The organism is Pseudomonas sp. S2_F03 (genome assembly GCF_054668335.1).
Genome location: NZ_CP162759.1, coordinates 115,343 through 230,685, shown reverse-complemented (window position 1 = coordinate 230,685; position 115,343 = coordinate 115,343). Strand labels below are relative to the sequence as shown.

Below are 115,343 nucleotides of genomic sequence, written 5' to 3'. Positions count from 1 at the left end.
ACCCACGCCGATCACGAACGGACGCAGGTACAGCGCGCCGCCGGTGCCGTAAGGCGGGATGAAACGCTCGTTGGCGCGGACCACTGCTTTACAGGCTTCGATGAACTGCTCGGTTTCCACGAACGGCATCAGCAGACGTGCACAGCTGCGCTGCATGCGCAGGGCATTCTGGTCCGGGCGGAACAGGTTGATCGAACCGTCCTTGCAACGATAGGCCTTCATGCCTTCGAAGCATTGCTGACCATAGTGAAGGGCGGTGGAGCCTTCGCTGATGTGCAGCACGTTGTCTTCGGTCAGGGTGCCTTTGTCCCACTCGCCATTGCGCCAGTACGACAAGAAACGCTTGTCTGTCTTGATGTAGTCAAAACCCAGCTTGTCCCAATTAATGCTTTCGTTACCCATGACACCCTCTATCACTGAACAACCGTCGAAACGGTTCAAGGCTTCTGACGTTTTTTGGATGGGGACAACAATACTTCATTCCGGACCCATTTCGCAGCCTGCAATTCGATCTCTGCGACCATCGATACGTCCCGGTGTAGCAGCTGTCGAGCCCCGCGAGGCAGCGTCCGGCGACGAAGTCGTCGTAATCCGGCTGGCTCGGTGTGCCTGACAGCACTGGGTCGCAGGTCTTGCGACGACTTCGTCGCCGGCCGCTGCCTCGCGGTGCTCGTCAGCTGCTACAAGGTATTGCGTACGGTTTTACAGGTGCAGCGCGTGGCCAAGGGCTCGCAACGCTGCTTCCTGCACGGCCTCGCCCAAGGTCGGATGCGCGTGGATGGTGCCGCCGATGTCTTCCAGGCGCGCGCCCATTTCCAGGCTCTGGGCGAAGGCCGTGGACAGCTCGGAAACCCCGACGCCCACCGCTTGCCAGCCGACAATCACATGATTGTCCCGACGAGCGACCACCCGCACGAAGCCGCTTTTCGATTCCAGCGTCATCGCCCGGCCATTGGCCGCGAACGGGAAGCTCGAAACGATGCAGTCCAGACCCGCCGCCTTGACCTCGTCCGGGGTCTGGCCGACCACCACCAGTTCCGGGTCGGTAAAGCACACGGCGGCAATGGCGGTAGGGTTGAACTCGCGGGTTTTACCGCTGATCAGTTCAGCCACCATCTCGCCCTGAGCCATGGCCCGGTGCGCGAGCATTGGTTCGCCGCTCAGGTCACCGATGGCGTACACGTTGCGCATGCTGGTCTGGCAGCGGTTGTCGATCTTGATCGCCGAGCCGTTCATGTCCAGGTTCAGCGCTTCGAGGTTCCAGCCCTGGGTGTTCGGTTTGCGACCCACGGCGACCAGCACCTGATCGGTTTCCAGGTTCAGGGTGTCGCCGTTTGGATCAAGAACTTGAATAGAATTGTTCGAGGAATTAAAGCCTTGAACGCTATGCTTCAAGTAAAGCTTCACACCGAGTTTTTTCAGTTCGTCGTGTACCGGCTGAGTCAGTTCAGCGTCGTAAGCCGGCAGGATCCGCTCCTGTGCCTCGACTACGCTGACGTCGGCGCCGAGCTTGCGATAGGCAATCCCCAGTTCCAGACCGATGTAGCCGCCACCGACCACGGTCAGTCGCTTGGGCACAGACGTCGGCGCCAGGGCTTCGGTGGAGGAGATGATCGGACCGCCAATCGGCAGCATCGGCAGGTTCACGCTTTTCGAACCGGTGGCCAGCACCAGGTGCTCGCACTGAATGCGCGTGTCGCCAACCTCGACGGTTTTACCATCGATCACCTTGGCCCAGCCTTGAATGACCTGGACCTTGTTCTTTTTCAGCAGCGCCGCGACGCCAGTGGTCAGGCGATCAACGATGCCGTCCTTCCACTCGACGCTCTTGCTGATGTCAAGGGTTGGTGCCGAAACGTTGATGCCCAAGGCTGAATGCTGGCTATGGTGTTGCGTCTGGTGAAACTGCTCAGCGACGTGGATCAGCGCTTTCGACGGGATGCAGCCGATATTCAGGCATGTACCGCCCAGCGATTCACCTTCCACCAGAATGGTCGGGATGCCCAACTGACCGGCTCGGATCGCGGTCACATAACCGCCGGGGCCGCCGCCGATGATCAGCAATGTTGTGTTCAAAGTCTGCATGCCTTACTCCACAAACAGGGTAGCGGGTTGTTCGAGCAGGCCACGAACGGCCTGGATGAATTGCGCCGCGTCCATGCCGTCGACCACACGGTGATCGAAGGAACTGGAGAGGTTCATCATCTTGCGGATCACGATCTGGCCTTTGACGACCATTGGGCGCTCGACGATTTTGTTGACGCCGACAATCGCCACTTCCGGCAGGTTCAACACCGGGGTGCTGACAATGCCGCCCAACGCACCGAGGCTGGTCAGGGTGATGCTCGAACCGGACAGTTCATCACGGCTGGCCTTGCCATTGCGTGCGGCGGTGGCCAAACGGGAGATTTCAGTCGCGCTGTCCCACAGGCTGCGGGCTTCGGCATGACGCACCACCGGCACCATCAAGCCGATGTCGGCCTGGGTGGCGATGCCCACATGCACCGCGCCGAGGCGGGTGATGACTTGGGCTTCGTCGTCATAACGGGCGTTGATCTGCGGGAAATCACGCAGGGCAACGACCAGGGCACGGACCAGGAACGGCAGCAAGGTCAGCTTGCCGCGAGTCGCACCGTGTTTTTCGTTCAGGTGCGCGCGCAATTCTTCGACGGCGGTGACGTCGATTTCTTCAACATAACTGAAGTGTGCTGCACGCTGGGTGGCGTCCTGCATGCGCTGGGCGATCTTGCGGCGCATGCCGATGACCGGGATTTGTTCTTCGTCGTTACGCTGGGCGTAAGCAGAGGGCACGGTCGATGCATTCGACTGACCCTGCGCCAGATAGGCGTCGAGGTCATCGTGCAACACGCGTCCGGCAGGGCCGCTGCCACGCACCAGACGCAATTGAATGCCGAGGTCCAGCGCGTGTTTGCGCACGGCCGGGGAGGCCAGCGGGCGTTCGTCGGACTCGCGTGCCACCATTGGGCCCTGGCAGGCAGCCACTCGCGGCGCTGCGGCAGCGACGGGTTTGCTGGCGATAACGGGTTCAACTTTAGGGGCTGCAACCGGTGCTTCTTTAACAGGGGCCGGCTGGGACGACTCTTTAACGTTGCCCGCGCCTTCCACTTCGATGCTGATCAGGATGCTGCCAACCGCCATGACTTCGCCAGGCACACCGCCCAGCGCAATCACCTTGCCGTGGACCGGGGAAGGGATGTCGACCATCGCCTTGTCGGTCATCACATCGGCCAGCACCTGATCTTCGACGACCATGTCGCCAACCTTGACGTGCCACACCGACAATTCAACTTCTGCAATGCCTTCACCAATGTCCGGCATTTTAATAACGTGCGTGCCCATTCAGACCTCCATAACCCGATGCAAAGCCGCGCCCACACGGGACGGACCAGGGAAATACGCCCACTCTTGTGCGTGCGGGTAGGGGGTGTCCCAACCGGTGACGCGTTCGATAGGCGCTTCCAGGTAGTGGAAGCAATGCTCTTGCACCAGGGCGACCAGTTCGGCGCCGAAGCCGCAGGTGCGGGTCGCTTCGTGAACGACTACGCAGCGTCCGGTTTTCTTCACCGATTTGACGATGGTCTCCAGGTCCAGCGGCCAAAGGCTGCGCAGGTCGATGACTTCAGCGTCGATGCCGGTTTCTTCAGCGGCCACTTGCGAGACGTAAACGGTGGTGCCGTAGGTCAGGATGGTCACGTCCTTGCCCGGACGGGCGATGGCGGCGACGTCCAGCGGCACGGTGTAGTAGCCGTCCGGCACTTGTGCGGCCGGGTGTTTCGACCATGGGGTTACCGGGCGGTCGTGGTGGCCGTCGAACGGGCCGTTGTACAGGCGTTTTGGCTCAAGGAAGATCACCGGGTCATCGTTTTCGATGGAGGCAATCAGCAAGCCCTTGGCGTCGTATGGGTTGGACGGCATGACCGTGCGCAGACCGCACACCTGAGTGAACATCGCCTCGATGCTCTGGCTGTGGGTCTGGCCGCCATAGATGCCGCCGCCGCAAGGCATGCGCAGGGTCATCGGTGCGGTGAACTCACCGGCCGAGCGATAGCGCAGGCGGGCGGCTTCGGAAATGATCTGGTCCGATGCCGGGTACACGTAGTCGGCGAACTGAATCTCGGCCACCGGGCGCAGGCCATAGGCACCCATGCCCACGGCGACACCGACGATGCCGCTTTCGGAGATCGGCGCGTCGAACACTCGGGAGGTGCCGTACTTGGTCTGCAGGCCTTCGGTGCAACGGAACACGCCGCCGAAGTAACCGACGTCCTGGCCGAAGACCACGACGTTGTCGTCACGCTCAAGCATCACATCCATGGCCGAGCGCAGGGCCTGGATCATGGTCATGGTGGTCGTGGTCATGGCAGTTTCCGGCTTGATATTGTTGTTGTGGTCGTTCATGTCAGATCCCCAACTCTTGACGCTGGCGCTTCAAGTGCTCCGGCATCTCTTTGTAGACGTCTTCGAACATGGTCGCGGCGCTTGGAATCTGGCCACCGGCGAGGGTGCCGTACTGCTCGGCTTCTTTCTGCGCGGCGATGACCTGGGCTTCCAGTTCGGCGCTGACGGCGGTGTGTTCCTCTTCGGACCAGTGACCGATCTTGATCAGGTGCTGCTTGAGTCGGGCAATCGGGTCGCCCAGCGGGAAGTAGCTCCAGTCGTCGGCAGGACGGTACTTGGACGGATCATCGGAAGTGGAGTGGGGACCGGCGCGGTAGGTGACCCATTCGATCATGGTCGGGCCGAGGTTGCGGCGGGCGCGTTCGGCGGCCCAGGCAGACGCTGCGTAGACCGCGACGAAATCGTTGCCATCAACCCGCAGGGAGGCAATGCCACAGCCGACGCCACGACCGGCGAACGTGGTGGCTTCACCACCGGCAATCGCCTGGAAGGTGGAGATCGCCCACTGGTTGTTGACCACGTTGAGGATCACCGGCGCACGGTACACGTGGGCGAAGGTGAGGGCGGTGTGGAAGTCCGATTCGGCGGTAGCGCCGTCGCCGATCCAGGCCGAAGCGATTTTGGTGTCGCCCTTGATCGCCGAGGCCATGCCCCAGCCCACACCCTGTACGAATTGGGTGGCGAGGTTGCCGGAAATGGTGAAGAAACCGAAGTCTTTGACCGAATACATGATCGGCAGCTGACGGCCCTTGAGCGGATCGCGCTCGTTGGACAGCAGTTGGCAGATCAGGTCCACCAGCGGCACGTCTCGTGCCATCAGGATGCTTTGTTGGCGGTACGTCGGGAAGCACATGTCATCAACGTTCAGCGCCAGGGCCTGGCCGCTGCCGATGGCTTCTTCGCCGAGGCTCTGCATGTAGAACGACATTTTTTTCTGACGCTGGGCGACCACCATGCGGTTGTCATAGATCCGCGTCTTGAGCATGGCACGCATGCCCTTGCGCAGGATCTCGACCGGTACGCCTTCAGCCCACGGACCGAGGGCATTGCCCTGGTCGTCGAGCACGCGAATCAGCCCTTTGGCCAGGTCGGCGGTGTCGGCGGGTTCGACGTCGATGGAAGGTTTGCGCACCGTGCCGGCGTCGGTCAGACGCAGGTAGGAGAAGTCGGTTTTGCAGCCAGGACGGCCCGATGGTTCGGGAACGTGCAGTTGCAGCGGTTCGTACGCTTGGTTCATGGCTTCTACGCTCGATCTTGTGAATTTCTTGTAGTGAGCTGACCGTCATTCTTCTGTGGAAGAAATCTTGTCCTACAACAATCATAGGCCCGGCGAAGAAGAATATTTATCTCTGTTTCGTTGCACTGGAGATCATTTGGGGATAAAAAATCTGCATATACAAAAAAAACAGGTGGTTTTGTCTCATGCGCAAATTGGACCGTACCGATATCGGCATTCTCAACAGCCTTCAGGAGAATGCGCGCATCACCAACGCCGACCTCGCACGCTCGGTCAACCTGTCGCCGACTCCGTGCTTCAACCGGGTCAAGGCGATGGAAGAATTGGGCTTGATTCGTGAGCAAGTGACGCTACTGGATGCCGATCTGCTTGGGCTGCACGTCAATGTGTTCATTCACGTGAGCCTGGAGAAGCAGGTGGAAGAAGCGTTGCAGCATTTTGAGGAGGCGATCTCGGATCGCCCGGAAGTGATGGAGTGCTATTTGATGGCTGGCGACCCGGACTATTTGATCCGGGTGCTGGTGCCGACCATTCAGTCGCTGGAGCGCTTCATGATGGATTTCCTGACCAAAGTCCCTGGCGTTGCGAACATCCGTTCAAGCTTCGCCCTCAAGCAAGTGCGCTACAAAACCGCACTGCCATTGCCGGCCAACGGCCTGACCCTTTCGAGCTGACCCCGTCCCCGTAGCAGCTGACGAGCCACGCGAGGCAGCGTCCAGCGGCGCAGCCGTCGCAAACCTGGCCATCGAGTTTTGTCAGGTAAACCGCAGACGCAGCCTCGCGTTGCTCGACAGCTGCTACGAAGGGTGGGGAGTCAGCGTGGAAGTAATCGAACGTCAGAGTTTATTGATGGGGATTTTCAGGTACGTCACGCCATTGTCCTCAGGCGGCGGCAGATTCCCGGCCCGCACATTCACCTGAATCGCCGGCAGCAGAAGGTTCGGCATGCCCAACCCGGCGTCGCGGCGCGTGCGCATTTCAACGAAGGCGGTCTCATCAATGCCGTCATGCACGTGAATGTTGCTTTTACGCTGTTCGCCGACCGTGGTCATGCACTGGGATTCGCGGCCTTCGGGCGGGTAATCGTGACAGATGTAAAGGCGCACGCTGGCCGGAAACGCCAGCAATTTCTGGATCGAGGTAAACAACTGATTCGCGTTGCCGCCGGGAAAGTCGCAACGCGCGGTGCCCACATCCGGCATGAACAGGGTGTCGCCCACCAGAATCACATCGCCGTCGACCAGGTAAGCCATGTCCGCCGGCGTGTGGCCGGGTACGTGCAGGGCGGTGGCCTTGAGGTTGCCGATCATGAACGACTCATCCGGTGCGAACAGATGATCGAACTGCGAGCCGTCAATGCGAAATTCCGGCTCCAGGTTGAACAGGTTTTTGAACACGCCCTGAACCAGGCTGATCGACTGGCCAATCGCAATGTTGCCGCCCAGCTCGCGGCGCAGGTAAGGCGCGGCAGACAAGTGATCGGCATGGGCGTGGGTTTCCAGCAGCCATTGCACCTGCAAATGATGTTCACGAACAAAGGCGATGATCTTGTCGGGTTGGGTGGTCGCGGTCCGCCCGGCCGCCGGGTCGTAATCGAGCACCGGGTCGACGATGGCGCAGTGGCCGCCATCGGTTTCATAAATCACGTAGCTATAGGTCGACGAGGCGGGGTCGAGGAAGGCTTTGATCAGGGCAGGCATGGTGAGCGTTTCTTACTGGGCGAGTGCTGAGGGTAGATTCATTTTCCCCGCATTGGCCAGCCCGGATTAATTCATATGATGAAAAAATCTGCGCGGGCTCTATCCTGTCAGTCATCGATACCGGGCGGTCCCGGCTTTTTTCGCAGATCACGAGTGGTTTATGTTGCTGGCGAGTTTTTTTGGGGTGGTCATGGGCCTGGTCCTCGGGTTGACCGGGGCCGGTGGCGGCATTCTTGCGGTGCCGGCCCTGGTATTGGGGCTGGGCTTGACCATGACCCAAGCGGCACCCGTCGCCTTGTTTGCCGTGGGCAGTGCGGCGGCGGTCGGGGCGATTGACGGATTGCGGCATGGCCTGGTGCGTTATCGCGCGGCGTTGCTGATCGCGTTACTCGGCGCGGTGTTTTCACCGGTCGGCATTTACTTCGCCCATCAGTTGCCGGAAAAAATCCTGATGGTCCTGTTCAGTATGCTGATGGTCATGGTTGCCTGGCGGATGCTGCGACGTGAACGCAAGGACGAAGGGCCAAGCGATCACGGCCACGCCAACTGGGGCCAGAAAAACTGCATGCTCGATCAGCAGACCGGGCGTTTTTCCTGGACTGCCAAATGTACGGCGACCTTGGCCGCGCTCGGCGCGGTTACCGGTGTGGTGTCGGGGCTGCTTGGGGTGGGCGGCGGTTTTCTGATTGTCCCGGCGTTCAAGCAGCTCACTGATGTGCAGATGCGCGGCATCGTTGCCACTTCCTTGATGGTGATCAGCCTGATTTCCGCCATCGGCGTGATCGGTGCGTTTCATGCCGGCGTGCGAATCGACAGTCTCGGCGCAATCTTCATCGTCGCCAGCATCGTCGGCATGATCGTTGGCCGCAAGCTTTGTGCGCATGTGCCGGCCCGGGCGCTGCAGGTGGGCTTTGCCAGCATCTGCATGGTGATTGCGGTTTATATGCTGTTCAGAGTAGGCGTTTAGCCAGTACTGAGGTCTATGACTTCCAAGTGGGTCAACAGACCTACACCTTGAGTTCCGGGCCGTGCCGACGGTCGGTCTTACACCGTAGTTGTCATGCGTTCCCGGCCCTGCCAAAGCACTTGAGCACCGCTCCCAAGGCAGCGTATGGCGCCGCCGGTCACCTTTCGATAATCGCTTCCGACACCTCGTCCCCTGTCGCGGAGCGCGCCATGTACAACAATAAGAACGTCAAACATCGCTTTTTACCCCTCTTCATCGCCAGCCTGTCCGGCCTTGGCCTGAGCTCAATGGCCGAGGCCGAGATCATGCTGTATGACAAGGACCAGACCACATTCTCGACCGACGGCTACATCAACGCATTTTATGTGAACAGCGATGTCGACCGTGCCGGTGATCAGTTCGACCGCCGACAGGCACGCGTCAAGATGGGGTTCCTGCCCAACTACCTGGGCTTCAACATGGGCAAGCAGGTCGATGACCTGAAGCTCGGTGCCCGGGCCTCGTTTTGGGTGACCATCAACGACAGCCAAACCAACGGCACCGACACCGCCATCGATGTGCGGCAGTTCTACGGTACGGTGGCAAACGCTGAGTGGGGTGAAGTGCTGATCGGCAAGGACTTCGGCCTGTTTGCCCGCTCCAACATCCTGCTCGATGAAATGCTCGCCGGTTACGGTCAGGTCAGCGATACCTTGGGGTTGGTGGATGGCGGCGGCGTCTCGTTCGGCAACATCGGCACCGGGTATCCGTATCCGTTCCCGACATCGCAGATCACCTACCGCACGCCGGTCATGGACGGTTTGCGCGTAGCGGTCGGGATCATGGACCCGGTTGATACCAACGACAGCAGCCCGACGGGCAAGGCTTATCAGGAAAACCCGCGCACCGAGAGCGAGATCACGTACCAGTTCGACGTCGCCGGGGCGAAGATCTACAGCTGGGTCAATGGCAGTTACCAGACTTCGGACAATACCGACTCCACCGTCAACACAGTCACCTCTAAAGGGGTTGGCTATGGCGTGCAGGCGAAGATGGGCGGGTTGTCACTCACCGGGTCCGGGTTCCAGGCCAAAGGCATCAATCCGTTCTTCACCAACAACGCCGGCGAGCCAACCTTGCGCAACGTCGACAGCGACGGATACCTGCTGCAAGGTTCCTACAAGCTGGGCAAAAACCGCCTGGCCCTGTCCTACGGCAAGACCAACGACGACGGCAATGGCGTGGTCGGCAGTGGCGCGGACTACGAAACGCGCGGTATTGCGCTGTTCCATGACGTGAATGACAACCTCAAACTTGTCGCCGAGTACAACCAGTTCGAAATCAACGGTCATGACACCAGCGCCCAGAACGAAAACACCGATACCGTTGCGGTGGGGGCCGTGTTGACCTGGTAACCCTTGGTCGTGACCCTGGCTGTGCGCATCGCAGCCGGGGTCTCGACCCTTCTCATCCCATCGAAGTGGTTACCCGCTACCCAAGTAGCATTCGTTACGACCCACAGGCTTCGTACACTCATGCCTCATATCTACGCACCTGCGGGGGGCGATCATGGAGCAGGCCCAAGGCGCAGGCATTGTCAGCGCAATGTCCCAAGCCACCGATGCCCGGCAGGTGGCGCAAGAACTGGCGCGGCAATTGTTGCACCCGCATCTGGGCTTCGTGCTGTTTTTCTGTTCCGCCGAGTATGACTTGCAGGCGCTAGGGCAGGCCTTGCAACACAGCTTCGGCGGTATTCGTCTGGTGGGTTGCACCAGCGCGGGGGAAATCACCCCGCTGGGCTATGGGCGTAATTGCGTGACGGCGGTGGGTTTTGATCATCGGCATTTCTCCATTGCTGTCGAGCTGATCGACGAAATGGAGCACTTCAGCCTGATCGATGCCCAGCAAATGGTCGAGCGTCTGGTCAGTGGCTGTCGCAGTAACACCCTGGCCCCGATCAAGGGCAACAGCTTTGCCCTGACGTTGCTCGATGGTTTGTCCAGCCGTGAAGAAATGGTCCTCGCGGCGCTCAGTGCCGCGTTGGGCGACATTCCGCATTTTGGCGGTTCGGCCGGTGACGACAATTACCTGACCCATACCCACGTTTACTTCGACGGCGAATTCCACAGCGGCGCGGCAGTGGTGGTGCTGGTCAATACCTGGCTGGATTTTGAAGTGTTCACCACCCACCACATTCTGCCCAGGGCCGAAAAACTGGTGGTCACCGGGGCCGACAGCGCCTCGCGCCGAGTCTATGAACTCAACGCCGAACCGGCCGCCGCCGAGTACGCCCGGCACATTGGCGTTCCGGTTGATGAGCTGGATCACCGGATCTTCGCTGCACACCCCTTGGCCGTGCGCATCAACGAACAGTATTACGTGCGCGCCATTCAGCAGGTGCACCCGGACTTGAGCCTGAGTTTTTACTGCGCCGTGGAGAACGGCATCGTGCTCACCGCCATGACCCCAGGCCCGATGTTGCCGAACCTGCAAAACCTGTTCGAGGGGTTACAGGAGCGCTTGGGCGACTTGTTGCTGACCATCGGTTGTGACTGCTTTCTCAGGCGTCTGGAGCTGGAAGACGACGGCAGTCTCGACGCAATCGGAACGTTTTTGCGCGAGCAGCGGGTGATGGGTTTCAACACCTACGGAGAACAGTTCAATGGCATGCACATCAACCAGACCTTCACCGGCGTTGCCATTGCCCGAGGCCGGTCCCCGGGGCACCGCTGAACTCCAGGCAGAAGTCGCCAGCCTGCTGCACGATAACCACAAACTTCAACGCATCAACGCGGCGCTGATCGAGCGCATCGAGTCCGGCATCACGCGTGGCAACGATCCATATGCGGCGTTCCAGCACTCAGTGGTGCTGGCCGAGCAGGTGCGTGAGCGCACCGATGCCTTGAACCAGGCCATGGCCGAACTCAAGGCCGGCAATCATTTGCTCAGTGAGGCACGCTTGCGCGCCGAAACGGCGCATCGACATCTGATCGATGCCATCGAGAGCATTTCCGATGCCTTTGTATTGTTCGACGCCGACCAGCGAATTGTCTTGTTCAACAGCCGCTTCAAGGCGTTCTGGAGCAACAGCCGGGTGCGGATCAACGCGGGCATGCGCCTGACCGAGGTCAAGCGCCTGATGATGAACAACGGGTTGTTCACCGAAGAACCGCGCGGCAATGCTGACGAGAGCCTGCTCTATCGCCTGCTGAACGGACGTTGGCTGCAGGTCAGCGAGCGGCCGACTCAGGAAGGCGGGCGGGTCATCCTGTTCACCGACATTACTGACGTCAAACTCAGCGAAACCGTGCGCCGCGAGCAGGCCGTGGCGCAGAAATCGCATTTGTTGCAGCGGGCGGTCGATAACCTGTCCCAAGGGGTCGCTATGGTCAACGCCGACGGCATCCTGGAGTTGTGGAACCGGCGTTTCCTCGAATTGAGCGGCCTGGCACCGGTTGCTGCCCATCGACCGTTTGCCGAAGTGATCGCCGACACGGAGTTGAATTTGCTCACCCCGGCCAGTCGCGATGGCAACGGTCGGCCCGTACAGGAATGCGAGCAACGCCTCTATGACGGCCGGGTCCTGGAAATCCGCACGCATCCGCTGCCCACTGGCGGATTCGTCAACACCTTCACCGACATCACCGAGCGCTACCAGCACGCCGAGGCACTGAGTGAAAGCGAGCGCTGGATTCGCCTGATCACTGACCACGTCCCGGCGCTGATCGCCTACCTCAATGCCGATCTGGTTTACGAGTTCACCAACAAAGTTTACGAAGAGTGGTACTGCTGGCCCCGTGGCGTGATGCTCGGTCAGAGCCTGCGTGAAGTGCACAGCGAACAGCATTACCAGCGCCTGGAGTCTTACGTGGCCCGGGCGTTGGCCGGTGAGAGCGTCACGTTCGAGTTCGCCGAGACCAACGTCAATAATCAGGAACGCTACATGCTGCGCTCCTATGTGCCCAATCGACTGGCTACAGGGGAGGTGGTGGGGATTTTCGTGTTGATTCGCGACATCACCGAACGCCGCCGCACCGCTGAGGCGTTGCACCAGGCGTACCAGAATCTTGAGCTGCGGGTGTGTGAGCGCACCGCAGAACTGACCACCCTCAATGACCAGTTGTTGCGTGAAATCGAAGAGCGTCGTCGGGTGGAATCCCGTTTGCGTGAGGCCAAACTCGAAGCCGAACAGGCCAACCTGTCGAAGACCAAGTTTCTGGCGGCGGTCAGCCATGACCTGCTGCAACCGCTGAACGCCGCACGATTGTTCACCAGTGCATTGATGGAGCGACGCGAGCCCATCTCCAACGAAATTCTGGTGCGCAATGTCAGCAACTCCCTGGAAGACGTGGAAAACCTGTTGGGCACGCTGGTGGATATTTCCAAGCTCGATGCCGGGGTGATCAAGGCCGATATTGCGCCGTTCGCCCTGAGCGAACTGTTGGAAAACCTGGCGGCTGAATACACCCAAGTGGCGCGAAGCGAGGGCCTTGAACTGCGCTTCGTTACCTGTTCGGCCTTGGTGCGCAGTGACATCCAGCTATTGGCGCGCATCCTGCGCAATTTGTTGAGCAATGCGATTCGTTACACCTACAGCGGTCGTGTGGTTTTGGGCTGCAGACGCCATCACCAGCGGTTATTGATTCAGGTCTGGGACACGGGCATGGGCATCGCCGAACATCGCCTGGAAGAGATTTTTCAGGAGTTCAAACGCGGTGACGTGCAGCGTCCGGATCAGGATCGCGGCCTGGGACTGGGCCTGGCAATTGTCGAGAAAATTGCCGGCATTCTCGGGCATCGCATTCAGGTGCGCTCCTGGCCGGGCAAGGGTTCGATGTTCTCGGTCGAAGTGCCGTTGAGTGCAACCGCCCCCAAGCCTCAGCCGACGTTGCAGATGAGCGAGCCGATGCTTGAGCGCTTGCGCGGCGCGCGGGTATGGGTGCTGGACAACGACGCGACCATTTGCGCCGGTATGCGCACGTTGCTGGAAGGGTGGGGTTGTCGGGTGGTCACGGCGCTGTCGGAAGAGGATCTGGCCCGGCAAGTGGACAACTACCACGCCGAGGCCGACCTGCTGATCGCGGACTACCATCTGGACAACGATCAGAACGGTGTCGACGCCGTCGCCCGGATCAATGCCCGTCGGGCTTCACCGATCCCGGCAATGATGATCACGGCCAACTACAGCAATGAACTCAAACTGCAAATCCGTGAGTTGGGCCATACCCTGATGCACAAACCGGTGCGGCCAATGAAGCTCAAGACCGCGATGAGCCATCTACTCGGCAGGCCTTGAAGGCTTGCTCCCATAAGGGTCGCGTTGTACCTGTGGGAGCGAGCTTGCTCGCGATGGGGGCGACGCGGTCCATCGGTTGCCCCTAATTTCAACGCCGCAAATAAGACCCGAAATCAATATCCCCGGCACTCAAGATCGCCTGCACCCGGTTGTGCACGTTGAGTTTGCGCAGGATCGCCGAGACGTGGGCCTTGACCGTGGTTTCGGCAATTTCCAGGGTGTAGGCGATCTGCTTGTTCGACTCACCTTTGGTCATGCGTTCGAGCACCTGCAATTGCTTGCGGGTCAGGGCCTGGAGCAGTTCGGGCGGGAAGCTCGGAGTGTCGTTCATCCGCCGGTGAGTGCTGCTTTTGGTCGTGCGAATGATGTCCGGGGGCAGGTAGACATTGCCATTGAGGATTTGCTGGATGGCGTCGGTCATCTGCGTGCGCGGCGAAGACTTGGTGATGAAGCCCACGGCGCCGTAAGTGATGGCTTGCAGGACGATCTGTTTGTCCTGCTCGGCGGAGACAATCACCACCGGAATGGTGGGCGCCTCGTTGCGCAGGTTGATCAGGCCATTGAGACCATGCATGCCGGGCATGTTCAGGTCGAGCAGGATCAGGTCCAGGTCGTCGTGTTCCTGGGTGAGCGCCAGAGCACTGTCGAGGTCGGCCGTTTCCATGACTTCGCTGTTCGGGAAACCATCGCTGATGACGTTATGAATTGCTTCGCGGAACAGCGGGTGATCGTCGGCAATCAGAATTTTGTACATAGCCTTTCACCTCATTATTTTGATTATGGTGTGGCAACAACGCGCCAGCGTAAAGGTCAGGGGAAAGGTTCGGGCCGGGCGGGCGTCACGGGCAGGTTTGCCGCTTGCCAGGCGTCCAGGCCGTCGCGATACCAATACAACGTCTTATAGCCCATGGTGGCGGCACGTTTAACCGCGTTCCAGCTCAACCAGCAGTCGGAGCGGCAATAGAAGACCAGCGGTTGCGCCGGATCGCCGGCGGTCAATGCCTTCAGGTTTCGCGCAAAGTAAGCCTGCCAGTCGGGCGTCAGGTTGCCGTCGCCGGTATTGGCCAGCCAATGACTGCCGGGCAGGTTTTCATGGGGCTGGTCTTCGATAAAACGCCCTTGCAGCCATTGGCGGCGATAGACGTCGATCAGAATCGGGGCAGGGGTTTGACTGAGCAGGTCTTGCAGGGCAGGGGTGTCAATCAGCGTCGCGCCTTGCAGGCTGTTGGGCGTCGGGCTGCGGTACAGGTCTATGCGGTAGCCATCGGGCGAAAACAGCGCTGGCTCCGCCTGCGCGGTGCCCAGCAACAGGCTCAGCGACAGCGCAGCGAGAGTAGGGCGCAACAGACAACGTCGGGCACGCGGCATGGGTTCAATCCTTATAGTTATGAACCTATTACATGCCAGTCGGGGTGCGTTGGGAATGAGACGATAGACAGGTAAACCCGTACTAAAGTAGTAATTTTGCCGTGTTCAATGAAGATCAACGGTGCGGCGCTGTGTCATTAGCCGGCTTTGCGCAAGGCCGCATGCTGCGGGTTGAAGGTGAGCACGGCGAGTAACGCGAATAAGATCGTCAGCCCCCCACACACCGCCAGGGCGAGCGGATTGAAGCGTTCATAAAGGGCAAACCGCACCAGCTCCACCGCATGAGTGAACGGGTTCACCGCGCACAGCCAGTACAACCACTCGTTGGCCTCACGCATTTTCCACAGCGGATACAGCGCCGATGAGAGGAAAAATAGCGGGAAGATCACGAAATTCATCACCCCGGCAAAGTTCTCCAATTGGCGAATGGCGTTCGACAGCAACAGGCCGAGTGCGCTGAGCATCAACGCCACCAGCAACAGCGCTGGCAGGGCAATCAACAAACCCATGGCCGGTGGCTGCACGCCGTAAACCCAGGCAATCGCCAAAAAGGCATAGACCTGCAGCAGTGAAATCAGTGAAGTGGCCAACAGCTTGCTGCACAGCAGAAAGGTTCGCGGCAGCGGGCTGGTCAGCAGCACGCGCATGCTGCCCATTTCGCGGTCGTAAACCATCGACAGCGAGCCTTGCATGCCGTTGAACAGCAGAATCATGCAGGCAAGGCCAGGGATGATGTAGACCTCGTACGGAATGTAGGTGTCGTAGGGCTCGATGATCGCGATGCCCAGGGCCGCCCGGAAACCGGCGGCGAACACGAGTAGCCACAACAGCGGCCGTACCAGCGCACTGAGAAATCGCGTGCGCTGCAACACAAAGCGCAGCCATTCGCGCAACACGATGCCGCTAAAACATTGCCAGTAAGCATTCATCGAGCAACTCCTGTGGTCGCCAACGTGGTCAGGCGGGTAAAGACTGAGCCGAGGTCTGCGCCGTATTCCAGGCTCAATTCACTGGCCTGTCCGCTGGCCACCAACCGGCCCAGATGGAGAATCAGCAAATCGTCGCCGGCCTGCACTTCGTCCAGTAAATGAGTGGCCCAGAGCACGCTGATGTGGTGCTCGCGGCACAGGTTGCGAATGTGCTGGTTGAGCGCCAGGCGACTGGCGGGATCGAGCCCTGCACTGGCTTCGTCAAGCAGCAACAGGCGCGGCTCATGCAATAGGGCGCGGGCGATTTCTACCCGACGGCGATGACCGCCATTGAGTTCGCGCACCCGTTCGTGGCGGCGTTCAGTCAGGGCTTGACGGGTCAACTCGGCGTCGACACGGAGGCTGGTCTGGCGCCGCGACAAGCCGTGCAACGCCGCGTGATAACGCAGGTTCTGCTCAACGCTGAGGTCCAGGTCCAGCGTGCTTTGCTGAAACACCACACCTAACTGCTTGAGCGCCGGGCGTGGTGCCTGGCGCAATGAATTTCCACCGACCCGGATGTCACCGTGTTGCAGGTCATAGAGCCGGGTCAGCAGGGCGATCAGGGTCGATTTGCCGGCGCCGTTGGGGCCCAGTAAAGCGGCGAAACGCCCCGGTTCCAGGCTGAAATTCAAATGGCGCAAGGCTTCCCGGGGGCCGTAGGCGAAGCTCAGGTCGCTGACTTCCAGGGCGTTCATGGCGTCACCACCACGCCCCACGGGTAGCGTCCGACTTTCACCGATTTGCTCACCTTCAGGCTTTCGACATCGATGATCGACACATCACCGCTGACACCATTGGTGGCCAGCAGTTGTTTTTGGTCCGGTGTGAATGCCAACTGCCAGACACGCCGGCCCACCAGCAGGTAGTCGAGGATGTCGAATGTCTTGGCATCGATGACCGCCACATGATTGGCCGGGCCGAGTGCGACGAAAGCGTACTTGCCATCGGCGCTGAGCTTGATCCCCACCGGCTGGACCTTGTCCGGGTGCACGCCTTTGATCTGGAAGTTCAGGGTCTTGAGGATCTTGCGGCTGGCCACATCGAGAATCGTCACCGTGCCGCCAATTTCCGCTGAAGCCCAAAGCTGTGAACCGTCCTGATTGAACTCGACAAAGCGCGGTCGCTGGTCCACCAGGGTGCTGTCGGCCAGGGTCTGGGTGCTGGTGTCGATCCAGTGCAGCATGTTGGTGGTTTCGCTGGTGTTCACCGCCCACTTGCCGTCGGGGCTGACGGCCATGCCTTCGGGCTCGACGCCGACGTTGATCTGGCCGAGCACTTTGGAGGTTTCGGTGTCGATCACGGTGACCAACGCATCGTCTTCGTTGGAGACGTACAACCAGCGGTTGTTGGGGTGCAGGGCGAATTGTTCGGGGTCTTTGCCTGAAGGCAGTTCCTTGATGATCTTGCGCGTGGCCACGTCCATCACCTGGACCCGGTCCGAGTCGCTGGCGCAGATGTACAGCAGCTTGTTGTCATGGGACAGCAGCAGGCCGCGCGGGCGCTGGCCGACGGGCAAGGTGTCGGTGACTTGCTGAGTCTGCATGTCGATCAGGCTCAGGGTGTTGTCCTTTTCGTTGGAGACCCAGGCGGTACTGGCAGCGGCATGGCCGGCGGCGAGCAGCAGGGCGCATGAAAGCAGGGTGCGGCGCATGGCGGATTCCTTGTTGTTGTAATTATCGAGTCAGGGAAAGCGGCAGCTGACCTCGGGCTTGTCGTAGCCCAGGCTGTCCATTTCGTTGAAGGGGTGCAGAAAGCCGTCCTGCGGTGAGGTGCTGACCAGTGCCCGGGGCTGGACGATGGGGATCGGCTGGCGCAACTGGCCGTTCCATGGGCGATAACTGAGCTTGCGTCCCTTGAAACCGTCCAGCGGCAGTTGATCGCTGATTTCAAGCGTCCGGATCGCCATCGGCTCGGTCTGCCCCAGTTTGCTCACGGCGCTGGCGATGCTGCGCACGGCGATCCACGCAGCGAAATCGCGGTCGTTCATCCAGCGTCCGGCCAGGGCTTCAAAACGCTTTTGCAGCTGCGCAGCGCCGTAGGTTTCCACGGTCTTGTGCCAGCCCACCGGGGTCAGGCCCTGAGTGCCGGCGACCGGGCGCGGGAACCAGGTCTGGTAGGGCACGTATTCACCGAAGTCGCCGCGTTCATCGGCCACCAGCACCACGTCATATTCGGCGGTCTGGGTGAACAGCGGCATGTCGGCTTGGGCGCTGCGGCGTTGATCGTTATCGAAGCTCCAGGGTTTTTCCGCGACCAGTTGCAGACCGAAGCGCTTGGCGGCGCGGCGCAGGGCGGCGGCATAGGCTTGATCGTCAGGAGTCGGGCCGACAATCAGCAGCGCCCGCTGCCATTTGCGCACCACCAGAAATTGCGCCAGGGCATCGGCGAGCATCGCCCGACTCGGCAAGGTGTGCAGCACGTTCGGCAAGCAATCGGTGGTGCGCAAGCGGTCGTCGGGACTGCCGGCGTTGAACAGCAGGCTGTCGGGCAGGGCAGCGCTGAGTTGGCGCAAGGTGTCGACCGGAGCGTTCACCACAAACAGACGCAGGCCCTGTGCGTGCTGGTTTTTGGCCGCTTCAAGCAAGGCTTGCGGATTGTCGACGCTGGCGCTGAGCAGGCTGTAACCATGGTTGAGAAAACGCCCGGTGCTGTTGCTGTCGGTGATCGCCAGTTCGGCGCCGCGCAGCCCGGCATCAGCCGGCTCGGGAATGACGTTCGACAACAGTGGCCCCGGATCGGGGCGATACCCCAGGTAGCCGATTCGCACCTGCAATGGCGCGTCTGCCGCCTGGCTGTGGGTGGCCACGCCAGCAGCGCAGGCAATCGCCAGCAGGTAGAGCAAGGCGTAAGGGGCAAGCTGGCGCATAGGGCACTCCTTTACAGGTAGCGCCAGCATAGGAAGCCCGTGGAGCCGAGGAAATATGCAGAAAGTACCGGTCGGCCAGTACCAAGGTAGTAACTCGCCCCGTGCGGCGCGGCTCTAGCATGGGCTGCAACGGTCATCGCCAGGGAGGAGAACGTCCATGCGAATTATCAAAGCGCTGCTCCTGCCTTTTTTGCTGATTTTGACCCTGATCGGCGTCGACCGGCTTCACGGCCCGCATCCACTGCCGTTACCCGTGTTGCCCGCCACCCCGGGTCGCTAGGCTTGCTCCCGGTGTCGATCCATCGCCTTACTACCAAGGGACTAGGCGGCGAACACCAAAGCAGCATGGGGTGAATGCGAAGCCGTTTCTAAGATGGGTGCCATAGCCTCTGCCAAGAGGTTTTGCGTGCAATCCAGAGGGCATAACAATGACAACAAAACGCAACGCCTTACTTGTCGCCGGGCTGCTGGCCGGTGTTATCAGTGCGGGTTCCGTATGGGCTCACGGCAACGTGGTGCCTCAAGCCGTGGAAACAAAAGGCCTGACGCCCATCAAGGACGCCGGTGTTCAGGTCGATGGCGATGGCTGGGCGGCAGTGAACCCCTACCGCACCTCCCCGGAGCACGACAAAGCGCTGGAAATCGGCTCGTCGGCCTACAACCAGAACTGTGCGGCGTGCCATGGCCTGGAAGCCAAGTCCGGCGGGATTGCCCCTGACTTGCGCATGCTGGATGTCGCTGAGTCGGGAGATGAGTGGTTTGTCGAACGCGTCCGTCATGGCGCAGTGCGTGACGGCCGGGTCTACATGCCGAAAATGGCTGACTACTTGAGCCAGGAAGCGTTGTGGGCGGTGCGCACTTATCTGGACAGCGTTCACGTCGAGGAGTAACCCCATGCGTCTGCTCGCGGTATTGATCAGCGCTGTGTGGCTGTGCTGCCAGGCGGTGCAGGCGCAGGTTCGCAATTACGACGAAATGATCGCCGCCGGGGAACTGAAAGTGGCGGTCTACAAAGACTTCGCCCCTTACAGTTTTGAGCAAGCCGGCCAGCCCCGAGGCGTTGATGTAGAACTCGCCGAGGCGTTGGCCAAGGCACTCGGTGTGCGCTTGACGCTGATGTGGGCGCCTGCCGGTGAAAAGCTCGACGACGATCTGCGCGACTACATATGGCGCGCCAGTGCACTGCACAACCAGCAACTGGCCGACCTGATGATGCGGGTGCCCTACGACCGTGACTACGCGCAGAGGCGCAACGAATTGGGCGAACTGGAAAACGGCCATGTGGTGATGTTCGGCCCTTACCAGAACGAACAATGGCAAGTGGCTTACGATCGTCGCCGACTGGACAAGGTCGCCAGCGTTGCAGTGTTCGAGCACCACCCGATTGGCGTCGAGGTCGACAGCGTGCCGTCGTTCTACCTGACCTCGGTGTTCAACGGCATGCTCGCCGGCAAAACCCACCACTACCCAGGCGTACCCCAGGCATTTGCGGCCATGAAGGCCGGAGAGGTCGACGCGGTGATGGCCATGCGTGGCGAAATTGACTGGCAGGTGCATGAAGCGGCCGACCCGCAAGTGGCACTGGCGGAGAACGCCTATCCGAACATGGGCAAACAGCTTTGGGAAATCGGCATGGCGGTGCACGAAAGCAATCGGCAATTGGCCTATGCCGTGGAAGAGGCACTGGAAGGCCTCATCCGCGACGGCTCGGTGAAAACGATCTACAGCCATTACGGCCTGCGGTATGACGTGCCCGAGATGTATCAATAGGAGCAGTTGATGAGCTGGCGAGTGACATGTCTGTTGGCCTGCTGGTTTCCCTGGATCGTTCAGGCCGCGAATATCGATCCGGGCAAGGACCCGGTGCCGTCGGTGATGTGGGGCTTCTATCACAAGCAGATGCTTGGTGACGCCCCCTTTGTTTTTGATGAGCGAGTGAAGCTGCTGGCGCCGCCGTTTGCCGAAGATGCCCGGCAAGTGCCACTGGAAATCGATGCCCGCTCGTTCAAGGGCGAGGTGGTGAAAATCCTCGCCTGGGCCGAGCTCAACCCGCTGCCGAAAATTGTCGACTTCCAGCCGCTGGACCGTGTGCTGCCGTGGCTGTCGGTGCGGATTCGCATCGAACAGGCCACGCCGTTGCGCGCGGCGGTATTGACCCGTGATGGGCTATGGCACGTCGGTTCGACCCTGATCGACGCGGCGGGCGGTGGCTGCACCGCGCCGAGCGTCGTGCGCACCCAGCCAGGCTGGGAGGAACACATTGGCGAAGTGCTGGGTGGCCGCTATCCACGCAGTGAGTTCAGCCGATTACGTGTGCAGGTGGCGCATCCGATGGACAACGGCATGGTCAGCGGTATCCCGGAGTTTTTCATCAACCATGCCGAATTGAAGGACCAGGACGGTCAGGTGTTGGCCCGGCTTGAGTTGTTTCCCGCCGTCAGTGAAAACCCCAACCTGACCTTCGACATCGAAGGGGCAGGGCAGACACGCCTGTTCGTGCGGGACACCAGCGGCAACGAATTTGATGCGGCCATTCCCTGACCCAAAGGAGCGTTTCATGCGCTGGATACTGCTGATTGTGTTTAGCGTCAGTCTGTCGGCATTGGCCGACCTTGAATATTCACTCAAGCCCCGACAGATCGCCCAGGACACCTGGTTGCTGGAGGGCAGCACCGATAATTTTGCCAAGGATAACGGCGGCAACATCGTCAACACCGCCTTCATCGTCACCGAGCGCGGCGTGGTGGTCATCGACACCGGGCCGTCGAAACGTTACGGCGAAGCGATGCGCAAGGCGATTGCCGCCACCACCGATAAGCCGGTGATCCAGGTGTTATTGACTCACCATCACCCGGACCATGTGCTGGGCAATCAGGCCTTCACCGACGTGCCGATCGGTGCCTTGGCCGGCACCACCGAGCTGTTGCATCAACAAGGTGATGCGATGGCCGAGAACCTGTATCGAATGGTGGGGGACTGGATGCGCGGCACCGAAGTGGTGTTGCCTCGCCAAGAATTGACGCCGGGTCTCTACAGTTTTGGGAATCACGATTTGCGCTTGCTGAGCCTGGGTGGGCACTCAGGGGCGGATCTGGCTATTCTCGACCAGCAAACCGGCGTGCTGTTTGCCGGGGACCTGGTGTTTTATCAACGGGCCCTGACCACCCCCAACAGCCCCGGGTTGTCGGTGTGGCTGGCGGACATCGCCACGCTGCAAGGCTTGCCATGGACACTGATCGTGCCCGGCCACGGCCCGGTGGCCAGCGACTCAGGCCCCTTTGAGCAAATGCGTGACTACCTGACCTGGCTCGATCAACTGCTGCGCGACGGCGCGGCTAACGGCAGCGACATGGCCGAGATCATCCGCAGCCCCATCCCTGAACGTTTTGCCGGGATCAATCTGAGCCGTTATGAATTGATCCGCAGCGTTAGTCATTTGTACCCGCGTTACGAGCGTGGGCAAATGACCCGGGTCGATTCCGGCGCAAGCCGGTAAGGCCTGTACGAATTCGACCCGCTACTAAGGGATTAGGAATCTCCTTATTGCGGGTAATTGTTGTCGCGGCAGTGGCGCCCAAGAATCTGCACTACACCGGGAAACTTTCCCGCTAATAACAAAAACCGCAGAGGTAGCCGTCATGACTCAACCCGTACGTCGCCAGCCCTTCGTCTTGAGCCTGCTGCTCAGTGCCATGCTGTTGTCCGGCCAGGCATTGGCCGCCGTCTCCGACCAGGACATTCTCCAGGACCCGAAAAACCCGGAGCAAGTCGTCACCAACGGCCTGGGTGTCCAAGGGCAGCGCTACAGCCCGCTGGACATTCTCAACGTCGATAACGTGAAGGAATTGCGGCCGGCCTGGGCGTTTTCCTTCGGTGGTGAAAAACAGCGTGGCCAGCAAGCGCAGCCGATGGTCAAGGACGGCGTGATGTACATGACCGGCTCGTACTCCCGGGTGTTCGCCGTGGATGCACGCACTGGCAAAAAGCTTTGGCAATACGATGCACGTCTGCCGGATGACATCCGCCCGTGCTGCGACGTCATCAACCGGGGTGTTGCGTTGTATGGCGACCTGGTGATTTTCGGCACCCTCGACGCCAAGCTCGTGGCGCTGAACAAGGACACCGGCAAGGTGGTCTGGAGCAAGAAAGTTGCTGACCACAAGGAAGGCTATTCGATCAGTGCCGCGCCGCTGGTGATCAACGGCAAACTGATTACCGGCGTGGCTGGTGGCGAGTTCGGCGTGGTCGGCAAGATTGAAGCCTATGACCCGAAAAATGGTGATCTGCTGTGGACCCGTCCCACCGTCGAAGGCCACATGGGTTATGTCTACAAGGACGGCAAAGCCGTGGAAAACGGCATCTCTGGCGGCGAGGCGGGCAAGACCTGGCCGGGCGACCTCTGGAAAACCGGTGGCGCCGCCCCTTGGCTGGGTGGCTACTACGACCCGGAAACCAATTTGCTGCTGTTCGGCACTGGCAACCCCGCGCCATGGAACTCGCACCTGCGCCCTGGCGACAACCTCTATTCGTCGTCGCGACTGGCGCTCAATCCAGACGACGGCACCATCAAATGGCACTTCCAGAGCACGCCCCATGATGGTTGGGACTACGACGGCGTGAACGAACTGGTGTCGTTCAACTACACCGAGGGTGGCAAAGAAATCAAAGCGGCGGCCACCGCTGACCGCAACGGTTTCTTCTATGTACTGGATCGCACCAACGGCAAATTCATCCGTGGTTTTCCGTTCGTGGACAAGATCACCTGGGCCACCGGGCTCGATAAAAACGGCCGGCCCATCTACAACGAAGCCAGCCGTCCGGGTGCCCCGGGTTCTGAGGCCAAGGGCAGTTCGGTCTTCGTAGCGCCAGCGTTCCTCGGCGCGAAAAACTGGATGCCGATGGCTTACAACAGGGACACCGGGCTGTTTTACGTGCCGTCCAACGAGTGGGGCATGGACATCTGGAACGAAGGCATCGCCTACAAAAAAGGCGCGGCATTCCTCGGTGCCGGCTTCACCATCAAGCCATTGAACGAAGACTACATCGGCGTGCTGCGCGCCATTGACCCGAAAACCGGCAAGGAAGTCTGGCGCCACAAGAACTACGCGCCGCTGTGGGGCGGGGTGCTGACCACCAAGGGCAACCTGGTGTTCACCGGCACGCCGGAAGGTTTCCTGCAGGCATTCAATGCCAAGACGGGCGAGAAAGTCTGGGAGTTCCAGACGGGCTCCGGCGTACTCGGCTCACCCGTGACCTGGGAAATGGACGGCGAACAATACGTGTCGGTCCTCTCCGGCTGGGGCGGCGCCGTGCCGTTGTGGGGCGGTGAAGTAGCCAAGCGGGTGAAGGACTTTAACCAGGGCGGCATGCTCTGGACCTTCAAGCTGCCAAAAGACCTCGTCGCCAAGCACTGATCGACGTCACCTACTACCAAATAACGAGAGTCCCTCCTGCCAACGATGCATTCGTTCGGTACGCGGGGCTCTCTAGTATCGGTTCATCGCCTGTTGGTACGACAGGCATCGACCCAGACAGAGGCCCACCATGATCTACGCACAACCCGGAACCCCAGGCGCCGTCATTACCTTCAAACCACGCTACGGCAACTTTATCGGTGGCGAGTTTGTCGCACCGATCAATGGCGAGTATTTCACCAACACCTCGCCCGTCACCGGTGAGGTGATTGCCGAGTTCCCGCGCTCCAGCGCCGCTGACATCGACAAGGCGCTCGACGCCGCCCATGCCGCGGCCGATGCCTGGGGCAAGACCTCGGCTCAGGACCGCTCACGGGTGCTGCTGAAAATTGCCGATCGCATCGAACAAAACCTGGAAATCCTTGCCGTCACCGAAACCTGGGACAACGGCAAGGCCGTGCGCGAAACCCTGAACGCCGACGTGCCGCTGGCCGCCGACCACTTCCGTTACTTCGCTGGCTGCATTCGTGCCCAGGAAGGCGGGGCTGCCGAGATCAACGAGCTGACCACGGCCTATCACTTCCACGAGCCTCTGGGTGTGGTCGGGCAAATCATTCCGTGGAATTTCCCGCTGCTGATGGCGGCCTGGAAACTCGCCCCGGCCCTGGCCGCCGGCAACTGCATCGTGCTCAAGCCTGCCGAGCAAACGCCGCTGTCGATCATGGTCTTTGCCGAGCTCATCGCCGACCTGCTGCCGGCAGGGGTGTTGAACATCGTTCAAGGCTTCGGTCGCGAGGCCGGCGAAGCACTCGCCACCAGCAAGCGCATCGCCAAGATCGCCTTCACCGGCTCCACCCCGGTGGGCGCGCACATCATGCATTGCGCCGCCGAGAACATCATCCCGAGCACTGTCGAGCTGGGCGGCAAGTCGCCGAACATTTTCTTTGAAGACATCATGAACGCCGAGCCACAGTTCATTGAAAAAGCGGCCGAAGGTCTGGTGCTGGCGTTCTTCAACCAGGGCGAAGTGTGCACCTGCCCATCGCGAGCGCTGGTGCAGGAATCGATCTACGAGCCGTTCATGGCCGAGGTGATGAAAAAGATCGTCAAGATCAAGCGCGGCAACCCGCTGGACACCGACACCATGGTCGGCGCCCAGGCGTCGGAGCAGCAATACGACAAGATTCTCTCGTACCTGAAAATTGCTCAAGAGGAGGGCGCCGAGCTCCTCACCGGTGGTGCCGCCGAGCGCCTTGAAGGTGACCTGTCCAGCGGCTATTACATCCAGCCGACCCTGCTCAAGGGCCACAACAAAATGCGCGTGTTCCAGGAAGAAATCTTCGGCCCGGTGGTGGGTATCACCACCTTCAAGGACGAAGCCGAAGCCCTGGCGATTGCCAATGACAGCGAGTTCGGCCTCGGTGCCGGCCTCTGGACCCGCGACATCAACCGCGCCTACCGCATGGGCCGGGCGATCAAGGCCGGGCGCGTCTGGACCAACTGCTATCACCTGTACCCGGCGCACGCGGCGTTCGGGGGCTACAAGAAGTCCGGCGTCGGTCGGGAAAACCACAAGATGATGCTCGATCACTACCAGCAGACCAAAAACCTGTTGGTGAGTTACGACATCAATCCGCTGGGGTTCTTCTGATTCCGCAAGAACACTGAAAAACCTGTGGGAGCGGGCTTGCCCGCGATGAGGCCAGCACATTCAACATTGATGTTGAACGTCAGGCCGCCATCGCGGGCAAGCCCGCTCCCACATTGGTTTTCTGTATCCCGATCCATGTGCAACACCCCCTACCAAATCACCCCCAAAGCTCCTTCGAAAGTAGCATTCGGGCACTCAACGCCCCGTGCATTAATGGCTCTACCGGAATCGCCCGGCACAAGAAGAGGATTGACCCATGTGGACTAAACCCGCGTTTACCGATCTGCGTATTGGCTTCGAAGTGACGATGTATTTCGCCAACCGTTGATTGATCACCCGGCCAGCCGTCGGGTTGGCCGGGCCTGCCTTAAGGAGCCTCCACCATGCACATCCGCGTTCTCGGTTCCGCCGCTGGTGGTGGGTTTCCACAGTGGAACTGTAACTGCCGCCAGTGCTCCGGTGTGCGCAATGGCAGCCTGCGAGCACAGCGTCGTACGCAGTCGTCGATTGCCCTGAGCGACAACGGGGTGGACTGGGTGCTGTGCAACGCATCGCCGGACATTCGTGCGCAACTCGAGAGTTTCCCGCTGTTGCAACCGGCCCGTCAGTTGCGCGATAGCGCCATCGCGGGCGTCGTGCTGCTGGACAGCCAGATCGATCACTGCACCGGCCTGCTGAGCCTGCGCGAAGGCTGTCCGCATGCCGTTTGGTGCACCGAGCGGGTGCATCAGGACCTGAGCAGCGGCTTCCCGTTGTTCAACATGCTGCGGCACTGGAATGGCGGGTTGCAGTGGCAGCCGATTGGTCTGGATCGCCAGCCGTTCAGTCTGCCGGCCTGCGAGCACCTGCAATGGCGGGCGATTCCCTTGGTCAGCAATGCACCGCCGTACTCGCCCAATCGCGGCAATCCGCAACCGGGCGACACCATTGGCTTGTTCATTGAAGACCTGCGCAGCGGTGCCTCGCTGTTCTATGCGCCGGGCCTTGGGCAAGTCGACGATGAAGTGTTGGGCTGGATGCAACGTGCCGATTGTCTGCTGCTGGACGGCACCCTGTGGCGTGATGACGAAATGCGCATCTGCGAAGTCGGCCAGAGCCTGGGCAGCGAAATGGGGCATCTGTCGCAAAGTGGCCCCGGCGGCATGCTGGACGTGCTGGAGGGTTTTACCCGCCAGCGCAAGGTGCTGATCCACATTAACAACACCAATCCGATCCTTGATGAAGACTCGGCCGAGCGCGCCTTGCTGGAGCGACGCGGGATCGAAGTGGCTTATGACGGCATGAGTATTGAGCTGTAGCGAAGGACGCCTTCGCGGGCAAGCCCGCTCCCACAATGGATTTCTGCTGTACATGAAATGTGTGTTCACACCGAACACCTGTGGGAGCGGGCTTGCTCGCGATGGGGCTGAACCAGACGCCGCAGAACCTCCCGGAGAACCGCAATGACTGACAACGCAATGACCCCCAGCGAATTCGAAGCCGCCCTGCGTGCCAAGGGCGCCTACTACCATATTCACCATCCCTTCCATCAAGCCATGTATGCCGGGCGTGCCAGCCGCGAGCAGATCCAGGGCTGGGTCGCCAATCGTTTCTACTATCAGATCAACATTCCACTGAAGGACGCCGCGATTCTCGCCAACTGCCCGGACCGTGACGTGCGCCGGGAATGGCTGCAACGGATTCTCGACCACGACGGCGTCCCCGGCAGCGAGGGCGGTATCGAAGCCTGGCTGCGCCTGGGTGAAGCGGTGGGGCTGGATCGTGAGCAGATTCTGTCCCAGGAATTGGTGCTGCCCGGGGTGCGCTTTGCGGTGGATGCCTACGTCAATTTCGCCCGTCGCGCCTGCTGGCAGGAAGCGGCCAGCAGTTCGCTGACCGAACTCTTTGCCCCACAGATCCATCAGTCGCGACTCGACGCCTGGCCGACCCATTACCCCTGGATCGAAGCCGCCGGCTACGACTATTTCCGCACGCGCCTGAGTCAGGCCAGACGCGATGTCGAGCACGGCTTGCGCATCACCCTGGCGCACTACGTGACGGCAGAGGGGCAGCAACGCATGCTGCAGATTCTGCAATTCAAACTCGACGTGCTGTGGAGCATGCTTGATGCCATGAGCATGGCCTACGAGCTGGAACGCCCGCCGTATCACACGGTCACTGCCGAGAACGTCTGGCACCGGGGGATTGCCCTGTGAGCCTGATCAACCGCCAACAGTCACCGGCCTTGCGTCGTGGTTTTCGCCTGCAATGGGAGCCTTGCCAGGATTGCCATGTGCTGCTGTACCCCGAAGGCATGATCAAACTCAATGGCAGTGCCGGTCAGATCCTCGGTCTGGTGAACGGTCAGCGCAGTGTCGCAACGATCATCGATCTACTGGCCGCGAATTTTCCCGGTGTGCCGGGAATTGACGAGGATGTGCTGGCGTTTCTGGAGGTGGCCCATGCGCAATTCTGGATCGAGTGAGACCCCGCCGGGACCGCCGTTGTGGCTGCTCGCCGAGCTGACCTACCGTTGTCCGCTGCAATGCCCCTATTGCTCCAATCCATTGGATTTTGCCCGGCATGGCGAGGAACTGAGCACGGAAGAATGGATTCGCGTATTCCGCGAAGCGCGGGACATGGGCGCCGCTCAATTCGGGCTTTTCCGGTGGCGAGCCGCTGGTACGTCAGGACCTCGCCGAGCTGATCAAGGCTGCCCGGGACATGGGTTACTACACCAACCTGATCACCTCGGGCATCGGCCTGACCGAGCAGAAAGTGCGCGACTTCAAGGTGGCCGGGCTGGACCATATCCAGATCAGCTTCCAGGCCGCTGACGAAGCGGTCAATAACATGCTCGCCGGTTCGCGCAAGGCCTTCGCCCAGAAACTCGCCATGGCCAGGGCGGTGAAGGCCCAGGGCTACCCGATGGTCCTGAACTTCGTCACCCATCGGCACAACATTGACCGGATCGCGCAGATCATCGAGTTGTGCCTGGAACTGGAAGCGGACTTCGTCGAATTGGCCACCTGCCAGTTCTACGGCTGGGCGGAACTCAATCGCGTAGGCCTGTTGCCCACCCGCGAGCAATTGCAGCGTGCCGAGCGCGTCACCAACGAATATCGCCAACGTCTGGAAGCCCAGGGCCACCCGTGCAAGTTGATCTTCGTCACCCCGGACTACTACGAAGAGCGTCCCAAAACCTGCATGAACGGCTGGGCCAATCTTTTTCTCGACATCACCCCCGACGGTACTGCCTTGCCTTGCCACAGCGCCCGGCAGTTGCCTGTGCAGTTTCCCAACGTGCGTGAACACAGCCTCTCGCACATCTGGAATGACTCGTTCGGCTTCAATCGTTTTCGCGGCGATGACTGGATGAAGGAGCCGTGCCGCTCCTGCGACGAAAAACACAAGGACCTGGGCGGCTGCCGCTGCCAGGCCTTCATGCTGACCGGCGATGCCAGCAATGCCGACCCGGTGTGCAGCAAGTCCGCGCACCACGGTGTGATCCTCAAGGCTCGCGAGGACGCCGAGGCGCCGGGGCTGGGGGTGGAGCACCTGACGATGCGCAACGAGAAGGCTTCACGAGTTGATCTATCGCGGCTAGTCTGGCGACACAAATCCCCTATGTGCGGGCTTGCCCGCGATGAGGGTGGCACATTCAACATCGATGTCGACTGTCAGGCAGCTATCGCGGGCAAGCCCGCTCCCACAGGGGAGTACACCGCAGGTAGGGCTACCCATTGGTCTGATTGCATTCGCAGCTGGATGGTTTAGTGTGGTTTCTACCTTCCAAAACAATAAAAACAGGCTTTCCAATGAGCCAGAGTCTCAACCAGCTGCGTAAATTCGTTTCGCCTGAAATCATCTTCGGTGCCGGTAGCCGGCACAGTGTCGGTAATTACGCCAAGACTTTTGGCGCGCGCAAGGTGCTGGTGGTCAGTGATCCCGGTGTGATTGCCGCCGGCTGGGTCGCGGATGTCGAAGCCAGCCTGCAAGCGCTGGGCATCGAATACTGCCTTTACAGCGATGTCTCACCCAACCCACGGGTCGAAGAAGTGATGCTCGGTGCCGAGATGTACCGGGAAAACCACTGCGACGTGATCGTCGCCGTCGGTGGCGGCAGCCCGATGGACTGCGGCAAAGGCATCGGCATCGTCGTCGCCCATGGCCGCAGCATCCTGGAATTCGAGGGGGTGGACACCATCCGCGTACCCAGCCCGCCGCTGATTCTGATTCCGACCACCGCCGGCACCTCGGCCGACGTCTCGCAATTCGTGATTATTTCCAACCAGCAGGAGCGCATGAAGTTCTCCATCGTCAGCAAGGCCGTAGTGCCGGATGTTTCGCTGATCGATCCGGAAACCACCCTGAGCATGGACCCGTTCCTGTCGGCCTGTACTGGCATCGACGCGTTGGTGCATGCCATCGAAGCCTTCGTGTCCACGGGCCACGGGCCGCTGACCGACCCCCACGCGCTGGAGGCGATGCGCCTGATCAATGGCAACCTCGTGCAGATGATCGCCAACCCGAGCGACATCGCCCTGCGCGAGAAAATCATGCTGGGCAGCATGCAGGCCGGGTTGGCGTTTTCCAACGCCATCCTGGGCGCGGTGCACGCCATGTCCCATAGCCTCGGCGGCTTTCTCGATCTGCCCCATGGCTTGTGCAATGCGGTGCTGGTGGAGCATGTCGTTGCCTTCAATTACAACTCGGCACCGGACCGCTTCAAGGTGATTGCCGAGACCTTCGGCATCGACTGCCGAGGCCTGAATCACCGCCAGATCTGCGGGCTTCTGGTCGAACACCTGATCGCCCTCAAGCACGCCATCGGCTTTCACGAAACCCTCGGTTTGCATGGCGTCAGGACCTCGGACATTCCGTTCCTGTCGCAGCATGCCATGCACGATCCGTGCATCCTGACCAACCCGCGCGAATCCAGTCAGCGTGATGTCGAGGTCGTCTATGGCGAAGCCCTCTGACGAGCAGCAACGGGCTCTGGCGGGGCTACTCGGGTTAGGCAGCCATTCGGCGCGCAAGAGTCATTACCCGGAATTGGCCGCGCGGCTCGACGAACTGGAAGCCGAGCGCAATCGCTACAAATGGCTGTTCGAAAACGCGGTGCAGGGAATTTTTCAGGCCAGCCTGCAAGAAGGCATGCGGGCCGCCAACCCCGCGCTGGCGCATATGCTTGGTTATCAGGACCCGCAGGAGGTGCTGTTCTCCCTGACCGACCTGGCCAGTAACCTGTTCGTCGACGGCGCGCAGGAGTTGGAAAACATCGGCGAAATCCTCAGGCACCAGTGCAGCCTCCATGGCTATGAGACCCGTCTGCGCCGCAAGGACGGCAGCCACCTCGATGTGTTGATGAACCTGCTGCTCAAGCCCGGTCAGGAGGGACTGGTGGAAGGCTTCGTCGCCGATATCACCGAGCGAAAACTGGCGCAGCAACGCCTGCAGCAACTCAACGACGAACTGGAGCAACGCGTCACCGCGCGCACCGATGAATTGTTGGAAGCCAACCGCAACCTGCAACAGCAGATTACTCAGCGTAAACAGATTGCCCGCGCCCTGCGCGATGCCCGCGACGCCGCCGAGGCGGCCAACCGCAGCAAGGACAAGTACCTCGCTGCCGCCAGTCACGACCTGCTGCAACCACTTAACGCCGCGCGCTTGCTGATATCGACGTTGCGTGAACGCAAACTGCCCGACGTCGAGCAGGTACTGGTCGAGCGCACCCATCAGGCGCTGGAAGGCGCTGAAGATCTGCTCACTGATTTGCTGGATATTTCCCGGCTCGATCAAGCGGCGGTCAAACCAGACATCGGTCTGTATCGTCTGGACGAATTGCTCGGGCCGCTGGTTTCCGAGTTTCAGTCGGTCGCCGAAGCGGCCGGTCTGAATCTGCGGGTGCATGTGGGCGATTACGCCATCAGCACCGATTTGCGCCTGATGACCCGCATCCTGCGTAATTTTCTCAGTAACGCCTGCCGCTACACCGATGAGGGTAGCGTTCTGCTTGCGGCCCGCCGACGGGGAGCCATGCTGCGCCTGGAAGTCTGGGACACCGGGCGCGGTATCGCTGCGGACCGACTGGATTCGATTTTCCTGGAGTTCAACCAACTCGACGTCGGACGTGCTGCCGACCGCAAAGGCGTGGGGTTAGGACTGGCCATCGTTGAACGCATCGCCAAGATTCTGGGTTATCAGGTTCGGGTTAAATCGTTGCCAGGGCGTGGTTCGCTGTTCAGCATCGACGTACCGATTGCCCATGAGGTGCCGCTACCGATCAGTCAGGCCACACCTCAGTTGAGCACGGGCAATCCCTTGCCTGGCCGACGTTTGCTGGTGCTGGACAACGAAGTGAGCATTCTCGAGAGCATGAGCGCGCTGCTTGGGCAGTGGGGGTGCGAGGTGGTCACGGCCACCGACGAATCCTCCGCGCTGGCGGCCCTGCGCGGGCAACCACCGGAGCTTATTCTGGCGGACTATCACCTCGATCACGGCATTGTCGGGTGCGATGTGGTCAGGCATTTGCGCGAGCATTTCAGCCAGGCTATTCCGGCGGTGATCATCACGGCGGACCGTACGGACCAGTGTCGACGCTCATTGCAGAGACTCGGCGCACCGCTGCTGAACAAACCGGTGAAACCCGGCAAGCTGCGCGCGGCGCTGAGTCAAATGCTCGGATAGTGGCGTGGTCAGAGCGCACGATACTGCAGGCTGAAGCCGAGCTCAGCCGACTGGCCTTGTTCCAGCAAGCGCAGACCTGGCCGGCCCGGCAGGTGATGGGCGTTGACCGGGTGGCTCACCGGTTCGATGCAGAAAAACCCCAGGTCGACCGGGCAGTACAGCAGGTAGTAGTCGCTGCCGGTGGCCTGGCATTCAAGCGCATAACCGAGGTCGGGTTGCCGAATCAGGCAATGGCCGTCCCAGTGACAGAAACCGTTGTCGACCAGCATCGCGGGTAATGCGCCCGGTTGCTGAAAGTCCCAGGCGGCGGGCAGCTCAATCAACTCGGTCGGCAGTTTCGAGCTATCGCACAACCAGACTTGCTCGGCCTTGGCCTGTAGCTGCGTGTTGGCGGTGCGTGGAAAGTAGGGGTGCAGACCGAGCCCATGCCAGGCAGCGCGGTCGGCCAAATGAGTGACCTGCAATTCGACGCTTAATCGACCCTTGTTCAGATGGAAGCGTTGGCGGGCGCGATAGGCGAACGGCGTGGTGCTGTCGAGTTGCAGGATGACTTCGTCGACGGCGTGCGACACCACCTGCCACGGTTGCTGCCAGGCACTGCCGTGAATGGGCAGCGGATCGGTGAGGCTGTTGGGCGTCAGGGCCAGCCAGCCATCGGGGCAGTCGAAGCCGCCTTCGGCGATTCGGTTGGACCATGGCACCAGGGGATAGCAGCCGAGTTTGCCCGGCAAACCGGTGTTCAGCGCCTGGGCATCGTTGTGACGCAACAGCGGTTGCCCCGTGCTGCGAACCGTCCAGTTGACGATGCTGCCACCAAGCTCGGGGGCGAGGGTGAGGCGGGTGAATTCGTCTTCGAGTTCGAGAATCTTTGGCGTCATCTAAATGGGTTCCAAATATGAGAACACTAACCCTGTAGCAGCTGGCGAAGCCTGCGTTCGGCTGCGCAGCAGTCGTCAATCCGGTGAATGCGGTCTTTCTGATGCACCGTGCAATATGGTTTTACGACTGCTGCGCAGCCGAACGCAGGCTTCGCCAGCTGCTACAGGTGATCGGCGGTGGTTCATGCGTTGAACTGAGGTTCGGGCAACCCGGTAACGCCTGGATTGAGGGCAAACACACCACCGGCCAGAGACTGCTCATCTTGGTCGTCACCGGGGCGGATCGAGGTCACGAACAGCGTGTCCAGTCGACTGCCACCGAAGGCGCACATGGTAGGCTTTTTTCACCGGGACGGCGAGCGAGCGATCCAGGCGGCCGTCCGGGGTAAAGCGGTGAATCAGCCCGGCGTCATTGCCGCAGATCCAGTAGCAGCCATCGGCATCGACAGCGGCACCGTCGGGGCGGCCGGGGAACTGCTGCATGTCGACGAACAGCCGCCGATTGGACGGTATGCCGCTGCCGATGTCGTAGTCAAAGGCCCAGATCTGCTGGACCGAAGGATGAGAGTCAGAGAGGTACATCGTGCGACCATCCGGGCTGAAACCCAGGCCGTTGGGGACGATAAACCCGCCGAGTTGCGCCGCAAGTGGCCCGCGTTCACCGGCGCTGTAGCGATAAAGCGCGCCATCGGCCGCGTTGGCACCCATGTTCAGCACCATGCTGCTCGCCCAGAAACGGCCCTGGCGATCGCAGCGCCCATCATTCAAACGCATGTCGGTCCGGGCATGGTCGACATGCGCCAACAAGCGACTGTCGAGGCTGCCGTCGTTGTGCGTGTGCAAATGGAAAAAACCGCTTTCCATCCCGGCCACCCAGCCACCGTCGCGGTGGCGGGTGATGCACGCGAGCATCTCCGGTGCTGTCCACGTATGGACATCGCCGCTAGCGGCACTCCAGCGTTGCAGGCTCCCGGCAGGAATATCCACCCAGTACAGGGCGTTTTCCTCGTGGACCCACACCGGGCATTCACCGACGGCGTTACGGGCATCGACAATCAATTCGGCTTGCATGGCGCCTCATTCCCTTGGTTTTTGTAGTGGGGTTCAACCGGGGAGCAGGGCGTCAGTCACCAAACGGGCCAGCCGCGCAAAAGGCGCCGCCCTGGTAGACACGGGCCGGATCATCGGCGGCTGGCATCGGCTGGGTTTCGACTTTTTCGCGGAACACTTCGGAAGTGTCGTTCGGGGCATAGCCCAGGTGCGCAGCGTAGCGGTTGTCCCACCAGATGTCCTTGTTGTCGGACATGCCGTAGACCACGGTGTGGCCGACATTCGGGGTGTACAAGGCTTGTTCGAGCAATTGGGTCAGGTCGCCGAAGCTCAGCCAGGTGCTCATCATCCGGCGGTTGTGCGGTTCCGGGAACGAAGAGCCGATCCGCACGCTGACGGTTTCGATGCCATAGCGATCGAAGTAGAAGGTGGCCATGTCTTCGCCGTAGGATTTGGACAAACCGTAATAGCTGTCCGGACGGTGAGGCGAGCGGGCGTCGATGACTTCGTCCTGCTTGTAGAAGCCGATGACGTGGTTGGAGCTGGCGAAGATCACTCGCTTGACGCCATGACGGCGTGCCGCTTCATAGATGTGGAATACGCCGCAGATGTTGGCGCCGAGGATCTGCTCGAACGAGTGCTCGGTCGACACGCCACCGAAGTGCAGGATCGCGTCCACGCCTTCGACCAGTTGATGCACCGCTTGCTTGTCGGCGAGGTCGCACGGCACGACTTCTTCACGGTCATCAATAGCCGGGGCGATGTCGGCGATGTCCGACAGGCGAATGACATTGGCGTAAGGGCGCAAGGTTTCGCGCAAGACTTTACCCAGGCCACCGGCGGCGCCGGTCAGCGGCAGGCGATTGAAAGGGGAGCGGGCGGTTGAAGTGGTCGTCATGGGGAATCCTGGGCAATCAGATTGTTGTTATTGATTCGTTGTAGGTTGTCATACGACTGTGCAGAAGTATCGTAAGGCTTTCCGGGTGTTGTCAACGTGACGTTGGTTGAAATGGACGGAGGGTTGTTTCCTCCTGCACAAACGCTAAACCTCCCGACTGGAAAGCCACCCCTGTAGGAGCAAAGCTTGCTCGCGATTGCGGTAGTTCAGTCAACTCATTTGCTGACTGAAAGATAGCCATCGAGAGCAAGCTCGGCTCCCACAGGGGTGGGGTAATTACTGAAAACGTCGGTGTTACAACAACGAAATCGGGTAGTTGATGAAGATACGGTTTTCATCAAATTCGTTGGTGCTGAAGCTCTTGCGGATGGAAGCGTTGCGCCACTTGATGTTGAGGTTTTTCAGCGGGCCGCTTTGCACGGTGTAGGCCAGTTCCGATTCGCGACCCCATTCTTCACCGTCGGTGATCTTTCCGGTGTGCACGTTATCGCCGCTGATGTAGCGGTTCATCATCGTCAGGCCGGGAACGCCCAGGGCGACGAAGTTGTAGTCGTGGCGCACTTGCCAGGATTTTTCCCTGGCGTTGTCGTAGCTGGAGTTGTAGCTGTCGTTCGCCAGAGTGCCGCCGCTGGTGCCGTTGACGCGCATCCATTGATCGTCACCGGTCAGTTTTTGCAGTCCGACGTAGAAGGTGTTGCCGCCGTATTTGGCAGAGAGCAAGGCGAATGCGGTTTTGTTGTCGAGGTCGCCGGCCAGGGCGCTGCAGTTTTCTTTGCCGATGAAATAGCCCAGGTTGGCGCCGAGGGTCCAGTCGCCGATTGGCTGGCTGTGGCTCAGGTTGAAATACTGTTGCTGGTAGATATCGCTGAGTTCCGCGTACCAGACGCCGACCTGGGTGCGCTTGTCGTTGAACGCGTATTCACCGCCACCGAAGTTGAAGCGGTCCGAGGTGATCGCCGCCGATTTGCCGTTCATGAACATGTCTTCCATGCTCGCATCGTTACGCGGGCTGTTTTGCTGGAACTGGCCGCCGTACAGCGTCAGGCCGCTGATCTCGGTGGACGTCAACTGGCCACCGCGGAAGGTTTGCGGCAGCGAACGACCGTCGTCCGAACGCAGGATCGGCAGCACCGGCATCCACTCGCCGACCTTCACTTCGGTTTTACTCACTTTCATCTTCCCGGCCACCGCCAGACGACCAAAGTCATCAACTGGGCGGCCGTCGCTGCCAATCGGCAGCAATTGGGTGCCGCCCGTGCCTTTGCCGCCATCGAGCTTGATCGACAACAGGCCCAGCGCATCGACGCCAAAACCCACCGGGCCCTGTGTGAACCCGGACTTGGTGTCGAGAATAAAGTTTTGCGTCCACTCTTCAGCCTTGCCCTGCGGGTACGCCGGGTTGGTGTAGTTGCGGTTGAAGTAGGCGTTGCGCAAATTGAGCGTTGCCTTGGCGTCATCGGCAAAACCTTCGGCATGGCTGGTCATCGGCAAGGCGAAGGCCAGTCCGCTGCAACCAATGAGGCCCAGGGTATGACGGCGACTGAAGGATGGACGTGGGGTGCGTGCGGACGAATTGCGGACGAGCTTGCTCACTGTGACGCTCCATTGCAGCTTGTTGTTTTTATTTTTTGTTATACGTCGTCGTACAACATTGGCGGCGATTATTTGCGAGGCTTCGACGGGTTGTCAATTAGAAGTTGTACGATGACATGGCCGGTCGTCGCGGATGTCAACGAAACCGCTGGAAGGGGTCAGCTGGAAATCATGGGGGGCAGGGTGCCCAAGAGGGAGACGGTGGCGACAGCGCCAATCCCCAGCAGCCATTCGAGGATTACGCTGGTTTTCAGGGTTGCCAGGCGCTGCTCGCAATCGTCTATGCGCAGGCGATTGAACAGTGCCAGGCCCAGCATTACGGCAATCAGCACCACCTTGATCAACAGAATCAACGCGAAACCGGTGAACAGGGGTGTGGGCCAAATGACGCCGGTAAGGACTCGAACATTGATCAATCCGGTGATCAGCAACCCCGCCACCAAGGCGTAACCGACACCACTGAAACGCAGCAGAATCGCTTTGATGGGCTGTGCTGCCGGTTGGCGCAAGATCATCACCAACAGCAACAACCCGCCGAGCCAGGCGCCCACGCAGCTCAGGTGCACGACTTGGTTGAGGATCAGCAATTGGCCGTTGAGGCCGTCCAGCATGCCTCCGTGACCGACCGGGGCGAGGGTTGCCAGCAACAGGCTGGCGAGGCCGATTTGCAGAGGGTGTGCGCCCGCCACGGCGACATCAGCAGCGCTACCAACAAAGCGTTGAGCAGCAAATGCCAGCGCCAGACTTGACCGAAAAACGTATTGCCCAGCACCAGGTGCAGGGTCGACGGATCAACCGCCGCTTCCCAGGCACCGGCCATGCTTGCGGTACTCAGCAGCAACCAGGCAACGCCGCTGACCAACGCCACTGCTGCCAGCCAGCGAGTTGTCATCGTCAGCCGTCGATCAAGGTGTTCAGCGCTGCCATTGAGCAGCAGTGGCCTGAACACCCACGTCCCGAACAGCATCAGCACCACGGTGAAATGCACAAAGCGACACAGCACCATCGCGCTGATCATGAATTACTGGCCGACCTTGAAGGCGTAGGCGCCTTCGCTTTTGTGGGTGTCGACCGAGACCGCGTGCCATTCGACTTTATAGGTGCCCGCCGTCAGCGGTTCGGCAGGCGTGACGATCAGGGTCTTCTTGTCGCTGCCTTCGCTGGTGAGGCTCTTCACGGGCACGGCGGCACCGTCCTTGCTGAGCATGACCTTGGTGAAGCTCGCCTCGACACCTTCGGAAAACTCCAGGCGCAGCTCCGATGGCGTGCTCACGGTGCTGTCGGCCGCCGGGGTCTGGCTTTTCAGATGAGCATGGGCAAACACCGACGAAGCACCAAGCAGCGAGGAGAGCAGGGCGGTGGTGACCAGGGCTTTCTTGAGCATCGTGAATTCCTATGAGTCAAGTTCGGAGTCAAGTTCGGAGGCAGGTTTGAAGTGGCGTCAGTTTAGCCGTCGAAAGCCTGGTGTACAGAGTTTCGTTTTAGCCTGTCGCCGCGACGTAGAGCGGATGCTAGTCTTGGACAACGCAGGTGTCGGGGAGCCCATATGGGCAATCACAAGATCGGGATTCGTCGCAGTAATGTAGAGAAAATTCTGCTGGGGGCGGAAAAGGTCTTCGCCGAAAAAGGTTTTGGCGGCACTGCCATGGCTGATATCGCCGCGCAGGTGCAATTGCCGCGATCCAACCTGCATTACTACTTCAGCACCAAGACCGAACTGTACAGCGCAGTGCTGTTCGACCTGCTGGAAGTCTGGAAACAGGATGCGCTGTGCTTCGAGATGTTCGACGATCCCCGCGTGGTGCTCAGCAGCTACATCCGCGCCAAGATGAACCACTCGCGCAGCCGGCCTTACGGTTCGAAAGTGTGGGCCAACGAAATCATCCACGGCGCACCGACATTGGGTGAGGCCCTGGACGCCAGCCTCTACGACTGGGCCAAGATGAAAGAAGCGAAAATTCGCCAGTGGGTGGACGATAAACGCATCTTGCCGGTGGAGCCTTCGAGCCTGCTGTACATGATCTGGGCTTCGACCCAGCATTACGCGGACTTTGATCATCAGGTGAACATTCTCAATGACCATCAGCCGTTATCGGACATGCAATTCGAGCGGGCGGTGCAGACGGTGACCAGTGTAATTTTGCGCGGGATCGGGCTGGAGCCTTGAGATTTTCTGTGAGGCTGCTGGCCTCATCGCGGGCAAGCCCGGCTCCCACAGGGGCGGTGTCGAACACAATATTTGTGAACACCACTGATCCTGTGGGAGCCGGGCTTGCCCGCGATGGCGTCAGTTCAACCACCGCCTGCTTCAAGGTGAGACATGGTACGGATTCCTCGGATCATGATTCCAATCCAGAAACGGCTTGCCCGTGTCCATCGCCACCATCTCGATGCAGTCCTGTACCGGGCAGGTGATCTGGCACAAATTGCAGCCCACACACTCCTCATCGATCACGGCATATTGATGCGTCCCGTCTGCCTGCTTCAGGCTGGCGATCGCCTGATGCGACGTGTCCTCGCACGCGATGTGGCAGCGCCCGCAACCGATACACGCCTCCTGATCGATTTTCGCGATCACCTGATAATTGATATCGAGGTACTTCCAGTCCGTGGTATTGCCCACCGCACGCCCCGTAAATTGCGAAACACTGGTGTAACCCTGACTGTCCATCCAGCGTGACAAGCCGTCCTTCATCTCCTCGACAATCCGGAAACCGTGCAGCATCGCCGCCGTGCACACCTGCACCGAGCCACTGCCCAGCGCAATGAATTCCGCCGCGTCGCGCCAACTGCCAATGCCGCCAATGCCGGAGATCGGCAGGCCTTGAGTCTGCGGATCGCGGGCGATTTCGGCGACCATGTTCAGCGCAATCGGCTTCACCGCCGAGCCGCAGTAACCGCCATGAGTGCTCTGGCTGCCCACGATCGGGTTGGCGACCATGCGCTCCAGATTGACACTGGTAATCGAGTTGATCGTATTGATCAGCGACACCGCATCGGCGCCACCGCGATGGGCCGCGCGGGCGGCGACGCGGATGTCGGTAATGTTTGGCGTGAGCTTGACGATCACCGGCAGTGAGCAATACGTCTTGCACCAGCGAGTGACCTGTTCGACGTACTCCGGCACCTGGCCGACCGCCGCACCCATGCCACGTTCCGGCATACCGTGGGGGCAACCGAAATTCAGTTCGATGCCATCGGCGCCGGTGGCCTCCACCAGCGGCAGAATGTGTTTCCAGGACTCTTCGACACAGGGCACCATCAGCGACACGATCAGCGCGCGGTCGGGCCAGTCCTTTTTGACTTGGGTGATTTCCCGCAGGTTGATCTCCAGCGAACGGTCGGTGATCAACTCAATGTTGTTGAAACCCACCACCTCACGGTTGGCGCCGAAGTGCGCCGAATAGCGCGACGATACGTTGACCGCCGCCGGGTCTTCACCCAGGGTCTTCCAGACCACGCCACCCCAGCCAGCTTCGAAGGCGCGGACCACGTTGTAGGCCTTGTCGGTGGGTGGCGCGGAGGCCAGCCAGAACGGATTGGGGGCTTTGATGCCGGCAAAGACAATCGAGAGATCGGCCATTTACGCAGCCTCCACATTGAGCTTGAGTTGAGCGTTGATCGCCTCGGCGGCACGCTTGCCGTGCTGCACGGCTTGCACGGTGAGGTCCTGATCGAGGCTGGTGCAGTCGCCACCGGCATACACGCTGGGGATGCTGGTGCGCAGGTGTTCGTCCACTTCGATGCGCTCACCCTGACGCTTGAGTTCGCGGGCCAGCGGGTCGGCCAGGGCGCTGCCGTCAAAGGCCTGGCCGATGGCTTTGAAGATGGCGTCGGCGGCCAGTTCGAAGGTTTGTCCGGTGGTGTGCAGGCGACCGTCTACCAAATGGGTGCGGGCGAAGCGCATGCCGCGCACGTTGCCTTGATCATCGAGCAACACTTCTTCCGGTTGGGCCCACGTCAGCAAGCGCACCTGATTGGCTTTGGCGATGTCCTGTTCGTGACCGGTAGCGCCCATGTCTTCAACGCCACGGCGGTACACCAGGTTCACATCGTGAGCGCCCAGACGCGCCATTTGCACGGCCATGTCGATGGCGGTGTTGCCGGCGCCGAGGACGATGCAATGATCCGCCAGCGGCAGTTGAGTCAGGTCATCGGCCTGGCGCAGTTCACGAATGTAATCGGTGGCAGCGAGCAGACCGGGCGCCTCTTCGTGGGGCAGGCCAAGTTGTTTGCTGGCGTTCAGGCCAAGGCCGAGAAACACTGCATCGAATTGCTGATGCAGTTCGCTCAAGGTCAGGTTATCGCCGAGTTTTTGCCCGTGGCGAATCTCGATTCCGCCGATCTGCAACAGAAAATCCAGCTCCTTCTGTGCATAATCGTCCACCAGTTTGTACTTGGCGATTCCGTACTCGTTGAGGCCACCGGCCTTTTCCCGGGCTTCGAAGATCACCACGTCATGGCCATGCATCGCGCTGCGGTGGGCGCAGGACAAACCGGCCGGGCCGGCACCGACCACGGCAATGCGTTTGCCGGTGGCGGCAGCGCGCTGGAAGGGATGTTCGCTGAAGTGCGCGTTGTCGACCGCGTAGCGTTGCAGCAGGCCGATCAGCACTGGAGCGCATTCATGGTCGTTGTTGCGCACGCAGGCTTGCTGACAGAGGATTTCGGTGGGGCATACCCGGGCGCAACTGCCACCGAGGATGTTCGCCGAGAGGATTTTTTGCGCCGCGCCCTGAACGTTTTCCTGATGGATGTTGCGGATGAACGACGGAATATCGATTTCGCTCGGGCAGGCGTTCACGCACGGCGCGTCGTAGCAATACAGGCAACGCGAGGCTTCCAGATGCGCCTGGCGATCGTTGAGTGGCGGCGCCAGGTCGGTGAAATGACCGGCGAGGGCGGCCGCATTCTCATAGGGATGCGGGAGGTGGTTCAGGGTCTTGATCACGGTATTGGCCTCACGGTGATGGAGGTGCTGCCTCTGGTGGGCATTGTTTTTGTGTTGTCAGGGCTGACGCCATCGCGGGCAAGCCCGCTCCCACAGTTGAAATGCGTTCCCTTGTAGGAGTCGGGCTTGCCCGCGATAGGCCGAAGGCCGCTCTCAGCGTTTCACAGCAGCTGGCTTATTCAACTCAGCCCGCTTGCTCAGCAATTCAAACACCGCCGGATACGCCGGCCGTTCGACATACCGCCCCGCACCGCGCTCGGCGCGCAAATCGCCATCGGCCCAGACCACACGGCCCTGGCTGACGGTGTGGCTCGGCACACCGCGCACGGTCTTGCCTTCGAAGATGTTGAAGTCGACCTGCTGGTGGTGCGTCTTGGCTGAAATCGTCCGCGTACCTTGCGGGTCCCACAGCACCAGGTCCGCATCCGCGCCGACCCGAATCGCGCCTTTGCGTGGGTAGAGGTTGAAGATCTTCGCGGTATTGGTGGAGGTCAGCGCGACGAAATGCTGCATCGACAGACGTCCGGTGTTCACCCCTTCATCCCAGAGCACGGCCATGCGGTCTTCGATGCCGGCGGTGCCGTTGGGGATTTTGCTGAAATCGTCGCGCCCGGCGGCTTTTTGCTCGGCGCAGAAGCAGCAGTGGTCGGTCGCGGTGGTGTGCAGGTTGCCCGATTGCAGGCCGTGCCACAAAGCCTCTTGATGACCGCGAGGACGGAAGGGGGACTCATCACGTAACCGGCGGCGGTTTGCCAATCCGGGTGTTGATAGACGCTGTCGTCCAGCAACAGATGCCCGGCGAGCACTTCGCCGTAGACTGGCTGGCCTTTGCTGCGGGCGTAGGTGATTTCGTCGAGGGCTTCTTTGGTCGAGACATGCACCAGGTACAGCGGCGTGCCCAGGGTCTCGGCGATACGGATCGCCCGGCTGGCCGCTTCACCTTCAACCTGCGAAGGCCGTGACAGGGGGTGCGCTTCAGGGCCGGTGATGCCCTGGGCCATCAACTTGCGTTGCAGGTGATAAACCAGCTCGCCGTTTTCGGCATGCACGGTGGGCACCGCGCCGAGTTCCAGGCAACGTTCGAAACTCGCCACCAGCGTATCGTCGGCGGCCATGATCGCATTCTTGTACGCCATGAAATGCTTGAAGCTGTTGACGCCATGATGGTTAACCAGCTCAGCCATGTCCTCGCGCACCTGTTCGCTCCACCAGGTGATCGCCACATGGAAACCGTAATCCGACGCTGACTTTTCAGCCCAGCCGCGCCACTGGTGAAACGCCTCCATCAGCGATTGCTGCGGATTGGGAATCACGAAGTCAATGATCGACGTGGTGCCACCGGCCAGTCCTGCCGCCGTGCCGCTGAAAAAGTCTTCACTGGCCACGGTACCCATGAAGGGCAGTTGCATGTGCGTGTGCGGATCGATGCCGCCGGGCATCAAGTACTGGCCGCTGCCGTCGAGCACTTCGGCACCCGCCGGAACGTCAAGATTGTCGCCGATGGCTTTAATCACGCCGTCGGCGCAATAGACGTCGGCGCGATAACTTTCATCATGGGTAATAACGGTGGCGCCACGGATCAACAGAGACATTCCGAGTTCCTCGCAGGCAATGACCGGCTTGGGCCGGTTCTAACTGTTTTATATAAATCAGCGTCAACAGGTGTATTCCTGTCAACGCTGTCAAGAATTGAAGCTAGTCTGAGTTTATGAATTCAGCAAGAATATTTTTTATAAGCTTATAGCTATTTCAAGTCATTGATTAATAAAGATTAAATGTGCAAATCACCAAAATGGTGAGGCTGCTCACCAATTTGACGCACTTGACAGGATGGGAAAATGGTCAAGATTTTCTATGTGAAATCAACTGTTTGAACAGGGTCTATGATTGATGCGCCTCGGTTGAAAAAAAGCGGTGCACCCGTTTGAGGCCTGACGCTTCGGACAACTTGCCTGGCATTCGGCCTGAGTGAACTGGCAAGTCACCGAGGATTCAACGGGTATATAAATAAAACTGATAAATATCAGTTGGTTGCAAGGTTTTATGGAACTGCCCGATGCGCAATCGGGGACGTTCGGCATGCTTATTGATGCCATCCGCCCTTGATGAGCAAAAAAATAATTCAAAGAACAGTGGAGCGGCCATGCAACAGATCAGATCGCAAGTGACCGAGCGCGACGGCTTGTACGAGCTCGAAGCCGGCAGTGACGTCCTCGACAGTCTCCGTTATAACCACGACATCGCCCCGACCAAGGTGGCCGAACGAACCTGGAACAAATGGCACATCACCGCGTTGTGGGTCGGCATGGCGATTTGTGTGCCCACTTACACCCTTGGCGGTGTGCTGACTGCCTACTTCGGCCTGAGCGTCGGTGAAGCGCTGTTGGCGATTCTGTTTGCCAACATCATCGTGTTGATTCCCCTGACCCTGAACGCCTTTGCCGGCACCAAGTACGGCATTCCGTTTCCGGTGCTGCTGCGTTCGTCCTTTGGCGTCCTCGGTTCCAACATTCCCTGTCTGATCCGTGCCGTGGTGGCGTGCGGCTGGTTTGGTATCCAGACGATGTTCGGCGGCCTGGCGATTCACCTGTTCCTCGGTTCGGTGTTCGAGGGCTGGAAGTCGTTGGGTGGCACCGGCGAGGTCATCGGCTTCATGGTGTTCTGGGCGTTGAACCTGTGGGTGGTGATCCGTGGCGCCGAGTCGATCAAGTGGCTGGAAACACTGTCTGCGCCGCTGCTGGTCGCGGTGGGCGTGGGGTTGCTGGTGTGGGCGATGCCGAATGTCTCAATGACCGAATTGCTGGCGATTCCGGCCAAGCGTCCTGAAGGCGCTGGCGTGGCCAGTTACTTCGCCGCCGGGCTGACCGCCATGGTCGGATTCTGGGCCACGCTGTCGCTGAACATTCCTGACTTCAGCCGCTATGCGAAAAGCCAGAAGGACCAGATTGTCGGGCAGATCATCGGCCTGCCGCTGACCATGTTCCTGTTCGCCTCCCTCGGCGTGGTCATGACCGCGGCGTCGGTGAAACTGGTCGGTGTGACGGTTTCCGACCCGGTCACGTTGATCGGCCATATCCAGAGCCCGTTCTGGGTGGCGATTGCCATGGCGCTGATCATCATCGCCACGCTGTCCACCAACACCGCCGCCAACATCGTTTCGCCCACCAATGACTTCCAGAACATCGCGCCCAAACTGATCAATCGCACCACGGCGGTGCTGCTGACCGGCCTGGTGGGGCTGGCGCTGATGGCCCATGAACTGCTGAAAAAACTCGGCTTGATCGTCTCGGACCTCAGCCTGGAAACCGTTTACTCCAACTGGTTGCTCGGTTATTCCAGCCTGCTCGGGCCGATCGCCGGGATCATGGTGGTGGACTATTTCCTGATCAAGAAACAGCAACTGGACCTGGCCGGGCTCTATCGCGATGACGTGTATCCGGCCTGGAACTGGTTCGGGTTTATCGCCTTCGGTGTGCCGGTGGCGTTGACGCTGCTGTCGTTGGGCAGCGATGCGTTCAGCTGGTTTTACAGCTACGGCTGGTTCACCGGGTCGGCGCTGGGCGGGTTGATTTATTACGGGTTGTGCTCGTTGCGGCCTGACCCGTCCGTAGCGAAATCTGCGGTGTGACGGATGGCCTCTTCGCGGGCAAGCCCGCTCCCACAGGGGAATGCATTCCAAATGTGGGAGCGGGCTTGCCCGCGAGACGGCCTCACCGACACCAATGAAACGTCTGAAGAAACCTATAACAACTGCCTGAGGAGATCACCATGAACGCTGCCGTAGACGTTCTGCAATCCACCCATCAGCACATCAACCGCGACCGCTTGTGGGCCTCACTCATGGAGCTCGCCAAACTCGGCGCCACGGTCAAGGGCGGCGTCTGTCGCCTGGCCCTGACTGACCTCGACCGTCAGGCCCGGGACATCTTCGTCAACTGGTGTGAAGACGCCGGCTGCACCGTCAGCATCGATGCCGTGGGTAACATCTTCGCCCGCCGTCCGGGGCGCAATCCGAACCTGCCACCGGTCATGACCGGCAGCCATATCGACACCCAGCCTACCGGCGGCAAGTTCGATGGCTGCTTCGGCGTCCTGGCCGGCGTCGAAGTGCTGCGCACCCTCAATGACCTGAAGATTGAAACCGAAGCGCCGCTGGAAGTGGTGGTCTGGACCAACGAAGAAGGTTCGCGCTTCGCGCCCTGCATGATGGGTTCTGGCGTCTTCGCCGAAAAATTCACCCTCGAAGAAACCCTGGCCAAAGTCGACGCCGAAGGCATCACCGTCGGCGAAGCGCTGAACGCTATCGGTTACGCAGGCCCGCGCAAGGTCAGTGGCCACGCGGTGGGCGCCTATTTTGAAGCCCACATCGAGCAAGGCCCGATCCTTGAAGACGAACACAAAACCATCGGTGTGGTGATGGGCGCGCTCGGCCAGAAATGGTTCGACCTCAAACTGCGTGGCGTCGAAGCCCACGCCGGCCCGACGCCGATGCACTTGCGCAAGGACGCCCTGGTCGGCGCCGCGGTGATCGTCGGCGCACTCAACCGCGCCGCCCTCAGCCATCAACCTCACGCCTGCGGCACCGTCGGCTGCCTGCAAGCCTATCCCGGCTCACGCAACGTCATCCCCGGCGAAGTGCGCATGACCCTCGACTTCCGCCATCTGGAACCGGCACGCCTGGACTCGATGATCGCCGAAGTTCGCGAGGTGATCGAAAGCACTTGCAAGGCACACGGCCTGACCTTCGAACTCACCCCGACCGCCGACTTCCCGCCGCTGTACTTCGACAAGGGCTGCGTCGAAGCGGTACGCGGCGCGGCGCAAGGGTTGGGCTTGTCGCACATGGACATCGTCAGCGGGGCAGGGCACGACGCGATCTTCCTCGCCGAACTGGGCCCGGCCGGCATGATCTTCGTGCCTTGCGAAGGCGGCATCAGCCACAACGAAATCGAAAACGCCGCGCCGGACGATCTGGCGGCCGGGTGTGCGGTGTTGCTGCGGGCGATGCTGGCGGCCTCGGCGGCGATTGCCAAGGGGGGAATTGGCGGCCTGAAACGCCTGACGTGCGCTGAGAAAACACAGCGCACGCCGCTTGATCGTCTGGCGTCATGTCTGTGATTTCAGTGCTGCAAAGTGCGCCGCGCTGGCCTGGACCGAAGCTATGGCCGTACACAGGTTCTTCGCACGATCCCAGCCCTGTGCGGTCGTAATCTTCACAAAGCGCCGCTGAACGTGTGGAGATCCGATGAGCCAGGACGTCCTGAGTACCGAGACCAATCGTCGCCAGTTGCAGCAAATCATCGCCGGATTGACCGATGGCGTCATTCTGCTGGAACTCGACCAGAGCCTTCTCTGGGCCAATGACGCTGCGCTGGCCATGCACGGTATCGGGCAGATCAGCGAACTGGGTGCCAATGCCCGTGAGTACGCCAAACGCTTCATCTTGCGCTATCGCAACAATCACCCGGTGCCGAAGGAAAACTACCCGATCAACCGTGTCGCCCGGGGTGAAACCTTCAGCGATGTGCTGGTGGAAGTAACGCCGTCCGACGATGAAGAACGCACTTGGGTGCACAACGTGCGCAGCATGGTGCTGGCCGACAGCGCCGGTGAACCGCAATCGCTGGTGTTGATCATCAACGACGTCACCGAGTGGGCCGGCGCCGAGCGGCGTTTCGAAAAAACGTTCAATGCCAACCCGGCTCCGGCCGTGATCTGTCGCCTCAGCGATTTGCGTTACATCAAGGTCAACAGCGGCTTTTTGGATATGACCGGTTTTGCCCGCGATCAGGTCATCGGCGCGTCGGCCTATGAATTGGATGTGCTGGAGGGCGCGGAAAACCGAAACCTGGCGATTGAGCGTTTGCGTGACCAAGCCACGATTCCGCAAATGCAGGCCCAGTTGCGATTGCCTGACGGCGGCAGCAAGCAGGTGATCGTCGCCGGGCAGCCGCTGGAGTTGAACGAAGAAGCCTGCATGCTGTTTTCGTTCGTCGACATGGAGCCTCGGCACAAGGCCGAAACTGCCTTGCGCCAGAGCGAAGAACGTTTCGCCAAGGCTTTTCGCCTGACGCCCGTGCCGACGTTGGTGTGCAGCGCCGAGGATCAGCGAGTGCTCGACGCCAACGAAGCGTTTTATGTGACCTTCGCCTATCCCCGCGAAGAAGTGCTCGGCAAGACCGTGGAGCAACTTGAGTTCTTCGACGACTCGGGCATTGGCACACGCTTGTTTTCGACGCTTGAGAACGCAGGGAGTCTGGACCGGGTCGACGTGAAAATCCGCAAGAAAGATGCGGGGCTGATTGATTGCGCGGTCTCGGCCGACACCGTGAACATTCAGGGCAGCCCTTGCTACCTGCTGGTATTGATGAACATCACTGAGCGTAAACGCACGGAACTCGAACTGGTCACGGCGATCGAGGAGGTGATGAAAGACGCCTCCTGGTTCAGCCGCACGCTGATTGAAAAACTGGCAAACGTGAAAAACGTCAACTCACCCCAGGTCCCTGGCGCGTCTTTCACCGATCTGACGGCCCGGGAGCGCGATGTACTTGGCCTGATCTGCGAAGGGCTGGCTGACAAGGAAATCGCTGCACGGTTGAAGCTGGCACCCAACACGGTGCGCAATCACGTCGCGACGGTGTATTCCAAGCTGAATGTTCACAGTCGCAGCGAGGCGATTGTCTGGGCACGCCAGCGCGGTTTGTTTTCCATTGAGTGGCGGCCCAAGGGCCAGCGCTAGAGTGCAAATGCACTAGTGGAGACAGTGCAAATTCATGTATTGGCGCATGCCTCTCTTTCTTAGGCTGTCAGGGTGCGAAACGGATTTTCAGCCGTTGTCGCATCCACTGCGTAACCGCTTAAGGAACCGTCCCATGTTTCGCCCTTTCAACAGCGTTTCAGTCGATAAACGTGCCCGTCAGCCAGCAGGTGAATCTTGATGATTTATCTGACGCAATTGCGCGATCAACTGGAGCGGCACTTTTCTCCCCGAGCCTGCGAATGCAGTGTGTCAGGCGACAACTCGGTGACGGTCAAGCTGTATCACCCAGCGTCGGGGCAGGTCGATCTGGTGGTCAGCGGGTTGAAGGTCACGAACCTCAGTTCGCCGCAAGCGGTGGCGTCATTGATTGAAGAGCTGCGTTATGAGTTGGAGAGCAATGGTTTGCATCAACCCGGCGAGAATGCTTAGAAACTGTCGTTTTTGCGGTGAAAATGAGGCTAAGTGCCTTAATTACTGGCATTGGCCGGTGACTGGACTATAAGAAATGCGAGGGGTAAAATTTTCTGTGACCGGTCCGCGGCTTCGCGGTGTTTTTGTCGTGTCGCGGAAAACGTCGATTACTTACCGCAGGTCAGCCTATGAACAGTCTTGGAAAACGTGCTTTTTCGCCGCTGTCGCTCGCTTTCTGCGTAGCGATCCTCAGTGGTTGCTCCAGTCCGCCACCTCCACCACCTCCGCTACCCCCGGTAGAACGCCACTGCGAAACCATCGACAAGACCGAAGTGTTGGGTGATGCGAGAGCGGATGGGGAAGTGAAGCGGATGACCACGACCACGCGTTGCATTACCCAATAACCCGCGTTAACTGCCCATTGTCAGTCAAGACACAAAACCTGTGGGAGCGAGCTTGCTCGCGATGAGGAAGTCACATTCAGCATTGATGCTGACTGATCCACCGTCATCGCGAGCAAGCTCGGCTCTCACAGGGTTGGTGGTGTGCCAGCCCTTAACAGGTTGCTGACGAATCGAATCAGGACAGGAACCCGCCGTCCACATTCAGCGAAACCCCAGTGGTGTAGCTCGACGCATCGCTCGCCAGGTACAACACGGCACCGGCCATCTCGCCTGGGTCCGCCACACGCTTGAGTGGAATTTGTGCCAGTGCGGTTTTCAGGATCGCATCGTTCTTGACCAGTGCCGAAGCGAACTTGGTGTCGGTCAGGCCTGGCAGCAGGGCATTGCAGCGGATGCCGAATTGCGCGCATTCCTTGGCGAACACTTTGGTCATGTTGATCACGGCCGCCTTGGTCACCGAGTAGATGCCCTGGAAGATGCCGGGCGAAACGCCGTTGATCGAGGCGACGTTGATGATGCTGCCGCCACCGTTTTCGCGCATCAGCTTGCCGGCTTCCACCGACATGAAGAAGTAGCCGCGGATGTTGACGTCGACGGTTTTCTGGAAGGCGCTGAGGTCGGTGTCCAGGACGTTGCAGAACTGTGGGTTGGTTGCCGCATTGTTGACCAGAATGTCGAGGCGGCCGAACTGTTCCTTGATGCCGGCGAAGACCTGGCTGATCTGTTCCATCTCACCAATATGGCAAGCCACGGCGGTGGCTTTGCCGCCGGCGGCGATGATCGCGTCGGCGACGTGCTGGCAACCGTCGAGCTTGCGGCTCGAGACGATGACGTGGGCGCCTTGCTGGGCCAGGAGCTTGGCGATGGCTTCACCGATACCGCGGCTGGCGCCGGAGACGAAAGCGATCTTGCCGTCGAGGTCGAACAACTGAGTCTTGGACATGGGATTCTCTTATGAAAAGTCTTGTTATTGGGCCAGGAGCGTAATCAAAGGCTGGATTTCTGGATGACTTGCAGGCTCATTTGCTCCAGCAGTTTGTTCATGTGAATGAACTGCGAGAAGCGTTGTCCTGGGTCTGACCATGGAAGAAACGGTAGTAGATCTGCTGCACGATGCCGGCCAGGCGGAACAGGCCGTAGGTGTAGTAGAAGTCGAAATTATCAATCTGAATGCCTGCGCGCTCAGCGTAGTAGTCGACGAATTCACGGCGGGTCAGCATGCCCGGTGCGTGACTCGGTTGGCGGCGCATCAGTTGCACCGGTGCCGGGTCGTCAGCCTGAATCCAGTAGGCGAGGGTGTTGCCCAGATCCATCAGCGGGTCGCCCAGGGTTGTGAGTTCCCAGTCGAGCACACCGATGATTTGCATCGGGTTTTGCGGGTCGAGGATCACGTTGTCGAAGCGATAGTCGTTGTGGACGATGCTTGAAGTCGGGTGATCGGCCGGCATCTTGTCGTTGAGCCAGGCTTTGACCGTTTCCCACTGTGGAGCATCTGGCGTCAGGGCTTTCTCGTAGCGGTCGCTCCAGCCTTTGATTTGGCGTGCGACATACCCTTCGGGTTTGCCAAGGTCACCCAGGCCGTAGGCGTTGTAGTCAACGCGGTGCAGTTCAACGAACTTGTCGATGAAGCTTTTGCACAAGGCTTCGGTTTTCGCCGAATCCAGGCCCAGTTCCGGCGGCAGTTCGGAGCGCAGGATGATCCCGTTGACCCGTTCCATCACATAGAACTCGGCGCCGATCACCGATTCGTCGGTGCAGTGCACGTAAGCCTTGGGGCAGTACGGGAAGCCATCGCGCAGTTGATTGAGGATGCGAAATTCGCGGCCCATGTCGTGAGCGGATTTGGCTTTGTGGCCAAACGGCGGCCGGCGCAGGACGAATTCCTGTTCCGGGTATTCCAGCAAGTAAGTGAGGTTCGACGCGCCGCCCGGAAACTGGCTGATCTGTGGCAAACCACTGAGGCCCGGAATGTGCGCCTTGAGATATGGATCGATCAGGCTGGCATCGAGTTCTTCGCCCAGAGCGGATACGGGTGGACTGGTCAGTAAGCGCCATGCTTATCCCTTCTGCTTATTTTGGAGGCCAGACATCATTGGCTAATCTAATGGTGCGCCGGGGGGAGCCACAAGTGCGGCACGGTCTTATAGGTTAGCGTGTTGCAGGATAATCAGCGTTCCTGATGTGCGGGAACAGGGACGGCGGGCTATGGTTCAGGGGGTACGGTGCTTCCAGGAAGGAGCGTTGAAATGGGCTGTCCGCAAGTCTGTGCCACCGCAACCCTGCAATGCAGTTTCGGCGCGGCACCTGCCGTGCTCAATGTGTTGCCGGTAAATCGCACCCTGACCGCTGGCCTGCCAGCGGCGAACATCATGGACCACATCCCGTTGGTGAATGTCATGCCGTTTGGCATGTGCACGAGCCTGGCCAACCCGATGGTCGCGGCGGCCACTGCGGCGGCACTTGGGGTGCTGACGCCAATGCCCTGCATCCCGGCCACCGCCAGCCCATGGATCCCCGGCGGTGCGCCAACCGTCCTGCTGGGCAATATGCCGGCGCTCGACGCCAACAGCACCTTGATGTGCAACTGGGCCGGTGTGATCAAAATCGTCATGCCGGGGCAGATGCAGATGCTCATTCCCTGAGTCAGCTACGCCTGCTCCGGATCCGTCCAACGCCGAAACCACCAGCGCACCCGCGAAATCGGTTTGCCCTCGGCATCCAGCGGTCGCCCGTCACTGGCAAAACCCTGCTCCGGTTCAACCAGTTGCCCATTGAGGTAACGCGCATCAACCGCTGGTTTACCATTGGGATGAAAGCGCTGATAGCGCCCCTCGCGTACACCTTCGCGGTAAAACTCTGACTCGGCGATCTGCCCGTCGGGGAAGTAATTAGTCGCCTCACCCTGCAACAAACCCCGGCGGTAGCTGGCCTTGCGCTGCAGCCAGCCTTCAGGCGCATAAAAACTGGCAATGCCCTGCAATTTATCCTGAACATAAGGCAACTGCGCCGATACCTTGCCGTTGGGGTGATACAGCACGCTGAGGCCTTGGAGTTCACCCTGGCTGTAATTCAGATCAGCCTGTGGCCGACCGTTTTCCTTGATGTGCAGCGGGCCCTCCAGTCGATCATCGATCAGGCGCCCGTCCATGTGGCTGTCACCACGCTGCAAGTTCACTTTGCTGGATGTCATCGTCATCTGTCTCCTCAGTTGACTTTCACCAGCCCGCCCTTGAGGGTCAGCATGCCACCGCCGTCCACAGTCTGCTCGGCCCCGCCCTTGTTCATCAGACTGACCCCCGCATCGTTGGTCAGCGTGGTGCCGGCTTTGTTGGTCAGCGACGTCCCTGCCTGATTGGTCAGGGCGGTGCCGGCTTTGTGCGTGACGGATGTACTGGCTTCAGCCGCCAAGTCCGCGCCACTCTTCATCGAAAAAGTGCCGCCACTTTCCAGGGTCAGGGTGCCGGTCACTTTGATGGTCAGATTGCCGTCGACCGTCAGGCTGTAATTGCCCGTGACCTGGTGCTCGTAGTTGCCGCCGGTGCTGTGAGTCTGGTCGGCGCCGACCTTCACCGTGCGGCTGTCCTTCACGTCGAGCGTGTCGCTGCCGGTCTGGATCGTCACGCTGCGTTTGCCTTTCTCCAACGTCACGGTTTCGTCACCGTCCTTTACCGTGCGCGTGCGAGCGTTCTGCACCGTCAGGGTTTCGTCATGGCCGACGGTGGCGGTGGTGTCATTGAGCACATTGATCTTGAAATCCTTTTGCGCCTGCAAGAACACCTCTTCGGCGTCTTTCTTGTCCTCAAAGCGCAATTCGTTGAAACCGCCGCCGCCCTTGGATGATTGAGTCTTGATCCCGGACTGGGTCTGATTCGCCGGCAAGGCATAGGGTAGGGCGTTGTCACCGTTGTAGACGCAACCGGTCACCAGCGGCCGATCCGGATCGCCATCGATAAACGTCACGATCACTTCCTGGCCGATACGCGGGACGAACTGCATGCCGAAACCCTTGCCACTCCAGGGCAGCACGACCCGAACCCAGCACGAACTGGTTTCATCGTTCTTGCCGTCGCGATCCCAGGGGAATTGCAACTTGATGCGGCCATATTGATCGGTCCAGATTTCTTCACCGGCCTTGCCGACGACGAGGGCGGTCTGAGGGTGCATGCGGGGTTTGGGTGTCGTGCGTTGCGGGCGGAACGGTGTGGCCTTGGGGATCGCTTCGAAGCGATTCTGGTAGTTTTCGTGACTGGCTTCATGAGTGACTGCCGTCACCACCCAATCGATATTCAGCGTCGAGTCATCATGACCGGCGAGGGTGAACCAGTGCCCTGGCACCAGCCAGCGACAGTCACTCTCGCCGACAAAACGTTTCTCCTGACTGCGCAGCCCGTCGACTCGCTGCTTGGTCAACGTATCGCCCCGAGCCTTGGCGTTGTAGCCACCGGGATGCTCGTACACCGAGCGCGGCCCCGCGATGGCTTCAGCCTGGCTGTAGAGCGACGTGGTCGGCGTCGTGAACTCGTAATCTGTTGCACGATAAACGCCGGCTACGGCTTGCATGCACACCTGGCCGGAGCGAATGCCGTGCAGTTCGCGCTCGCCCATTTGCTGGCCGAGGTAGTTGATCTTCGGTCCGTTGGGGATCGGCGGGAATGCGTCGTTGCTGTCACCCAGCACCAGCGTGTGCTTGCCGTCTTCGTGGGTGAAAAACCAGAAGATCCCTTCTTCTTCCAGCAACCGCGAAACGAAGGCGAAATCCGTTTCGCCGTACTGCACGCAGTACTCGCGAGGGGTGTAACTGCCGGTGAGTTTCAGCGCGAAGTCGGTGAAACCGTGAGCCTTGAAAATCGAGGTGACGATGTCTGAGGTGCTGAGGTTCTGGAACACGCGGTTGTTGCTGGCCAGCGTAAGCCACCAGAGCCATGGCCGCAGTACAAGCTGATAACGCTCCGCGGTGGCGTCGGCGGGGAGTTGCCGAATTTCGGCGACCAGTGCGTCGAACGCGCGACTTTGTGCGTCGTTGTGCAGGGTGGTGGTGACATGTGTGGCGACCGCAGAAGCCAGGGGCAGGGCGGAACCGTCGTTGAGGCCGTTGAGGGTTTGCGAGCCGAGCGAGTTGAGCGCTTCTTTGCCTGACAGCGACTCAGGATAAAGCGCCGACAGCGAGGTGGCGGTGAGGGAGAGAGTGGTGTTGCTGTCGGTGGTGCGTGGCATTGAACGCCTCAGCAGTGATCAATTACTTGGATAACCGGCACCGCCAGCAAAGTGTCTTCGATATTAATTATCTAGAGGCCTGTGACGTCGTATCCCTTTGAGATCAGGATGGTTTTTAAGTGGCCGGGGAACTCCTGGATTGCGGTCACTGCTACTTTGTAATAACTGTCATCGCCTTTTCCCGTTCGACTCCAATCGACCTTGTGGGTGACCTGGTTATTAAAAAAAATAATACTGATGGCCCTGAATTTATCTTTGGTGCCATGGCTTCCCATCTCGTTAATGTTTTTACCTACTTCAAACAGGAAGTTTTTAGTGTGTGCAACGCCGGGCTGGTCGGCAATTTTGGTTGTGGTGGCCGTTCTTGAGCAGGCACCTCCTTCGTCGTAGTAGGGGTTTTTTTGTCGCTGGCTTCTCTCGGTACTACGTCAACATCCCAGTCGAGTGCGTCAGGTTTGAAATAGCCTTCGATGTCGGTGACATAGTTATCTACTTGAGGGCCTTCCAGCCATTTCATGGTTCTGGACTTGAATTGAATCATCTTGCCGTTGGGGGACTTGATGGTGAATACAATTCCGTTGGTCAACGCCTGACTAAAACTTTGACCTATCGCCGATATATCCTCGTCAACGTCGACTCTCAATTGGGCATCGTCAAATTTCATAGGCATACGTTTGACCTCCATGAATTAATTGCTGTCCATGCCGCGGAGTTTTTCACTGGCGACACTCGGCGGCGAGTGCAGTCGTATCCGGGTTGGATCGGGTTGATTAAATGGGTGACTCGTTATAGCCACCTGGACTGGTCTGGGGATTGGAGCGTTGTTGCCACTCAATGAATGATTCGCCATACACGTCGAGTGACTCAAACAGGTGGCCAACGCCAAATGCTCCTGGCGGGTTCGCCACGCCTGACAAGATGGCGGTTATTGTTGGCTTCAATGCTCCGCCCAGCAGATTGACCCTGGCAGCGAATATTGTGACCCGACGAGGGAGGAAGGACATGGAGGCATAAAACCGCTGATATTCACGTTCGACCCAACGCAGCGCCCTGCATGTCATGAAGTAGATTCTTTCGGGATTCAACATGCTTAAAGCATCTATCAAATCTTGTGAATGCACGCATTGGGCGGGAGGAGTCGTCATGGGGTGGCCAGCTCTCAGAGGAACTTTTATTCCCGCATTTCCATGCCCCATCCAGAACACCAGGTTGGGACCAGGGTAGGTCATGGTCACGGTGCGTATGTGATGGAGTGTGGCTGGTGATATCCGGCTACCAACGAACAGAACATTGATCAGAACGGCCCCGGTACCCGCAAACAGCGCCGGAGCACGGCCGCCTTGATCATCCGAATTGTGCAACACGATAACTGCCATGATCCTGAAACTCCTTTGAGGTGCCTGACGGCACCTGAATAATCATTTACTCAAGCACCCACTCCGCCAACTTCCCCGTCACCTGCGTCATCAACACATTTTCAACATCCCTCGCACCCGCCGCACTGCACTTGGCCAACACTGCCTGGACAATCCCGGCATCAAATTCGAACTGTTTTCCAGTCGCGGCTTTGTATCGGCCACGCAGTTTCTCCAGCTTCGCCAACACAATCCCTTCCAGTGTTGCCTCATCCAGTGGCCGATACGCCACCACCGTCATCCGCGCCAGAAACGCCGGGCGAAATGCTTGCAGCAGCACTTTGTGCAACGCTTCGTTGAAGGCGTCGGTGCCCAGTTGCGCCACGGGTGTGTCGAGCAACAATTCAGCACCGACGTTACTGGTGGCGAGCATCACGGTGTTTTTGAAGTCCACCACCAACCCGGTGCCGTCCTCCATGACGCCTTTGTCGAAGACGTTGTAGAAGGCTTCGAGCACATCCGGGTGGGCCTTTTCAATTTCGTCGAGCAGCACCACCGAATAAGGTTTACGCCGCACCGCTTCGGTGAGCACGCCGCCGCTGCCATAACCCACATAGCCGGGCGGGGCACCTTTGAGTTGGCTGACGGTGTGGGCTTCCTGGTATTCCGAAAGGTTGATGCTGATCAGGTTACGTTCGCCGCCATACAGCGCATCGGCTAGCGCGTAAGCGGTTTCGGTTTTGCCGACACCGGTGGGGCCGACCAGCAGGAACACGCCGACCGGTTTTTGCGGGTCGGTAAGGCCGGCACGGTAGGCCTGCAGACGCTGGGCGATGGTGCCCAGCGCAATGCTCTGGCCCATGACGCGCAAACCCATGCGCTGGCCGAGGGTGCGTACGGCGTGGGCTTCGTCAGCGAGCATTTTTCCGACCGGGATGCCGGTCCAGCCGGCGATGACGGCGGCGACGGTTTTGGTATCGACCTGTTCCGGCACCAGCGGGTCGTCCTGGCGAATGGCATCGAGTCCTGCTTCCAGTCGTACCAGTTCTGCAGCCAGGTGATCGATACGGCTGTCGATGGCTTCGTCCGGTTTGTCGCTGTCAGCGCGCTCGCTCAAGGCGAGCAACTCGCTGCGGGTTTCCAGCAACTCGCGCACGGCGACTCGCTCTTCGTTCCAGCGGGTTTCCAGTTCGCGAATGGCCTGCACATTGCCGGTCGATTCGCTTTCCAGCAAGGTGATGCGCTCGCGATGATCGAGTCCGGTCGCCTGTTCGCGGCGCAGGCGTTCGACTTCATCTTTGAGGCTGTTCTGGCGGTGGCGCAGGCTTTCCAGTGGCGGTGGCACGTCGTGCTGGCCGAGGGCTACACGGGCGCACGCGGTGTCGAGCACGCTGATTGCCTTGTCCGGTAACTGGCGTCCGGAGATGTAGCGGTGGGACAGTTTCACCGCTTCGTGAATCGCAGCGTCCAGCACCTGCACACCGTGGTGTTGTTCGAGTTTGGCAGCGACACCACGGAGCATTTCCACGGCGGTGGTTTCGTCCGGTTCTTCGACTTGTACCAGTTGAAAACGCCGGGCAAGGGCCGGGTCCTTCTCGAAGTATTTTTTATACTCAAGCCAGGTGGTCGCGGCGAGGGTGCGCAGTTCGCCTCGGGCGAGCGCCGGTTTGAGAAGGTTGGCGGCGTCGCTGCCGCCTTCGGCACCGCCAGCGCCAATCAGTGTGTGGGCTTCGTCGATGAACAAAATAATCGGTTTCTCGGCGCTGCGCACCGCGTCGATCACGCCTTTGAGGCGTTGCTCGAACTCACCTTTGACCCCGGCGCCGGCCTGCAACAGACCAAGGTCAAGCACCCGCAAACTGACTTCCTGCAACGACGGCGGCACGTCCCCGGCGGCAATGCGCAGGGCCAGGCCTTCGACCACCGCAGTTTTGCCCACGCCCGGTGCACCGACCAGAATCGGGTTGTTCTGCCGGCGGCGCAGGAGGATGTCGATGCATTGGCGGATCTCGCCATCGCGGCCGACGATGGGGTCTATTCGCCCGGCATGAGCGTCGGCGGTAAGGTCCTGGGTGTACTGGTCCAGTACGCCATCGTATTTTGGCCCCGGATTGCCAGCCCCTGGAGAACGTACCGCCCCCACGTGTTCCCGAGAGCTTTCGGTCCATTCCAGCAGATTGTTGCGCAGTGCCTCGCGAGGATTTTCAACAGTGAGGAAGCACTGTTGAGCAGCAGGCTGCGGCGCTCGTCGCGGTCGATCAATGCCAGTAGCAGTAAGCCTGAGCGAATGCTGTCCAGCCCTAGCACGCTGGCTTGCACTACCGCATCTTCGAGCAGACCGGTGGTGTGCGACGACAATGCCGGGGTGCGTGTGCTGCCGGATTTGAACAGGTCCAGCGCCTTGTTGATTTCCGCCGTCAAGGCATCGCGCTCGAGGCCGAAACGCGGCAGCAGATAAGCGAAGTCACCGCCCTCGATGTCCAGCAGTTCCAGCAGCAAGTGCTCAATTTCGACGTAGTGATGGCCCCGTTGCAGACAGCGTTGCGCGGCTCGTTCGAGGGCGCGGCGGTTGTCCGGGTTGAGGCGTCCGATCAGGCTGGCCAGTTCCATGTTCAGGTGATCTCCGGCTGACGAAGGCCGATGGTGATCCGTTGTACGGCAAGGCTGGCCTGACGTTGCAGACCGCCATTCCAACTGAGCACTGGAGGCGCTTGACGTCCAAGTTTCATTGGGCCGGCGCCACGTACCAGCAGCACCAGCGTGCAATCCAGATCCGGACCGAAATACAGGGCGCTGAGGCTGGCGAGCGCAGCATGAGATTCGCCATCGGGCAGAAACCGCGCGGCCTGGGCAGACGTCAGCGGGCCGAGGGTCAGGCGATAACCTGCGTGTTCATCCCAGACCCGAGTGCCGGCCACTGCGCTGACGCCCAATTGCAGATTGCGCCCACCCGGTTGCAAGCGGCTGCGACTGGCGGGCGGGATCTCGCGCCAGGCACCTTGAAAGGCACTGAGTTCTACGGGTAGTTCGAACTGCTCACGTATGATCGCGGCAAATCCGGCAAGGGAGCGGCGTCCATCAGTAAACAGGGCGGTGCACGCCAGCACGGCGCAATCGGGGATGGCCTGTCGTTCCTGCAACGCTTTGGGCAGCAGTCCGGTCAGTGCCCGCAATTGCACCTGCACCGGGGAGACTCCGGGTGCGGTGAAACCTGCGGCGATCCGGTGTTTGCGCATCACTTTGTACAGCAGGCTCAGCAGTCGATGCTGGAACAGGTCAAGGAATTCGGCGGGTGCATGATCCTTGGCCCGTGCCCGTTGCTGCAGCCATTCCTGATAGGCGTAGGGCAGGGGGCCGTCGGGGCCGCCAAGGCCAAATACCGGTGTGCTCAGGACCGGCTGCTGGCCGGGTTCCTGGGTGAGGCTTTCGATTTCACTGGCCGAGAATAGTGGCGTCAACGGCCCCCGCAAACGCAGTGCTTCCGCTTGCGGGGGCGGTGCCGCTGCCCAGCGATTCGGCCTGTGGGTGTTCGCGTTCCAGCAGCAACAACGCCTGCAACAATTCGAACGCCTGGGGTTCCTGACGCAGTCGTTGGCTCAGGCTCAGAGGGACAGCGGCATGCCGGCTTGGGGTTGCCATGCTTTGACCTCCTTGTCTGATTGAACCAGTACCGTGCGCACAAAGCGGTTGGCGGTGGCATAGAGCGAAAAGAATTGCGCCAGCACCGCTGAAAACAACACCGCGCTGCTGCCGACGAAATGCTGCGGATCAAGCTGTAACCGCACTTCAAGTCCATTGCGCCAGCCGCGCCAGGCGTCTTCGCCGACATGGGCGATGACCCGTTCGCAACCGAGGCCAAGCAAGCCTTCGATCTGTCGCCAGGCGCTGGCCTCGTCACGCAGGTTGTGCAATTGCAGAATTTCCCTGAGTGCATCCAGAGCCTGTGGCCCTTCGACCAGCGACAAATGATTGAGGCTTAGTTGCGACACCAGCCGCCAGCGCGATTCTCCGTCCAGGCGCGGCAAACTCTGTGGGCTTGGAGGATTGCGCAGGCGCGCCCAGGCTACCGGGCCCGGACGCTCAAAGCCTAACGGCGTGCCGGCGGGAAGGCTCTGCGCCAAGTGTCGGTTTGTGCAGAGTAGTTCGGCGGTGAGGCTGTATTCGATGGCGTCCGTCAGCGGGTCGAGTCGGGTATCCACCAGGCTCAGCAACAGGTCAGTGCCGAGGCGATTCGGGGTCATGCCGCTAACGCGCCGGGCGTGCCAGTAACACTGTTTATCGTTTCCGCTGTGCTGGCTGCCGTAATAGGCGGGTACTCGCTGTACGCCCTGGCGGGTGCTGGCCCGCATCGCCCGGATGCTATGGATCTCGACGCTGTTTTCCCGATGACTGTCGGCCACCAGGCGGTATTCGCTGCGGGTGCCGTCCGGACGCAGTGGCTCTGAGGTTCGCGGAAACAGGTTGATCACCGGCGTGCAGCCCAGTGCAAAATCGCTGGCCTGAAGGTGCATTCGATTGCTCGGCGCACGGTCAAAGACGATGTACACATACAGGGCCTGGTGATCGCTGGTGACACCGGCCAGAGGCAAATCAAAGAAATTGAATTTGTCCGGGAAGGCAAAGTATTCGGCTAACAAGCGCATGCCAGGGTGCACGCCATCCTCGTCTGGTAGCAACACTTCATCGCTGGCAAAACCGACGATGTGTGGCAGCCCCTCAAGCCCCTTCGGCACGCTGCCGATGGGGCCGGCCAGCACCTTCACGGCATGAGCACCGAGCAGGTCATAGAGACAAGCGTTGATCACCGGCGAGGCGCTCAGATGGATACGCAATTGTTCGATGCCCAGCGTCGACCATTGACTGTCGCCCAGGCAACGCAGGCCCAGACGCAGCGCCGAACGAGCCTGAGCGACGCCCGTCAGGGCCTGGGCTTCTTCGCTGCCCAACATCAATGCTTCATTGATTTCCAATGGCCACAAACGAACCGCCGCAGTGGTGCGAAAATGGATGCTTTCGCCTTTGCTGGTGGTGACGAACAATGGCGTATCGCGGGGCAACGGGTAACCGTCGTCCAGATTGCCTTTGCTGGGGTCCGGTTCGAATTGCACGATGGCGCAAGATGGCAGGGGGCGCATCGCCAATGGATACAGTTGTTCCAGAAGCGCATCGCTGAATTCGGCGTAGTCGTCATCCAGCCGCCGTTGCAGGCGCGCCGCCAGAAGCGCAAAACCCTCCAGCAGCCGTTCGACGTGCGGGTCGGGGCATTCCCCGGGAGACAGCTCCAGGCGCCTGGCAACCTTGGGGTAACGTTCGGCGAAAATACTTCCCGCATGGCGCAACCAGGTCAGTTCCTTCTGGTAATAGTCGAGCAGTTGCGGGTCAATCGAGTCGCTCATGACGCACCTCAAGGCCATCGCTGACCCGCTCGATAAAAAAGGCCACCGGCCAGTGCTGACGGCCACTGCGTAGCTCCCCGACCAACCGAATCCTCAGTTGCTGCGGTTGACCGGGCACTGGCTCGACCTGAACTTCGCCCAGTCGCAGGCGCGGTTCAAAATGAGTAATGGCCTCGCGCACGTCCCGCGCCAACTGACGACGGTCATCGCTGCGTTGCTGTTGCAGGGCGGTCCAGTCAGCGATGCCGTAGTCGAGAATGCTCGGCGGTGAGGTGAGCGCGTGTGGACCGCGTCGGGTGTTGAACAGGCGCAGCAGTTCCGTGCGGACCGAGTCGAGCAGGCCTTGAAGGTCGAACACGCGCAGCGTGTCGACCTCGCTTGAGGCGAGTCGCTCGAACAGCGGCGGGAGGAAGCGGCTGCCAGCCATGGCCGACGCGTGCGCTTACTTGACGAGCTTGTTGGCGGCCAGGTCCCAGGTCGAGGCGGCCGTGCCTTCCTTGGTTCCGTCGTCCTTTTGCGCAGTCAGCTCCCATTTGATCTTGGTGAAGTTCAGGGACAGGGTTTCCACCGGTTTGCCACCCGTACCGCCGCTGACGCTTACGTTGGACAGCACCACGTTGGTCAGGGTGTAGATGATGAACGGCATCAGTTGGCCGCTGCCTTCAGCCGCGTTGCGACCGATGATGACCTTTGCTTCCGGAATCGGTTTGCCGGCGCAGCAATATTCGTTCAGAGACGGAGTCGAGCTGTCGACGAACTTCGTCAACGTGAACTCACCTATGTGTGGCTTGCCGGAAGTCCGTTCCGAGTTGCTGACATCGTTGGTCACCTGCATGGCCACGTTGTGGCTGTAGGACATGACTTCGATCTTGTCCTTATAGCCCTCAAGCAGGCTGTCGCCTTTGATGTCGCCGCCGAGGTCGAGAATGATTGCATCCATCGCATGAAACTCCTGAAGGTTATCGCAATTAAGTGGGGTGAACGCCCATGCCGATCAGTCGAGCCACCGATTGAGCCCCGTGGCGAGGAAGCAAGCCCCCTCGCCACGGGTCAGTGGTCAGGCGGCTACCGGTGGCGGCAGGGTGGCGACCAGGCGGATCGAGGCGGTCAGTTCTTCCAGCTGGAAGTGTGGCCGCAGGAACACCGTGGCCTTGTAGGCGCCCGGCTTGCCGGCGACTTCAGTCACATCCACACGGGCTTCACGCAACGGGTACTGCGCCTTGATTTCTTGCGGCGCGTTATCGTTGATCAGCACGTAATCGGCGATCCAGTTGTTGAGGTAGGTCTGCACGTTGTCACGGGTCATGAAGCTGCCGACCTTGTCGCGCATGATCACCTTCAGGTAGTGCGCGAAACGCGAGGCGGCGAGCACGTAAGGCAACATCGCCGAAATCCGCGCGTTGGCGTTGGCCTCGTTGGTGTTGTACAGCTTGGATTTGTTGGTGGTCTGGCCGCCGAAAAACACCGCCACGTCGCTGTTTTTTTTGTGGCACAAGGCGATGAAACCGAGGTCGTTGAGCTCTTTTTCCCGGCGATCGGTGATTGCCACTTCAGTCGGGCACTTGAGTGACAAGTCGCCGGAGGTGGTGCGGAACGTGTGGGCTGGCAAACCTTCGACTGCGCCACCGCCTTCGGCCCCGCGAATTGCCGCGCACCAGCCGTACTTGGCGAAGGCTTCGGTGATGCGTTGCGACAAGGCCCAGGCGGCGTTGCCCCACAAGTATTTACCGTGGTCGCTGCCGTTGACGTCCTCAACGTAATTGATGCCTTCGACCGGCGAGGTGTCCGGGCCGTACGGCAGGCGCAGCAGGAAATGCGGCAACACCAGCGACACGTAGCGCGAATCTTCGCTTTCACGGAACGAGCGCCATTTGATCAGTTCCTGGCTCTCGAACACTTTCGACAGGTCACGTGGCACGGCCAGTTCGGTGAAGCTGTTCATGTCGAACAGCCGTGGGCTGGCGGCGGCAATGAACGGGGCGTGCGCCGCTGCGGCGACGTTCGACAGTTTCTCCAGCAGGCCGATGTCCTGCGGGTGACGGCCAAAGGTGTAGTCACCCACCAGCAGGCTGAATGGGTGGCCACCGAAGGTGCCGTATTCTTCTTCGTAGATCTTCTTGAACAGCGCGCTCTGGTCAAACTCGACAGCTTTTTCCAGGTCGTTCTGCAGCTCTTTCTGAGTCACATTCAGCAAGCGCAATTTGAGCCTGGAGCTGGTTTCGGTGTTTTGCACCAACAGATGCAAGCCGCGCCAGGAGGCTTCGAGTTTCTGTAAGTCGGGGTGGTGCAAGACTTCATTGAGTTGCGCGCTGATCAATTCATCGATCTGGCTGATGCGGTCGTTGATCATCGCCACGGTGTCCTTGTCGATGGCCATGCCTTCGTCGAGAACCTGGGTGGCGAACTCCGCGAGCATGTCGCGGGCATAGTCCTGCTGGCTATCGTCATGGGCCATGCGGCCTTCGGCGATGATGCGGTCGAGCAAGGACAGGCTTTGAGTGGTGCTTTCACTGGTGTTGGCGCTGGCTGAAGCGGGCATGGCGACGTCTCCTTAAGTGAATAAGTGATCAGGCCTGCGGTTGATCGGGGGCATCGCTCGGTGCTTCGCTGTCACCTGCGGGGGGAGCGGTTTCCGGGCGCGCAGACTTGATCTCTTGCAGGCCTTCGGTGTTGGCAATGACGTCGCGCAACAGCTTGTCCAGGTCATCGTTGCCGTCGAGTTTGGTCAGCAGGTCACGCAAACGCTGACGGGCTTCGAACAGACGCCGCAACGGGGTCACTTGCTCGACCACCTTGACCGGGTCGAAGTCGTCGATGTGTTTGAAGTTGAGTTCGATGTTGAGCTTGCTCTCGTCACCGCTGAGCGTGTTGGTGACCTGCAAGGTGGCGCGCGGGGCAATAGAAGCGAGCACTTCGTTGAAGTTGTCGCGGTCGATCTCGGTGAAGCGCCGTTCGTTCAACTTGGGAAGTGGCTCGAGTGGTTTGCCGGAAAGGTCGGCCAGGATTCCGACGACCAACGGCAATTCTTTTTTCTCGATGGCGTTGCCGATTTCGACGTCGTAGGTGATTTGCACCCTTGGCGGGCGGACCCTGTCGAGCTTGTGCTGAGTACTTTCTGCCATGTTGGCTGACTCCGATGCATGAGCGGGCGCAATGCATCGGGAGGCCCGTTCATCGCTTTCCCTTGCTGGACCGTAGGTTAGAAAGGGTGGCAGATGGACCTGTCGTTCCTTTGACAAACCTTCCACATTCGGCATAGGGGGGCCGAACTACCCAAGACGCTAGAACAGGTCTATAAAAAAGCAAGCGAAAAACAATCTTGGACCGCCTCGAGAAAAGGACAATTCACTTTGTTTGCACGTTTTTTTGCTTTCGCCCTGTTCCTGACCCTATCCGGGTGCTCGTTTTTCGGGCCTCGGGTGGACCTCGACAACCTGACCCTGGACGTCGCGCCCAAGGCCAACGACGACACTCCGATCGCTGTGGATTTCATCGCCGTGAACGACCCGGACTTGCTCAAACAGTTGTCCGGCATCACGGCGCGGCAGTGGTTTGCCGAGCGTGATCAGTATCAACGCGACTATCGGCAGTTGATAACGGTGTGGGGGCTGGAGCTGGTCCCCGGCCAGTTCATCGACAAACAACCCTTCCCGCTGGGGGGCAAGCGGGCGACTGGACTTTTGGTCTTCGCCAGCTATAACACTCCCGGAGCACACCGATTACGGCTCGATGATCAGAGCGATGCCTGGCTCAAGTTCGACAGCCGCGAGATGACGCTGGTCAACAACACTGCGCAGTGAACCCATTGTCAGTGCGCCGTTTTGCGCGGTGATGTAGACGTCGAAGGGAGTCGTATGAGCCTGTTACCTGACGCGGTTTGTTGGCACGAAGGCATGCAGTTGCTGCCCCAGCATTTCCAGTTGCAAGGGTTGCGCGCCGAAGCGTTGGTGGCGCACTTTGCCCAGGCCTGCAATCCGTGGTTCTGGGGGGTGAGCCGGGTGGAATTCGACCCCGGTGCACTGAGTGCCGGGTTGGTGCGCCTGGTCAGTCTGCAAGCGACGATGCCGGACGGCCTGCCGGTCAATGTGCAGGTGGGTGTCGGGCCGACACTGGAGCTCGATATAGCGAAGCGGTCAACGCCTCGCAGAACGCCACGGTGACGGTGTATCTCGCCGTCAGCCCATTGTGGCGTGCCGGGCAGTTGTTGCCGCTCAAAGGGCGACTGCAATCGGTGGTCGGCGATGCGTTGCCGGATTTGACCAGCGGCGAGTACCCCGAGTCGATCACGGTGTGGCGGCCGAACCCGCGTTTGTGCACGCAGTTGAACAAGGCCGATTCCGTTTGCTTGCCTCTGCTGAAAATTCGCAAGGAGGGCGGTGGTTTTCTGTCCTTGCCCTACACGCCGCCCACGCCATGCCTGTCGCCGGAATCGGTGTTGGGTCGCCGGGTAGCCGGGCTGTGCGCCAGGACGCGAGAGAAATGCATGTTCCTCGCCGGCCGTTTGCGCCAGGCGCAACAGGCCGGAAATCAGGACGATGCGATGGAAATTCGTCGCCAGTTGACGGCGCTTTGGGCGCGTCTGCCGGAGGTCGAAGGAACGTTGAACAGCCGACTGGCATCGCCACAGGCGTTATACGGGGTGTTGCTCGGGCTGGCGGGAGCCTGGTCGGCCCTGGACCCGCTGGCGGGCGTGCCGCCCTTTGCCCCGCTGGACTTTCTGGAGCTGCAACAAGGCTATGAGCCGGTCCTCGACTGGCTCGACAGAACCCTGGAACTGATTCGCGCCGGCTATCGCAGTGTGCCGTTTGAACGCAGCGAACAGAGCTTCTCGATTCAACTGCCCGACGATCAGCCGAGCCAGCGTCTGGTCATCGGTTTGCGCATGCCCAACGGTGCCAGCGAGCAGGCGGCCAGCGAATGGCTGAGTGGGGCGATCATTGCCTCGGCGCCGCATATTACGTTGTTGAGCCGGCAACGCATGAGCGGTTTGCCCCACCAGGCCATGAGCCGCAACGAGCAAGTGGCCTACAGCGTCGGCGAGGACACGCGATTGTTTGTGGTGACGGCCGATGGCCAATGGTTCGACGGGCAATTGCCGTTACTGATTGCCGCGCCGGCCTCAAAACCGGCGAGCAGTCCATGGCAAGTGGTGTTGTTTGTGGCCCAGGCGAGTGAAGGTGCTTGATCCAGGAAGGGGCGTCGAATGTCTGAGGGAAATGCCGGGACGGGTACACGGAGCCTTCGTGAGGCGCCACTGAGCAGCGCCTTTCGCGAGGCCTGGCTGCAATGGTCCCAGGAATGGAATCAGTTGCCCAAGGACAGCGATGATGAGGCGCTGGTGGAAGCGGTGGTCGATCTGTCGACGCAAATCTCCCAGCGCCTGTGGCGAACGGCATACGCCCGGGTCGGTGATGCGGCGACCGACCAGGTCAAGGCGCTGGTCTATGCCTTTGTCGCGTTGATCGACGAAACGCTGCTGTTTACACCCTGGCCGGGCCAGTCCGTGTGGCAGGAGAAGCCGCTGGAATCGCGGATGTACGCCAGCCGTCAGGCCGGTGAAAAATTGCCGCTGGCGATCAAGGCTCTGCTGGACGAACAGATTCCCGCTACCCGCGATCTGGCCAATGTCTATTTGCAGTGCCTGGTGTTGGGATTTGAGGGGCGCATGCGTGGTGAGCTGGGGCAATCGCGGCATGAAAAACTGCGTCTGGCGCTGTTTACCTTTGCCTGGCAGCACGAACCTGATTATGCCGATGTCAGTGCCCGGCTTCAGCAGCCCTCTGCGGTGCCACCGGTGCAGTTGCCGGTACGTCAATCGTTACCGGATGGTTTTCGGCTTGGCGTGGGGATTCTCGCCATGGTCCTGATACTGACAGGGCTGGGGCAGTTTTTCTGGCGTGACATTCGCCAGGAGCTTGATCCGGTGTTGCAGATGACCGACTCGGTCAGCACCTCGGAGCAAGACTCATGAGCGCGTTGGGGTGGGTGAGTCTGATCATTGGGTTGTTGTTGCTGCTGATTATCATCGGGGGCGTGGTCTGGTGGTTGCGCACCCAGAGCGGGGCGGCGGTCCGCAGTTTTTATACCTCGGTCCGCCATATGGAGCAGGAGCAGGGCGCTCAGGACCGGTATCAGATCCCGTGGTTACTGATGCTCGGCGACGAAACCCAGGGCACTCAATTGTGCAGCCAGTGGCGTCTGCAACCAACCGACAAACCCGCCTGGTTCGGGCGCTGGTGGTCGGACCCCGAAGGTGCGGTATTGGTGGTGCCACAGGCGCTGTTTTTGCCGGAAGAAGGCATGAACCTGCAACGAGGCGGCTGGTGGCGTTTGCTGGGATTGATTTTGCGCTTGCGCAGCAAACGACCACTGGACGGGGTGATCTGGACGGTCCCGGTCAGTCGATTGGGCAATGTCGAGCTGGCCGCGAGCCTCGGTCTGGCGGCCCGCCGGCGCTTCATCGACATGCTGCAACGATTCGGCCTGAGCTTGCCGGTGTATGTCGTGATCACCGGTATGGAAGAGCTGCCCGGGTTTCAGGAACTGATCACGGCACTGCCCGTTGATGCCCGCGAACGCACGCTGGGCTGGTCGACACCGTTTGGCCCCGAGTCAGCCTGGCAGGCGCAATGGAGCGATCAGGCGCTGGATCAGGTTAACCGTGCCTTGGCTGAATCGATCATCGAAATCGGCACGTTGTCGGGCCATTTGAAGGGCGAGCTGTTCGGGTTGCCGGAACGTATCGAGGCGCTGAGGCGCAATCTGCAAACGGTGCTGGAGCCGGTGTTCCAAGGCAATGCCCAAGGTGAGGCGCCGCGTTTTCGTGGCGTTTATTTCACCGCTAACCAACCGACGCAAGACACGCCGGACGGATTTTCAGCCTACGACACCGGGTTGCAACAAAGTGCATTCGCCCGCCAATTGTGGCAGCGCCGGGTAGTCGCCGAGCGGGGATTGGCGCAAGTGGTACCGCGCCTGTTGCGCTTGCGTCAGCGTTGGCAGCGATTGACGGGGGTGGTGGCGCTGGTGGTCGGTGTGGTGTGGGCCGCGAGCATGCTCTGGGTCTGGCAGGACTCAGTCAAAGATGCGCATGAGCTGTCGCGTCTGTTGCAAGGTGCGCAGAAAAACTACCTGACGGTTACCGACGAGTCGCATCGGCTGGAGTCGACACGACGCAACGTCCAGGGATTCTGGCGGGTGTTGGAAAAGGCCCCGCGCTGGACCTTTACTTCCGTAGCGTTTCCCACGTCCTGGTTTTCTTCACTGGATGTGCAGCTGGAAAACCAACTGCGCCTGACCGCCCAGAGCCACTTATTGGAGCCCTTGCACGACTTGCTGAATGCGGAGCTGGTGAAACTCAAGGGCATCCGCAACACCGAGCGCCGTGGCAACGTCGAAAGTGAGGACCCGGCCCAATGGCAAAATTACGTCAAAGCCAAAGACCTGGTGGAGCGCGCGGTGCGCCTTGAGCAGCAGAATCAATGGTTCAATCAGGCGCTGAACAACCCCAAGGCCCCACTCGAAGACCTGGCGTTGCTGAGCAACAACGCCTTGTCCCTGAACCTCAATGTCGGCAGCTTGCCCCGTGCCGGTTTTTACAACCGGATGTTGCTCGATGCCAATGCTGGCGACTTGAAACCGCTGGACCTGGCCATGGAGCGGCAAGTCATCGAGGAAAATTTTTCCGGGCTGATGGAGCGTTGGCTTGACCAGTATTTTCTCGCTGACAATTTTGTCCGCCAGGCCGGCTACCTCAAGTTGCATCTGGAACGGTTGGAGGCGGGCAGCGGCAACTCCCTGACTGAGCTTGAGGATTTGCGCGCATTGATCGATGACCTGCAAGCGCTGGTCGGCCTGACCAACTCCGCCTGGAGCCGCGGTAAGGGGCAGGACCTGGTGCCGGGTTATCGCGAGATGATGGATAAAGTGCGCCAGAGCAGCTTGCTCGGCCCGCAGGTTGAACAACAGCTGGATCAGCAAGCGTCCAAGTTGCAGCAAAGCTTTCGTGACCAATGGATCGCGCAGGCAGGGGCCAGAGGCAACTTGCTGGTCCAGCAAGGCAGTGGGCAGCTGGCGTTGCAAGTGCATGTCAGCCAGTTGAACAACGCGGTGCAGGCGCTGTTCAAGCGCGATTTCGTGGCCATCGCCTTGCGCGCAGACAAGACCGCCGATGCCATTGAGGGGCAAAGCGTTGATGGCGATGACCTCAGCACGGCGCTGAACTATTTTGCCAGCTACAAGAGTTATGCCGCCGAAGAGCTGCCGCGTATCCCGCCGGCGTATCGCGATGCATTGGTTCAGGCGGCAGAAGCGGCGGCAGCCAAGGCCATGTGGTTGAGTCTCAAGGATCAAAACGACCGCCCCCGTGGCGACGGTGTTTTCAATGTGCTTGCACCGCAAGCAGTGGCCCTGCAAAAAGCCTTCGCCGAAGTGCACCGCAATGATTTGGCGATGCGAGTGCAAAACGCATTGAACCGCCGCGCTATCGCTCAGGTTGTCGACGGTCTTGCGGAGATCACCGCGCAGCCATTGTTCGGCGGGCGCAGTGAAATCAGTCAGTGGGATGGCTCGAAAAACCTCGGCTTGCAATTGTACGGCGCCAGCGATGTGCAGGATTTGAAGCTGAGCCTCAAGCAGCAATTCAACACCATGCTCGGGATTACCGAGCGGCGCACCTCAGCACTGGAATGGTTGAAGACTCAGCAACAGAATCTCTCGGCGCTGGACTACGAGCGCGTTACCCAATTCAGTGCGCTCAACGAAGAGCTGCTCAAGTACAAGGACCAGAATCCTGCCAGCTCGCCGGCCCAGATCGAGCAGCTGGTGAGCCGCGATTTCATCGAAATGGACGCCACGTCCTGCGGTCAGATTTTGCAAACTGCCAACCTGTCCGGTGGGCGTGGGACCTTGGCGTTACGTGCGCTGGACCTGCAACAAAGCGCCATGCAACGCTGTCAGCTCCTGCAGCAACAGCAAGCGGCAGCGGCATGGAACGACCTGGCCAATTATTTCAATCAGTACCTGGCCGAGCGCTTCCCGTTTGCCAATGGCGTGCAAGCCACCGACGCCGACCCGGCCCGGGTCCAGCATTTTCTCGAGTTGATCGACAAGCGTCTGCCCGTGGCTCAAGCCGGATTGCAGCTCAGCCAGACGCCGGAGCGGGTGGCCGCCGAAGATTTTCTCAACCGTCTGAAGCAGGCCAGTACATGGTTAAACCCGCTGTTTGTGCGAGACAAGAGCGGCATCATTGGCGTTGAAATGGACGTGCGCTGGCGAACCGATCGCGAGGAGGAACGGGGCGCCGATCAAGTGATTGCCTGGGGTTTGAATGCTGGCAATCAACAGATCAATTACCCGGGCGAAACCCAGCCGAACCTGCGCTGGATGGTCGGGCAACCGGTCCGGCTGACCTTGCGCTGGGCCAGAAACGGCTCGCAACGTCCGGCCAACGATCCCTTGCAGCCCAATCTGATGGTGCGTGACTTTGAGGCCGATTGGGAATATGGCGGACCGTGGTCATTGCTGCGCTTGATCCGTGCGCACCAGTCCGTGCAGCGCCAGCCCAATATGGATTTCACCGATTTTCCACTGGCTTTGCGCCTGCCGGTGACCGCGCAGACCAGCACGGCGCAACAGACGCTGATGTTTATGCGCCTGTCATTAATGAGCCAGGGTGCGAAGCTGCCGTTGTCTATTCCACCGCTGCCCACCCGGGCCCCGCGTTCTCCATTCATGCAAACCAGGTCGACCGCGTCCGCGACGGTCATGACTGAGGAGGAGGGGTTTTGAATCAGATTTCACCACCGTTGCCGGAACTGATTGTCCGACTGCTGGAACCCATTAGCGAGCAAGCACCTTGCGGCGAGGACTTGCGCTACGAGCGCGAGTTCGACCAGGCGCGTGAACTGCGTCGCGAGGACGACACCAGTCTGCCTACGGGCGTCTGGCAGTCGTCGATCAAGCGGGCGCAGTGGCCGGAACTGGAAAAACTGACGTCCACGTTGCTGTTGGAGCGCAGCAAGGACTTGATGCTGTGTGCCTGGCTCGGTGAGGCCTGGTTACATCAGGAGGGTCTGGACGGATTACCGGGCAGCCTCGCGCTGGTCGCCGGTTTATGTGAACGCTATCCCGAGCACCTTCATCCTCTGGCCGAAGACGGTGATCAGTCGTGGCGGGTGATTCCGCTTGAATGGCTGGCGCGACGCTACAGTGAGGTGTTGCTGACGCGCACGCCGTTGCTCGAACCGCGAAGTGGTGAATTCGACGGTTACTGCCTGGATGCCTGGCGGCGATTGCAGTTGCAACAGGTACTGGCCAATGACAGCAAGGCGGCCAAAACATCAGCGGAAACAGCACGCAGCGAACAGAAAAAACTCACTGAACTGATTCGTGCCACGCCACTGTCCCACTGGTTGCGCCGTGAGGACAGTCTGTTGTCGAGCTTGCGACATCTGCAACGGCTCGACACATGGTGCAATGCCTATCTGGGAAACCAGGCGCCGGGCTTCAAGGTCTTGCAAGACATGATCGAGGCGTTGTTGACACTGGTTCAGGAGTTCATTGCCATGCAGCCACGCCCGTTAACCGATGCGCCGCTGGAGGTACAGCCCGTGGCGGCGTCCGGACATGACGACGCGCCGCAAGCGGCATCGGCGCCCCAGGTGTTTCGTGAACCGGTGAGTCGCGACGAGGCCTACCGTCAGTTGCTGTTGATTGCCGAGTACCTGGCACGTACCGAACCCCACAGTCCCGTCCCTTATTTGATCCGGCGCGGTGTGGAATGGGGCAACAAGCCATTGAGCGAGTTGCTGGGCGAGTTGATCTCGGCGGATGCCGAGTCTCGTCGCCTCTGGACGCTGTTGGGCGTCCTTTAGTCAACGACTCAGCAGGTGGCGACAGGCAGTGGCAGGGCAATCGGTGTCAGCACCGGCTGGTTGCTGAAGAAAGCCACCAGATTTTTCCCGACCAGTTCAACGGTGCCCTGGGTGGCCTCCGGTGCAAGCCCGGCCACGTGCGGGGTCAGGATCACGTTGGTCAACGATTTGAGCGTATGGGGCACGTGCGGCTCTGCGTCGAACACGTCCAGGGCGGCGCCGGCAATGCGTCGTTGCTCAAGCGCGCTGACCAGGTCGGTGGTGACAATCACGCTGGCGCGGGCGATGTTGACGAGGAACCCGTTGGGTCCCAAGGCGTCGAGGACGGATTTGTTGACCAGGTGTTTGGTGCCCAGTCCTCCAGGTGCCGCGATAACCAGAAAGTCCGAGTTGCGCGCCAGTTCAGTAGGGGTGGAGCAAGGTGTACGGCACATCGCTGCGATGCTGGCGGTTGTGGTAACTCACCGTCATGTCGAAGCCATTGGCAGCGCGTTTGGCGATGGCCATGCCGACGGCGCCAAGGCCGAGAATGCCCAGGCGCTTGCCGGCCAGGGAGGGGCGCATGATCTTCGGCCACTCACCACGGCGCACGGCTGCATCGCAACGGGGAATGTCGCGCACCAGTGCCAGCAGCATCGCCATGGCGTGGTCGGCGACAGATGACGCATTGACGCCGGCACCATTAGTGACCGTGATGCCACGGTCGGCGGCGGCTTGCAAATCGACGTGTTCATAACCGGCGCCGATGACGCAGATGATCTTGAGGTTGGGCAGGGCGCTGATTTCATCGGCGTACAGGCCCAATGGCCCACGGGTCAGCACCGCATCGATCTGACCTCCATGCCGGCCAATGGCAGCAGCGCGCTCGGCTGGAGTCGGGGCAAGAATCAGATGAAAACCCTGATTTTCGAGAATCGGCAAGTAATCATTGATGGTTTCAACCAGTACCAGAACGGTTGCGGGCATGCTGCGCTCCTTTGGGCATCGGAATGTCGGGGTTCGAATGTCGCTTCAGATTGCTGATTCCCTGACAGTTTAGCAATGGCCGAGGATCGCCATGGGGTTGTTCAGTTTGATGCACGCTTTGCGGTCAGAAACGTGCTGGCGGCGTCGAGAATTTCATCCGACACCGTATCGCCCCGACTGGCGCGAGCGAGGGTCAGGGCGCCGAGCATCAGCGAATACTCCACCAGCGCCTGTTGCCGATCGGCTTGGGCATCGCCTGAATCCAACAGTGTGCCGTAGGCGTTCAACAACCGGTTGAGCCCCTCCATGAAGGTCTGACGCAAACCACTGTCGGCCGCTTCGTGGCACATGTCCCCGGCGAAGGCGGCCACCGGGCAACTGTCACCCGGATTGTCGCGGCTGTCCTGCGACAGGTAAGGCTCGATCAGCGCACGGCGTGCGGCGTCCTTGTCGTCTTTGTGATCGCTGATTCGCTCCCGCCAGCGCTCCGCCGATTGTTCAAACGCTCGGCCACTGGCCTCCTGCGCCAGCGCTTCCTTGGACTCGAAATGCCCGTAGAAGCCGCCGTGGGTGAGGCCTGCCGCCCCCATGACATCGACGACACTGATGCCATGCAGTCCTCGTTCGCGAAACAGCCGCGTGGCTGCCTCGACGATGATTTCGCGGTTGAGGTCGGCTTGCTTGCGGGAAACTCGGGGCATCAGTGGCTCACAGGTATAAAAGGTTTAATCAAAGGGCGTACTGGGCAATCCCGTTACCGAACGACCAGTTCTCTTTTTTCACTTCCACCAGATTAATGAAAACATCTTCCAGGCGCACGGCCAGTTCGCGATTCAGACTCTCGGCGATGGTTTTGTAGAGCAGTTTTTTCTTCTCGTCCGAACGGCCTTCGCTCAGCGTGATCTGGATGATGATCAGATTGTCGGTGCGTTGGATGCCCAGGTATTGGGGGTCGAAGATGAAATGGTGCTCATCGTGCTCCGCCAGAATCTGGAAATTATCGTTCTCCGGTACGGCAATGGCGCTGTGCATGGCAGCGTAAATCAGTTGTCCAACACGTTTGGCGAATGTGGGGTCTTGGTGCTTTTTGATGTCGACGCGAACCAGTGGCATGGGGTGTCTCCAGATAGACGGCCGGTCAATTGAAAATACATGACAGGTGTCCTTTATCAAGGGAAAGCTGCTATTTGGCGATGAAACACCCATGTAGCTTTCAGGAAGTAACACAGAGTGTCTTTAAGCACGGAAGTTAAACAGGTGAGCGCTTCTAAATAATCGAGGAAAACTCCGACAATTTTTGGAGGGTGAAATGGCCTCCCGCGTCCACGGATTCGGATGTTTTCAGTTGCCTGTTTCAGATTAAGGCCACAGTGGCCGACGGATATTGCCGCAGATTCATGAGTCTGCACACTCGACGGGTCCGCAAGGAAGGTGGGGGTGGTGGGTAAATCAGGTACTTCCACGACGGACTCCATGGCGAAGATCAGGACGAAGCCAAGAGTATTCCAGAAACCCCGGTTTTCCTCCCGTGTCCGCTGCGAGGTTTGCGCCTGTGAAAGCGTCGGCCATTGCTTTAGCGTCGGCCCATGAATTTTCTGGAGCAGGCGTGCATGACATTACCGATTGAAAACCGCTCTCTGGCTGAAGCCCGGCCTTACCCTGTCTGGCAGGAAACCCGGACGGATGCACCCGCCGCGCCAAGACTGACCGGCGAGTTATCGTGTGATATTGCCATTGTGGGCGGCGGGTTTGTCGGGTTATGGACTGCATTGATTGCCCGTCAGCGCTGGCCCGACGCGACGATCGTGGTGCTGGAAGCCGGGCAGTGTGGCGGTGAAGCCAGTGGTCGTAGTGGCGGGTTCTGCGCGCCGAGCATCTCCCATGGCGTATCCAATGCACTGAAACGCTGGCCCAAGGAAGCAGAGCAACTGGTTCGGCTGGGTCGGGAAAACCTTGTGGCATTCGAGGAGGATTTGCAGTGTTATGGCATGGACGCAAGCTTCGAGCGATCGGGAAAATTGAACGTGGCGAGTCAGCCTTGGCAGGTCGATGGGCTGAAATCGATGCAACGCAACTATGCGCGTTTTGGTATCGCCTGCGAGTATCTGGAAGGCAGTGGTTCCTGCCTGCTGATCCGAGAGCGACTATTTCAGGTACCAGCCCCACTTCTGATCACTGATGTACTCAGTGACTTGCTTCACCTCCAGGTAATTGTGCAGTCCCCACTGGCCCAACTCGCGGCCAATCCCGCTGTGCTTCATCCCGCCCCACGGGGCTTCGACGAAGGTCGGCTGCGAGCAGTTGACCCAGATGATTCCCGCGCGTAACTGGTTGGCGACGCGGGCAGTGCGTTGCAAATCAGCGCTCATTACCGCGGCGGCGAGGCCGAAGCGGCTGGCGTTGGCCATTTGCACCGCTTGCTCTTCGGTCTTGAAACGCTTGATGCACAGTACCGGGCCGAACACCTCTTCGCGCCAGAGAATGCTGCTGTGCCCGGGCTCGTCGAAGATCGCCGGTTCAATAAAGTAACCTTTAGGGAGATGCGCCGGCCGCCGACCACCGATGAGCAGACGGGCACCGCTGGCGAGGCCTTGATCAATGAAACCAAGGACCTTGTCATGCTGGCTTTGACTGACCAGTGGGCCGAGCAGGACACCGGGTTCCATGCCCGGGCCGATACTGATCTTGCGGGTTTCCTCCACCAGACGTTCGATCAATCGCGGGGCAATGTTTTCCTGCACCAGCAGGCGTGACGTGGCGCTGCACACCTGGCCCTGGTTCCAGAAAATCCCGAACAGAATCCATTCCACCGCCGCCTCGACATCGGCGTCGTCGAATACGATGAATGCAGATTTTCCGCCCAGTTCGAGGCTGATGTTCTTGATGTCGCGGGCGGCCGCCGACATGATTTTCGCTCCGGTGGGCACGCTGCCGGTGAAGGCCAGTTTGTCCACGCCGGGATGTTCGGTGAGCGGGCTGCCGGCGTCGGCACCGAGGCCGGTGACCACGTTCAATACCCCGGCGGGCAAACCGATACGGTTGGCGGCAGCGGCCAGCTCCAGTGCTGTGAGAGGCGTCAGCTCGGACGGTTTCAACACCACCGTGGCACCTGCAGCCAAGGCCGGCGCGACTTTCCACGCCGCCATCAACAATGGGTAGTTCCAGGGAATGATCTGCCCGGCGACGCCAATCGGCTCATGACGGATACGGCAGCGAAAGCGTGCGTCCGGCAACGCCAGCGGTTGATCCTGCTGCTGATCCAGTTCGCGGGCCAGGCCGGCGTAATAACGGAAACAACCAATGGCATCGCCGACGTCCCACTGCGCTTCGGGCAATGGTTTACCGTTGTCACGCACTTCCAGTTCGGCCAAGGCCGGTTGGCTGTTTTCCAGTTCATCAGCCAATGCCTCCAGCCATTGCGCGCGTTCGGCGCCGGTGGTCTGGCTCCAGCCGTTATCAAAGGCTCTGCGTGCGGCGCGCACCGCGTGATCGACGTCTTCTTCGGTGCCCGCGGCTACCCGATGGAAAACGGCTTCGGTGGCCGGGTCGATGACGTCCAGATAACCGCCCAGGTCCGGGCTGACCCACTCGCCGTTGATATAAAGCTGATCACGCATGGTTTGACTCCTGGACGCCGGTACGGCGGTTTTGCAGAGAGCGGGAAGTGAATAGCAGGGCCAGCGAGGCGCAGATAATGACGGTCGAGACTGCGTTGATTTCTGGCGTCACGCCGCGGCGGATCGATGAAAAGATGTAGATCGGCAACGTCGTTTCGGAACCGGCAACGAAGAACGCGATAATGAAGTCGTCGAAGCTGAAGGTGAACGCCAGCAGGAATCCGGCCATGATTGCCGGGCTGATCTGCGGCAGGGTGACCCGCCAGAACGTTTGCATGGGTGGGGCATAGAGGTCCGCTGAAGCTTCGAGCAAGGCCTTGTCCAGCGAGTCGACGCGGCTGCGCACGATCACCATGACCAGCGCCATGGTAAACAGCGAATGCGCAGCAATCACCGTGGAAAACCCATGTTCAGACGCGGCACATTGGGTATCCAGCTTGCCAGCAGCGGATTGATCAGGTCGAACAGGGTAATGAACGCAATCAGCGTCGAGATGCCGATGACGATGCCCGGCACGATGATCGCGCAATAGGTCAGTGCATCGAACAACAGGCGTACTTTTTTACCCGCACGTTGCAGGCCGAACACTGCCAGGGTGCCGAATAATGTGGCGATCACTGCCGAAGTAAAGGCGATGAATGCACTGTGCCCCAGCGCTTCCATGATGAACGGGTTGCCGAAGGCGCGACCAAACCATTGCATCGAACAGCATTCGAAGGCCAGGCCACTGCGCCCGGCGTTGAAACTGAACAGCACGATCAACGCGATCGGCGCGTAGAGAAACAGGTACAGCGAGGTCGAATAGCTGCGCAGCCACATGTCACAACCCTCCATCGGCAGGGCGGCCGCCGTAGCGCGCCACCAGTTTCAAATACACGCCGATGATCAGCAGCATCATCGCCACCAGCGTCATTGCCAAGGCACTGCCGAACGGCCAGTTGCGCGACTGCAAGAACAAGTCGACCAGCGCGTTGCCGACGAAGAACACTTTGCCGCCGCCGAGAATCGCCGGGATCAGGAACTCGCCCATCAACAGGATGAACACCAGCATCACGCCGGTGATGATTCCCGGTGCAGACAGCGGCAAGGTGATCCGCCGGAAGCTCTCGAACGCGCTGGCACCGAGATCGGCAGAGGCTTCGAGCAGGCGTTTGTCGAGTTTTTCGAGGCTGACGTAAATCGGAAACACCATCAGTGGCAGGTAGCCGTAGACGATACCGATCAGCACCGCCCACGGCGTGTTGATCAGTCGCACGTCTTCCAGGCCAAGACTGGCGAGCAGGGCGGGGATGCCCTTGCCGCTGAGGATGAAGATCCAGGCGTAGGTGCGGATGAGGAAACTGGTCCAGAACGGTACGATCACCAGCGTCAGCAACAGCGAGCGGTTACGGGTGACCTTGACCGCCAGAAAGTACGCCAGCGGGTAGGCCGCGACCAGGCACACCAGGGTGCCCAGTGGCGCCAGCATCAGCGTGTTACTGAATGCCGCGCCACGCGAGCCCAGGTTCAGGTAGTTGGCCAGGGTGAAGCCACCGGCGTAGCCGCCCACGGCACTGCGCTCGCCGAAACTGAAGACCAGTATGATGACCAGCGGCATCAATAACAGCAGCAGGAACCACAAGGTCGAAGGCAAGAGCATCAGCAGGGTGATCCGCCGACCGAGGCTGCGCCGTTGACGTACCTCGATTGACAGGGCATTGCCTGGCTGCACCGCTTGCGGGTGGGCGGCAGCATTCATGGGTGACTCCTCATTGGCCATGGTCAGGCGATCAGGCGGACTTGAAACGCGCCATCAGTTCGGCGCGCGCCGGGCTGGTGAGCGTTGCGGCGGCTCCGAACTCCAGTGGGCTGAGTGCTTCGGCGGCCGGGTACATGATCGGATCGTTGAGCATCGCGGTGGGAAGCAACGCATCGACCCGTTTGTCGCCGCTCGGATAGCCGTGACTCAACACTTCGAGCTTGTTGTGCTGCGGCTCGAGCAGGTAATTGATGAAGGCGTAGGCCGCGTCCTTGTGCTCCGAGCTTTTCGGGATGGCAAAAAAATCACTCCACAGTTCGCCACCTTCCTTGCCCAGTTCGAACTGCATCTGCGCGTTGTCGCGGTGCAACTGCGAGGCGTCGCCGGTCCACGACATCGCGAGCCAGGCATCGCCGCTGCGCATTGACGGCTGAATGTCGGAGTTGATGGCGAACAGGTGCGGCTTGACCTCGATCAACAGTTTTTCCGCGTCGGCCAGTTCTTTTGGGTCGAGGGAGTTAAAGCTGTAGCCGAAGCTTTTGAGGGCATTGCCGATGGCGGTCAACTGGTAATCGTGAACCATCGTCCGGCCGCTGGCAGGGCCTTGGGCGGCGGCCCAGAACTCTTTCCAGCTGCTCGGCCCGTTCTTCAGCTTTCCGGCGTCGAAGAGCATGCCGGTGGTGCCCCAGTTTTTCGGCACGGCGTACACCTTGCCGTCCACGGTGCCTTGGGCCATGAATTTTTGCTGGAATGCCGAGGCATCGAAGTTGGGAATGCGCGACAGGTCCAGCGGCTCGATCAAGCCCAGACCGACGTAGGTGCTGATGGTGTAGTTGGTCGGTACCAGTACGTCCCAGCCACTGCCACCGGCTTGCAACTTGGCGAGCATTTCTTCGTTGGAGCCGAACACGCTCATCGAGACGCGGGCGCCGGTGGTTTTGCCGAAGGTGTCGAGGTTTTCCTGGCTGTGGTAGTTCGGCCACGTCGCCAGTGACAGGCGATCCCCCAGCTTGGCCTGTTCGGCCGCTTCTGCGCTGGACGTCAGCAGGCCGGGCATATTGGTGGCGACCACGGCGGCGGCAATCCCCAGGCCGGTGCGGCCAAGAAATTCGCGACGACTGATCGAGCCGTTCTGCCAACTGCGCAGGGTTTTGATAAACGTCTTCTGGTCCATAGCACGCTCCACATCCGGTTGATGAATCGAGTCGATGATTTACAACGCCATGGCCAGGCCATTGGCGTGATCCCAGCCGACGCTCACTGCAGCGCCGTGTTCGAATGCATTGGCGCCGTGATCCTGCTGGCGGGAACCCGCACACAGACCACGCCAAAGGCCTGGGTGCGCACGCGGTATTCGGTGGAATTACCGAGGTAGATGCGGTCTTCCACGCAGCCTTGCAGTTTCACTTCACGGGCCAGATCGGCGTGCGCGCCGGCAATGCTGATCAACTCGGGGCGCACCGCGATGCAACCGGCGGCGTCGGCGCTCAGGGCCTTGCCGGTTGGCGTCAGCGGGCTGGTCAGCTCCAGGCCTTGCTCGGTACGCAGCACCACCGAATTGCCGTGCAGGTGGCGTACGGTGCCGTTGAACAGATTGGATTCGCCGATGAAGTCCGCGACGTAACGGCTGGCCGGAGCTTCATACAGTTGTTCCGGGGTGGCCGTCTGGATGATTGAACCGTTGTGCATCACGCTGATGCTGTCACTCATCGACAAGGCTTCTTCCTGGTCGTGGGTGACCAGCACGAAGGTGATGCCGACCTCACGCTGCAGGCGCAGCAGTTCGGATTGCATTTCCTTGCGCAACTTGCGGTCGAGCGCCGCCAGTGGCTCGTCGAGCAATAGCACGGTCGGTTTGTTGACCAGCGCCCGGGCGAGGGCGACGCGTTGCTGTTGGCCGCCGGAGAGTTCGCTCGGTTTACGCTGGCCGAAGCCGCTGAGGCGAACCATTTCCAGGGCCTCATCGGCCATGCGCAATTGGGTTTTCTTGTCCGGGCGCGGCGTGCGATAACGTAAGCCATAGGCAACGTTCTGCGCCACCGTCAGGTGCGGGAACAGGGCGTAATGCTGGAACACCATGTTCACCGGCCGTTCGAACGCCGGTACGCCGGCGACGTTTTTGCCGGCCAGGCGTACTTCGCCGCTGGTCGGTTGTTCGAAGCCTGCAATCATGCGCAGGGTCGTGGTTTTGCCGCAGCCCGAGCCACCGAGAAAGAATGGAATGAGCCACGACGCACGGCGAAATTCAGGCCATTGACGCGCCACCTCACCATAGCGTTTGACCACATTGCAGAATTCGATATCGCTTGGCTGGTTGTCATTCACGGTGCGGCTCCCCTTGCAGTGATCAATCATTGCGTCGGGAGCCAAACTAGCAATCGCGGTTTTGCGCTGTATATATCCCTTGGGGATAGAGTCGTTTTCAGGTGTCAGGCTTCGGCGAGCAGTTCCTGGCCGGTGAGATCGCGGATAAACAGCCCGAGCAACTCGGACTGGCTGCCGATGCCGAGCTTGGCGTAGATGTTCTTGCGGTGAATCTTCACCGTGCCGGGACTGATGCTCAGTTGCTCGGCCACCGAGGCACTGGAGTGACCGCGCAGCAGCAACTGCACCACTTCCTGTTCGCGGCAAGTAAGGATGTGCGCACCGAACTGATCGAACGCTTCGCGGATCTTGAAGTCGAGGTCTTGTACCGGGCGCGGCTGTTGCGCCTGACGCAAGCGCCAGGCTTCGTTGACGACTTGTTCGACGACGGCCTGTGCGCATTCGATCAACTGCATTTCGTCACGACTGAACGCGCAACTGGCCGAGGAGCGCATCAGCGATAGAACGGCCATGGCGCCGTCGCCGAGCTCGACAAAAAAAGCCATTTCTTCGGCCAGGCCGGTCTGCTGGTAATAAGTCAGGTAGTACTCGCCGAGGTAGAAGTGGTCGGGCGCGAACTGGCGCAAGCGCCACAGTCCCGCCGCTTGTCCGCGGGTGCAGGCGAGGTAGAACGGATCGAGCAGATACGGACCGCACTGGTAGTCATCGACATACACCGCACGCTTGTCGGCGGCAAAGGTGTCGAACAGCGCCAAGGGTCGGTGATTGCCTTCGTAGACGAACAGGACGAAATGATCGACCGGACACACCTGGCGCAACCAATGGCTTAACGCCGATAACCGCGCATGCCCTGCAGGCAGGTCAAGCAGGTGGGCGACACCGGTGGTCCAGAGTTTCAGTTCCTTGGGGCGCATGGCGGTTTCAGACAGGAGTGGAATGCGATTGGATGCACAAACTACGCCATGGTGGGTTGCGCCTTGCAGCGTGGGGCGCAGGCCCGTACGTCAGGGAAAAGACGCACCGCAACAGGGCTGGATGTTACCGAGTGCTACACGGTTGGTAGCAGAAACGATCGTATCGGCCCACAGCCCTGTTTGCTCCTGTATAGCCTCCTGAACACTGATCCGCACAACCATTCCTCAGCTAAGTCTTTGCTTCTGTTGATTAATCCCGGACAATCGCGCCCCTGTTTCGGCCAGGGCGCTGCCTGTCGGATTTTTCCGACTCGTCCTGACCGGGTAGCAACTGACCGGAATGCGGAGATCCCACCGGATGAATGATCAGGCCAATAGCGTCGACAAACGCTATGTAGCGGCGACACCAGCAACGCTTTCGAGCTGGAATCGCCATGACACCACCTGGATGCTCGGCCTGTTTGGCACGGCCATCGGGGCGGGCACGTTGTTTCTGCCGATCAACGCAGGGCTGGGCGGCTTTTGGCCGTTGCTGGTTCTGGCGGTACTGGCGTTCCCCATGACCTTCTACGCACACCGCGGCCTGACCCGCTTCGTGCTGTCCGGACGCGAAGGCGCCGACATCACCGAAGTGGTGGAAGAGCACTTCGGTATCAAGGCCGGTGCGCTGATCACTTTGCTGTACTTCTTTGCGATCTTCCCGATCTTGCTGATCTACAGCGTGGCGCTGACCAACACTGTGGGCAGTTTCCTCTGAGCATCAACTTCACATCATGCCGCCACCGCGCGCGGTGCTGTCGCTGGTGCTGATCCTCGGCCTGCTGGCGGTGGTGCGTTGCGGTGAGCAACTGATCGTCAAGGCCATGAGCCTGATGGTCTACCCGTTCATCGTCGCACTGCTGTTTTTGGGGGTGTACCTGATTCCACACTGGAACGGCGGCATTCTGTCCACCGCCAGCACGTTGCCTGAACCGTCGGCGCTGCTGCACACCTTGTGGCTGGCGATTCCGGTGATGGTGTTCTCGTTCAACCACTCGCCGATCATCTCGGCGTTTGCGGTCGATCAGAAGCGCCGTTACGGCGAACACGCCGAAGAGCGCAGCTCGCAGATCCTGTCCCGCGCCCACCTGCTGATGGTGGTGATGGTGCTGTTCTTCGTCTTCAGTTGCGTGCTGACCTTGTCGCCGGCGCAACTGGCTGAAGCCAAAGCGCAGAACCTGTCGATCTTGTCGTACCTGGCCAACCACTTCAGCAACCCGACCATCGCCTTCGCGGCGCCGTTGATTGCCTTCGTGGCCATTTCCAAGTCGTTCCTGGGTCATTACATCGGTGCCAGCGAAGGCCTCAAAGGCCTGATCGTCAAAAGCGGCAAGCGTCCGGGCGCCAAGACCCTGGACCGCATGACCGCGGCGTTCATGCTGGTGGTGTGCTGGATCGTTGCCACGCTGAACCCGAGTATTCTGGGCATGATCGAAACCCTGGGTGGCCCGGTCATCGCGGCGATTCTGTTCCTGATGCCGATGTACGCGATCCGCAAGGTGCCGGCGATGGCGCGTTATCGCGGGCAGGCGTCCAACGTCTTCGTCACTGCGGTGGGCCTGGTGGCCATTACGGCGCTGATTTACTCGCTGACCGCGTGATCGTTCGGGCTGCTCGCGCAGCGCCGAGATTGACAGCTACAGTGGCCGCTGCGCGTGATGCGCGCAGCGGTTTTTTTCGCCTGGAGACATTGGATTGTCGAGCGCCTCTCCCCGAAATCCCACCGGACAACCCAACCGCTGGCAAGACTTGCTGGCCGGGTTGTCTATTGCTGGCCTGTTGTTGCCCGAAGCGGTCGCCTATTCAAGTATTGCGGCCGTGGCGCCTCAGGCCGGGGTGATCGCCTTGTTTGCCGGTTTGCTGTGCTATGGACTGTTAGGCACCAGCCGCTTCGCCATTGTCTCTGCGACGTCTTCGTCGGCAGCGGTGCTGGCCGCTGCGACCGCGACGCTGGCCAACGGCGATCCGCATTTGCGCTCGACTCTGGCCATTGGACTGGTGCTGATGACCGGCGTGTTCTTCCTGCTGGCCGGGCTGTTCAAACTCGGCAGCGTGACGTCGTTCATTGCCAAACCGGTGCTGCGCGGCTTTGCCTTTGGTCTGGCGTTGACCATCATCCTCAAACAAGTGGCCAGTGTGGTCGGTGTGCATTTGAGCGACGCCAACCTGGTCCGGTTTCTACCGCAATTGCTGGAACAACTACCGCAGTGGAACTGGGCGGCGGCGGGTGTCGCGGCGGTGGCATTGGCCTTGTTGACGCTGTTCGGGCGGCTGCGTCGTTTGCCGGGCGGCTTACTGGTCGTGGTGATTGGTATTGTGGCCGGTCAATGGCTGAACCTGCCGGCGTATGGCGTGAAGTTGATTGGCGTGATCGATCTGAGCCTGGAAGTGCCCCAATTACCGATATTGCCCTTCAGTGACTGGTTGCGCCTGGGGGAGCTGGCCGTTGCCATGGTGATGATCCTGTACGCGGAGTCATACGGCTCGATCAGTGCCTACGCGCTCAAGCACGGCGACCGTATTTCATCGAACCGCGATCTGCTCGCGTTGGGTGCGTCCAATCTGTTGTCCGGGTTGTTTCATGGCATGCCGGCGGGGGCAGGGTATTCGGCGACGTCGGCCAATGAAGCGGCGGGCGCCACGTCGCGACTCGCCGGTGGCGTGGCGGCGCTGGTGGTGTTGCTGATCGTTTTGACGGTGTTGCCTTACATTGCCCTGACGCCGGAGCCGATTTTAGCCGCCATCGTCATCCATGCCCTGGCCCGAGGCTTGAGCCTGCAACCGTTGGGGCGGTACTTCATTTGGCGACGTGACCGTGTGCTGGTGATCTGCGCGGTGGCCGCCGTGCTGGTGTTGGGTGTGCTGGACGGTTTACTGCTGGCGGTGGCGATCAGTGTGGTGCTGATGCTCAAGCAACTGTCGGCGGCCGACATTCAGGTCCTGGGGCGGATTGACGGCGGTCACGACTTTGTCGACCTGCAACGCCATCCGACGGCGCAAACGGTGCCAGGGGTGTTGATTGTTCGACCGGGTGAAGCGTTGTTCTTTGCCAACGTCGAGCGTGTTTTGGGGAGTACGTTGCGGTTGATCCGCCATTCTGAGGCGCCGATTCACTCGGTCATTCTCAGCCTTGAGGAATCGCCCGATCTGGATGGCACCAGCATTGAGGCGTTGCAGGAATTTTTTGTGCGGGTGCATCACGAAGGCAAGCAGCTGGTGCTGGCACGGCTCAAGGACTCTGCTCAGGTAGCGTTGGCGGCATTGCCCGAAGTGCAGGCTAACGGAGTCATCCTCAGCGGCTTGAGCGTAGATGGCGCGGTACAACAAGCCCTCAAGACCAACACATAACCTGTGGGAGCGGGCTTGCTCGCGAAAGCGGTGGATCATTCAACAATGTTGCCGGCTGACACACCGCCTTCGCGAGCAAGCCCGCTCCCACAGGGTTTGTGGTTGTGCATGCCTATTCAGCAGGCATAAAAAACGCCGCCCCTCTCACGAAGGGCGGCGTTTTCTATGGCGTTGTAACGTTACGCTTGAACGACCGGGATCTTGGCGTTCGCAGCGACTTCACGGAACTCGGCGATCTGGTCGAAGGACAGGTAGCGGTAGACATCGGCCGCCATGCTGTCGATCTTGCCCGCGTATTCCATGTACTCCTCGACGGTCGGCAGGCGACCCAGGATGGAAGCAACAGACGCCAGCTCAGCCGAAGCCAGGTAGACGTTCGCGCCGTCACCCAGACGGTTCGGGAAGTTACGGGTCGAGGTCGACACTACAGTGGAGTTCGGCTCAACGCGGGCCTGGTTACCCATGCACAGCGAGCAACCTGGCATTTCCATGCGTGCGCCGGCCTTGCCGTAGATGCCGTAGTAGCCTTCCTCGGTCAGCTGGTGAGCGTCCATTTTGGTCGGCGGCGACAGCCACAGACGGGTTGGCAGCTGACCCTTGACCTGATCCAGCAACTTGCCGGCAGCGCGGAAGTGACCAATGTTGGTCATGCACGAACCGATGAACACTTCGTCGATCTTCTCGCCAGCAACGCTGGACAGCAGACGGGCGTCGTCCGGATCGTTTGGCGCGCAGAGCACAGGCTCTTTGATGTCGGCCAGATCGATTTCGATGATTTCAGCGTATTCGGCGTCAGCATCGGCAACCATCAACTCAGGGTTGGCGATCCAGGCTTCCATCGCTTGAGCACGACGCTCCAGGGTACGCACGTCACCGTAGCCTTCGCCGATCATCCAGCGCAGCAGGGTGATGTTGGAGCTCAGGTATTCGGTGATCGACTCTTTCGACAGCTTGATGGTGCAACCGGCAGCCGAACGTTCGGCCGAGGCGTCGGACAGTTCGAAAGCCTGTTCGATGCTCAGGTTGTCCAGGCCTTCGATTTCCAGGATGCGACCGGAGAAAGCGTTCTTCTTGCCTTTCTTCTCGACGGTCAGCAGGCCAGCCTGGATCGCGAAGTAAGGAATGGCGTGAACCAGGTCACGCAGGGTGACGCCCGGTTGCATCTTGCCTTTGAAGCGCACCAGGATCGATTCCGGCATGTCCAGCGGCATGACGCCGGTGGCAGCGGCGAACGCGACCAGACCGGAACCGGCCGGGAACGAGATGCCCATCGGGAAACGGGTGTGCGAGTCACCACCGGTACCGACGGTGTCTGGCAGCAGCATGCGGTTCAGCCACGAGTGGATGATGCCGTCGCCCGGACGCAGCGAAACGCCGCCACGGGTCATGATGAAGTCAGGCAGGGTGTGGTGGGTGGTCACGTCGATCGGCTTTGGATACGCCGCGGTGTGGCAGAACGACTGCATCACCAGATCAGCCGAGAAGCCCAGGCACGCCAGGTCTTTCAGTTCGTCACGGGTCATTGGACCGGTGGTGTCCTGAGAACCTACGGTGGTCATCTTCGGTTCGCAGTAGGTGCCAGGGACGCACACCGGCTACGCCGCAGGCCTTGCCGACCATTTTCTGCGCCAGGGTGTAACCCTTGGTGCTTTCAGCCGGGGCTTCCGGCAGTTTGAACAGGTCGAACGCTGGCAGACCCAGTTCGGCGCGAGCCTTGTCGGTCAGGCCACGGCCGATGATCAGCGGAATACGGCCGCCAGCACGAACTTCGTCCAACAGCACCGGGGTCTTCATTTCGAAGGTGGTCAGGACTTCGTCGGTGCCGTGCTTGCAGACTTTGCCCGCATGCGGGTACAGGTCGATCACGTCGCCCATGTGCATGTTCGACACGTCGAATTCGATTGGCAGTGCGCCGGCGTCTTCCATGGTGTTGTAGAAGATCGGAGCGATTTTGCTGCCGAAGCAGAAACCGCCAGCACGCTTGTTCGGCACGTAAGGAACGTCGTCGCCGAAGAACCACAGTACGGAGTTGGTCGCCGATTTACGCGAGGAACCGGTACCGACCACGTCACCGACGTAGGCGATCGGGAAGCCTTGACCGCGCATTTCTTCGATCTGCTTCATCGGGCCGGTAACGCCTTGGGCGTCAGGGACGATGCCGTCGCGGGCCATTTTCAGCATGGCCAGGGCGTGCAGCGGGATGTCTGGACGGGACCAGGCATCCGGAGCTGGGGACAGGTCGTCGGTGTTGGTTTCGCCGGTGACCTTGAACACGCGCAGGCTGATCTTGTCGGCCAGGGTCGGGCGGTTCTTGAACCACTCGCCGTCAGCCCAGGACTGCAGCACGCCTTTAGCGTGAACGTTACCGTTCTTGGCGCGCTCAGCGACGTCGTGGAAGGCATCGAACATCAGCAGGGTGTGCTTGAGTTCTTCGGCGGCTACTGGTGCCAGTTCGGCGTCGTCCAGCAGGTTGACCAGGGTCACGATGTTGTAGCCGCCCTGCATGGTGCCGAGCAGTTCAACAGCGCGCTTCTTGTCGATCAGGGGGGATTTGGCTTCGCCTTTGGCGAGGGCGGACAGGAAGCCGGCCTTGACATAGGCTGCTTCGTCCACGCCAGGTGGAACGCGATTGGTGATCAGGTCAACGAGGAAAGCTTCTTCGCCAGCCGGAGGATTCTTCAGCAGCTCGATCAGGCCTGCAGTTTGTTCGGCGTTAAGCGGCTGGGGAACGATACCCAGTGCTGCACGCTCTTCGATATGTTTGCGGTAGGCTTCAGGCACAGTTATTACCCTCATCAGTGGTCCCAAATGGGTGTCCGGGACGCTCATCCCGAAATTGCCGTACTCATGCGCTGCGTGGCGTTGTGGGCCACTTAGCCAGAATTACCGACAATTCCTTACAGAAGCTGCTTTCAAAGTTTTACGCCTGCAGAACGGAGCTGATGAGGGTTGGCGTTGGACTTTTCCCCGCTGGAAAACCCTTCGCCAACACCGCTCTGAAGGAACGACTGTGCTCGTGACGCTTTGAAAACAGCTTCAAACGGACATTGGCGCCTTAAAAGGCTGGCTGATTCTACGGCAAAAAAAATTAAAGGTAAGTTAGCCCTCGAATTTTGAGGGGTGATGAATGTTAGACAAAGGGCCAACATGCGGACCTGTCAGTTTTCCCGTGTTTTGCCTACCTCTATGCCCAATCAGACTATCAAGACGCCATGCGTCGGCCTTTGCTCCACTGTTTACGGTGATTTGGTGTGCCGTGGCTGTAAGCGTTTCCACCATGAAGTGATCAACTGGAATGGCTACAACGAGGAGGAGAAGCGCGCCGTATGGCTTCGACTTGAACAATTGCTGTCCCAAGTGATGGCCAGCAAGCTGGAGGTGTTCGACCTCAGCGCCTGCGTTTGCAGCTGGAGCAACGCAAGATCTCGTTTTGTGCCGCATCAGTCAGAGTATTGCTGGGCGTATCAATTGATTGCCCGAGGGGCGCGGGTGATCAACAACCTGGAGGCTTACGGGATGGTGTTGATGCCGGAATTCCGCGACTGGAACCTGCCGGAATTGCGCGATGCCATTGATCGGGAATTCTTTTTGCTGTCCGAGGCGCATTACCAGCGGTACATCGCGCCGGGTTTCCTGAAAGACGCCTTCGGCGCCTGAGCATCGCGGGCAAGCCCGCTCCCACAGGGGATCTGAGTCGTTCGCAAGACCAATGTGGGAGCGGGCTTGCCCGCGATGGCGTCCGACAAGACGCCACAGATTTCAATGCTTGTCCGCAATTTCGTCCAGATGATCCTCAAGTTCCTGTGGCTTGAGCACCAGCACGTCACTCTCCACCGAATCCAGCACCACTTCAGCCGTATTGCCGATCAATGCCCCTGACAGTCCGCTGCGCGCCACGGTGCCAATCACGGTCACAGCCGCCTGCAGCTTGTGCGCCATGAACGGTATCAAAACGTCTGCCGGGCCTTCTTCGATGTGCAGGTGCGAGTCGTCGATGTCGAACTCTGCCTGGAACGCCCGGCACTGCTCGCGATAGCGCGCCTCGATGGTTTCGCTGAGCTGCAACGTGGGATCGGCGGCGGACAACATCGGCGACGGATGAGCGCTGACGACGTGTAGGTGCGCCTTGGCCAGGCCGGCGATGTCATAGCCATGATCGATGATGGTGTTGTGCAGGTGGCGGTGTTCAGGGTCGGTATTGCCGACATCGACGGCCGCCAGAATCACTTTGTCTTTCCAGGAACCGGCGGTTTTTACCAGCAGCACGGGGGTAGGGCACGCGCGAAGCAACTTCCAGTCATCCGGGGTCAGCAGTGCCTTTTTCAGCTGGCTGTCCGGGAAGTGCTGCTTGACCACCAGCCCGCAGCCTTCAGCTTGCTGCACCTCGACGATGGTTTCGTGCAGGCTCTTATGCCAGGCCTGTTCGGTGGTGACGCTGTAACCGTCCGCCAGCAAGGCCGCCTTGAGCACGCCCAGCATGCCGCTGTGATCATGCTTGGGGTCGCCGACCAGCAGGTGCAAGTGCGCCTGAGTCACACCGGCAATCAATTTGGCCCGTTTGAGCGCCAGGCTCTCCGAGTGTTCGGGTTCTATGACCACCAGAATGCTGCGAATGGCTTGCATGATCGGGATCTCCTGAAGAAAAAAGCACGGCGTTGCACAACTATAGTTGCTGCCCGGCATCCGGCGACTTGATGCATATCAATGGTTGGCCGCTGGTGGTCTGCGGGCAGGCCGGTATAATCGGCGCCCTTCGATTTGAACCACTTATCCGTGAGCCTCATGATCCTTCCCGAAATTCACGAGTTCCTTGGCTGCCGTACCCCGACGGCTGGGTTCAGGCCGCACTGGCCGATCAGGAAACCCTGCTGATCGACCACAAGAACTGCGAATTCAAGCGCCGCCAGCACCGCGCTGAGCCTGATTGCCAAGTATCACTCCCACGTCGACCTGATCAACCTGATGTCGCGCCTGGCCTGGGAAGAACTGGTGCACCACGAGCAGGTCATGCGCCTGATGAAAAAGCGCAAGATCGAGCTGCGCCAACTGTCTGCCGGGCGATACGCCTCGGGTTTGCGCAAAGTGGTGCGTAGCCACGAACCGGTCAAACTGGTGGACACCCTGGTGGTCGGCGCGTTTATCGAGGCCCGTAGCTGCGAGCGTTTCGAGGCACTGGTGCCGCACCTGGACGAAGAACTGGGCAAGTTCTACTTCGGGCTGCTGAAAGCGAGGCCCGGCATTTTCAGGGTTACCTGAAACTGGCCTATCAGTACGGCGATGCCAAGGATATCGCCCAGGTGATCGACAAGGTCCGCGCCGCCGAGCAGGAACTGATCGAGTCGCCAGACGTGGAATTCCGTTTCCACAGCGGTGTGCCCGCAGCGGCCTGACACAGACCGTTAAACGTCCTCGCGAGTCAACCCAAGGCGCTCGTGCCAGTCGGCGATGGATTCTTCGGGATAAACGTCGAATTGCTGATCGCCAGGGTGCGCCTCGACCTCCACCCACGGTGCTTTCGAGCCGAGCATCAGGTGCGTGTGCTCCGGTGGCACCGGCAACGGAGTGTCGATGGCGGACGCGAACGGGTGGATCAGCTCCGGCCACTCAGGGCTGAACAGCCACAAACCACTCCCGCACAGTGAGCAGAAATGCCGCTCGGCGCTGCTGCTGTGGGCGCGTTTGTCGCCGTCATTCTTGAGCCGCGCATGGTAAATCGCGATGTGCTTTCGCCCGTGTAAACTTGCGGCTTGCGGCATCGCCGCCGAGGTTGATCGCATACCCGCCACCGCCCTGTGTCTTGCGGCAGATCGAGCAGTAGCAACGCTGATAAGGGTAGGGGTGGGCGCTGTCCAAACTGAACGACACCGCGCCGCAATGACAGGAGCCTTCGAGCTGCATGGCAACCTCCGACCGGTCTGGGGTTTATCCAGACAGCCTAGACCGGCACCAGAATCGCATCGCCGGTCGCTACCAGTTTCAGTTGATCGCCGGTTTGTGCAAACAGCTCGGCGCGGGCGAACACCTGTTTCTTGCCAGCCTTTACCACCCGACCCCGAACGACGAACGCTTCACCGATTGCAGGCGCCAGGCAGTTGACCGAAAAGTGCGACGCCAGCACGTTGCCGGCGACCGTGCCGGCAGCAAAGCCGCACGCCGTGTCGAGCAGCGCGCCAATCAGGCCAGCGTGCAGGAAGCCTGCATATTGCGCCATATCGGTGTCGCGAAAAGCCATGGTCAGTTCGGCTTCGCCGCTGGCGGCATGGGTCACTTCGAAATCGGCCCAGCGGTTGAAGGCTGAGGTTGAGTTGATCTGTTTCAGTGCTTCGAGCATGGCGAATCCCTCCGGTTGAGACACCAACATGCGCCTGGGATGGAGGGAAGTCATGATGGATAAGGGAGGGTGATGGGGCGGTGGATTTGTGGTGAATGGGCCGCCGCTATCGCGAGCAGCTCGGCTCCCTACAGGGTGTTGTGAACGCCTGTAGGAGCCGGGCTTGCCCGCGATGAACGATAACGCGGTCCTGCTGGACGCCCACTCACGGCCAAGGCAGCATGGGCGCCTCCATCACCGGGGCTGACTCATGCGACGACTACCTTCTCTGGCAGCACTGCGAACCTTCGAATGTGCTGCCCGTCACGCGCATTTTGGCCGGGCGGCGGCGGAGTTGTGTGTCACCGACAGCGCTGTCAGTCACCAGATTCGCCAGTTGGAAGAACAGCTGGGCGTGTCGCTGTTTGTGCGTGAAGGTCGCCAGATTCGCCCGACGATGGCCGCCGGGCGCTTGATGCAGAGCTGGCAGCAGGCCTTCGAATTGATCGGCGATGCCTGCGACGAACTGCGCGATCCGTCATCACTGGCGGTGTTGCGATTGGCGGTGACCGCCGAGCTGGCACAAAAATGGTTGATGAGCCGCCTCACGGATTTTTACGCGCGCTATCCGCACATCACCTTGCACCTCTATGAACAACCCATTGATGCGACGGCACCCGGGGAAGACATCGACCTGGCGATCACCTATGGCACGGGCCCGGTGGACAGCAGCGCGTACTTCGTCCGGCCATTGCCGGCATTGCAGTTCTTTCCGGTGTGCAGCCCCGGCCTGTTCAATCAGGGCACATTGAAAACGCCCAAGGATCTGGCGCGCCATTGCCTGTTGCACGACGATCAGGACGGCAAGACCTGGACCGCCTGGCTGACCAGCCATGCCGGGGATCAACGCCCCGAACGGCAGTTGTATTTCGCCCACGCGGGCCTGGCACTGGAAGCAGCGGCCCAAGGGCAGGGCGTGGCCATGGGCGACAACCTGACGGCTCAGGAGGACTTGCTCAGCGGGCGTCTGGTGCGGCCGTTCACGTCCAGCATGACGGCGCTCGGCCAATACGCGCTGGTGTGCGAGCGGGTGCGGTTGGAGCGCCCCGCAGTGGCGCAGATGCTGGAATGGTTCAACGATCAACTGATCGATTGATGAGTTGTATTCAAGTGTTCCGAAATAATCATCGTTGGCGAGCAAGGCGCCAGCGACCTTAGCCTGTGGTCATTCCAATCCCCGTTGATGAGGTTTGAACATGGCACGTTTGCTCGACTCCACCCCCAAACAAGACGGCTTCCGCCTGCCAGGCGAATTCGAAGCCAAGTCCGGCTGCTGGCTCGGCTGGCCGGAGCGCACCGACGTCTGGCGCAACGGCGCCAAGCCTGCGCAGAAAGTCTGGGTGCAAATCGTCACCGCCATCTCGCACAGCGAACCGGTGACCGTGTGTGCCCTCCGCCGCCCAATTCGCCACCGCCCGCCGCCAGCTTCCCCCCTCAAGTGCGGGTGGTGGAAATGACCTGCAACGACACCTGGTTCCGCGACAGTGGCCCGTGCTTTGTGGTCAACGACCACAGCGGTGAAGTGCGCGGCGTCGACTTTGAGTTCAACGCTTATGGTGGCCTTGACGGAGGTTTGTACTACCCGTGGGACAAGGACGATCAGATCGCCAGCAAGATTCTCGAAATCGAACGTTTCGACCGCTACCGCGCACCGTTGATTGCCGAGTTGGGTGGCATTCAAAGCGACGGCCAAGGCAGCATCCTCACCACCGAGCAATGCCTGCTAAACCGCAACCGCAATCAGCATTTGGGCAAGGAAGAGGTCACGCGCCGACTGACCGATTACCTCGGCGCCGAGCAAGTCATTTGGCTGCCGCGCGGTTGCAAGTTCGACGAAACCGACGGCCACGTCGACGATCTCGCCTGCTTCCGTGCGACCCGGTGAAGTGGTGCTGCAATGGACCGACAACCGCGATGACCCCCAGTGGGAAATCTATCAGGAGGCCTACGACATCCTGCGCAGCACCCGTGACAGCCGTGGTCGCGAGCTGATCGTGCATAAACTGCCGCAACCGGATGTACTGCAATGGACCGCTGAAGAAGCCGAAGGGCTGGATCAGCAAGACAGCACGCATACGCGTCAGGCCGGGACGCAGATATGCGCGTCGTATATCAACTACTACGCCGGCAATACGTCGATCGTGGTGCCGTTGTTCGGTGACCGTCACGATCAGGCGGCGCTGGCAACGCTGGCCGAACTGTTCCCGACTCACACAATTGTCGGTATCGAAAACTCCCGGGAAATCCTCCTCGGCGGCGGCAATGTCGCGTGCATCACCATGCCGCAATACGCGGCGCCTGCCCGCAACAAAAAGGACGTTTGAACATGGGCCTGCACAAACTGACTCAAGCGTTAACGCTGGTGCTTGCACCCTGTGTGCAGGCCGCCGACACCACCAGACCGGTGGTCAACCTGTATATCTGGGGCGAGTACCTGGCCCCGGATACGTTAAAGAATTTCGAGGCGAAAACCGGTATCCATGTGGTCGCTGATCACTTTGATTCACTGGAAACCGTCGAAACCAAACTGCTGACCGGACGCAGCGGTTATGACCTGGTGCTAACGGCGGGGCAGCACTTATCGCGGGCGATCCAGAGTGGCGCGATCCAGACGCTGGACCACCAGCAAATACCGCATTTTCAAGGTGTCGGCGACGAATTCCGCGAACACATGGCGGTGTTTGATCCCGGCAATCGCTACGCCGGTATCTATGCGTGGGGCACCACCGGCGTCGGCTATCAGGAACAGGCCGTAGAACAGCGTTTACCGCACGCACCAACGGACAGTTGGGCGATGCTGTTCGACCCGGCGGTGGTGTCGAAATTTGCCGATTGCGGGGTCAGCCTGCTCAACGATCCCAACGAAGTGTTTGCGGCGGTCATGAAGTACATGGGCCTGGACATCAACCGTCAGAACCTGGATGACCTGAAGCTCGCCGAGCAGCAATTGGCGAAGATCCGGCCGTACATTCGCTACTTCGACAATGACCTGAACATCAGCGATCTGGCCAATGGCAACACCTGCGTGGCGATGTCGTGGAACGGCAACGTGGCCATCGCTGCCGGGCAGGCAACGGCTGCGAACAAGCCATTCAAGTTGAGTTACCGGATCCCCAAGGAAGGCGCGTTGATCTGGTTTGACGCGATGGTCATTCCCAAAAAAGATGCACCGCATCCTGAGGCCGGGCTGGCATTGATGGATTACTTGATGACGCCGGAGGTGATTGCGCCGATTACCGACACCATTCATTACGCCAATGCGATTACGGCGGCGGATGGCCTGATTGATCCGGCGATTCGCAATGATCCGGGGACGTATCCGACGGCGCAGGTGAAGGCCTCGTTGTACAGCAAGAATGATAATGGGAAGGCGTTTAATCGGGCGTTGATTCGGGCGTTCAGCCGGTTGAAATCCGGGTTGTGATTGGCCCTGACTGATGGGGTGAGTTTGCCGGCCCCTTCGCGAGCAAGCCCGCTCCCACACTGGATCTTTGAGGTTCACAAATCCCCTGTGGGAGCGGGCTTGCCCGCGATGAACGATAACGCGGTTTATTTGTTGGGCACCCGCCACAAATACCAAGCCGCCACCGTCCGGTATGGGCTCCACGCCAGCCCGATCTCGACCATCTGCTTGCGTGTTGGTTGTACTTCCAGCCCCTTCAGCCGCCGATACCCCTCACGCACGCCAAAGTCATCGGCCGGCAAAATGTCCGGCCGTTCGAGGCTGTAGATCAACAACATCTCAACCGTCCAGCGCCCGACGCCGCGCAAGGTCACCAGTCGCGAGATCAGGTCCTCATCTTCCATCGCCAATGCCGTGGCGTAATCCGGCACCACGCCGTCCAGGGTCGCTTGGGCAATCCCTTGAATGGTCGCGATTTTGCCTGCCGAGAACCCGCAACTGCGCAATTGATCGAACCCTGTCGCCAGAATCTGCTCGGGCCGTGGAAAGCTCACCGATGGAAACAGCGCCAGCAACCGGCCGACAATCGCATCACCGGCCTTGGCGTGCAGTTGCTGGTAGGCAATCGCCTGCACCAGCGACTCATACGGATCGCGAGCCGCATGAGGCTGATGCAGGCACGGGCCGATGGCGGCGATGTGGCGCGCCCAGTCGTCGTCCAGGGCCGCCAGGAAAGCGCTCTCGGCTTGATAGGGATCGGGCATGGCGATCAAGCAGTCCCGGCAGGTTTGAGCAAGGCGTTGATCTCGCCGTAGGTGAACGCCTTGAGGTGACTGCTGTCGAGTTTGCCGGTTTCCAGAAAGCTTTTTGAAAGGCCGGCCATCGCACCGTAAAGAAACTCGGCGATGCCCGAACCGGCACTCAAGCGTCGCACGCCCAAGGCTTGCAGCGCGTCGGGCGAGGGCAGGCTCGCCAGTCCCAGCACGTTTACCGGCAGCGCGGTGCCTTGGCACAACGCCGCGATTTCATACTCCGCCGAGACGCCCGCCGCAAACAACCCGTCGGCACCCGCCGCCTGGTATAACGCGGCGCGCCTGAGTGTCTCGGCGACGCGATCCTCGGCCGGCACCAATCCGCGGAGGTACACATCGGTGCGTGCATTGATAAACAGTTTCACATTGCGCTGATCGGCGACCTTGCGCGCCACTTCGATTTTGCGCACCAGCAGCTCGGGCGGAGACGCACCGTCCTCGATATTGATCCCGACCGCCCCGGCGGCGATCACCGCCTCAACCACTTGCGCAACGTGCACAAGGTCATCGGAATAGCCCGCTTCGATGTCCACCGTCAACGGCACGGAAATCACCCGGGCGATGGATTCGACGGTCGATACCAGGCGTTCGACGGGCAGGGCATTACCGTCCGCATAACCATGAGCCCACGCCACCGCTGCACTGCTGGTGGCGACCGCTTTACAGCCCAGTTGCTCGACGATCCGCGCCCCGGTGGCATCGGCGACGTTGGTGAGGATCAACAAGCCTTGCTGGTGCAACTGGTGGAATTGGTTGTCCATCGAATGTCCTTCCTTATGACGGTTGAGAAATTCAGAACGCGAGTGGTTGGGTGAGCTGCACCGCCGCGTTTTCCAGCCGTAGCAGAAACGCCTTGCGCGGTTGTCCTCCACCATAGCCGGTCAACGAGCCGTCCGCACCGATCACCCGGTGGCAGGGCACCACGATGGCCAGTCGATTGCGCCCGTTGGCCAGGCCCACGGCGCGGCTGGCACCGGGCTTGCCCAGTCGTGCGGCAATGGCGCCATAGGTGCTGGTCTGGCCATAGGGGATAGTAGCCAGTTGCGCCCACACCTGGCGGGCGAAGTCACTGCCCGGCAAATGCAAGGGCACGCTGAAGTGCGTGAGCTTGCCGGCGAAGTACTGCGCCAGTTCGGCCTCGATGTGTTGCAGATGGGCGTGATGTCCCGGCGCGACAGCGTAGTCATGCCGGTGCTGCAGTTCTTCGATTTCCCGGGTCAATGCCGGGCGATCGAGGAACTCCAGCAGCACCAGGCCACGGCGCTCGGCCATGGCGATCATCGGCCCCAGTGGCGTGGTCAGCCGGGTAAAGAGCAGCGGTTCACTTTGAGCGGCCCGGCCCGGCGTAATGTGGAACGACTTCTGAAAAGCGTCACGAAAGCCGCTGAGCGATTCATAACCTGAGTCGAATGCCGCGCTGTCGATGGAGTCGCCCTGTTTGATCCCGCCCAGCGCCATACCGAGGCGGCGGGTGCGCAGCCAGGCGTGAAAGGTCATGCCGAAGTGCTGTTTGAACCAGCGCCGCAGCTTCAGCGGCTCGATGCCTTGGGCCAACAACTGGGCGTCGGTCCAGCGCTGCTCGGGGTCGGCGTCCACCGATTTGAGCAGCGCCTGCACCCAGTCGGGTGCGATCGCCGCAGCGTCCAACGGCTTGCAGCGCAGGCAGGCGCGGTAGCCCGCCGACAGGCATTCATCGGCATGGGCAAAAAATTCGACATTCTCCGGTTTTGGCTTGCGCGCCGTGCAGCCGGGGCGGCAGAAGATCCCGGTGGTTTTCACGGCCGTGAAGAACACGCCTTCGTAGGCAGTGTCGCGTTCGAGCATGGCGCGAACCATTTCGGCGTGGGGCGGCAGCAAAGCGGTTTGTATGTTCATGGACTGAGCATAAAACCCTGTGGGCGGGGACTCCACCGGAAAATCGACAGGGAATTTTTGAGACCCTGGGCTACAGTGTTCGGGTTACCGGTCATGCAACCCTTCAGGAACTGATTTCATGCATCCGTTCACGATTCAACACATTGATCACATCGTGCTGCGCGTCCAGGACCTGGAGCAGAGCATCACGTTTTACGCCCAAGTGTTCGGCGCTGAACTGGTCAAGCGCCGCGACGATCTGGGGCTGGTGCACCTGCGCGCCGGGACCTCGATGATCGACCTCGTCAGCCTGGACGGTGAGCTCGGGCGCAAGGGCGGCGCTGCCGCGGGTCAGGAGGGGCGTAACCTCGACCATGTCTGCCTGCGTATCGAACCCTTTGATGAGGCGGCGCTTGTCAGCCACTTGCAGTCGTTTGGTCTGACAGTGGAGAAAGCCGCCACGCGCTTTGGTGCTGAAGGTTATGGCTTGTCGCTTTATTGTTTCGACCCGGATGGTAACCAGGTCGAGCTCAAAGGGCCGTCCACTGATCAGCCTTAGGCATCCCCAAGCCGCTATCGTAAAAACTCGATTCGGGGCAAGCGAACTTCAAGGCATCAAACCGGCCACTCGATAGGATTCGATCATTTGGTCGTACACCGAAATGTCGTTGCGCCCTCGGGACACCAGTTGCGCACCTTGAATGGCGGCAAATATCGACAGTGCTTGCCGTTCAAGTGCTTCTGGCTGAACGTCTGGCTGTTTCCAGCGCCAGCACCTTGGCCAACCATCGAACGTTCGTATCCGTGAACCCGTCCACTTCGACGCGTACTTCGGCCGGGAGATCGTGGTGCTCGGCCGCCAGGATTCCGCACAGGCACATCCGATTGTCGTTTTCCAGGGCTGCGCGGAAGGCGGCCGTGTAGTCCTTCATCATCGACTTCGGGTCTTGTGATTCCACCAGTAACTGATCCAGATACGCGGCGGTGTCTTCGGTGTAGCGTCGAGCCAGAGCAGCACCCAAATCACCCTTGGTTGGGAAGTGGTAGTGGATGCTGGCGCTTTTGATCCCCACTTCTTTCGCCAACTCGCGAAAACTCAATGCGTTGTAGCCGCGGGCCTGCACGACTCTACGGGCTGCTTGCAGGATGGTTTGCTTGGTATCGATTGTTGTCATGCTGTTTTTGCCTACCTATCGATAGATATCGGTTGACCTGAACGATCGCTGGCCGCATTGTCTACCTCCCGATAGATAGATGGCAATGGAGTTAACGTGAAGATCTACGATATCCCCGGTTTTCCTAGCCCGTTACGTATTCGAGTGGTCATCGCCGAGAAGGCGTTGGCGTCCAGCATCGAGTTCATCAAGATCGATTTGCCGGCAGCCGAACACAAACAAAGCGCTTTTTTAGCGATCAACCCCACCGGCACCGTGCCGGTTCTGGAACTGGATGACGGCACTTATCTGTCTGAATGCACGGCCATTACCGAGTATCTCGACAACCTTGATGGCAATCCCACGCTCACCGGCACAACGCCGAAAGAGAAGGGGATGATCCACATGATGCAGAAACGCGCCGACGACCAGCTCATCGATGCCATCGGCATCTATTTTCACCACGCGACCGACGGGCTCGGGCCTCAATTGAAAGCCTATAAAAGCCCCGAGTGGAGCGACCGGGTCGTATGGGGCGAGATGCACCGAGAGAAAGCTATCAACGGCATGAAGTATTTCGACCAGGTCTTGAGATCGCAGCCTTACGTGGCCGGCGATCAATTCTCGATGGCGGACATCACCGTTTGGGCGGGCTTGATCTTCGCCGGTTTCGCTCAAATTGCGATTCCGGATGAGTGCACTGCGCTCCTCGCATGGAACGCAAAAACAGGTGAGCGGCCAAGCGTGAAAAACCCGGCCTGATCCTGTGTGAAGGCTTACTGCGCCCCGGCCGTCAATCGGTACGGGGCGTTTGCGTTTTCGTTCAGCGTATTAAGCCGGAGATCGGGCTATGCCGGGCTTTGTTGAACGAAGCGCTCAAGCAGCCACCTACGCTAAAAAATGTCGGACGTTTCTTTGATTTTTTTGGAAGCTTTCATGCGTTTAACGAAGCGTGTTTAAAAACACTTGGTGTTACGTCCTCAAGGCTACAAAACCTTGCGCCGTTACCTACGGTTCAGAGAGAATCCGCCGGCTTGTGCGCCTGGACCCCGGCCTCTATTGTTTCCCTGCCACTGCCTATCAGTGGTCGGGTTTAGTAGCCCGGATTAAGTGACAACGGAAGCACAAGTATCATTCAGACAGGCTCGCCTGTTCTCATGGTGGCTGTGCGCTTGGCGCCTTAGGGGCGCGCCGGTTTTTTGTTGCTTATCCGGTCTACTAACTCGCGCACAGCCGCCACCCCTTCGTTTAGTAGCGAAATGGTTGCGGCCTCACTATGAGAGAAAAGCAACTATGTTCAAAGTAACGCCTAATCCGCCGGACACCGATTCACCCGATACCGATCCGCCAACCGCCGATTCAGTGTCCCCGTACGAAACCCTCGACCCAAAAAAACTCCACGACGCCGCCGAGCGCGCGCTCAACTTCTATCTCAATCCGGCGGCGCTCATGAACAACACCCCACGCAAACCCAGCACCATTTACATGATTGCCCCAGACGTCGACCATGAAACCTTGCTGGTTCAAACGTGCGAGAACATGGCGTCGGCCAGTGTCATGGCCAGCAACGTGGCGGCATCGCTAGAGGGGACTCATCGCAGTAACGTCCTGGCGCTGCAGCAGGTCATCATGCTGGGGGAGCTGGCGGTGAATCGAATGCTGGATAACTTCGTTCCGCCCAAGTAATCGCTGCATCACGTTGGCGGGGGAGCTTGCTTCCTCGCCCAACCCGCTATCGATACACCTCCGGCGCATCCGCCGCATTCAGCTTCTGGATCACCCACGCAATGAACGCCGACACGGCGAGCGGCAGCTGTCGACGGCTCGGATACAGCACGTTAAAACCGTAGCCGTGGGGCTGGTATTGCGGCAGCACCGGGACGAGCACTCCCGCCTGAACGTCGAGCCTGGCCATCATCGGCGGGAGCAGCGCGATGCCGAGCCCGGCCACGGCGGCCTTGCGCAGTGCTTGCGCGGTATTGCCACTCGAAGCGCCCGGCAACTTGCACCTCTTCCTCACCGTTGGGCCCGACCAGGCGCCACGTAGCATGACCACCGGGTTGCGCGGAGATCACGCAATCGTGGTTCAACAGGTCCTGCAGTGTGCTCGGTGAGCCGCGTGCCGCGATGTAGGACGGGCTGGCCACCATCCCGACGCTGCGAGGGTCGAGAATCTGACGACCGACATAGCCGGAGTCGCGCAAGGAGCCGCCACGAAAAGCGACGTCAATCTGCTCGGCAATCAAGTCAGCCTTCACATCGCTGAGCACGAAGTCGAGCCGCACGCGCGGATGCATCGCCAAAAAATCGGTCACCCATTCCATCTGAAAGAAGTCGAAAAAGTCGGCCGGAGCCGCCACGCGCACCCAGCCGCTCGGTTCGTTGCTGCCTGTTAACAACGCCTGACCCGCGTCGAGCAGGCCGTCGACCGCGCCCGCGCAACGCTCATTAAAGTCCTGGCCGGCACTGGTCAGCGTGAGCTTGCGGGTGGAGCGTTGCAGCAGGCGCGTACCCAGATGCGCTTCGAGCTGCTGGATGCGCCGACTCACGGTATTGGGCGGTATGCCGAGGCGTCGCGCCGCCTCTGCAAAGCTGCCGCTGCGTACCACCTGCACAAACATGGCGATGTCATTGAGGTCGATCATAGAGGGTCATTCCTGTCGCGGGTGGACGAGTGCAATCCAATTGTATCGACTTATCAAGTAATCGCCTTGGCCCTATTGTTTCAGGCATCGGGTCGCAAGGCTCCCAACACCGCATTGCAGGCAATCAACATGACCGTTCAGCAACAGCCTCCCATTGGCATCGCACCAGACGCCAAGCATCGCGCCATCAGCTACCGCACCACCGGCAGCGGGCATGGCTCGATTGTCCGACTGATGAGTCCGTCCGATCTCGGCCACCTGATCAAGCCATTCGTGTTCCTTGACCTGTTCGAAGGTGAGAGCTCATTCATCGGGGGGATGCCCATGCACCCACACTCGGGGATCGCCACCGTCACCGTCATTACCGAAGGCAATTTGCGCTTCGAGGATGCCGAATCGGGCACGGGGATGATTGATTACGGTGGAGTTGAATGGATGCGCGCGGGGGGCGGGGTCTGGCACGGGAAAGAGATGTCGGTCGGGACATCGAAGCGCATTCAAGGCTTCCAACTGTGGGTTGCACTGCCGCCAGCGTTGGAAAACGCCAGTGTCGACAGTCAATACCTGGAATCAAGCGTGATGCCTGAAGTCGGGCCGGCGCGGGTGATTCTTGGCGCGTACCATAGGTGTTCAAAGCCCGGTCCGCGCTCCGGCGGGCATGAACTACTTGCTGGTCACGCTTCCGGCCGGGCAGTCCTGGACCTATGTGCCACCGGATGGGCACGAATCTTTGTGGTTAAGTGTCAGCCGGGGATCGCTCGGCGCACCAGGCCTGGTCACGGCGGGTGAAATGGTTATCTTCGAACCCGGTAGCGGGGCAGTGACGCTGAAGGCCATGCATCAGGATACGGTCTTCGTGATCGGGTCCGCGGAACCTCATCCCCATGATCTTGCGCTGGGCAGCTACTCGGTTCACACCAACCCGCAGGCCTTGCGTGCGGGGGGAGGCAAAAATTGCGGAGATTGGCGTTCGGTTGCGTGAGTACCTGCGAACGCCAAACCCGTCGGCGAGCGTGCCGGTTTTCAAGTAACCCCAGCGCCGGCGAACGCGTCGATCCGAGCCGTTATCCACTCACGGCCATACGCAAGCACGCTATCTGCCAGGGCGGTCGGAAAATGAATAAACCCGTGGGGACATGACGGCAACACATGCACCTCGACCGGTGCCGATTTGGTCCATCGTGCGGCTAATTCGATTGTGTCGTCTCTCAAGGGGTCCAGCTCGCCGGCAAACATCAGCGCCGGCGGGAAACCCGTAAAGTCGCCGTACAGCGGTGACAAGGGTGGCTGCCGGCGTTGCTGGTCATTGAGGTCCGGCGTCAGCCTGCGCAACGCTTCAACCATGCCGGGGCCGTCCAACACCAGCGTTTCAGGGGGCGCCGCACGCACGCTCGCTGTTCCCGTCAAATCGTAGACGCCGTAATACAACAGCGCACCGCTCACCCGTTGAAGCAAGTCGGGTGATAGCGCCAGCAACGTTGCCGCAGCAAGATGCGCCCCGGCCGATTCACCGACGACGATCACGGGCAGTCCCGCAGACTCTTCACAACTGTCATTCAGTAACCAGCGTGCTGCACACAGGCAATCCTCCATGACACCTTCAATCGGCGTCGATAGAGCAAGCCGGTAATCGACCGAGACGACCGTGACGCTGCAGGTATTCACCATCGCAACGTTGAAGTTGTCATCCATCTGCGCGTTGCCGATCACCCAACCGCCACCATGGAAATCCAGCACAACGCCCTTTGCTTTACCTCTGGGCCGGATGATCCGAACGGGCACTGAAACGCCGCCCACACTCACCACTTTTCTTTCAGCCTTGAGCCCATGCTTTCGCAATTTACCCGCGCCGCCGATTTGACTGGCGCGCAGCAAGGCCTGGATCACTCGAGGCATGAGGCGATTGCGGATTCGAAAGCGCGGCAACCAGGCGAGCTTCTTGTTGAAGTCGCGCACTTGCGCCAATGCCCGCTCGTCAGCAGGCCAAGGCGATTTGATCCCCTCGTTGGCATTCATCATCAGCGGTTGTTGCGCAAGATGGAAAAATTCAACGCAGCGGCGACGCAAAGCCACCCAAGGTAAGGCAGCAGAATCAACCCAGTGATCACATCAAGCTGCAACGCCATCACCACCATCACCGCGACCACCAGCCAGAGCAGCGTCAGGATCAACATTCCGGTGAACATGCGCTGCGCGCCGAAGAACACCGGTGTCCACAGCGTATTCAGCGCAATCTGCGCCGCCCATAACGCCAACACCTCCTGACTGCCAGGTATCAGGGTCAACCGGTACCCGGCCCAGGCGAGTAAAAGGTAGATCGTCGACCAAGCGACTGGAAACACCCAGTTGGGTGGGGTGAAGGCGGGTTTGACCAGCGATTCGTACCACTGGCCCGGTTTGAAAAAGAAGCCTGTGCTTGCGGCGGCACCGCAGGCTAGAAGAAAAACAAGAAAGGTCATCGGCGATCCTTGGCTGAGGGTAGCTCTTTAAGGCTGCAAGCCATGCCGGCAGCATTAAAGAGAGGACGCCCGGCGAAGGAAAAAGTTTGGATTGATCGACGACATTTCTCCGGTATCAAACAAACATCCGCAAAAGAATAGTTGCCAGGATCACCGTCGACGCACCGCCGATACGCGTGGAGATCTGTGCGAATGGCATCAGTGACATACGATTGGCCGCTGACAGAATCGCTACATCACCGGTGCCTCCAAGGCCGCTGTGGCAGCAGGTCACGATGGCTGATTCGATGGGGTACATTTTCATCAGGTTGCCGATGAAAAAACCTGCGACGGTCATTGAGACCACTACCGAAACGCAGACTAGAACGTAGCCGATAGAAAAGACTTTTACGACGCTATCGAGCGGAACATACAACATGCCCAGACCGATCATGACGGGCCAGATGAAGGCGGCGGAAACCAGTTTGTAGAAACTGTTCGCACCTTTTTCCAGTTTTTCCGGCAAGACACGCACGTACTTAAAGAGCACGGCGGCGAGGATCATCATGACAGGACCTGGAATTCCCACGACTTTTTCAAGCAGACCGCCCAGGACGAAGAAGGCGCAGATGATCAAGACGCCTGCACCCATCAGTCTGAAATCGAATACCGAGTTGCTCTCTTCCTTGACCTGGAATTTGTCATTCTCGTCCTTGGCCCGGATCAGTGATCCTTCGCCATTGAGGTGCGGGCGTTTGAGCGCCAGACGGGCCAGATAACCCGCGCAGATAATCGCCGCGATGTTGCCGACCACAGCGGCCGGCGCCAATTGGGCAACGTAGATGTCTGGCGTGCCACCGAGGATCGCAGAGTAGGCCAGCGACAGCGGCAATATCCCTTCACCAATCCCTCCGCCAATGATCGGAACAATGATGAAAAAGAAGGTGTGGTAGAAACTGTAGCCGACCAGTTTCCCTACAAGGAGCCCACTGCCCACGGCAGCCACGGTTCCGACAAGCAGCGGTATGAACATCCTGATCATGCCTTGAACCAGAATAAAGCGACTCATCCCCAGAATGCTGCCGACGACCAGGCTGGCAATGACGAAGTACAAAAAGTTGGCTTCCTTCATCAACATTTTTGTCGCGTCAATGGTGGCGGGTCCGAAGAAGCCATAGAACACAAGAATGGAGGGCAGCATCAAGCACAGAATGGCGCCGCCACCGATTTCCTTCAGGATCGGCAGACGTGAGCCCAGTTGGCCAAAAAACACGCCCATTGTCATGATGATGGCGAGGCCGCCGATCATGTTCTTAGGCAATAAACCCAAGTGGGCTGACAGATAAACGATCACCGCGATGCCGAGAAAAACCGGTAGCGGGATAACACCAATTTCATAGGCACACAGACTGCGCAAGCGCTGACGAAACCCGGTATCGCGGGTGTCCTCGATTTTTAGAGACGGCTCATAAGACTTGTTCATGGTGCTATTTCCTCATGTTGTTTTTATCGAGGATTCAGAAACTCACGGTTAACCAGGTGCTTGTTTCCACTCGGTAGTTCGATGCTATCCTTCGCAAATAACGAGATAAATAGCGGAACTATGAGGCGTATGAACACGAATCGTGATCAATTTCCCTTGCCGGAAGATCTCAAGGTCTTTCTCACCGTCATTCGAAAAAATGGCTTTGCCAGTGCCGCAGAAGAGCTCGGTTATTCACCGGCTTACATCAGCAAGCGTATTTCAGTATTGGAGTCGACGCTGTCTACAAAGCTGTTGCACCGCACGACAAGACGTATCGCGTTGACCGACGATGGCGAACGAACCCGACTATGGGCAGAAAAGCTGCTGGGTGACCTTGACGATTTTGTGGGCGAAATATCTGAAGCGCGGCATGAACCCACGGGTTCCTTGCACATTTGCAGCAGCTTCGGTTTTGGACGCAACCACGTAGCGCCCGCCCTCTGCAAACTGTCGCAGACCTTCCCGAAACTCGACATCCGCCTGGACGTGTTTGACCGCGTCGTCGATATCGTCGGGGAGGGGTTCGACCTGGAGATCCGTGTGGGGGATGACCTGCCGGGTCAGCACTTGGGGCGAAAGCTTGTGAGCAACCGACGAGTGCTGTGTGCGACACCGGAGTACCTGGCGCGCAGAGGCATGCCTCGCTCACTGGATGACTTGAAAAACCATGATTGTCTGGTCCTGAAAGAGCGCGATAACGCATTTGGCGTCTGGAACCTGACAAAGGACGGACAGGAAGAGTCGGTGCGAGTCAGCGGCCCGTTGTCTTCCAACAATGGCGAGATCGTACTGGAATGGGCGTTGAGCGGAGGAGGGATCCTGTTGCGGTCGATGTGGGACGTAAAGCCGATGCTGGAACAGGGGCGTTTGGTGCAGGTACTTCACGAATACACCCAGAGTGCGAACGTTTGGGCGGTGTACCCCACAAGGCTCAGCCAGTCAGCGAAGTTGAGGGTTTGTGTCGAGTTTCTCGAAGAGTATTTTCGCAAGCTGTCACTTGATTGAGGTGTCGGCGGAGGACCAATTGGCAGTCCACCGCCAGCCCCTGATTGCGATTACAGCCAGGGATTTTCCGACAGGTGCCGGAATTCAAAACTTCTGATTTGCTCTGCACGCTGCAGGGTGGTGCCGATGGCATCAAGCCCCAGCAGCAACGATTGCTTGCGCAGCTGATCGATCTCGAAAGCAACGACCGATCCGTCAGCCAGTCGGATTTCCTGCTCGGGCAAATTCACGCTGATCTTCGCGGTTTCCGCGACGCTGATGACCCCCGCAATGTGTTTCAGTTGGGCCTCAGACACTTGAATGGCGAGTACGCCATTGCGTTGGCAATTATCGTAAAAAATACCGGCAAAGCTGGTGCCGATAAGCGCGCGGATACCCACCTGCTTCAGGCCCCAAACAGCGTGCTCGCGGCTTGAACCACAACCAAAGTTAGGCCCGACCACTAAAAACGCCGCATCGCTCCACGCCGGTTGGTTGAGGATGAAATCGGGGTTCGGCGCCCCTGACTCAAGGAACCGCAGATCGAAAAACAGGCCTCGGTCCAACCCTTTGCGATCAATGCCTTTGAGGAACTGCTTGGGCATGATCACGTCGGTGTCGATGTTGGAAGCCAGAAACGGCGCGGCGCTGCCACTCACGGTATCGAAAGGTTGCATGTTTCAAGCCTCCAGGGCGAATGAACGAACGTCGGTCAAGTGCCCGGTGATCGCCGCAGCGGCCACCATGGCAGGGCTCATCAAGTGAGTACGAGCCCCCGCGCCCTGACGTCCTTCAAAATTGCGATTGGTACTGGATGCGCAGCGATCACCGGGTGCAAGCACGTCGTCATTCATGGCCAGGCACATCGAGCAGCCCGATTGACGCCACTCAAAACCGGCGTCAAGGAAAATTTGTGCAAGCCCTTCCTCTTCAGCCTGGTTGCGGACCAAGGTTGAGCCGGGAACGATCATCGCGCGTACATGAGTCGCAACACGCTTGCCGCGCACAACGCGAGCGACATCCCGCAAGTCTTCAATTCGAGCGTTGGTGCACGAGCCAATGAATGCGTGGCTGATCACCACATCGCTCAGCGGCATTCCCGGGGTTAGCCCCATGTAGTCCAGCGCTCGTTGCATGCCTTGGCGAAGAATGAAGTCTGGCTGTGCGGCGGGGTCCGGCACATGACCGCCCACGGGCGCGGCCTGGTCCGGACTCGTTCCCCACGTGACCATCGGCTCCAGTGCATTGACGTCGAGTGTCACTTCGCGATCGAAGTGCGCCCCTTCGTCACTGTGCAGCGCTCGCCATTTGGCGACTGCCTTTTCCCACAACTCACCTTGAGGCGCGCGTGGCTTGAGTTGCAGGTAGGCAAATACCTTGTCATCTGGTGCCATGAAGGCGCCCCTCGCGCCGGCTTCAACGGCCATGTTGCAGATGGTCATTCTGGCTTCGACGCTGAGGTCTGTGATGGCCGGGCCGGCAAACTCGATCGCGTAGCCGGTGGCACCTGATGCACCGATGTTTTCAATCAGCGCCATGATGATGTCTTTGGATGTCACGCCGGGCCCAAGTATCCCGTTCACCGTGACGCGCAGAGTCTTCAGGCGCTTGTAGACAAGCGTCTGCGATGCCAGCAAGTGCTCGATTTCAGAAGTGCCAATGCCGAAACCGAATGCCCCCAATGCACCATAGGTGGTGGTGTGGCTGTCACCCGCGGCGACCACCATTCCGGGCAATATAAAGCCTTGCTCGGGCGCGACAACGTGTTCGATACCCTGGCGCTTGTCGAGCACGTCAAACAGTTCGATACCGAAGTCACGGCAGTTTTCTTCGAAGTACGACACCTGCTGTGCGCCACCTGAGTCCGGCATGGTCGCAATGCGAACGGGGGTTGTCGGGTTAACGTGGTCGACAACCGCCAGCGTTGCACCTCGGGCGCCAGACGCTGCGGCCCGCTTCACGCATGCCGCTGAATGCCTGCGGACTGGTGTATTCGTTGGCGACTTGTCGGTCTATGTACAGGAGCACATGACCTTCATCATCAAGAGGGCAAACGGTGTGGCTGTCGATGTGCTTCTGATAGAGGGTTCTGGGGCTGTTCATGGGGACGGGCTCTTTCTCTGTCTTATGCGAGATCACGGATTCAACCTGTGAACAGCATATTCATCGCAGATATTGCATCAAGAGCACTAAAGTGAAGGCGTTACACACGTAATGTGAATAATCAACGCCCCCATCCGACTGGCTACACCCGCTTCGCCATCAACAACACCGAAGCCGCCGCCGACAGCAACCCCGCGCAGCACCGGTTAAACATCCGCTTGCCGGAAGGCTCGGCGAACCAGCGACGCATGTGCAAACCCATGTAGGCGTAAGCGCTGATGGCGATCCATTCCAGTACCAAAAACAACGCACCGAGCAACGCAAACTGCGGCGTCACGGCGCGGGTCGGATCGACGAACTGGGGCAGGAACGCGGTAAAGATCAGGATGGCCTTGGGATTGCCGGCCGCCACCAGGAACTCCTGCCGCGCCAGGGCCAGTACACCGACGGGCGCGCGGGTGTCGACACGCTCGGCGCCAGGGTCGGCTCGCCACAATTGCCAGGCGAGGTAAAACAGATAGGCCGCGCCGAGAATCTTGATCCCGTAGAACAGCAGCTCGGAGGTTTGCAGCACCACCGCCAACCCGGCGGAGGCGAGGGCGATCATCCCGGCAAACGCCAGCAATCGCCCGATCCCGGCCACGCAGGAGGCGCGATAGCCGTAACGCGTCGAGTTGCTGACCGACAGCAGGTTATTCGGGCCGGGCGCCATGTTCAGGGCAAAGCAGGCGGGCAAAAAAAAGCGTGAGGGTGGCGAGGTCCATGGCGTGTCTCCGGGAGCGAGAGCGCTATTTTTATCATGGAGGCTGTACGGTTTTCCCCATACAGCCATGGACGCAAGCCGCAGTACACTTTCGTTACTTGGCAAATTTTCTCGCGCCTGCCACGCAAAGGATCACTGCCACGGTGACCCCGAGCATGCCGATGCTGACCTGTTCGTGCAGTAATGTCGCCGCCAGCGCCAAGCCAAAAAACGGCTGCAGCAGTTGAAGTTGTCCCACCGCCGCAATTCCGCCCTGCGCCAGTCCGCGATACCAGAATACAAAACCGATCAACATGCTGAACAGCGACACATACGCCAGGCTGAACCAGGCCGGTGTGCTGATGTGGGTGAACGAGGCGGGCAGGCGCCACCACGTCAATGCCGCCATGACCGGCAGCGCCAGCACCAGCGCCCAGCTAATCACCTGCCAGCCGCCGAGCGTCCGGGACAGCTTCGCGCCTTCGGCATACCCCAGGCCGCAGGCGAGGATCGCCAACAGCATCAGGATGTCGCCTTGCGGCGAGGCGGTCAGGCCCTGTGACACGGCGAAGCCGACCACCAACAGACTGCCCAACACCGAGAACAGCCAGAATACCGGTCGCGGCCGCTCGCCACCGCGCAAGACCCCGAACACCGCAGTCGCCAGTGGCAGCAGGCCAACAAACACGATGGAATGCGCCGACGTCACGTATTGCAGGGCCAGCGCGGTCAACAGCGGAAACCCGACCACCACGCCCAGTGCCACGATGATCAAGGGCAGTAATTGGCTTCGTGCCGGGCGCTTTTCTTTGAACATCAGCAGCAGGCAGAGCGCCAGAAGGGCGGCGATGGTGGCACGGGCGACCGTGAGGAAAACGGGATCGAATTCCAGTACCGCTACCCGTGTCGCGGGTAGCGAGCCGCTGAAGATCACGACTCCGATCAGGCCATTGATCCAGCCGCTGGCCTGATTTTCCTGGGGGCGGTTTTCCAGCGTCCGGTTTTGCAGCTCAGAAGTGCGTTCCATTTCATTCACGCTCAAGGTCGGGTTGCATGAAACCCATCGTATGACCGAGTATCGATACAATCAAAAAATTGTCATGGATACACCCCGACATGCCGCGCTCCCGATACAAGTCGCTGGTCGACACCTTTGCCGCTGATATTCGCGCTGGCCGTCTACCTCCCGGTACGCGCTTGCCCACGCACCGGCAACTGGCTGCCACCGAAGGGTTGGCATTGGTTACGGCCAGCCGGGTCTATGCAGAGCTCGAAGCCATGGGGCTGGTCAGTGGTGAAACGGGGCGGGGCACGTTCGTCCGGGAAACCTCGCTGTTGCCCGGCCAGGGCATCGAACAACCCGACGTGGCGGCGGGGATGATCGATCTCAATTTCAACTATCCCTCGGTGCCGGGGCAGGCTGACCTGTTGCGCCAGGCATTGCGCCAACTCGCGCTGTCCGGTGACCTGGAGGCGCATTTGCGTTACCAGCCACATGCGGGCCGCCTGCATGAGCGGGCCTCGATTGCGCGGCACTTGTTGACGCGAGGACTGACGGTCGAGGCCGAGCAGATTCTGATTGTCAGTGGGGCTCAGCATGGATTGGCGGTGACCCTGATGGCGTTGCTCAAACCCGGTGACGTGATCGCGGCTGACGCGTTGACCTACCCCGGGTTCAAGCTGCTGGCCGAGGCGTTGCATCTTGAAGTGGTGCCCATTCCCGTCTCCGATCAGGGGCCTGATCTCGATGCCTTCGCCGGGCTCTGCCGCAGCCGCTCGGTGCGCGCGGTCTACACCATGCCGACGCTGCACAATCCGCTGGGATGGGTGATGCCGGCGGATCAGCGCGCCCGGTTGGTGGCAATTGCGCGTCAGCATGACCTGCTGATCATTGAAGACGCTGCGTACGCGTTTCTCGCAGAAGAGGCGCCACTGCCCATCGTCGAGTTGGCACCGGAAAGAACGGTCTACGTTTCAGGGTTTTCCAAGAACATCGCCACCGGGTTGCGCGTCGGTTTCGTCGCCGCGCCTGCGCACTGGGTGGAGGCATTGAAGCGCACGATCAAGGCCACCACCTGGAACACCCCTGGCGTGATGACCGCCATCGCCTGCGCATGGCTCGACGATGGAACCGTCAGTACGCTGGAAGCGCAAAAACGCGCGGATGCCCAGGCCCGGCAGATTTTGGCTGGTGAGGTATTGGCGGGTCTGCGCGTGGTCAGCCATCCCTCGTCCTATTTTCTTTGGCTGCCGCTGGCGGAGGATGCAAGGGCGGACCAGATCGCCATGGCCTTGATGCGCGAGCACGTGTCGGTGTCCACCGCCGAGCCGTTTGCCACCTCTGTTCATGTGCCCCATGCGATCCGCCTCGCGCTCGGCTCGGTGGGCATGGACACGCTGCGGGAGGCGCTGATGGCGGTGAAGCGAGTGGTGGGGGCTTATACCTGACGAAACTGGCCGAACGGCGTTAGTTTTGCAATTGAGAATGATCTAGACTTCGTTTTCATTTGCCGGAGGTCCGTCGCGCGTGGAAGTTCTGATGTTTTTTTATGATTATTTATCCCGATGGGTGATTGAGCCGGTCGCCGACCAGTTTTTCGGCATTTTCGATTTGAACGGCCGCTTCGGCCTGCTGTTTCTCATGACTTCCTACAGCGTCGCCTATGGGCTGTTCTGCTACCGCAAATCCCGTGGTTTGACCGACGCCTCTACGTTCTGGCAATTCATCGGCGGCCGCCGGGTTCACCTGCATCGCTCGGCGTTGCTGGATTACCGCTACTACTTCGTCCGCGCCATTTTGAAAGTCATGCTGGTGTTGCCCATCTTCGGCCTGGTGGACGCCTATATCCTGCGCTCCGGCGACTACGTGCATTTTTTCACTGAGCTGTGGGGCGCGCGCCTGCAAGTCGAGGAACACCCTGCGTTGTCGCTGACCTATGGCCTGGGCGTGTTCATGGTCAAGGATTTCGCCAACTATTGGGGCCATCGCGCCTTTCACTCCCGCTGGCTGTGGGACTTTCACAAGGTCCATCACTCGGCGCCGGTGCTGGTCCCGGCAACCGCCAGCCGAATCCACTTCGTGGAAAAAATAGTCGAGAAGGTGACCAATACGCTGTGCATCGGTGCCTTTGCCGGGATCTTCTGGTACGCCTGTGGCGGCGAAATCAGCCGCTACACCTTGTTTGGCGTGACCTGGATGGTGCTGATCCTCAACGGCTTTGCGGCCAACCTGCGCCATACCCATGTCTGGCTGTCGTTTGGGCCGGTGATCGAACATGTGCTGAACAGCCCGGCCCAACACCAGATTCATCACAGCGATGCGCCGAAACACTTCAACAAGAACTTTGGCATCAACCTGTCACTCTGGGACTGGATGTTCGGCACGCTTTACGTCACCACCCCCCAGCCCGAAGCGCTCCGCTTTGGCACTGGCGATGCGGATCACCAGCGTTACCTGACGGTGTACAGCCTGATCGTGACGCCTTTCATGGACATCGCCCGCAAAATCGGCCTGGCGAAGCGTCCGAGGGCCGCTGTGCCAGAGGCTGTCGACGTACCTTGAGGTGTTCCTCTTCGGTAAACGCACACCACCTATCAAAACCATGACCTACGCTTGTTCACAGACGCCTGTTCAGTGAGCAACGCTTGCGCTTGGGCGAGATTTAATCAGCACTCACAAAAACAAGATCTGGAGACTGCTTATGTTCGCTGCGATCCGCCGCTTCAATTATGCCGTTGCCGTGGCTATCACCGCTGCCGCGCTCTCGACACCCGCCATGGCGCTGGACACCGTTAAGTTCATGGCCCCGGGGTCGGTCGGTGGCGGCTATGACCAGACTGCCCGCCAGTTGGGCAAAGCCTTGATCGAAGCCGGTGTCGCCAAAAGCGCCACCTACGAAAACAAGGGCGGCGCCGGCGGTACGCTGGGGCTGGCGCAGTTTGCCAATAGCACCAAGGGTGATGGCGAAGCGTTGCTGGTGGTCGGCGCAATCATGGTCGCGGGCATTGAGCAGAACAAACCGCAAATCACCTTGAAGGACGTGACGCCGATTGCCCGACTGTTCACTGAGTACAACGTCATTGCCGTGCGCAAGGAGTCCGACTTTAAAACTCTGGAAGACTTGCTCAAAGCCTTTAAAGACAAACCGACCAGCATCACCTGGGGCGGCGGCTCCAAAGGCTCGGTCGATCACATCGGGATCGCCGAACTGGCCGGCAAAATGAATATCCCGGTCGATAAGGTCAACTACATCGCTACCGGCGGTGGCGGCGAAGTGGTTGCCCAGGCATTGGGCGGCCAGATCAAAGTGATCACCGGGGGGTATGCGGAATTGGGCCAATACATCAAGGCCGGCCAGTTCCGTGTGCTCGCCATTGGTGCTCCGGCACGCGTTGCCGGGATCGATGCACCGACCCTCAAGGAGAAAGGCTACGACGTGACGATCGGCAACTGGCGCGGTGTCTACGGCGCCGCAGGCCTGAGCCCCGAGCAGCGCCAGACGCTGACCGACGCCGTGGTGGCGGCCGCCAAGAGCAAATCCTGGCAGGACAATATTCAAATCAACGCATGGTCGCCGAGTATTTTGACCGGCGATGAATTCGGCAAGTTTGTTGACGAAGAACACGTGCGCCTACGGGAGATGCTGGTCAAAGTCGGGCTGATTTGACATGAGCGGACCCCGTACCATCGTGGTGCCACAGTTGGCGATTGGCCTTGGCCTCATCGCCATCAGTGGCGTTCTGGCGTTCGGTGCCTGGCGGTTTCCTCCTGAAAGGGGCTTCGTGATTTTGGGCGCTCATGTCTATCCCATGGGGCTGGCGGTGTTCCTCGGTGTCGTCGGTTTGCTCTTGAGTTACCAGGCCAGTACCGGTGGGTTTCGCGAATTGGCGGACCACAATGACGAGTCGGCCAAGGTGCTGCCCGACGGCAAGCTCGGTGCCGCCTGGGTGACGGCGGGGCTGGTGGGGGTTGCGTTGTTGATTAACCTCATCGGCTTCGTCCTCTCGGCCGGGTTGCTGTTTGCCTGTTCGGCACGTGGGTTCGGCAGTCGCCATCCGCTTCGGGACCTGGCCATCGGCATTGCCTTGACGCTACCGATTTACTGGCTGTTCAACGTCGGGCTCGGCGTTTCCCTGCCGCCCCTTATCAACGCCTGGCTCTGATCCGGCCCGAAGGAGTGCAATCCGGTGGATATTCTTGCAAGCCTGGCGATGGGGTTTTCCGCCGCGTTGTCGCCGATCAATTTGATGTGGGGTTTTATCGGCTGCCTGCTGGGTACCGCGATTGGCGTGTTGCCCGGTATCGGTCCGGCACTGACGGTGGCGCTGTTGCTGCCGATCACGGCCAAGGTTGATCCCACCGGAGCGTTGATCATGTTCGCCGGTATTTACTACGGCGCACAGTTTGGCGGCTCGACCACCTCCATCCTGCTCAACACGCCGGGGGAGTCGTCCTCCATGGTCACAGCGCTGGAAGGTAACCTGATGGCCCGCAACGGTCGGGCCGGGCCGGCACTCGCCACCGCGGCCATCGGTTCATTTGTCGCCGGGACCATCGCCACCATCCTGCTGACGCTGTTCGCCCCCGTGGTGGCCACGCTGGCGCTGAAATTTGGTCCAGCGGAATATTTTGCGATCCTGGTGTTGTCGTTCACCACCGTGTCGGCGGTACTCGGCGCATCGATGCTGCGCGGTTTTGCCTCACTGGGGGTTGGCCTGACCATCGGGTTGATCGGCCTGGACTCGACCTCTGGCATCGCCCGCTACACGCTGGGCGTGCCGGAACTGGTGGACGGCATCGAAGTGGTGTTGGTGGCTGTCGGTTTGTTTGCGGTGGGGGAGGCGTTGTACAGCCTGCTCTACCAGAGAGAAGAAACCAGCGGCCGGCATCGCATGTCTTCGTTGTGGATGACCCGCGCCGACTGGAAACGCTCGGTTCCGGCCTGGCTGCGCGGCACGTTGATCGGTTTTCCGTTCGGCTCGATTCCGGCGGGTGGTGCCGAGATTCCGACGTTTCTGTCCTATTCGGCCGAGCGCAAG

At 59.9% G+C, this 115,343-nt stretch carries 84 protein-coding genes and 24 pseudogenes (2 of these 108 running past the window's edge); 49 read left to right on the top strand and 59 right to left on the bottom strand.

Annotated elements, in window-relative coordinates; genetic code table 11:
• The 5 genes from AB4N76_RS01060 to AB4N76_RS01040 form a co-directional block, all read right to left on the bottom strand.
• Positions 1 to 402, bottom strand: partial view of a branched-chain amino acid aminotransferase gene (locus AB4N76_RS01060; protein ID WP_460163992.1) — the 5' portion only. Its footprint begins 618 nt before the window's first position; 402 of the gene's 1,020 nt are visible here — the first part of the coding sequence; it begins with the start codon at positions 400 to 402; its stop codon lies off the left edge, out of view.
• 300 nt (positions 403 to 702) lie between these two features.
• Positions 703 to 2,085, bottom strand: a complete 1,383-nt coding sequence (gene lpdA, locus AB4N76_RS01055) for a dihydrolipoyl dehydrogenase (protein ID WP_046031443.1) — start codon at positions 2,083 to 2,085, stop codon at positions 703 to 705.
• 3 nt (positions 2,086 to 2,088) lie between these two features.
• Positions 2,089 to 3,360, bottom strand: a complete 1,272-nt coding sequence (locus tag AB4N76_RS01050) for a dihydrolipoamide acetyltransferase family protein (RefSeq protein ID WP_460163991.1) — start codon at positions 3,358 to 3,360, stop codon at positions 2,089 to 2,091.
• Complete coding sequence (locus AB4N76_RS01045; RefSeq protein WP_109786154.1) at positions 3,361 to 4,419, bottom strand: alpha-ketoacid dehydrogenase subunit beta; 1,059 nt, start codon at positions 4,417 to 4,419, stop codon at positions 3,361 to 3,363.
• Position 4,420: 1 nt separating this feature from the next.
• Complete coding sequence (locus tag AB4N76_RS01040; protein ID WP_046031440.1) at positions 4,421 to 5,656, bottom strand: 3-methyl-2-oxobutanoate dehydrogenase (2-methylpropanoyl-transferring) subunit alpha; 1,236 nt, start codon at positions 5,654 to 5,656, stop codon at positions 4,421 to 4,423.
• Positions 5,657 to 5,841: 185 nt separating this feature from the next.
• On the opposite strand from AB4N76_RS01040, the gene bkdR reads away from it, so the two are divergent.
• Positions 5,842 to 6,330 carry a Bkd operon transcriptional regulator BkdR gene (gene bkdR / locus AB4N76_RS01035; protein ID WP_027923281.1) on the top strand — a complete coding sequence of 163 codons (489 nt, stop codon included), beginning with the start codon at positions 5,842 to 5,844 and terminating at the stop codon, positions 6,328 to 6,330.
• A gap of 162 nt (positions 6,331 to 6,492) precedes the next feature.
• Here bkdR and AB4N76_RS01030 read toward each other — a convergent pair whose 3' ends face one another.
• Entirely contained in the window at positions 6,493 to 7,356 is an 864-nt protein-coding gene (locus tag AB4N76_RS01030; RefSeq protein WP_109786153.1) for an MBL fold metallo-hydrolase, read from the bottom strand.
• Between the two features lie 160 nt (positions 7,357 to 7,516).
• Here AB4N76_RS01030 and AB4N76_RS01025 point away from each other — a divergent pair, with 160 nt between their 5' ends.
• The 4 genes from AB4N76_RS01025 to nahK all read left to right on the top strand — a co-directional run bounded on the left by AB4N76_RS01025 (position 7,517) and on the right by nahK (position 13,598).
• A complete protein-coding gene (locus AB4N76_RS01025; protein WP_046031438.1) occupies positions 7,517 to 8,323 on the top strand; it encodes a sulfite exporter TauE/SafE family protein in 807 nt (268 codons plus the stop codon).
• A 209-nt stretch (positions 8,324 to 8,532) separates the two neighbouring features.
• A complete protein-coding gene (locus AB4N76_RS01020; protein WP_046031437.1) occupies positions 8,533 to 9,717 on the top strand; it encodes a porin in 1,185 nt (394 codons plus the stop codon).
• Positions 9,718 to 9,871: 154 nt separating this feature from the next.
• On the top strand, positions 9,872 to 11,035 hold the full coding sequence (gene nosP, locus AB4N76_RS01015) for a nitric oxide-sensing protein NosP (protein WP_046031436.1): 1,164 nt from the start codon (positions 9,872 to 9,874) through the stop codon (positions 11,033 to 11,035).
• On the top strand, positions 11,004 to 13,598 hold the full coding sequence (nahK, locus tag AB4N76_RS01010; RefSeq protein ID WP_460164658.1) for a hybrid sensor histidine kinase/response regulator NahK/ErcS': 2,595 nt from the start codon (positions 11,004 to 11,006) through the stop codon (positions 13,596 to 13,598). The genes nosP and nahK overlap by 32 nt, the downstream gene beginning before the upstream one ends.
• Before the next feature lie 88 nt (positions 13,599 to 13,686).
• Here the strand turns inward: nahK and AB4N76_RS01005 are convergent, their stop codons facing one another.
• The 6 genes from AB4N76_RS01005 to AB4N76_RS00980 all read right to left on the bottom strand — a co-directional run bounded on the left by AB4N76_RS01005 (position 13,687) and on the right by AB4N76_RS00980 (position 18,803).
• Positions 13,687 to 14,352: a response regulator transcription factor gene (locus tag AB4N76_RS01005; RefSeq protein WP_046031434.1), complete on the bottom strand. Its 666-nt coding sequence runs from the start codon at positions 14,350 to 14,352 to the stop codon at positions 13,687 to 13,689.
• Positions 14,353 to 14,408: 56 nt separating this feature from the next.
• The gene (locus AB4N76_RS01000) at positions 14,409 to 14,966 is read right to left on the bottom strand and encodes a PQQ-dependent catabolism-associated CXXCW motif protein (RefSeq protein WP_046031433.1); all 558 of its coding nucleotides are present in this window, start codon (positions 14,964 to 14,966) and stop codon (positions 14,409 to 14,411) included.
• 137 nt (positions 14,967 to 15,103) lie between these two features.
• A complete protein-coding gene (locus tag AB4N76_RS00995) occupies positions 15,104 to 15,895 on the bottom strand; it encodes an ABC transporter permease (RefSeq protein WP_460163990.1) in 792 nt (263 codons plus the stop codon).
• Positions 15,892 to 16,632, bottom strand: coding sequence for an ABC transporter ATP-binding protein (locus tag AB4N76_RS00990; protein WP_077432018.1), 741 nt, complete (start codon positions 16,630 to 16,632; stop codon positions 15,892 to 15,894). Before AB4N76_RS00990 ends, AB4N76_RS00995 begins: the two co-directional genes overlap by 4 nt.
• Positions 16,629 to 17,588: a YVTN family beta-propeller repeat protein gene (locus AB4N76_RS00985; protein ID WP_046031430.1), complete on the bottom strand. Its 960-nt coding sequence runs from the start codon at positions 17,586 to 17,588 to the stop codon at positions 16,629 to 16,631. The genes AB4N76_RS00990 and AB4N76_RS00985 overlap by 4 nt, the downstream gene beginning before the upstream one ends.
• A gap of 30 nt (positions 17,589 to 17,618) precedes the next feature.
• Positions 17,619 to 18,803, bottom strand: coding sequence for an ABC transporter substrate-binding protein (locus tag AB4N76_RS00980; protein WP_046031429.1), 1,185 nt, complete (start codon positions 18,801 to 18,803; stop codon positions 17,619 to 17,621).
• A 157-nt stretch (positions 18,804 to 18,960) separates the two neighbouring features.
• Between AB4N76_RS00980 and AB4N76_RS00975 the strand changes: the two genes are divergently transcribed.
• The 14 genes and pseudogenes from AB4N76_RS00975 to AB4N76_RS00910 all read left to right on the top strand — a co-directional run bounded on the left by AB4N76_RS00975 (position 18,961) and on the right by AB4N76_RS00910 (position 32,540).
• Entirely contained in the window at positions 18,961 to 19,083 is a 123-nt protein-coding gene (locus AB4N76_RS00975; protein ID WP_256577226.1) for a hypothetical protein, read from the top strand.
• A gap of 148 nt (positions 19,084 to 19,231) precedes the next feature.
• The gene (gene pedF / locus AB4N76_RS00970; protein WP_077432020.1) at positions 19,232 to 19,693 is read left to right on the top strand and encodes a cytochrome c-550 PedF; all 462 of its coding nucleotides are present in this window, start codon (positions 19,232 to 19,234) and stop codon (positions 19,691 to 19,693) included.
• Positions 19,694 to 19,697: 4 nt separating this feature from the next.
• Positions 19,698 to 20,573 carry a substrate-binding periplasmic protein gene (locus AB4N76_RS00965; RefSeq protein WP_046031427.1) on the top strand — a complete coding sequence of 292 codons (876 nt, stop codon included), beginning with the start codon at positions 19,698 to 19,700 and terminating at the stop codon, positions 20,571 to 20,573.
• A gap of 9 nt (positions 20,574 to 20,582) precedes the next feature.
• Complete coding sequence (locus tag AB4N76_RS00960) at positions 20,583 to 21,344, top strand: quinoprotein dehydrogenase-associated SoxYZ-like carrier (protein ID WP_046031426.1); 762 nt, start codon at positions 20,583 to 20,585, stop codon at positions 21,342 to 21,344.
• 16 nt (positions 21,345 to 21,360) lie between these two features.
• Positions 21,361 to 22,299, top strand: a complete 939-nt coding sequence (locus AB4N76_RS00955; RefSeq protein ID WP_223525191.1) for a quinoprotein relay system zinc metallohydrolase 1 — start codon at positions 21,361 to 21,363, stop codon at positions 22,297 to 22,299.
• A 142-nt stretch (positions 22,300 to 22,441) separates the two neighbouring features.
• The gene (locus AB4N76_RS00950; RefSeq protein ID WP_046031424.1) at positions 22,442 to 24,217 is read left to right on the top strand and encodes a PQQ-dependent methanol/ethanol family dehydrogenase; all 1,776 of its coding nucleotides are present in this window, start codon (positions 22,442 to 22,444) and stop codon (positions 24,215 to 24,217) included.
• 130 nt (positions 24,218 to 24,347) lie between these two features.
• Entirely contained in the window at positions 24,348 to 25,868 is a 1,521-nt protein-coding gene (exaC, locus tag AB4N76_RS00945; RefSeq protein ID WP_046031423.1) for an acetaldehyde dehydrogenase ExaC, read from the top strand.
• 256 nt (positions 25,869 to 26,124) lie between these two features.
• Positions 26,125 to 26,196 carry a pyrroloquinoline quinone precursor peptide PqqA gene (pqqA, locus tag AB4N76_RS00940; RefSeq protein WP_003253598.1) on the top strand — a complete coding sequence of 24 codons (72 nt, stop codon included), beginning with the start codon at positions 26,125 to 26,127 and terminating at the stop codon, positions 26,194 to 26,196.
• 55 nt (positions 26,197 to 26,251) lie between these two features.
• Positions 26,252 to 27,166: a pyrroloquinoline quinone biosynthesis protein PqqB gene (pqqB, locus tag AB4N76_RS00935; RefSeq protein WP_460163989.1), complete on the top strand. Its 915-nt coding sequence runs from the start codon at positions 26,252 to 26,254 to the stop codon at positions 27,164 to 27,166.
• A 144-nt stretch (positions 27,167 to 27,310) separates the two neighbouring features.
• Positions 27,311 to 28,063: a pyrroloquinoline-quinone synthase PqqC gene (gene pqqC / locus AB4N76_RS00930; RefSeq protein WP_046031421.1), complete on the top strand. Its 753-nt coding sequence runs from the start codon at positions 27,311 to 27,313 to the stop codon at positions 28,061 to 28,063.
• On the top strand, positions 28,060 to 28,332 hold the full coding sequence (gene pqqD / locus AB4N76_RS00925; RefSeq protein ID WP_046031420.1) for a pyrroloquinoline quinone biosynthesis peptide chaperone PqqD: 273 nt from the start codon (positions 28,060 to 28,062) through the stop codon (positions 28,330 to 28,332). Before pqqC ends, pqqD begins: the two co-directional genes overlap by 4 nt.
• A pseudogene (gene pqqE / locus AB4N76_RS00920) lies at positions 28,310 to 29,438 on the top strand (pyrroloquinoline quinone biosynthesis protein PqqE); the annotation flags it as partial. The gene pqqD and the pseudogene pqqE, both read left to right, overlap by 23 nt.
• Positions 29,439 to 29,665: 227 nt before the next feature.
• Positions 29,666 to 30,829, top strand: coding sequence for an alcohol dehydrogenase-like regulatory protein ErcA (ercA, locus tag AB4N76_RS00915; RefSeq protein WP_460163988.1), 1,164 nt, complete (start codon positions 29,666 to 29,668; stop codon positions 30,827 to 30,829).
• Positions 30,813 to 32,540 carry a PAS domain-containing hybrid sensor histidine kinase/response regulator gene (locus AB4N76_RS00910; protein WP_046031417.1) on the top strand — a complete coding sequence of 576 codons (1,728 nt, stop codon included), beginning with the start codon at positions 30,813 to 30,815 and terminating at the stop codon, positions 32,538 to 32,540. Before ercA ends, AB4N76_RS00910 begins: the two co-directional genes overlap by 17 nt.
• A gap of 8 nt (positions 32,541 to 32,548) precedes the next feature.
• Here the strand turns inward: AB4N76_RS00910 and AB4N76_RS00905 are convergent, their stop codons facing one another.
• The 6 genes and pseudogenes from AB4N76_RS00905 to copC form a co-directional block, all read right to left on the bottom strand.
• Positions 32,549 to 33,418, bottom strand: a complete 870-nt coding sequence (locus tag AB4N76_RS00905; protein WP_046031416.1) for an aldose 1-epimerase — start codon at positions 33,416 to 33,418, stop codon at positions 32,549 to 32,551.
• A gap of 182 nt (positions 33,419 to 33,600) precedes the next feature.
• Positions 33,601 to 34,489, bottom strand: a pseudogene (locus AB4N76_RS00900) (SMP-30/gluconolactonase/LRE family protein).
• A 52-nt stretch (positions 34,490 to 34,541) separates the two neighbouring features.
• Positions 34,542 to 35,366 carry an NAD-dependent epimerase/dehydratase family protein gene (locus AB4N76_RS00895; protein WP_460163987.1) on the bottom strand — a complete coding sequence of 275 codons (825 nt, stop codon included), beginning with the start codon at positions 35,364 to 35,366 and terminating at the stop codon, positions 34,542 to 34,544.
• 294 nt (positions 35,367 to 35,660) lie between these two features.
• The gene (locus AB4N76_RS00890) at positions 35,661 to 36,959 is read right to left on the bottom strand and encodes an OprD family porin (protein WP_460163986.1); all 1,299 of its coding nucleotides are present in this window, start codon (positions 36,957 to 36,959) and stop codon (positions 35,661 to 35,663) included.
• Positions 36,960 to 37,117: 158 nt separating this feature from the next.
• A pseudogene (gene copD / locus AB4N76_RS00885) lies at positions 37,118 to 37,977 on the bottom strand (copper homeostasis membrane protein CopD).
• A gap of 3 nt (positions 37,978 to 37,980) precedes the next feature.
• Complete coding sequence (gene copC, locus AB4N76_RS00880; protein ID WP_046031411.1) at positions 37,981 to 38,343, bottom strand: copper homeostasis periplasmic binding protein CopC; 363 nt, start codon at positions 38,341 to 38,343, stop codon at positions 37,981 to 37,983.
• A gap of 162 nt (positions 38,344 to 38,505) precedes the next feature.
• Between copC and AB4N76_RS00875 the strand changes: the two genes are divergently transcribed.
• Positions 38,506 to 39,126, top strand: a complete 621-nt coding sequence (locus tag AB4N76_RS00875; RefSeq protein ID WP_046031410.1) for a TetR/AcrR family transcriptional regulator — start codon at positions 38,506 to 38,508, stop codon at positions 39,124 to 39,126.
• A gap of 141 nt (positions 39,127 to 39,267) precedes the next feature.
• On the opposite strand, the gene preA is transcribed toward AB4N76_RS00875, so the two are convergent.
• The 3 genes and pseudogenes from preA to hydA form a co-directional block, all read right to left on the bottom strand.
• Entirely contained in the window at positions 39,268 to 40,542 is a 1,275-nt protein-coding gene (gene preA, locus AB4N76_RS00870) for an NAD-dependent dihydropyrimidine dehydrogenase subunit PreA (RefSeq protein ID WP_077432028.1), read from the bottom strand.
• Positions 40,543 to 41,910, bottom strand: a complete 1,368-nt coding sequence (locus AB4N76_RS00865) for an NAD(P)-dependent oxidoreductase (protein ID WP_046031408.1) — start codon at positions 41,908 to 41,910, stop codon at positions 40,543 to 40,545.
• Between the two features lie 153 nt (positions 41,911 to 42,063).
• A pseudogene (hydA, locus tag AB4N76_RS00860) lies at positions 42,064 to 43,502 on the bottom strand (dihydropyrimidinase).
• Positions 43,503 to 44,053: 551 nt separating this feature from the next.
• Here hydA and AB4N76_RS00855 point away from each other — a divergent pair.
• The 5 genes and pseudogenes from AB4N76_RS00855 to AB4N76_RS00835 all read left to right on the top strand — a co-directional run bounded on the left by AB4N76_RS00855 (position 44,054) and on the right by AB4N76_RS00835 (position 49,102).
• The gene (locus AB4N76_RS00855; RefSeq protein WP_460163985.1) at positions 44,054 to 45,538 is read left to right on the top strand and encodes an NCS1 family nucleobase:cation symporter-1; all 1,485 of its coding nucleotides are present in this window, start codon (positions 44,054 to 44,056) and stop codon (positions 45,536 to 45,538) included.
• Positions 45,539 to 45,678: 140 nt separating this feature from the next.
• A pseudogene (locus AB4N76_RS00850) lies at positions 45,679 to 46,947 on the top strand (Zn-dependent hydrolase); the annotation flags it as partial.
• Between the two features lie 52 nt (positions 46,948 to 46,999).
• Positions 47,000 to 47,080, top strand: a pseudogene (locus tag AB4N76_RS00845) (carboxymuconolactone decarboxylase family protein); the annotation flags it as partial.
• A 75-nt stretch (positions 47,081 to 47,155) separates the two neighbouring features.
• Complete coding sequence (locus AB4N76_RS00840) at positions 47,156 to 48,652, top strand: helix-turn-helix transcriptional regulator (RefSeq protein WP_046031404.1); 1,497 nt, start codon at positions 47,156 to 47,158, stop codon at positions 48,650 to 48,652.
• A 198-nt stretch (positions 48,653 to 48,850) separates the two neighbouring features.
• Positions 48,851 to 49,102: a DUF1652 domain-containing protein gene (locus tag AB4N76_RS00835; RefSeq protein ID WP_046031403.1), complete on the top strand. Its 252-nt coding sequence runs from the start codon at positions 48,851 to 48,853 to the stop codon at positions 49,100 to 49,102.
• Between the two features lie 561 nt (positions 49,103 to 49,663).
• On the opposite strand, the gene AB4N76_RS00830 is transcribed toward AB4N76_RS00835, so the two are convergent.
• Positions 49,664 to 50,431 (bottom strand): SDR family oxidoreductase, encoded by a 768-nt coding sequence (locus AB4N76_RS00830; RefSeq protein WP_460163984.1) that lies wholly within the window; start codon positions 50,429 to 50,431, stop codon positions 49,664 to 49,666.
• Between the two features lie 44 nt (positions 50,432 to 50,475).
• Positions 50,476 to 51,543: pseudogene (locus AB4N76_RS00825) on the bottom strand (phosphotransferase family protein).
• Positions 51,544 to 51,734: 191 nt separating this feature from the next.
• On the opposite strand from AB4N76_RS00825, the gene AB4N76_RS00820 reads away from it, so the two are divergent.
• The gene (locus tag AB4N76_RS00820) at positions 51,735 to 52,130 is read left to right on the top strand and encodes a DUF4280 domain-containing protein (RefSeq protein ID WP_046031400.1); all 396 of its coding nucleotides are present in this window, start codon (positions 51,735 to 51,737) and stop codon (positions 52,128 to 52,130) included.
• A gap of 5 nt (positions 52,131 to 52,135) precedes the next feature.
• On the opposite strand, the gene AB4N76_RS00815 is transcribed toward AB4N76_RS00820, so the two are convergent.
• The 11 genes and pseudogenes from AB4N76_RS00815 to tssB form a co-directional block, all read right to left on the bottom strand.
• On the bottom strand, positions 52,136 to 52,678 hold the full coding sequence (locus tag AB4N76_RS00815) for a toxin-antitoxin system YwqK family antitoxin (RefSeq protein ID WP_077432221.1): 543 nt from the start codon (positions 52,676 to 52,678) through the stop codon (positions 52,136 to 52,138).
• A gap of 14 nt (positions 52,679 to 52,692) precedes the next feature.
• Complete coding sequence (locus AB4N76_RS00810; protein ID WP_460163983.1) at positions 52,693 to 54,702, bottom strand: type VI secretion system Vgr family protein; 2,010 nt, start codon at positions 54,700 to 54,702, stop codon at positions 52,693 to 52,695.
• A 292-nt stretch (positions 54,703 to 54,994) separates the two neighbouring features.
• Positions 54,995 to 55,372, bottom strand: a complete 378-nt coding sequence (locus AB4N76_RS00805; protein ID WP_460163982.1) for a hypothetical protein — start codon at positions 55,370 to 55,372, stop codon at positions 54,995 to 54,997.
• A gap of 100 nt (positions 55,373 to 55,472) precedes the next feature.
• Positions 55,473 to 56,078: a hypothetical protein gene (locus AB4N76_RS00800; RefSeq protein WP_046031397.1), complete on the bottom strand. Its 606-nt coding sequence runs from the start codon at positions 56,076 to 56,078 to the stop codon at positions 55,473 to 55,475.
• A gap of 46 nt (positions 56,079 to 56,124) precedes the next feature.
• Positions 56,125 to 58,667: pseudogene (gene tssH, locus AB4N76_RS00795) on the bottom strand (type VI secretion system ATPase TssH).
• Positions 58,668 to 58,669: 2 nt separating this feature from the next.
• Positions 58,670 to 59,696: pseudogene (gene tssG, locus AB4N76_RS00790) on the bottom strand (type VI secretion system baseplate subunit TssG).
• Positions 59,660 to 61,453: a type VI secretion system baseplate subunit TssF gene (tssF, locus tag AB4N76_RS00785; RefSeq protein ID WP_258665993.1), complete on the bottom strand. Its 1,794-nt coding sequence runs from the start codon at positions 61,451 to 61,453 to the stop codon at positions 59,660 to 59,662. Before tssF ends, tssG begins: the two are co-directional and overlap by 37 nt.
• A complete protein-coding gene (gene tssE, locus AB4N76_RS00780; protein WP_109786124.1) occupies positions 61,437 to 61,880 on the bottom strand; it encodes a type VI secretion system baseplate subunit TssE in 444 nt (147 codons plus the stop codon). Before tssE ends, tssF begins: the two co-directional genes overlap by 17 nt.
• A 15-nt stretch (positions 61,881 to 61,895) precedes the next feature.
• Positions 61,896 to 62,393: an Hcp family type VI secretion system effector gene (locus AB4N76_RS00775; protein ID WP_046031392.1), complete on the bottom strand. Its 498-nt coding sequence runs from the start codon at positions 62,391 to 62,393 to the stop codon at positions 61,896 to 61,898.
• A gap of 117 nt (positions 62,394 to 62,510) precedes the next feature.
• Positions 62,511 to 63,992: a type VI secretion system contractile sheath large subunit gene (gene tssC / locus AB4N76_RS00770; protein WP_046031391.1), complete on the bottom strand. Its 1,482-nt coding sequence runs from the start codon at positions 63,990 to 63,992 to the stop codon at positions 62,511 to 62,513.
• Positions 63,993 to 64,020: 28 nt separating this feature from the next.
• Positions 64,021 to 64,575 (bottom strand): type VI secretion system contractile sheath small subunit, encoded by a 555-nt coding sequence (tssB, locus tag AB4N76_RS00765; protein WP_046031390.1) that lies wholly within the window; start codon positions 64,573 to 64,575, stop codon positions 64,021 to 64,023.
• 228 nt (positions 64,576 to 64,803) lie between these two features.
• Here tssB and AB4N76_RS00760 point away from each other — a divergent pair, with 228 nt between their 5' ends.
• From AB4N76_RS00760 to tssA, 5 genes and pseudogenes are all read left to right on the top strand, one after another.
• Positions 64,804 to 65,253 (top strand): hypothetical protein, encoded by a 450-nt coding sequence (locus tag AB4N76_RS00760; RefSeq protein ID WP_046031389.1) that lies wholly within the window; start codon positions 64,804 to 64,806, stop codon positions 65,251 to 65,253.
• A 54-nt stretch (positions 65,254 to 65,307) separates the two neighbouring features.
• Positions 65,308 to 66,638: pseudogene (gene tssK, locus AB4N76_RS00755) on the top strand (type VI secretion system baseplate subunit TssK).
• Positions 66,639 to 66,656: 18 nt separating this feature from the next.
• Positions 66,657 to 67,424, top strand: a complete 768-nt coding sequence (locus AB4N76_RS00750; protein ID WP_077432038.1) for a DotU family type IV/VI secretion system protein — start codon at positions 66,657 to 66,659, stop codon at positions 67,422 to 67,424.
• On the top strand, positions 67,421 to 71,242 hold the full coding sequence (locus tag AB4N76_RS00745) for a type VI secretion system protein (protein WP_460163981.1): 3,822 nt from the start codon (positions 67,421 to 67,423) through the stop codon (positions 71,240 to 71,242). Before AB4N76_RS00750 ends, AB4N76_RS00745 begins: the two co-directional genes overlap by 4 nt.
• Positions 71,239 to 72,327 (top strand): type VI secretion system protein TssA, encoded by a 1,089-nt coding sequence (gene tssA, locus AB4N76_RS00740; protein WP_460163980.1) that lies wholly within the window; start codon positions 71,239 to 71,241, stop codon positions 72,325 to 72,327. Before AB4N76_RS00745 ends, tssA begins: the two co-directional genes overlap by 4 nt.
• Before the next feature lie 8 nt (positions 72,328 to 72,335).
• Here tssA and AB4N76_RS00735 read toward each other — a convergent pair.
• The 3 genes and pseudogenes from AB4N76_RS00735 to AB4N76_RS00725 form a co-directional block, all read right to left on the bottom strand.
• Positions 72,336 to 73,293, bottom strand: a pseudogene (locus AB4N76_RS00735) (2-hydroxyacid dehydrogenase).
• Positions 73,294 to 73,394: 101 nt separating this feature from the next.
• Entirely contained in the window at positions 73,395 to 73,994 is a 600-nt protein-coding gene (locus tag AB4N76_RS00730; protein WP_046031383.1) for a TetR/AcrR family transcriptional regulator, read from the bottom strand.
• A 28-nt stretch (positions 73,995 to 74,022) separates the two neighbouring features.
• A complete protein-coding gene (locus AB4N76_RS00725; RefSeq protein ID WP_046031382.1) occupies positions 74,023 to 74,406 on the bottom strand; it encodes a tautomerase family protein in 384 nt (127 codons plus the stop codon).
• A gap of 473 nt (positions 74,407 to 74,879) precedes the next feature.
• On the opposite strand from AB4N76_RS00725, the pseudogene AB4N76_RS00720 reads away from it, so the two are divergent.
• Positions 74,880 to 75,347, top strand: a pseudogene (locus tag AB4N76_RS00720) (NAD(P)/FAD-dependent oxidoreductase); the annotation flags it as partial.
• 90 nt (positions 75,348 to 75,437) lie between these two features.
• Here AB4N76_RS00720 and AB4N76_RS00715 read toward each other — a convergent pair.
• The 6 genes and pseudogenes from AB4N76_RS00715 to AB4N76_RS00690 form a co-directional block, all read right to left on the bottom strand.
• Positions 75,438 to 76,910, bottom strand: coding sequence for an aldehyde dehydrogenase family protein (locus AB4N76_RS00715; RefSeq protein ID WP_077432040.1), 1,473 nt, complete (start codon positions 76,908 to 76,910; stop codon positions 75,438 to 75,440).
• Positions 76,903 to 77,729: pseudogene (locus AB4N76_RS00710) on the bottom strand (ABC transporter permease). Before AB4N76_RS00710 ends, AB4N76_RS00715 begins: the two are co-directional and overlap by 8 nt.
• 1 nt (position 77,730) lies before the next feature.
• Positions 77,731 to 78,648, bottom strand: a complete 918-nt coding sequence (locus AB4N76_RS00705) for an ABC transporter permease (RefSeq protein WP_460163979.1) — start codon at positions 78,646 to 78,648, stop codon at positions 77,731 to 77,733.
• A gap of 31 nt (positions 78,649 to 78,679) precedes the next feature.
• On the bottom strand, positions 78,680 to 79,822 hold the full coding sequence (locus tag AB4N76_RS00700) for an ABC transporter substrate-binding protein (protein ID WP_460163978.1): 1,143 nt from the start codon (positions 79,820 to 79,822) through the stop codon (positions 78,680 to 78,682).
• A gap of 39 nt (positions 79,823 to 79,861) precedes the next feature.
• Positions 79,862 to 81,003, bottom strand: a pseudogene (locus tag AB4N76_RS00695) (ABC transporter ATP-binding protein).
• Positions 81,004 to 81,077: 74 nt separating this feature from the next.
• Positions 81,078 to 81,887: a response regulator transcription factor gene (locus AB4N76_RS00690; protein WP_460163977.1), complete on the bottom strand. Its 810-nt coding sequence runs from the start codon at positions 81,885 to 81,887 to the stop codon at positions 81,078 to 81,080.
• A gap of 358 nt (positions 81,888 to 82,245) precedes the next feature.
• On the opposite strand from AB4N76_RS00690, the pseudogene AB4N76_RS00685 reads away from it, so the two are divergent.
• Positions 82,246 to 83,527: pseudogene (locus AB4N76_RS00685) on the top strand (serine/threonine transporter).
• A 94-nt stretch (positions 83,528 to 83,621) separates the two neighbouring features.
• Positions 83,622 to 85,274: a SulP family inorganic anion transporter gene (locus tag AB4N76_RS00680; RefSeq protein WP_460163976.1), complete on the top strand. Its 1,653-nt coding sequence runs from the start codon at positions 83,622 to 83,624 to the stop codon at positions 85,272 to 85,274.
• Between the two features lie 179 nt (positions 85,275 to 85,453).
• Here the strand turns inward: AB4N76_RS00680 and acnB are convergent.
• Positions 85,454 to 88,055, bottom strand: a pseudogene (acnB, locus tag AB4N76_RS00675) (bifunctional aconitate hydratase 2/2-methylisocitrate dehydratase).
• 405 nt (positions 88,056 to 88,460) lie between these two features.
• Between acnB and AB4N76_RS00670 the strand changes: the two are divergent.
• Positions 88,461 to 88,931 (top strand): annotated as a pseudogene (locus tag AB4N76_RS00670) (DUF1289 domain-containing protein).
• A 102-nt stretch (positions 88,932 to 89,033) separates the two neighbouring features.
• On the opposite strand, the gene AB4N76_RS00665 reads toward AB4N76_RS00670, so the two are convergent.
• Positions 89,034 to 89,897, bottom strand: a complete 864-nt coding sequence (locus tag AB4N76_RS00665) for a universal stress protein (protein WP_460163975.1) — start codon at positions 89,895 to 89,897, stop codon at positions 89,034 to 89,036.
• A 159-nt stretch (positions 89,898 to 90,056) separates the two neighbouring features.
• Here AB4N76_RS00665 and AB4N76_RS00660 point away from each other — a divergent pair.
• Positions 90,057 to 90,664: pseudogene (locus tag AB4N76_RS00660) on the top strand (MiaE family protein).
• A gap of 9 nt (positions 90,665 to 90,673) precedes the next feature.
• Here the strand turns inward: AB4N76_RS00660 and AB4N76_RS00655 are convergent.
• Positions 90,674 to 91,172 (bottom strand): annotated as a pseudogene (locus tag AB4N76_RS00655) (GFA family protein).
• A gap of 37 nt (positions 91,173 to 91,209) precedes the next feature.
• Positions 91,210 to 91,605 (bottom strand): PaaI family thioesterase, encoded by a 396-nt coding sequence (locus AB4N76_RS00650; protein WP_460163974.1) that lies wholly within the window; start codon positions 91,603 to 91,605, stop codon positions 91,210 to 91,212.
• Between the two features lie 250 nt (positions 91,606 to 91,855).
• Between AB4N76_RS00650 and AB4N76_RS00645 the strand changes: the two genes are divergently transcribed.
• The 3 genes and pseudogenes from AB4N76_RS00645 (at position 91,856) to AB4N76_RS00635 (ending at position 95,068) form a co-directional block, all read left to right on the top strand.
• The gene (locus AB4N76_RS00645) at positions 91,856 to 92,740 is read left to right on the top strand and encodes a LysR substrate-binding domain-containing protein (RefSeq protein WP_460163973.1); all 885 of its coding nucleotides are present in this window, start codon (positions 91,856 to 91,858) and stop codon (positions 92,738 to 92,740) included.
• Between the two features lie 100 nt (positions 92,741 to 92,840).
• Positions 92,841 to 93,968, top strand: a pseudogene (gene aguA / locus AB4N76_RS00640) (agmatine deiminase).
• Between the two features lie 2 nt (positions 93,969 to 93,970).
• On the top strand, positions 93,971 to 95,068 hold the full coding sequence (locus AB4N76_RS00635; protein ID WP_460163972.1) for an extracellular solute-binding protein: 1,098 nt from the start codon (positions 93,971 to 93,973) through the stop codon (positions 95,066 to 95,068).
• 125 nt (positions 95,069 to 95,193) lie between these two features.
• Here AB4N76_RS00635 and AB4N76_RS00630 read toward each other — a convergent pair whose 3' ends face one another.
• Genes AB4N76_RS00630 through AB4N76_RS00620 form a run of 3 tightly spaced genes read right to left on the bottom strand, consistent with a single transcriptional unit; the run spans position 95,194 to position 97,734 of the window.
• Positions 95,194 to 95,811, bottom strand: a complete 618-nt coding sequence (locus AB4N76_RS00630) for a DNA-3-methyladenine glycosylase family protein (RefSeq protein ID WP_460163971.1) — start codon at positions 95,809 to 95,811, stop codon at positions 95,194 to 95,196.
• 5 nt (positions 95,812 to 95,816) lie between these two features.
• A complete protein-coding gene (locus AB4N76_RS00625) occupies positions 95,817 to 96,620 on the bottom strand; it encodes an isocitrate lyase/PEP mutase family protein (RefSeq protein ID WP_460163970.1) in 804 nt (267 codons plus the stop codon).
• 31 nt (positions 96,621 to 96,651) lie between these two features.
• The gene (locus AB4N76_RS00620) at positions 96,652 to 97,734 is read right to left on the bottom strand and encodes a bifunctional transcriptional activator/DNA repair enzyme AdaA (RefSeq protein WP_077432050.1); all 1,083 of its coding nucleotides are present in this window, start codon (positions 97,732 to 97,734) and stop codon (positions 96,652 to 96,654) included.
• A gap of 118 nt (positions 97,735 to 97,852) precedes the next feature.
• Here AB4N76_RS00620 and AB4N76_RS00615 point away from each other — a divergent pair, with 118 nt between their 5' ends.
• Positions 97,853 to 98,272, top strand: a complete 420-nt coding sequence (locus AB4N76_RS00615) for a VOC family protein (RefSeq protein ID WP_077432051.1) — start codon at positions 97,853 to 97,855, stop codon at positions 98,270 to 98,272.
• A gap of 172 nt (positions 98,273 to 98,444) precedes the next feature.
• On the opposite strand, the gene AB4N76_RS00610 is transcribed toward AB4N76_RS00615, so the two are convergent.
• On the bottom strand, positions 98,445 to 98,888 hold the full coding sequence (locus AB4N76_RS00610) for a TetR/AcrR family transcriptional regulator (protein WP_460163969.1): 444 nt from the start codon (positions 98,886 to 98,888) through the stop codon (positions 98,445 to 98,447).
• 96 nt (positions 98,889 to 98,984) lie between these two features.
• On the opposite strand from AB4N76_RS00610, the gene AB4N76_RS00605 reads away from it, so the two are divergent.
• Together AB4N76_RS00605 and AB4N76_RS00600 are read left to right on the top strand one after the other, a co-directional pair.
• Entirely contained in the window at positions 98,985 to 99,629 is a 645-nt protein-coding gene (locus AB4N76_RS00605) for a glutathione S-transferase (protein WP_046032080.1), read from the top strand.
• A gap of 531 nt (positions 99,630 to 100,160) precedes the next feature.
• Positions 100,161 to 100,553 (top strand): DUF6124 family protein, encoded by a 393-nt coding sequence (locus tag AB4N76_RS00600; protein WP_046032081.1) that lies wholly within the window; start codon positions 100,161 to 100,163, stop codon positions 100,551 to 100,553.
• 46 nt (positions 100,554 to 100,599) lie between these two features.
• Here the strand turns inward: AB4N76_RS00600 and AB4N76_RS00595 are convergent.
• Positions 100,600 to 101,512: pseudogene (locus tag AB4N76_RS00595) on the bottom strand (LysR family transcriptional regulator).
• Between the two features lie 129 nt (positions 101,513 to 101,641).
• Here AB4N76_RS00595 and AB4N76_RS00590 point away from each other — a divergent pair.
• Positions 101,642 to 102,543: pseudogene (locus AB4N76_RS00590) on the top strand (pirin family protein).
• On the opposite strand, the gene AB4N76_RS00585 reads toward AB4N76_RS00590, so the two are convergent.
• The 3 genes from AB4N76_RS00585 to AB4N76_RS00575 form a co-directional block, all read right to left on the bottom strand.
• Positions 102,536 to 103,531, bottom strand: a complete 996-nt coding sequence (locus AB4N76_RS00585) for an alpha/beta hydrolase fold domain-containing protein (RefSeq protein ID WP_046032083.1) — start codon at positions 103,529 to 103,531, stop codon at positions 102,536 to 102,538. The pseudogene AB4N76_RS00590 and the gene AB4N76_RS00585 sit on opposite strands and share 8 nt — an antisense overlap.
• The gene (gene tspO / locus AB4N76_RS00580; protein WP_046032084.1) at positions 103,531 to 103,971 is read right to left on the bottom strand and encodes a tryptophan-rich sensory protein TspO; all 441 of its coding nucleotides are present in this window, start codon (positions 103,969 to 103,971) and stop codon (positions 103,531 to 103,533) included. Before tspO ends, AB4N76_RS00585 begins: the two co-directional genes overlap by 1 nt.
• A 115-nt stretch (positions 103,972 to 104,086) precedes the next feature.
• On the bottom strand, positions 104,087 to 105,433 hold the full coding sequence (locus AB4N76_RS00575; protein WP_046032085.1) for a 2-hydroxycarboxylate transporter family protein: 1,347 nt from the start codon (positions 105,431 to 105,433) through the stop codon (positions 104,087 to 104,089).
• A gap of 129 nt (positions 105,434 to 105,562) precedes the next feature.
• Between AB4N76_RS00575 and AB4N76_RS00570 the strand changes: the two genes are divergently transcribed.
• Positions 105,563 to 106,480: a LysR substrate-binding domain-containing protein gene (locus AB4N76_RS00570; protein WP_046032086.1), complete on the top strand. Its 918-nt coding sequence runs from the start codon at positions 105,563 to 105,565 to the stop codon at positions 106,478 to 106,480.
• Positions 106,481 to 106,530: 50 nt separating this feature from the next.
• Here AB4N76_RS00570 and leuD read toward each other — a convergent pair whose 3' ends face one another.
• The 4 genes and pseudogenes from leuD to AB4N76_RS00550 form a co-directional block, all read right to left on the bottom strand.
• Positions 106,531 to 107,136, bottom strand: coding sequence for a 3-isopropylmalate dehydratase small subunit (gene leuD, locus AB4N76_RS00565; RefSeq protein WP_046032087.1), 606 nt, complete (start codon positions 107,134 to 107,136; stop codon positions 106,531 to 106,533).
• Positions 107,137 to 107,139: 3 nt separating this feature from the next.
• Positions 107,140 to 108,562: pseudogene (gene leuC, locus AB4N76_RS00560) on the bottom strand (3-isopropylmalate dehydratase large subunit).
• A gap of 142 nt (positions 108,563 to 108,704) precedes the next feature.
• A pseudogene (locus tag AB4N76_RS00555) lies at positions 108,705 to 109,326 on the bottom strand (LysE family translocator).
• A 93-nt stretch (positions 109,327 to 109,419) separates the two neighbouring features.
• Positions 109,420 to 110,331 (bottom strand): DMT family transporter, encoded by a 912-nt coding sequence (locus tag AB4N76_RS00550; protein ID WP_460163968.1) that lies wholly within the window; start codon positions 110,329 to 110,331, stop codon positions 109,420 to 109,422.
• 89 nt (positions 110,332 to 110,420) lie between these two features.
• Between AB4N76_RS00550 and AB4N76_RS00545 the strand changes: the two genes are divergently transcribed.
• The 5 genes from AB4N76_RS00545 to AB4N76_RS00525 all read left to right on the top strand — a co-directional run.
• Positions 110,421 to 111,752: an aminotransferase-like domain-containing protein gene (locus tag AB4N76_RS00545; protein ID WP_223523588.1), complete on the top strand. Its 1,332-nt coding sequence runs from the start codon at positions 110,421 to 110,423 to the stop codon at positions 111,750 to 111,752.
• Positions 111,753 to 111,843: 91 nt separating this feature from the next.
• On the top strand, positions 111,844 to 112,866 hold the full coding sequence (locus AB4N76_RS00540) for a sterol desaturase family protein (RefSeq protein WP_046032092.1): 1,023 nt from the start codon (positions 111,844 to 111,846) through the stop codon (positions 112,864 to 112,866).
• A 139-nt stretch (positions 112,867 to 113,005) separates the two neighbouring features.
• Complete coding sequence (locus tag AB4N76_RS00535; protein WP_460163967.1) at positions 113,006 to 113,971, top strand: tripartite tricarboxylate transporter substrate binding protein; 966 nt, start codon at positions 113,006 to 113,008, stop codon at positions 113,969 to 113,971.
• 1 nt (position 113,972) lies between these two features.
• Positions 113,973 to 114,467, top strand: coding sequence for a tripartite tricarboxylate transporter TctB family protein (locus tag AB4N76_RS00530; protein WP_223523584.1), 495 nt, complete (start codon positions 113,973 to 113,975; stop codon positions 114,465 to 114,467).
• Between the two features lie 24 nt (positions 114,468 to 114,491).
• A protein-coding gene (locus AB4N76_RS00525) for a tripartite tricarboxylate transporter permease (RefSeq protein ID WP_046032095.1) crosses the window boundary here: on the top strand, positions 114,492 to 115,343 show its 5' portion. Its footprint extends 657 nt past the window's final position; the window shows 852 of its 1,509 coding nt (coding positions 1-852); its start codon is at positions 114,492 to 114,494; its stop codon lies off the right edge, out of view.

Excerpts from the sequence above, each read along its gene's own strand:
- lpdA (WP_046031443.1), bottom strand. The coding sequence starts at position 2,085 with ATGCAGACTTTGAACACAACATTGCTGATCATCGGCGGCGGCCCCGGC.
- AB4N76_RS01050 (WP_460163991.1), bottom strand. The coding sequence starts at position 3,360 with ATGGGCACGCACGTTATTAAAATGCCGGACATTGGTGAAGGCATTGCA.
- AB4N76_RS01045 (WP_109786154.1), bottom strand. The coding sequence starts at position 4,419 with ATGAACGACCACAACAACAATATCAAGCCGGAAACTGCCATGACCACG.
- AB4N76_RS01040 (WP_046031440.1), bottom strand. The coding sequence starts at position 5,656 with ATGAACCAAGCGTACGAACCGCTGCAACTGCACGTTCCCGAACCATCG.
- bkdR (WP_027923281.1), top strand. The coding sequence starts at position 5,842 with ATGCGCAAATTGGACCGTACCGATATCGGCATTCTCAACAGCCTTCAG.
- AB4N76_RS01030 (WP_109786153.1), bottom strand. The coding sequence starts at position 7,356 with ATGCCTGCCCTGATCAAAGCCTTCCTCGACCCCGCCTCGTCGACCTAT.
- AB4N76_RS01025 (WP_046031438.1), top strand. The coding sequence starts at position 7,517 with ATGTTGCTGGCGAGTTTTTTTGGGGTGGTCATGGGCCTGGTCCTCGGG.
- AB4N76_RS01020 (WP_046031437.1), top strand. The coding sequence starts at position 8,533 with ATGTACAACAATAAGAACGTCAAACATCGCTTTTTACCCCTCTTCATC.
- nosP (WP_046031436.1), top strand. The coding sequence starts at position 9,872 with ATGGAGCAGGCCCAAGGCGCAGGCATTGTCAGCGCAATGTCCCAAGCC.
- AB4N76_RS01005 (WP_046031434.1), bottom strand. The coding sequence starts at position 14,352 with ATGTACAAAATTCTGATTGCCGACGATCACCCGCTGTTCCGCGAAGCA.
- AB4N76_RS01000 (WP_046031433.1), bottom strand. The coding sequence starts at position 14,966 with ATGCCGCGTGCCCGACGTTGTCTGTTGCGCCCTACTCTCGCTGCGCTG.
- AB4N76_RS00995 (WP_460163990.1), bottom strand. The coding sequence starts at position 15,895 with ATGAATGCTTACTGGCAATGTTTTAGCGGCATCGTGTTGCGCGAATGG.
- AB4N76_RS00990 (WP_077432018.1), bottom strand. The coding sequence starts at position 16,632 with ATGAACGCCCTGGAAGTCAGCGACCTGAGCTTCGCCTACGGCCCCCGG.
- AB4N76_RS00985 (WP_046031430.1), bottom strand. The coding sequence starts at position 17,588 with ATGCGCCGCACCCTGCTTTCATGCGCCCTGCTGCTCGCCGCCGGCCAT.
- AB4N76_RS00980 (WP_046031429.1), bottom strand. The coding sequence starts at position 18,803 with ATGCGCCAGCTTGCCCCTTACGCCTTGCTCTACCTGCTGGCGATTGCC.
- AB4N76_RS00975 (WP_256577226.1), top strand. The coding sequence starts at position 18,961 with ATGCGAATTATCAAAGCGCTGCTCCTGCCTTTTTTGCTGATTTTGACC.
- pedF (WP_077432020.1), top strand. The coding sequence starts at position 19,232 with ATGACAACAAAACGCAACGCCTTACTTGTCGCCGGGCTGCTGGCCGGT.
- AB4N76_RS00965 (WP_046031427.1), top strand. The coding sequence starts at position 19,698 with ATGCGTCTGCTCGCGGTATTGATCAGCGCTGTGTGGCTGTGCTGCCAG.
- AB4N76_RS00960 (WP_046031426.1), top strand. The coding sequence starts at position 20,583 with ATGAGCTGGCGAGTGACATGTCTGTTGGCCTGCTGGTTTCCCTGGATC.
- AB4N76_RS00955 (WP_223525191.1), top strand. The coding sequence starts at position 21,361 with ATGCGCTGGATACTGCTGATTGTGTTTAGCGTCAGTCTGTCGGCATTG.
- AB4N76_RS00950 (WP_046031424.1), top strand. The coding sequence starts at position 22,442 with ATGACTCAACCCGTACGTCGCCAGCCCTTCGTCTTGAGCCTGCTGCTC.
- exaC (WP_046031423.1), top strand. The coding sequence starts at position 24,348 with ATGATCTACGCACAACCCGGAACCCCAGGCGCCGTCATTACCTTCAAA.
- pqqB (WP_460163989.1), top strand. The coding sequence starts at position 26,252 with ATGCACATCCGCGTTCTCGGTTCCGCCGCTGGTGGTGGGTTTCCACAG.
- pqqC (WP_046031421.1), top strand. The coding sequence starts at position 27,311 with ATGACTGACAACGCAATGACCCCCAGCGAATTCGAAGCCGCCCTGCGT.
- ercA (WP_460163988.1), top strand. The coding sequence starts at position 29,666 with ATGAGCCAGAGTCTCAACCAGCTGCGTAAATTCGTTTCGCCTGAAATC.
- AB4N76_RS00910 (WP_046031417.1), top strand. The coding sequence starts at position 30,813 with ATGGCGAAGCCCTCTGACGAGCAGCAACGGGCTCTGGCGGGGCTACTC.
- AB4N76_RS00905 (WP_046031416.1), bottom strand. The coding sequence starts at position 33,418 with ATGACGCCAAAGATTCTCGAACTCGAAGACGAATTCACCCGCCTCACC.
- AB4N76_RS00895 (WP_460163987.1), bottom strand. The coding sequence starts at position 35,366 with ATGACGACCACTTCAACCGCCCGCTCCCCTTTCAATCGCCTGCCGCTG.
- copC (WP_046031411.1), bottom strand. The coding sequence starts at position 38,343 with ATGCTCAAGAAAGCCCTGGTCACCACCGCCCTGCTCTCCTCGCTGCTT.
- AB4N76_RS00875 (WP_046031410.1), top strand. The coding sequence starts at position 38,506 with ATGGGCAATCACAAGATCGGGATTCGTCGCAGTAATGTAGAGAAAATT.
- preA (WP_077432028.1), bottom strand. The coding sequence starts at position 40,542 with ATGGCCGATCTCTCGATTGTCTTTGCCGGCATCAAAGCCCCCAATCCG.
- AB4N76_RS00855 (WP_460163985.1), top strand. The coding sequence starts at position 44,054 with ATGCAACAGATCAGATCGCAAGTGACCGAGCGCGACGGCTTGTACGAG.
- AB4N76_RS00840 (WP_046031404.1), top strand. The coding sequence starts at position 47,156 with ATGAGCCAGGACGTCCTGAGTACCGAGACCAATCGTCGCCAGTTGCAG.
- AB4N76_RS00835 (WP_046031403.1), top strand. The coding sequence starts at position 48,851 with ATGATTTATCTGACGCAATTGCGCGATCAACTGGAGCGGCACTTTTCT.
- AB4N76_RS00830 (WP_460163984.1), bottom strand. The coding sequence starts at position 50,431 with ATGTCCAAGACTCAGTTGTTCGACCTCGACGGCAAGATCGCTTTCGTC.
- AB4N76_RS00820 (WP_046031400.1), top strand. The coding sequence starts at position 51,735 with ATGGGCTGTCCGCAAGTCTGTGCCACCGCAACCCTGCAATGCAGTTTC.
- AB4N76_RS00815 (WP_077432221.1), bottom strand. The coding sequence starts at position 52,678 with ATGACATCCAGCAAAGTGAACTTGCAGCGTGGTGACAGCCACATGGAC.
- AB4N76_RS00810 (WP_460163983.1), bottom strand. The coding sequence starts at position 54,702 with ATGCCACGCACCACCGACAGCAACACCACTCTCTCCCTCACCGCCACC.
- AB4N76_RS00805 (WP_460163982.1), bottom strand. The coding sequence starts at position 55,372 with ATGCCTATGAAATTTGACGATGCCCAATTGAGAGTCGACGTTGACGAG.
- AB4N76_RS00800 (WP_046031397.1), bottom strand. The coding sequence starts at position 56,078 with ATGGCAGTTATCGTGTTGCACAATTCGGATGATCAAGGCGGCCGTGCT.
- tssF (WP_258665993.1), bottom strand. The coding sequence starts at position 61,453 with ATGAGCGACTCGATTGACCCGCAACTGCTCGACTATTACCAGAAGGAA.
- tssE (WP_109786124.1), bottom strand. The coding sequence starts at position 61,880 with ATGGCTGGCAGCCGCTTCCTCCCGCCGCTGTTCGAGCGACTCGCCTCA.
- AB4N76_RS00775 (WP_046031392.1), bottom strand. The coding sequence starts at position 62,393 with ATGGATGCAATCATTCTCGACCTCGGCGGCGACATCAAAGGCGACAGC.
- tssC (WP_046031391.1), bottom strand. The coding sequence starts at position 63,992 with ATGCCCGCTTCAGCCAGCGCCAACACCAGTGAAAGCACCACTCAAAGC.
- tssB (WP_046031390.1), bottom strand. The coding sequence starts at position 64,575 with ATGGCAGAAAGTACTCAGCACAAGCTCGACAGGGTCCGCCCGCCAAGG.
- AB4N76_RS00750 (WP_077432038.1), top strand. The coding sequence starts at position 66,657 with ATGTCTGAGGGAAATGCCGGGACGGGTACACGGAGCCTTCGTGAGGCG.
- AB4N76_RS00745 (WP_460163981.1), top strand. The coding sequence starts at position 67,421 with ATGAGCGCGTTGGGGTGGGTGAGTCTGATCATTGGGTTGTTGTTGCTG.
- AB4N76_RS00730 (WP_046031383.1), bottom strand. The coding sequence starts at position 73,994 with ATGCCCCGAGTTTCCCGCAAGCAAGCCGACCTCAACCGCGAAATCATC.
- AB4N76_RS00725 (WP_046031382.1), bottom strand. The coding sequence starts at position 74,406 with ATGCCACTGGTTCGCGTCGACATCAAAAAGCACCAAGACCCCACATTC.
- AB4N76_RS00715 (WP_077432040.1), bottom strand. The coding sequence starts at position 76,910 with ATGCGTGATCAGCTTTATATCAACGGCGAGTGGGTCAGCCCGGACCTG.
- AB4N76_RS00705 (WP_460163979.1), bottom strand. The coding sequence starts at position 78,648 with ATGAATGCTGCCGCCCACCCGCAAGCGGTGCAGCCAGGCAATGCCCTG.
- AB4N76_RS00700 (WP_460163978.1), bottom strand. The coding sequence starts at position 79,822 with ATGGACCAGAAGACGTTTATCAAAACCCTGCGCAGTTGGCAGAACGGC.
- AB4N76_RS00690 (WP_460163977.1), bottom strand. The coding sequence starts at position 81,887 with ATGCGCCCCAAGGAACTGAAACTCTGGACCACCGGTGTCGCCCACCTG.
- AB4N76_RS00665 (WP_460163975.1), bottom strand. The coding sequence starts at position 89,897 with ATGCAAGCCATTCGCAGCATTCTGGTGGTCATAGAACCCGAACACTCG.
- AB4N76_RS00650 (WP_460163974.1), bottom strand. The coding sequence starts at position 91,605 with ATGCTCGAAGCACTGAAACAGATCAACTCAACCTCAGCCTTCAACCGC.
- AB4N76_RS00645 (WP_460163973.1), top strand. The coding sequence starts at position 91,856 with ATGCGACGACTACCTTCTCTGGCAGCACTGCGAACCTTCGAATGTGCT.
- AB4N76_RS00635 (WP_460163972.1), top strand. The coding sequence starts at position 93,971 with ATGGGCCTGCACAAACTGACTCAAGCGTTAACGCTGGTGCTTGCACCC.
- AB4N76_RS00630 (WP_460163971.1), bottom strand. The coding sequence starts at position 95,811 with ATGCCCGATCCCTATCAAGCCGAGAGCGCTTTCCTGGCGGCCCTGGAC.
- AB4N76_RS00625 (WP_460163970.1), bottom strand. The coding sequence starts at position 96,620 with ATGGACAACCAATTCCACCAGTTGCACCAGCAAGGCTTGTTGATCCTC.
- AB4N76_RS00620 (WP_077432050.1), bottom strand. The coding sequence starts at position 97,734 with ATGAACATACAAACCGCTTTGCTGCCGCCCCACGCCGAAATGGTTCGC.
- AB4N76_RS00615 (WP_077432051.1), top strand. The coding sequence starts at position 97,853 with ATGCATCCGTTCACGATTCAACACATTGATCACATCGTGCTGCGCGTC.
- AB4N76_RS00610 (WP_460163969.1), bottom strand. The coding sequence starts at position 98,888 with ATGACAACAATCGATACCAAGCAAACCATCCTGCAAGCAGCCCGTAGA.
- AB4N76_RS00600 (WP_046032081.1), top strand. The coding sequence starts at position 100,161 with ATGTTCAAAGTAACGCCTAATCCGCCGGACACCGATTCACCCGATACC.
- AB4N76_RS00585 (WP_046032083.1), bottom strand. The coding sequence starts at position 103,531 with ATGATGAATGCCAACGAGGGGATCAAATCGCCTTGGCCTGCTGACGAG.
- tspO (WP_046032084.1), bottom strand. The coding sequence starts at position 103,971 with ATGACCTTTCTTGTTTTTCTTCTAGCCTGCGGTGCCGCCGCAAGCACA.
- AB4N76_RS00575 (WP_046032085.1), bottom strand. The coding sequence starts at position 105,433 with ATGAACAAGTCTTATGAGCCGTCTCTAAAAATCGAGGACACCCGCGAT.
- AB4N76_RS00570 (WP_046032086.1), top strand. The coding sequence starts at position 105,563 with ATGAACACGAATCGTGATCAATTTCCCTTGCCGGAAGATCTCAAGGTC.
- leuD (WP_046032087.1), bottom strand. The coding sequence starts at position 107,136 with ATGCAACCTTTCGATACCGTGAGTGGCAGCGCCGCGCCGTTTCTGGCT.
- AB4N76_RS00550 (WP_460163968.1), bottom strand. The coding sequence starts at position 110,331 with ATGGAACGCACTTCTGAGCTGCAAAACCGGACGCTGGAAAACCGCCCC.
- AB4N76_RS00545 (WP_223523588.1), top strand. The coding sequence starts at position 110,421 with ATGCCGCGCTCCCGATACAAGTCGCTGGTCGACACCTTTGCCGCTGAT.
- AB4N76_RS00540 (WP_046032092.1), top strand. The coding sequence starts at position 111,844 with ATGTTTTTTTATGATTATTTATCCCGATGGGTGATTGAGCCGGTCGCC.
- AB4N76_RS00535 (WP_460163967.1), top strand. The coding sequence starts at position 113,006 with ATGTTCGCTGCGATCCGCCGCTTCAATTATGCCGTTGCCGTGGCTATC.
- AB4N76_RS00530 (WP_223523584.1), top strand. The coding sequence starts at position 113,973 with ATGAGCGGACCCCGTACCATCGTGGTGCCACAGTTGGCGATTGGCCTT.